This is a genomic window from Nonomuraea terrae, assembly GCF_004348995.1.
In the GTDB taxonomy this organism is placed as follows: domain Bacteria; phylum Actinomycetota; class Actinomycetes; order Streptosporangiales; family Streptosporangiaceae; genus Nonomuraea; species Nonomuraea terrae.
Genome location: NZ_SMKQ01000005.1, coordinates 1 through 111,914, shown reverse-complemented (window position 1 = coordinate 111,914; position 111,914 = coordinate 1). Strand labels below are relative to the sequence as shown.

The following is a 111,914-nucleotide window of genomic DNA, read 5'->3' as shown; positions in this document are numbered from 1 at the left end:
CGCAGCCCGCCGGCGGTCAGCACGGCCGGACGGCGGGCGGCAGCGTCGCACGCCCCCGCGCCCACGTACCGGATCCCCGCGCGGGACAGGTGGGCGAACGTGTCGGCCAGCGCGTCGTAGCCGTAGTCGAGGGCGTGGTTGTTGGCCAGCGTGACGCAGCCGACGCCCAGCTCCGCCAGCAGGTCGGCGGCCTGCGGCGGGGCGCGGAAGAAGAACGGTTTGCCGGGCGCCGGCCAGGGCTTCCCGCGATCGGAGACGCAGCACTCGAGGTTGAGCAGGAACAGGTCGGCCCCGGCCACCAGGGCGCGTACGTCACCGGAGAAGAACCGCCGCACGTCAGGGGCGTCGTCGATCCGCTCGGCCACTCCGCGCCCGAGCATCGTGTCTCCGGCCAGCGCCACCGTGACGGCCACACCTCCAGCTAATCACCTGGCCCGGCGCGGAGGCCGGGCGGGATGCGGCGCGGAGCGAGTGGCGGACGGGGCCCGCGCCTCACCCGTCAGGGCAGGCGGGCGGTGAGGGTCAGCACCCGCGTCACCTGGAGGGTGTTGAAGTTGTCGTCACTGATGAGGTGGAGCCGGGCGCGGTGCCGGCCGTCGGACACGTCCACCTGCAGCCCTTCGTAGTTGTCCATGAGGGGGTTGGTCTGCGGCTCGGGGCTGGTGGCGCCCAGCGACGGGCAGTGCACCAGGTCGGAGACGAGCTCCTTGCGTACGACGGCACGCGACGGCGCGGCGGACAGGTCGCGCACCGCGCTCACGTCGGAGGCCCGGTCCGCGCCGTGCACGGCGTACAGCCGGACGGAGTTGCCCATGGCCGCGTCGTAGGCCGCCTCCATGACGAGGAGCCGTCCGTCACCGTAGGCGGCGACCTCGGCGATGCGGTTGCCGGGGTCGACGCGGTAGCCGATCTGGCGGGTGAGCGCGTAGCCGCCGCCGTGGTGCTCGGCCCGGTAGACCAGCAGGCGCCGCCAGACGGCTTCGCCGGTGGCCGGCTTGTCGCCGCTCAGCGTGCCCTCCATCGCGGCGAACACGTGCCGGCCGTCCGGGGAGACGCTCAGCCCCTCCAGCCCGGCGTTGTCGGCGCCCTCGCCGTTCGGCGCGATCCGGAAGCGTGCCGGGACCTCCAGCGAGCCGCGCTGCCTGCCCGTACGGTCGAAGACCATGATCGACGGCTCGGTCTCCGAGCTGACCAGGTAGTCGCCGTCCGGCAGCACGGCCACGCCCTCGCCGTCGAAGTTGCCGACGTCGTAGGCGGTGCCGTCCTGCTTGGTCAGCGCGAGCGTACGGGTGATCTCCGGCTTGGCGGGGTCGTGGAAGAAGAACAGGCGGGCGGCGTCGGTGCCGCTGCGGTCCTCCACGCTCACGTACTCCCGGGTGCGCCGGTCGTAGGCGAGCGCCGACAGGCCGCCGACCTTGGTCGTGCCGGCCGTGGTCTTGTCGAGCGCGTCACTGAAGCCGATGGCGGTGGCCGCGGGCGGGCACGCGGCCTCGCGGGGTTCTCCCGCGGTCGCGGCGTGCGCGGTGCTCCCCGCGCCGGTGGCGCTCAAGGCACCGGCGACCGCCACGACGGCCAGACGGCGAACGACGCTTTTGATCATTGAACATCCCCCTGAGAACGAAATCCGCGCAGGCCCCCCGCCCACACGGCAGGTCGATCAAACCACAGCGGGATTTGTCGTGTTATGACACCCCCGGCGAACTCGCCCGGGCTCCCGCCGTGATACGTGAGCACGATCCACCGGAAGGAACGCAGGCCCCTGACGACGGGCTTTCCCCGCACCGCCGCGACGCCAGATGTTCCCGCGAGCGTGACGTCTCCGCCGGTAAAGGATCATCCGGCGGTTCATCCCGGCCGATGGACCACACACGAAGATCCGTGAAGGTCAAGCTCGGCGGCCAGGACCTGCGCGCCCTGACCCTGCTCGTGGACGGCGCACCGGTGCGGACGGTCTCCCGCCCTGCCACCGGGATGCTCACCCTCGCCCTCGGCGCGGACGTACTGGCAGCCCTGCCGCAGGGCCCTCACGCCCTCACCGCCACCCTGGCCGCCGCCACGGGCGAGTCCACCACGGTGACCACCACCGTCACCCGCTGACATCCGTCAGGTGATCTCGTACGAGGCGTAGCGCTTGCGGGCCGAGCCCAGCCCCGACCAGATCATCGGAATTCCCAGCACGATCAGAACGACCAACGGCACGGCCCAGTCGCCGGTCCACTGATGGACGGCGCCCACGGCGGAGGGGCCGACAGAGCCAAGGATGTACCCGGCACACTGCGACATGCTGGACAGCTGCGCCGTGTGCCGGGCATCCGGGGCGCGCAGCACGAAGAACAGCACCGACAGGCTGAGCATCGCCCCCTGCCCGAGACCGAGCAACGCCATCCACAGGTACGTCGCGGTCGCCGGAGCCGCCAGGACACCGGCGAACCCGGCCATGGTCAGCAGGACGCTCAGCACCACGAGCACTCCGGACGGCACGTTCCGCCCGGTCAGGATCGGCGTGAAGAACGCCCCGGCGATGGCCACCAGACTCATGAACGAGAGCATCCAGCCGGCCGTTCCGCTCGGCATGCCGGCGTCGGTCAGCATGGTGGGCAGCCAGGCGGACGAGGCGTAGAAGATCAGCGTCGTCCCGGTGAAGAAGACGGCGACCGCCCAGGCCACCGGGTGTTTCCACAACCCCCGTACCGGCCGGTTGTCCGCCGGCCTCGCCGGCGCACCCGCGGCGCCGGTACGGCGCGGCACCTGGGGCAGCCACACGAGCACGCCCAGCACGCCCAGCAGCCCCCAGAACCCCAGCGCGGTTCGCCAGCCGAGGTCGGCGGCGTGCTGGACGGGCACCGTCACCCCGGCGGCGAGCGCAGCCCCGCCGAACATCGACATCGAGTAGACCCCGGACATGAGCGCGGCCCGTGACGGGAACTCCCGCTTGATGACGCTGGGCAGCAGCACGTTCGCCACGGCGAGGGCCAGGCCGATGACGACGCTGCCGAGCAGCAGGGCGGTCATCGAGGGCAGCAACCGCACCGCCGTGCCGGCCACGAGCACCACCATCGCGAGCAGCAGGGCGACGTTCGCGCCCAGCCGGTTGCCGATCCGCGGCGCGAAAGGGGAGAGCACGCCGAAGCACACCACCGGCAGCGTCGTCAGCAGCCCCGCCGTCGTGGCCGACATGCCGGTGTCGGCCCGGATGGCGCCGAGCAGAGGGGAGACCGCCACCAGGGCCGGACGGAGATTCACCGCCAGCAGGATCACGCTCACGGCGATCAACACGTTCGACTCGCGCCTGTGCCGCGCCGCGCGGGTTTCCGGTGGCGCCGGCGCCCGAGGGGGCGACTCGCTGCGATCCAGCGGCTCTTCGTTGACTGACTGCTGCACAGGACTTCCTCGGGGGTTCGGGGTGAGTGGCGCCGCCGCCCGGACGGCTGCTGGGGACACGGGACGTCACATGCGGCGATGGGAGCTCACGGCGGCCGGCAGCTCGCCGAGGGTCGGCGCGATGGAGGCGTCGACCGCGAGCGGGTCGCGCGCTTCGAGGTCGCTCATCGCCCGGCCCTCGGGCAGTTGCGGGACGATGGCCGCCTCGAGGGCCTCGATGCCCGCCACGATCTCGGCCACCACCTCGTCGAGGGGACGGCGGCCGAGACCCGGCGCCGGGCGGGCGGAGGCCATCATGGGCGTGTCGACCGGGCCCGGGTAGACGGTGACGACGTGGACGCCGCTGCCGCTCAGCTCGCGGCGCATCGCGTCGTCGAACCGGGCCACGCCCGCTTTGACGGCCCCGTACGCGACGTAATAGGGCAGACCGACCTGGGCGGCGATCGACGCGACGCCCACCACGGCGGCCTGTCCGTGCCGGCCAGTGGCTCGGGACGCCGGCCGACCAGGGCCAGCACGCCCTGACGGGCGGCGAGTTCCACGGCGAGGGCACGGCCGATCCCGCTGCCCGCCCCGGTGATGAGGGTGCGGCGTCCGCGCAGGTCGACGCGAGGAGAGCTCATCGAAGATCCCTTCAGGGGAACAGGGGCGCCAAGACATCATCATCTTTGACACCATTGTCATCTTTGACAGGCTCGCACAAGTTGACAGTAGTGTCAAAAATGCCCACGAACGGGCCAAAAAAGGGCGCCCTCCGCCCCCTCGAAAGGGGAGCAGAGGGCGCCGCGCCCTGGGGTGCGGTCCAGGGCGGTCTACCTGATGCGGAAGCTCTTGCCCTCCTCGTGCTGGGACGCCTGCGACTCACCGGCGCCGACCACCGTCACGATGGCGCCCGTGCAGTTCTCGCCGTAGTGCACGTACACGGGGGTGTCGGTCCTGTTGGTGATGTAGAGCGGGTCCCCGCTGATCGGATAGCAACCGCTGGGATCGACGAACGACTCCTCATTGATGATCAGCACACCTTCCGCCGCCTGGGCGGCCTGCGGGACGGCCAGCACGGCCGCCGCGGCGAGCGGGCAGAGGATCATGGAGATGCGTCGCATGGTCAACCTCCTGTGAGATCAAGGGGCCGTTCTTTACCACCCCTTGGTAACAGATAGTAAGTGATCACTACACAGAGTGAAGACCTTTCCAGGAAAGGACCCCCGCAACAGGCGTCAGGAGGCGAACGCCTGGAGTTCGACGATGCGGGAGTAGTCGTTGGCGCCGTTGCCAGCCAGCAGGAGCACCCGCAGGGCGTTCGTCTGGACGGGCTCGAACGTCGTGTCGACGACTCCCTGGCTGTTGCCGCGTACCGACGCGATGGTCTTCCACTGGCCGTCCACGAGCGTCTGGACGTCCCAGTCCTTCAGGCCGTAGCGGGCGACCGGGTAGCGCGTGCTGTTGAGGGTGTGCAGGGCGACGCGGCCGACGGTCTGCGGCTGGTTCCACTGCAGCTCGAACCAGTCCGGCCAGATGGTGGAGTTGCCGTCGTTCCAGCCCGTGGTGCCCCAGTGCTCGCTGTCGGTGTCGCCGTCGACGGCGCCGCAGAGCGGGTATCCGGAGTGGACGCTGGAGGCGGAGACCTTGGACGCCGACCGCGCGAGGTTGCCGCTCGGGTCGGGAGCCGTGGCGGTCACGGCGATCGACGCGGTCGCGGTGGACCGGCCCGCCGAGACCTTGACCGGGTAGGTCCCCGGCTCCGTCTCCAGCGGCGCCATCACGGGGACGGACACCTTGGCGGTGTAACCCGCCGGCAGGTACGTCGAGATCATGGTGCGCTGCAGGACCAGGTCGTCGGGCGCCGACAGCGTGGCGTCGGCGTAGACGGCCTGCTCACCCGGGTTGGTCAGCTGCACGGTGATCGGGGCGCCGGCGCACTGGCCGGTGGCGATGTCCAGCTCCGGCGAGCCGATCGAGACCTGGACGGCCGGTTCTCGCGGCGGTTTCCCGTGGCCTGGAGCGCTCGCGTACGCCGGGGCCGCCATGAAGACGGCCAGCGCCGCCACGAGGACCGCCGGCACGTACCACGTCCGGCGCGCTGAGGTGAGATGGGTCATCGTCACACATCCTTCAGGCTGGGCTCGGCCCGCTCGACGACAAAGGAGGTCCGGGTCGAGACGGGAGCCCCGGGCTGGGTCACGTAGGGCAGGACCCGGTAGTCGGCCCGCATCTGGTCCCGGTTCACCTCGAAGGTGACGTAACCGCGCTGCCCGTTGACGAACTTGGTGTTCGGGTTGGCCTGCAGCTGGAGGTCCAGCTGGGGGCTGGTGTCGAACCCGTCGCGTCCGCTGCTGATCGAGGTGCCGACGAACTCGACGCCGACCGTTCGCGAGTTCGCGTCGGCGAAGTTCTGCCTCAGGTCGTTGGCGTAGTTGGTGTGGGTGTCGCCGGTGACGACGCAGACGCCTTCGACCTCGCGCTCGACGATGCCGTCGAAAAGCCGCCGGCGGTCCTCGGTGAAGCCGTCCCAGGCGTCCACGTTGAGCCGGGGCGGGTCGGTGAGCGTGGTGCGCTGCTCGGCCATCATCACCTGGTTGGCGATGACGTTCCAGCGCGCCCGCGACTCGCCCAGCCCGTCGAGCAGCCAGTTCATCTGCTCCTCGCCGGTGATGGTGGGGCTCGGCGAGGCGTTGCGGTACTGCCGGGTGTCGAGCACGCTGACCTGCATCAGGTCGCCGAAGTCGAAGCGCCGGTACAACTTGGCGTCCGGTCCTTCCGGCAGCTGCTCCGTCCGCAGCGGCATGTGCTCCCAGTACGCCCGGTAGGCGTTGGCGCGCTGCACGAGGAAGTCCTCGGTCGGGATGGCGCCCTTGACCGCGCCGGCGTAGTTGTCGACGACCTCGTGGTCGTCCCAGGTGACGATCCACGGCAGGGCTGCGTGCCCCGCCTGAAGGTCGGGGTCGGCCTTGTACAGCGAGTAGAACAGCCGGTACTGGTCGAGCGTGACCGGCGAGGTCTGGAAGACGTCGGGCACGTTGGCGGAGGTGTCGAACCGGTCGCCCGCCACCGTGTTCACGGCGTTCTCGTACAGGTAGTCGCCGAGGAAGAGCAGGACGTCGAGGTCCTCCTCGACCAGGTGCCGGTACGCGGTGTAGTAGCCGTCCGGGTACGCCTGGCAGGAGGCGATCCCGAACCGCAGGGCGGAGGCCCGGCGCTCGGGCGCGGTCTTCGTCCGCCCTGTCGGGCTGAGGTGGTTCGCGGAACGGAAGCGGTAGAAGTACTCCCGCCCCGGCTCCAGGCCGCGGGCGTCCACGTGCACCGAGTGGCGGTACTCCGGCCGGGCGGTCGCCGAGCCGGCGCGTACGACATGCCGGAACCGCTCGTCCGTCGCCACCTGCCACTGGACCTCGAAGGTCTTGTCCGGCATTCCGCCCATCGGATCAAAGATCTCCGGGGCGAGGCGGGTCCAGAGCACCACCGCCGTCGGGAGCGGGTCCCCCGAGGCCACACCCAGCGTGAACGGGTCCGACCGCAGGTTGACCGCCACGGCCTCGGCGGTGTCCCGGCTGGCGAGGTTCGTACCGAACGCGAGCGCCATCGCGGCGCCGCTGACGGTCAGGAAGCGGCGTCGGGTGTGCGGCGCGGCCCGGCGAACCTCACCCTCTTGCACAGAGTCTGTCATTTAGGCAGCCTTCGGCTCAGAACAGATAGAACGCCCCAAAGCAGACCATCGGCACATAGCGCAAGAGTGGTAGCGGGTTGACCATCGAGTGAACCCGGCCGGTCGGCACCGCGAAGAACGCGTCTAGCCTGCGGACTCCGACAGCGAGTGCCACCCCCGCCAAGGGGCTCTCCCGGCTCCCCGTCAGCCGCCGCCCTCAGCCGCCTGCGTCACTGAGCCCGCGTGACCCGCTCGGCGATGGCGCGGGCGCAGTCCAGGGCCTCGCGACGCGTCGTGTCCACCTCCAGGTCGTAGTACACGTCCTCGTGGACGACGTCCGCCTGCGACGCGGCCATCCCGGCGACCCGATCGCCTCGCGCCACCTCCCGGGCCGCCGCCACCGCGCTGTCGCACCTGACGCCCACCCACAGCACGTCCAGCCCGTCGAGCCGCTTCTGCCACCGCTGCTGGGACCCGGCTCCCCCGAGGAAGACGTCGTCCACGATGATCCGGGCGCCCGCGCGCGCCATCGCGGCGACCCCCTCCGTCCACGCCGCGTCCAGCTTCGCGAACTCCGGCCCCACGATCACTTCGCCGTCGGCGGCGAACTCGATCCCGGCATCCGACGACCGCAGGGACAAGGGCATCGCGTCGACCAGCGTGTCAACGCTGAGGCTCAGCCAAGGATCCGGCAGCACCGCCTGCAGACACCGGGCGATCCCCGACTTCCCCGAACTCGAACCACCGTTGAGCACGATCACCTGGGTCACCCCACCACCGTAGAGTCCCACGACCAGCACCGAAACCGATTTTCGGCGCCCTGGACGACGATCTAGGGCTGCGAGAGGTTGATCCGGATCTCCGTGTTGCGGTAGCCGGCGCGCTCGAACGCGGCCACCATCGGCGCGTTCCCCATGTCGGTGGTCGCGGTCACGCGCACCTCTCCGTTGGCCGCATGGATACGGGTGATCTCGGCGAGGATCTCGTCCACGTAGCCGCGCCCCCGGAACTCCGGGACCACCCCGAGATACCCGACGTTCAGGTTGTACGGCGTCGCCGAGGGGATCGCCATGCCCGCCACCTCGCCCTCGGGCGTGTAGGCGATCCGCCACCACTCCCGCTTGCCCGGCGCCCCGAGATAGAAGCCCATCTCTTCACGCGCGGTGGCGTCCACGCCCTTGGCCGCCAGGTTCGCACGGGTCTGGGCATCCAGGCTGCCCTCGGCGATCCTCCCGAACACCGCCAGGAACGCCTCATCCGACGCCTCGGCGAACCGCAGCGCCGCGGTCGCGGAGGGCACCCCGTCGGCCGGCGCCCACTCGAACTGCAGCCGCTCCACCTCCAGGGTGAGGCCCGCCGCGTGTGCCGCCGCGCGCCGCCATTCCACGGCCGCCGACGCGACCGGATCCTCGCGCCAGCCGCCCGCCACCTTGATCGCGTACTGCACCGGCTGCGTGAAGCCGGCCAGCGCGGCCCCGATCAGCTCGGCGGCGACGGCGGTACGGTCGCCCACCGCGGGATCCACGTCCAGGCAGTCGAGGGCGACCGGGTACGCGCTGTTCCCCGGCCCCCACCACAGCGCTCGCCCCACGACCCGGTCACCGTCCTCGGCGATCCACGTCCATTCCGGCCGGTACATGTTCTCGCCCAGCTCCGCGAGATAACGGTCGGCGGGGATCCAGCCGACGGGCTCGCTCACCACCCACGCGGTCACACGGTCGAGATCGGCAGGAACAGTGGCACGGTAGGAAATCATGCCCAGACCCTAGCGAAGCCTTGCTTGAGGTCCGGGTCACAGGCTCAGCCGCTGGGCCCGCCGCTCGCGCTGGGCGGCCGGGTCGGGCACCGGCGCCGAGGCCACCAGCCGCCGGGTGTAGTCCTCCCGCGGGTCGAAGAGCACCTCCTCGCGCGGCCCCTCTTCGACCAGGCGCCCGGAGTTCATCACCGCCACCCGGTCCGCGACCAGCCCGACGACGGCCAGGTCGTGGGTGATGAACAGGCAGGCGAAACCGAGCCGGTCCTGCAGCTCCAGGAACAGGTCGAGCACCGTCGCCTGCACCGAGACGTCCAGCGCGCTGGTCGGCTCGTCGGCGATGACCAGCTCCGGGTCGAGCGCGATCGCCCGGGCGATGCCGATCCGCTGCCGCTGCCCGCCGGACAGCTCGTGCGGGTAACGGGCCCGTACCGACGGGTCGAGCCGCACGCTCTTCAACAGGGCGGCCACCCGGTCGTCCCGGTCCCCGATCTTGTTGATGATCAGAGGCTCGGCGATGCAGTCGCCCACCGTCATCCTGGGGTCCAGCGATGACGCCGGATCCTGGAAGACGATGCTGCACCGGCGGCGCAGCCGCCGCAGATCGCGCCCCTTGGCCCCGGTCAGCGACTCGCCGAGCAGCCTCACCGAGCCGGAGGCGGGCTTGATCAGGCCGATCGCGGTCCGGCCCACCGTGGACTTGCCGGACCCCGACTCCCCCACCAGGCCGACGACCTCGCCGGCGCCGATGGTGAGCGACACCTCGTCGACCGCCCGGACCTTGCTCCCGCGCTCGCCGCGGAACTCCACGACGAGGTCCGACAGAGCCAGCGCCGGTGTGCCGGCCGCCGCCTGTCCCGGCTCACGGAGCGCGGTCCGGGCGCGGGCGCGGTGGGCGCCGCGCTCCAGCCGGGGCACCGAGGTCAGCAACCTCCTGGTGTATTCGGCCTGGGGCCGGGCGAACAGGTCCTCGACGGTGGCCTGCTCGACCACCTTGCCCTGGTACATGACGACCACCCGGTCGGCGATGTCGGCGACGACGCCCATGTTGTGGGTGATGACGAGGATCGCCATGCCGAGTTCGGCCCGAAGGTCACGCAGCAGGTCGAGGATCTCGGCCTGCACGGTGACGTCGAGCGCGGTGGTGGCCTCGTCGGCGATGAGGACCTTCGGCTCGCACGCGATCGCCATCGCGATCATGACGCGCTGGCGGAGGCCGCCGGACAGCTCGTGCGGGAACTGGCCGAGCCGCCGCTTCGCGTCCTGGATGCCGACCATCTCCAGCAGTTCGGCCGCCCGCTCGTACGCCCGCTTCTTCGACATGTCGGCGAAGTGCAGGCGCAGCGCCTCGGCGACCTGCCACCCCACCGTGAACGCCGGGTTCAGCGCGGTCATCGGCTCCTGGAAGACCATCGCCACTTCGGCGCCGCGGATCGCGCGGAGCCCGGCCCCGTCCAGGGCGGTGACGTCGACGCCGCCGACCTGGATCACCCCGCTCACCTCGGCGGTGGGCGGCAGGAGCCCCAGCGTCGACATCGACGTGACGCTCTTGCCGGACCCGGACTCGCCCACCACGGCGACGATCTCGCCCGGCCGCACCTCGACGCTGACTCCGTCGACCGCCCGTACGGTGTCGCCGAACGTGACCCGGAGGTCCTTGATCGCGAGTGCTGGGGATTCTGTCACGGAACCCTCCTCATCGGCCCTGCAGCCGGACTTCGAACGAGTCGCGCAGGCCGTCGCCGATGCAGTTGAAGGCGGAGACCACGAGAATGATGGCGATGCCGGCCGGGAAGATCAGCCACCAGTAACCGTCGTAGGTGTAGGAGATGCCGTTGCTCAGCATCGCGCCCCAGTCGGTCGCGGGCGGGGCCACGCCGAGTCCGAGGAAGCTGACGTAGGCGACCAGCAGGATCGCGTCGGCCACCTGGAAGGTGGCGTTGACGACGACGGTGCCGATGGCGTTCGGGATGATGTGCCGGAACACCGCGCGGCGATGGCTGCCGCCCATCGCCATCATCGCCTGCACGAAGTCGCGGCTGCGCAGCGACAGCGCCTCGGCGCGCACGAGCCGGGCCGGCACCAGCCACGAGACGCACCCGATGATCAGAATCTGCGTCGTCACGGTCGGCCGGAAGATCGTCGCGCTCACGAGGAGCAGGAACAGGGCCGGGATGGCGATGCCCGCGTCCACCACCCGCATCATGATCGCGTCCAGCCAGCCGCCGGTGTATCCCGCGACGGCGCCCCACACGGTGCCGATCAGGGTGGCCAGCAGCCCGGCGGCGATGCCGATCTCCAGCGAGGTCTGGCCTCCGACCATCAGCCGGCCCAGCACGTCACGTCCGACGTCGTCGGTGCCGAGCGGATGACCCTTGACCCCGGGCGCCAGGTTGGCGTCGGCGAGCTGGGTGTGGATCTGGTCGGTGGGGTGCACCAGCGGGCCGACGAAGCAGAACAGCAGGAGCAGGGCGAGGAGCACCAGCCCGGTCACGGCGAGCCGGTTGGCGAAGAAGAGCCGGACCATGCGCCGGTACGGTCCCACCACCGGGGCGGGCTGCGCCGCGACGACGGGCGACGGCACTGAAGCGGTCACTTGATAGCTCCTCGGACCCGGGGATCGATGAACGCCTGGAGGATGTCCGCGATCAGGGACCCGATGACGGTGGCCACCGCGATCACGAGCACCGCGCCGAGCAGGATCGGATAGTCCGACGTCTGCGCGGCGTTCCAGAACAGCAGCCCCATACCGGGGTAGTTGAAGACGGACTCGATGACGAGCGCGCCGGAGAACAGCACCGGCAGCTGGTAACCGAGCATCGCGACGATCGGGGTCAGCGAGTTGCGCATGATGTGCAACCACACGACCCGCCGTTCTGAGGCTCCCTTGGCCCGCGCGGTCCGTACGTAGTCCTCGGCGAGGTTGTCCAGCACGGCGGAGCGCATGTAGCGGCTGAACACCGCGACGCTGGCGATCGCTCCGGCGAGAATCGGCAGGACCAGCCCGCGCGAGTCGGCGAACAATCCCGCCAGTGTCTCCGCCTGCGGCGCCTGCACGGGCAGGATGGGGATCTTCTCCGCGAACACGATCACGAGGATGAGCGCGAGGAAGAAGACCGGGGTGGCGTACCCGATGAACACCAGCGTGGTGATGAAGTAATCGGTCAGGCCCTTGCGCCGCCGCCCCTGCCACACCCCGAGCGGGATGGCGACGAGCAACGCCACCAGCGTGGACAGCCCGGTCAGCACCAGCGTCTTGGGGATGCGCTGCTCGATCAGCGAGCTCACCGACTGGTTCAGCGTGTACGAGGCGCCGAGGTCGCCGTGGAGCAGCCCGCTGACGTACATCCAGTACTGCTCCGGCAGGGAGCGATCGAAGCCGTGCTCGTGGTTGAACGCCGCGATCGCCGCGGCGGTGGCCTGCGGACCGAGGATGCCGCGCGCGGGCCCACCGGGGACCGTGTGCAGCAGCAGGAAGACGATCACCGTCACCAGTGCGACGACGACGAGCGCCTGCCCGATCCGCTTTGCCAGGAAGCGGGTCACGAGGGAGCCTCCGACCAGGGTTGGGCCGCTGGGCCGATGCGCGGCCGGCCCAGCGGCGGATCTCGCTTACTTGACCAGGTACCAGCGCTGCGGCGTCATACCGGCCATCGGGTCCTGGACCACGCCACCCAGCGTCTTCTTGATCGCCGACACCTGGTAGGCGGGGTTCGGCATCCAGATCACCGGGAGGTTCTCCGCCAGGTAGCTGCTGTAGTCCTGCATGGCCGTCGGCGAGGTGCTGCTCGTGCTCGCCTTGACCAGCTCGTCGGCCTTGGGGTCGCTGTAGCTGCCCAGGTTGGTGCCGGCGTCGCCGGCGAAGATGTCCTCGCCGCTCGGGTAGGCCGGGTAGTACCAGCTGCCCTGCGTGCCGAAGAAGGACAGCTGCCAGGAGCAGGCCGCCTCCTCGGGCTTGCAGACCGGCGAGTGGTCGAGCACCGAGTTCAACGGCTCCGACTTGATCGACAGAGCGATACCGATCTTGGACAGCGACGACTGCAACTCCTGCATCGTGTTGTCGGTCTCGGTGCTGCCGCTCTCGGTCAGCAGCTGGAACTTCAGCTGCGTGCCCTGCTCGACGCCCTCACCGCACTGGTCGTCGCCACCGCCCGGCCGGGTACAGGTGGCCACGCCGTTCTGGATCTCCCAGCCGTGCGAGGTGAGCAGCGCCTTGGCCTTGTCGAGGTCGAACAGGTACGGGTTGGTCTTCTGCTTCTCGCCCAGGTAGGAGCCCGGCGGGACCTGCGGCACCGGGCCGTAGCCAGGAGTGGCCTGGTCGTGCCAGATGACCCGGGCGATCGTGTCCTGATCGACCGACATCTGCACCGCCTGCCGGATGTAGAGCTGTTTGAAGACCGGGCCCATCTCCGGGTTGTTGAAGTTGTAGGGGATGTAGGTGATCGCCCAGCCGTCCCACGGCTCGACCTTGTACCCCATGCTCTCGATGGTCTTCTGCTGCGACAGGGCAAGGGCGGGCAGGTAACCGTAGTCGACGCCGCCCGAGCGCAGCACGTTCAGCTCCGCCTGCGCCGAGGTGAACGGCTTGAGGGTGACGGTGTCCAGGTGCGCCGCGTCCTCACCGGTGTACTTCGGGTTCTTGGCGAGGGTGACCTGCCCCGTGGTGGTGAACTCCTTGATCGTGAACGGGCCGTCGGCCACCTTCCACAACGGGTTGGTGGCGTACTCCGACAGCTTCCCCGCCTCGCCGATCAGGTAGTCGAAGACCTTCTTGGCACCCTCGGGGGTGCGGTCGTAGTCACCGACCTGGCCGCCCGCCTCCTGGATGTCCCATGCCTTCTGCGGCATCGGCGACATGCGCGTGAGCTGGTTCGCGGTGAACCAGTCGGGGTTGTACGCCTGGGTCAGGTCCATCGTGAACGTCTTGTCGTCGACCAAGGTGAACTTGGCGATGTTGTCGGGGAACTGGCCCTCGTTGTAGGTGGCCCACTTCTCCTTGTTCGCCTTGATCAGGTTGAACCAGAACTCCACGTCCCTGGCGGTGACCTTCTCACCGTTGGCCCACGTGAGGTCGTCCTTCATGGTGATGGTGACCGACTTGCCGTCCTCGGAGTACTTCGGCAGCTCCGCGGCGCCCGCTTTGACGTCCGGCTTGCTGGTGTCGGTGCCGTCGTAGACGTACAGCGGCAGGAAGACCTGCTGGCGGATCGTGCCGTTGTACGCCTGGGTGTGACCGGGGGTGGCGATCGGGAAGATCCAGTTGGGCGTGGCGTTCGGCGGCATGGCGAAGGTCACCGAGCCGCCCTGCTGCGGCGTGCCCCCGTTCGCCGGGTCACCCGGAGCCGTTCCGGAGCCGCCCGACGAGCATCCGGCCGCCAGGAGCGTCGCGGCCACACCGAGTACGGCCAGCGGGCGGGCGGCTCTCAGAGAGGGGCGCAGGGATCTGTTCATCGGGGCTCCTGGAAGGCGTGCATCGTCTGCGACGTGCGGCTAGACGTTGGCGGCGACGATACTCCGCTACTTTTCCCAAAAACAACCTTTGTCCGAATAAAGTCCCTCCACTACGCAGTGTCGCTTTGGGGGCACGTGCTGTCGTTTGTCCGGTTTGTGGTAGACCGACAGAATCTCGTTTTGCTATCGTCCAACCCAACTTGCTTACCTAACCTTCGGAATCGAAGTAAGTTGAGACTTAGTTCGATTCGTTGATCCACGCCGTGGCCGGACCACGACAGCCGGATCAGCAACCGCGAAGGAGCCAGAATGTCGGCCGCGCAGATCATGGGGCTCGTCGCGTCCGGCCGGGCCACGAGCCGGGCCGAACTGTCGCGCGCGCTCGGGCTGGCCCCCTCGACAATCTCGGCCCACGTCCAGGAACTCCTCGACTCCGGCCTGCTCAAGGAGTCAGGCGAAGGCAGCTCCCGCGGCGGTCGGCGGCCCCGCCTGCTGTCCGTACGCGGTGGCCAGGAGGTGATCCTCGGCGCCGACCTCGGCGGGCACCACGGCCGCATCGCCACCCTCGACGGATCCGGCCGCCCCCACACGATCCAGGACATCGAGGTCGACATCGCGACCGGTCCAGAAGCCGTCCTGGAACAGGTCGCCGGAGCCTTCGAAGAGCTGGGGGCGGGGCGGCCGATACGCGGCATCGGGATCGGTCTCCCCGGACCGGTGAGCCTGACCAGAACGGTGATCGGCCCCTCCCGGATGCCCGGGTGGAGCGGCTTCGCCGTACACGACTGGCTGGCCCGGCGCTTCGGGGTGCCCCTCGTGGTCGAGAACGACGCGAACCTGATGGCGGTGGGCGAGGCGGCCGCCCGCGGCCCCGAGCTGCACGACTTCATCTACGTCAAAGCCGGCACCGGGGTCGGCGCGGCGGTCGTCATCGACGGCCGGCTGCGCCGCGGCGCGCGCGGGATAGCCGGCGACATCAGCCACCTGCGCGTCCCCGCCGGCGGCGACCAGCCGTGCAGCTGCGGCAACTTCGGCTGCCTGGAGACCATCGCCAGCGGCGCCGCCCTGGTCGCGGCCGTACGGCGGGACGGCGTCGACGTGCGCAACACCACCGACCTGGTGCGCCTGGCCCTCGACGGCAATCCGACCGTCACCACGAACGTGCGCTTCGCCGGCCGCAATCTCGGCGAGGTCCTGGCCCCGGTGGTGAACTTCTTGAATCCTCAGGCGGTCATCCTCGGCGGCACACTGTCCAGCTGCGATCTGTTCGTGGCCGCGGCCCGCGGCGTCCTCTACGAGCGCTGCCTTCCCCTCACCACGCAGGAACTCGACATCGAGGTGAGCACCGCCGGCCCGGACGCCGGGCTGCTCGGCATCGGCCGGCTCGTCGCCGAAGAGGCACTGACCTAGCCCACCTCCTGACACAAGGAATCTCCGTGACATCACTGCGCATCGGCATCGCCGGCATCGCCATCGAATCGAGCACCTTCTCACCGCATCGCACCGGCCTGTCCGACTTCAGGGTCACCCGCGACGACGCGCTGCTCGCCCGGTACTCCTGGATCCAGGAGCCGCCGCCGTGGTCCGCCGACGTCACCTGGCTGCCGCTGCTGCACGCCGTGTCGCTGCCCGGCGGCGCCGTCGAGCCCGAGGTGTACGACGAACTGGAAGCCGAGATCGTGGCCCGCGCCACCGCCGCCGGGCCGCTGGACGGGCTGTTCTTCGACATCCACGGCGCCATGAGCGTCGTCGGCCGTACCGATGCCGAGGCCCGGCTCGCGCAGGCCGTGCGGGCGGCGGTCGGCCCGGACACCCTGATCTCCACCTCGATGGACCTGCACGGCAACGTCTCCCGCGAGCTGGCCACGGCCGTCGACCTGATCACCTGCTACCGCATGGCGCCGCACGAGGACGCGTGGGAGTCCAGGGAACGCGCGGCCCGCAACCTCGTCACCCGGCTGCGCGACGGTGGCCGGCCGCTGAAGGCATGGATCCAGGTGCCGGTGCTGCTGCCCGGCGAGAAGACCAGCACACGTATCGAGCCGGCCAAGAGCATCTACGCCCGCGTACCCGAAGTGGAGGCGATGCCCGGCGTGCTCGACGCCGCGATCTGGGTCGGATACGCCTGGGCGGACGAGCCCCGCTGCCGCGCCGCCGTCGTGGTCACCGGCGACGACCGGCAGGTCATCACCGAGCAGGCACGCAAGCTGGCGGAGGCGTACTGGCAGGCCAGGGACGACTTCGCGTTCGTCGCCCCCACCGGCACGCTGGAGGAATGCGTCGCGGCGGGCATCGCCGGGGCCAAGCCGTTCCTGATCAGCGACTCCGGCGACAATCCGACCGCGGGCGGCGCCGGCGACGTGTCCGCCACACTCGGCAAGCTTCTCCAGGTCGAGGAGCTGCGCTCGGGCGCGGTGAGCGGGATCTACGCGAGCATCGTCGATCCGGACGCGGTCGCCGTCGCATGCGCCGCGGGCCAGGGCGCGCCCGTGACCGTGCACGCGGGCGGAAAGATCGACTCAGGCCCCGCCGGCCCGGTCGAGTTGTCCGGGACCGTCTACTCGCTGCTGCGCGACGACCCGGTCGGAGGCGACATCGCGGTGATCGAGGCGGGCGGGCTGCGCGCCATCCTGACCTCGCGCCGCAAGCCGTACCACGAGATCGCCGACTTCACCCGGCTGGACCTCGACCCCGCCGAGACCGACCTGGTGATCGTCAAGATCGGCTACCTGGAGCCCGAACTCTACGACCTGGCCGCCGACTGGAAACTGGCCCTCACCCCCGGAGGCGTCGACCAGGACCTGCCACGCCTCGGGCACCACAACGTGCGGCGACCGCTGTTCCCCTTCGACACCGACATGCCGGCCCCAGACCTGACACCCGAACTCCTCTGACTTCTCAGCCGTGGCCGGCCAAGGCCACCGGTGCGGACGACATCACCAGCGCCGCACCGGCAGGCACCCGCCGCATCATCCGACCACGTCACCCCCCACCAGAAGTCCGGCGAGCCGGACAGGTGCCGCTCCGAAACAGATCAACGCCGGCAATGTTCGCCGTGGTGCATCGCCCAGTCGTCGGTGTCCCGATGGCAACCCAGCCCCACGGCCGCGAACAGGTCGCGGGACCGTCCATCGGAGCGGACACCGAGCCTCGCCAAGGCGGCGTTGACCGGCCAGGCATCCGCGGGCCCGACAAGGTCCTCGACCATGTACGGAACCATCACAACACGGCCCGACTCCCACACGACAGCGGCTTGACTGCCTGCGCCGCCGAACAGCTCAACTTCGATGTAGGCCACGGCGCCGCTCCATATTCGATCATCCGGCGTCCATTACCTGGGTCCGCGGCGCCGGCATCCATGACCTTGTGCAGGTGTTCGGCGGGCGGCCGAGCCGGAACACCTGGCCTGGGCGCAGACCTACAGCGTCACGCCGGAGCAGTGGCGGGACGACTGGCTGGCAGCGTCGTTCGCCCTCGCGGAACAGATCTCCGGCGTACGCATCAACCACGCGTGGAAAGAGGGAATGCACCTCGTACTGAGAGTCGAGAGTGAGGAAGCCAAGGAACCAGCCGTCAGACCCCCGTTGGCGCTGAGAGAGAACCTGCGGGAGGTGGTCGCGCGTCATCCCCGCGTCGCCGCCATCGCCGCGAATCCTCCCGAAGATGATCTGACAGAGCTGATGCTGATCGCCTGCGAACTGGCCGTGCGCGCCGCGGAGCTCGACGGGCCGACACCGATGTGGCGGCCGGACTCTTGGGCGACGCGCAGCGAGTAGGTGCCGCGGTAGAGGCACTCCGGCGGCAGTTGGCCGCGTGGCACGTGGATCGGGATCCACTTCTCGCTCTCGCCGATGTCGCGCACCTGACGGGTTTGCTCGATCCACCGGCCGAGGGGGCCACGGGCGTCCCGCGCGGTGTCGTCGTCGACGCCGTGGACCAGGCGCACGATCGAGTCGAGCGCCGCGGTGGTGTTGGCGTCGCTGCCGCCGCGGCCTGCCCCGGTGTGGCCGGTGACGTGGTAGCGGAGGTCCGCCTCAAGCTCGCGGACGCCGGAGTGGATGGTAATGAGCAGCGGACCGACTGGCCATGGCACACCTTGGCGGCAGCCTTGGGTAAAGAAGCCGCACTCGAGGTGCGCATCGGTGGTCACCTCACCGACGAGTGTGCGATTATCGCACCATGAGCACGCTGGATTGGACCGACATCGGGGCACGAGTCCGCGAGTCCCGGCTAGCCATGCGGCTCTCCCAGGAGCAGCTGGCCGAGCTGACCGGCCTGGACAGAACCATGGTCAGTAAGATCGAGGCCGGCACAAGGCGTCTCGACGCCCTGGAACTCGTCCGACTGGCCCGGGCGCTCGATCTTCCAATGGGTCATTTCCTCAGCGCGCCTCCAGCCGTAATGTCCCACCGCCCGCCTCTGACCGAGGACACGGCGTCACCTGCCGCACAGGTTTCCTATCGCATGGATGTGGCTCTCGCGGCCTGGATTCGGGAGATCCGACTCCTGGTTTCTCTCGGGGCACTAGAACTCATCCCCATCAAGCGATACAACGGCAAGGTCGATGGACCAGCGACGGCTGCAGATGCAGCCCGGTGGCTGAGAGCTGAACTGAATCTGGGGCTCGCCCCCATCGAATCGCTCGCCGGCCTGTGTGAACAGTGTGGCCAGTTCGTCCTGGTGACCGATCTTTCTGGAGAAGGTGCCTCGGCGGTAGACGGTGATGTGGCTGCCGCCGTCGTCAGCATCAGTGGTGATCCCGGACGGCGGCGCACCACTGCCGCCCATGAACTCGGGCACCTTATCCTGGGCGATGAATACTCCACCGACCTGGGAGTAGGCACCTCCCGAGAAGCTCGAGAAGCCGTGATAGACGCCTTCGCCGCTGAGCTTCTCTTGCCGGTTGAGGCGATCCGGCGTGCTGTGACATCGACCGCCCTCACCAGGGCAGAGTTGGTTCGTCTCGCGGCGGAGTACCGGACGTCCTGGAGTCTCGCGCTGCGGCAGGCAAGAGTCGCCAATGCAATAAGCCAGAACGAAGAGAAGGATCTGCGGACCTGTCCACCGACGTTCGCGGAGTTCAGGGATTCCCTGGGCTGGACACCTCAGCCGGATTTGGACGAGATCCGCGTATCTCCAATCTTCGCCCACGCGGTGATGACGGCGTACAAGAACGGTCGGATCACTAGTCACCGAGCTCTGGAGCTCATGCACGGACAGCTCGAAAGCGAGACAGATCTGCCTCCGACAGCTGAGACGGATGAGCACCCGTGACCGAATCGAAGCCTGGCGGTCCTTTGCCTCCGCTCGTGACCGACACCATGGTGCTCCTTCACTTTGCCAAGGCCGACCGGCTCGATGTTCTAGGAGCAAGTGTCACGGAGATGTCCACGACTCTTGTCGTTGCCGACGAGCTGGGCAAACACTCCGATGAGTGTCCGTTGCTGCGGCGCCTTACGGAACTTGAGTGGCTGCAAATCCAACCTCAGGATTCGGTCGAAGAGCTCATCGCCTTCGACACATGGAGCCAGCTACTCGGCACCAGCGACGATTACGACAAGGGAGAAGCCAGTATCTTCGCAGCGGCTCAGGTGCATGGCTTGGTCGCACTCACGGATGACCGAGACGCGACGAGGGTCGGCCGGGCGAACGGACTTGAGATCCACGGCACCATATGGCTGCTGACCCGGCTGCAGAGGCTCGGCAAGATGACTCTGGTCGAGATTTGCAACCACGTGGACGCTCTACGAGCCTCTGGGATGCGCCTTCCCTGCACAGGACCTGAGCTTCCGGGCTGGGCCGGAGACCGCGGGCTTCTCTAGGTCGTCCCTGCGACGACCGTCGCCGGATGTCAGGTCGACCGGGCAGGCCACGCCAGTGCCGCCAATGCCGCAGTAGCCGTTCGGAACTTTAAAAAGATATTGCTGGTGGTAGCGGCTCACCTCCTGCAATAGATTCAGAGACTCCCGCACGGCCCGCAAGCAGCCTAGACAGCGACCACCTGCACTGCTTTCCCGCACAGCTTGCTCATGTCGTGCTCGTCAGACGTCAGGACGATGGCAGGGCGTACCGAGCGCAGTGCGGTGGCCGCGACCACAGCATCGATGGCGTACTTGTGACCGTGCAGGCGAGCATCTCGAAGAAGCTCGATCGCTCGCGAGGAGATGTCCTCGGTCACCGGCTCGATCTTCAACCGGGACAGATACCACCAGAGACGATCGCTTTTGACCCGAACGTCTTGTGTCTCGATCGGTGTCATGGCGCTGACCACAACCCGAAAATCGTTGTCCTGCGCCTCCCGTACGAACGCCGTCACTCGCTGGTCGGCCTCGCACCACTTCACGAGCCCCTCGCAATCGAGAACGACGGTGCCCGCGCTCAATCGGCTTCGTGCGCGCGCCATCCGTCCTCCTCCTGGAGTTCGGGCGCCGACTTCACGCGGCGGAACAACTCCGCCGCCTCATCACGCAAGGACTGCGGGATCGGCCCAGAGGCGGCCTCGTTCGCCTGCACGGCCTCCTCCAGGAGATCCCGCTCGATCTGACGCTCCACAGCGGCATCAACGTAGGCGGAAAATCCGCGGGCCCCGACTCGCTCTCGGACAGCGCGAATGTTGCCCGTTCTCAGAGACACACTGACCTTGGCGGCCGGGCCGTCTCCCGGGGCGAAGTCTCGCTCTGGCATGCTCATGCGCTCAGTTTACTACTCGAAGTAGCAAAATCCGGGTCCCCGCTCTGTACAAGGACGGGCCGCTACGCATGCCTTACGCGTCACCGGAGGTCAGACCGACCGGACAGGAGACTCCGGTGCCACCGATGCCGCAGTACCCGTTGGGCACTTTGTACAGATATTGCTGGTGGTAGCGCTTCGCTTCAAGCAATAGATGTGCGACCTAATGAGGCCTGGACCGGTGCTCCGCCCACAGGTCGACAGCCTCTTGAAGATCAAGAGCAGCAACGTCCTCGCGGGCCATCCCAACCGTGTAGATCAACCGGTCCGCCAGCCAATCCGGAACCGGTTCTCTAGGGGGTGCTTCCTCAATCCGAAGATGATCGGCTAGCGTGCCGAGACGCTCGATCACCTGGCCGAGCTGGACAAGCTCAGGACGGGCAGCACCCGCCTCGCGAACCCTCGCTGTCGCCTCCGCGTAGACTTCCGCGTCGGCACGCTCACCGACAGCCCACACCTCGCAGATCTCCACCGACTTGTCCTCAGTGATCCGGTAGACGACACGCCAGGTGTTACGGCCGACCACCAGCTTCCGAAAACCGGTCAGTTCCCCACCGAGCGGGTAACCGGCCTCAGGATTATCCAGCAGGAGAAGGATCTTCTTGAGTACCTTGGGCACCGCATCTGGGCCAATGCGTCGGAGGTCGTCGACCGCCGGCGCCGTAAAGACGACGTCGGACACGACTCACTCATCGTCCGGGATGGCGGCCAGCGACTCGCGAGTTTGCCCGAAGGCGGCAAGCACGTCATCGAGCGAGACCCGCTCCCCCGTGTCCGTGACCGACCGAGCGAGCACAAGCGCAAGATCACGCAGATCAGCCGCGGCCTCCTCCAACTCATTGAGTCGACGAATGCTCACCACGGCCGCCACCGGCTGATGTCTGCGGGTGACCACCAGGTCGGTCCCCTGCTCCGCATCAGCCACCAGGCGGGCCACCCCTCGATGGGCCGCTTCTGTGACGCTCAGCTCAGTAGCGTCGCGCAGAACAGTCATACATGAACTGTATATCTTTCTGCACAGAACCGCGATCCTTGGGCCCACATTAGGCTCAGGCCTCGCCGAAGGTCAGGCCCACCGGACAGGCCACACCAGTTCCACCGATGCCGCAGTACCCGTTGGGCACTTTGTACAGATATTGCTGGTGGTAGTCCTCGGCGTAGGAGAAGGGGCCCGCTGAGGTGATCTCGGTGGTGATCTCGCCGTAGCCGGCCTTGTTCAGGACGCGCTGGTACGCGTCGCGCGACGTCTCCGCGGCCTTCTGCTGCTCCGGCGAGTGGTGGTAGATCGCCGAGCGGTACTGGGAGCCGACGTCGTTGCCCTGGCGCATGCCCTGGGTCGGGTCGTGGCCCTCCCAGAAGACCTTCAGCAGTTCCTCGTACGACACCTTCGCCGGGTCGAAGACCACCCGGACGACCTCGGCGTGCCCGGTTCGGCCGCTGCAGACCTCTTCGTACGTCGGGTTGGGCGTGTAGCCACCCTGGTAGCCGACGGCCGTGGTGACGACCCCGGGCGTCTGCCAGAAAATGCGCTCCGCGCCCCAGAAGCAGCCGAGGCCGAAGTCGGCGACCTCCAGACCTTCCGGGTACGGCGGGGCGAGCGGCGCGTCGAGGACCGCGTGACGGGCCGGCACGGGCATGCGCTCTGCTCGGCCCGGAAGGGCGTCCTCCGGGCGCACCATCGACGTCTTGTTGCCGAACATCCAGCCCATAGCGCGACCTCCATAGGTCTCCAGCCAGCCTACACACGCACCAACACTTAAGCGTGTCTACACATTTCCGTACAGGCATCGAAATTTGTATTTAAAGGTGGTAATGCTCGAAGATTGGTTACATGCCTGACCACCGGCGCGGTGTGCTCTACGGGATCGCCGCCTACACGATGTGGGGGCTCTTCCCCCTCTACTGGCCTCTCCTGAAGCCCTCGGGCGCGATCGAGATCCTCGCTCACCGCGTGGCCTGGTCGCTGGTCGCGGTGCTCGCCGCGCTCGCCGTGCGCCGGCACTGGTCCTGGATCAAGGAGCTCCTCCGCCGGCCCCGCAAGCTGGCCCTCCTGACGCTGGCCGCCGTGATCGTCACCGTCAACTGGGGCACCTACATCTACGCGGTCAACACCGGCCACGTCGTCGAGGGCGCCCTCGGTTACTTCATCAACCCGCTGGTCAACGTGCTGTTCGGGGTGGTGCTGCTGCGCGAGCGGCTGCGTCCGCTGCAGTGGGCGGCGGTCGGGTTCGGGGCTCTCGCGGTGCTCGTGCTGGCCGTCGACTACGGTCGCCTGCCCTGGATGGCGCTGACGCTGGCGTTCAGCTTCGGTCTGTACGGCCTGGTCAAGAAGCGGGCGAACGTGCAGGCCACGGAGAGCCTGGCCGTCGAGACGCTGGTGCTGCTCCTGCCCGCCGTGGGCTACCTGCTGTTCCTGCACGGGACGGGCACGGGCACGTTCGGCCAGGAGGGCGCCTGGCACGCCGTGCTGCTGGTCGGCGCCGGGCTCATCACGGCGGTGCCGCTGGCCTGCTTCGGCGCCGCCGCCATCCGGGTGCCGCTGAGCACGATGGGGCTGCTGCAGTACATCGCGCCGGTCCTGCAGTTCGCGGCGGGCGTGCTGGTCTTCAAGGAGGTCATGCCGTCCAGCCGGTGGATCGGGTTCTCGATCGTCTGGCTGGCCCTGGCCGTCTTCACGTACGACAGCCTCCGGGCGGCGCGCACGGCCGCCCGGAACCGCAGGTCAGCCGCTGCGCTCGACCACGTAGTCACATAGGGCGAGAAAAGCGCTCCTGGCCGGGATGTCGGGCAGGCCGGAGATGTCGGTGCGGGCCCGGTCGACCCAGGCGTCCAGCTCCGCGTGGGCCCTGGCCATCGCCGAATGGGCGCGCAGCAGGGTGAGCGCCTCCTCGACGTGCTCCTCGGGCACCGGGCCGGACAGCAGCTCGGTCAGGCGCGGCGAGTCGCCGGCGGCGAGCGCGTACAGGACGGGGAGGGTCTTGATGCCCTCCCGCAGGTCCGTGCCGGGCGTCTTGCCGGACTGGGCGCCGGAGGAGGCGACGTCGAGCAGGTCGTCGCCGAGCTGCCAGGCCACGCCGATCGCCTCGCACGCGCGGCTGAGGCGCTCCTCCACGTCGGCCGGGGCGCCGGCGAGCAGGGCGCCGAAGCGGCCGGAGGCGGCGATGAGCGAGCCGGTCTTGTCGGAGAGCACGGACAGGTAGTGGGCGATGGGGTCTTCGCCCTCGCGCGGCCCGACCGTCTCGCGGATCTGCCCCTGAACCAGGCGGGAGAACGTCTGCGCCTGGATGCGGATCAGCTCGGGGCCGAGGTCGGCGAGGAGGTCGGAGGCCTGGGCGAACAGGTAGTCGCCCGTGAGGATCGCCACGGTGTTGTCCCACCGGGCGTTGGCGGACGGGGAGCCGCGGCGCACCTCGGCCTCGTCCATGACGTCGTCGTGGTAGAGCGAGCCGAGGTGGGTCAGCTCGATGACCACGGCGCCGGGCACGACGCCCGGCGCCGACGGGTCTCCGAACTGCGCCGCCAGCAGCACCATCAACGTGCGGAACCGCTTGCCGCCGGCTTCGATGAGGTGCTTGGACACCTCCGTGACGAAGGCGTCCTCGGTCTCCACCGACGAGCGCAGGAGCTTCTCGACCGCGGCCAGCCCGTTGGCCACGTCCAGCGCCAACCGCTCGTCCTCGATGGGAAGGTCAACCACGGGAGGCGCGGACATACGAGAACCCCTTATCTGATGAACAGGCTGCTAGCTGCCTGGTTGGCGATACCGAGCACGGGCTCCGGATAGAGCCCCACCCCTACGGTAACCAGCAGCGAAACCGCGATCACCGCCACGGTCCCCATACTGGGGACCGCGATGGCCGGGCCGTCGGCCGCCGGGTCGCTGAAGAACATCAGCACGATCACGCGGACGTAGAAGAACGCGGCGATCGCGGAGGCCACCACGCCCACGACGACCAGGCCGGCCATCCAGCCACCCACCGAGTCGCCGGCCTGCGTGCCGCTGTCGAGAGCGGCCGCGAACACGGCGTACTTGCCGAAGAAGCCACTGGTCAGCGGGATGCCGGCGAAGGCGAGCAGGAAGAACGCGAACACGCCCGCGAGCAGCGGCGCGCGCTTTCCGAGACCCGCCCAGCGCGACAGGTGACCGGCCTCGCCGCCCGGGTCGCGGACGAGCGTGACGATCGCGAACGCGCCGACCGTGGTGACACCGTACACCGCGAGGTAGAACAGGATCGCCTTGAGTGAGTCGGCGTTGCGCTCGGCCGAGCCGTACGTGGCCATCACGCCGACGAGCAGGAAGCCCGCGTGCGCGATGGACGAGTAGGCCAGCATGCGCTTGATCTCGGTCTGCGTGATGGCCAGGATCGAGCCGGCGACCATGGTGAGCGCGGCCACGACCCAGATGACCGGACGCCAGTTCCAGTCAAGGTTGCCCAGACCCACCCAGAACACCCGCAGAACGGCCCCGAAGGCCGCGACGAGGGTGCCCGAGGCCATGAGGGCCGTGATGGGGGTCGGGGCGCCCTGGTAGACGTCCGGCTTCCACGCCTGGAACGGCGCCGCGCCGATCTTGAACAGCAGGCCCACGCCGAGCAGCGCGAGCCCGAGCAGCAGCAGCGGGTCGAGCGTGTTGCCCGCCGCCATGGCCCGGTTGATGCCCGGCAGCGAGACGGTGCCCGCGAAGCCGTAGACCATGGCGATGCCGTACAGGAAGAACGCCGAGGAGAAGGCGCCCAGCAGGAAGTACTTCATCGACGCCTCCTGCGACAGCAGGCGACGCCGGCGGGCCAAGCCGCACAGCAGGTAGAGAGGCAGCGACATGACCTCAAGGGCCACGAACATCATGAGCAGGTCGTGCGAGGCCGGGAAGAGCAGCATGCCGCCCACGGCGAACAGGACCAGCGGGTAGACCTCGGTGTGGCCGACCCCGCCCGAGTGGGCCTCGGCCTCCTCCTCGTCGGCGCTGCCGGGCACGGCCGCGGCGGAGGCCACGAAGTGGCCCTCGTCGTTGATCAGCAGCACACAGACGAACGACAGGACGAGGATGACGCCCCAGATGAACAGCGAGGGCCCGTCGACGGCCAGTGCGCCCATGGCGGAGGGCGCGGTGGACACCTGACCGCCCATCACCTGCACGAGGACCAGCGCGAACGCGCCCGCCAGGCTCAGCAGGGTGAGCGGCACGTGGATCGGCTTGCGCAGGTAACGCGGCGCGAACGCCTCGACCAGCACGCCGATGATGGCCGCGCCGAAGACCACCAGCAACGGCGCGAGCGTGCCGTACTCGATCGTCGGCGCTTGGAAGTCCCCGTTCACTGACCTGTCCCTTCAGCGATGGTGGAGGTGGGAACCTGCACGTTGGTCAGCGTCTGTTGCACTGACGGGTTGATCACGTCGAGCAGCGGCTTGGGGAAGAAGCCGAAGCCGATGATCAGCGCGACCAGCGGGGCCAGCACCCACACCTCGCGCGCGCTCAGGTCCTTGAAGGCCTTGACCGGCTCGGCCGTCGGCCCGTTCATGGTCCGCTGGACCATCCACAGGATGTAGACGGCCGCGAGGATGACGGCCACCGCGGCCACGATCGCCGCCGCCGTGAGCGCGCCGGAGCCGTGCGCCTGGCTCGAGTACGTGCCGATCATGACCATGAACTCGCTGACGAACGACGACAGACCCGGCAGCGACAGGCCGGCCAGGCCCGCGATCAGGAAGAAGCCCGCGAGCACCGGGGCGACCTTCTGCACGCCGCCGTAGTCGCCGATGTACGGCGAGCCGCGGCGGGCGATGAGGAAGCCCGCGGCCAGGAACAGCGCGCCGGTGGCGAAGCCGTGGTTGACCATGTAGAGGGCCGCGCCGGACTGCGCGACGGACGACATGGCGAACACGCCGAGCACGATGAAGCCGAAGTGCGAGATCGACGTGTAGGCGATGAGCCGCTTCATGTCGGTCTGCCCGATGGCCACGATGGCGCCGTAGACGATGCTGATGACCGCCAGCACGACGATCGGCATCGTGAACGCCTTGGCGGCGTCGGGGAAGAGCTCCAGGCAGAAGCGCAGCATGCCGAACGTGCCGACCTTGTCGAGCACGCCCACGAGCAGCACCGCGGCGCCGGCCGGGGCCTGGGCCGCCGCGTCGGGCAGCCAGGTGTGCACCGGCCAGAGCGGCGCCTTGATCGCGAAGGCGATGAAGAAGCCGCCGAAGAGCCACTTCTGCATCGTCGGGTCCTGGATGGCGCCGACGAGCTCGGGGAACATGAACGTCTGCTTGCCCGCGACCACGTAGAGGCCGATGACCGCGACCAGCATGAGCAGGCCGCCGAACAGCGAGTAGAGCAGGAACTTGACGGCCGCGTACGACCGCTGGGCCCCGCCGTACGACCCGATCATGAAGTACATCGGGATCAGCATGGCTTCGAAGAAGACGTAGAAGAGGAAGATGTCGGTCGCCGCGAAGACGCCGATCATCATCGTCTCCAGCACCAGCAGCAGCGCGAAGTACGTCTTCACCGACCGCTTCGGCGTGATCAGCGTGCCGTCGGCGGCCTTGACGCCGTCGGCGTCGTGCCAGGAGGCCAGCACCACCAGCGGCACCAGCACCACCGACAGGGCGATGAGCACGAGCGCGACACCGTCGACGCCGACCCCGAACTTCACGCCGAAGCTCGGGATCCAGTTGTACTCGGCGACGAACTGGAAGCGGTCGCCCGACGGGTCGAACCCGGCGGCCATGACACCCGTCAGGACCAGCACCAGCAGCGAGACCAGCAGGGTGACCTGCTTGGCCAGCTTGTCACTGCCCTTGGGAAGCAGGGCCACCACGATGGCGCCCACCACGGGCACCGCCATGAGTATCGGAAGCCAGGGTGACATCAGATGTTCCCAACGAAGAGCAGGGCGCCGGTCAGCAGGGCGGCGCCGATCAGGATGGACAGCGCGTACGTTCTGGCGAAGCCCGTCTGGATCCGCCGCAGGCGCCCGGAGCTGCCGCCGATGCCCGCCGCCAGTCCGTTGACCACCCCGTCGATGCCGCGGTTGTCGAAGAACACCGCGAGACGGGTGAGCCACTGGCCGGGACGCATGAACAGCGACTCGTTGAGCGCGTCACCGTACAGGTCGCGCCGGGCGAAAGTGGTGAGGAAGGAGCCGCGCGGCTGCACCGCCGGCACCGGGACCCTGCCGTACTTTATCCAGGCGATGATCGCGCCGACCGCGACGAGCGCGAGGGTCGCGAGGCCGGGCACGCTGGTGAAGTGGAACTCCGGCCGCACCGCCGGCGCGCCCACCGCGGGGGTGAGCCAGTCCAGGAGCCGGTTGCTCAGAATGAGGTAACCGCCCAGGAAGATCGAGCCGAGCGAGAGGATCATCAGCGGCACGGTCATGACGAGCGGCGACTCGTGCGGGTGAACGTCGTCGGCCCAGCGCTTCTCGCCGAAGAAGGTCATGAAGACCATCCGCGACATGTAGAAGCCGGTGATGCCCGCGCCGAGCACGGCCAGCCAGCCCAGGATCGGCTGGTGGTGCACCGCGGTCTCGATGATGCCGTCCTTGGTGAAGTAACCGGACAGCAGCGGGAACCCGATGATCGCCAGGTAGCCGATGAAGAACGTGACGAACGTGACCGGCATGACCTTGCGCAGGGCGCCGTACTTGCGCATGTCGACTTCGTCGTTCATGCCGTGCATGACGGAGCCGGCGCCGAGGAACATGTCGGCCTTGAAGAAGCCGTGCGTGATCAGGTGGCCGATCGCGAAGGCGTAGCCCGCCGGGCCGAGGCCCGCGCCGAGCATCATGTAGCCGATCTGCGACATCGTCGAGCCGGCCAGGCCCTTCTTGATGTCGTCCTTCGCGCAACCGATGATCGCACCGGCGAGCAGCGTGGCCGCGCCGACGATGGCGACGGCGAGCGCCGCGCCCGAGCCCTCGGGGAAGAAGAACGCCCCCGAGCGGACCACCAGGTAGACGCCGGCGGTGACCATGGTCGCCGCGTGGATGAGGGCCGAGACCGGGGTCGGGCCCTCCATGGCGTCGAGGAGCCAGGACTGCAGCGGCAGCTGCGCCGACTTACCGCAGGCGCCGAGGAGCAGCAGCAGGCCGATGGCCAGCATGGTGCCGTTCTCGGTGCCGGGCGCGATCTGCTCGCCGAGGCCCTTGAAGGTCAGGGTGCCGAACGTCGTCCAGATGACGAACATGCCGACCAGCAGCCCGAAGTCACCGACGCGGTTGACGACGAACGCCTTCTTCGCCGCGGTCGCCGCCGACGGCTTGAACTGCCAGAACCCGATCAGCAGGTACGACGCCAGGCCGACGCCCTCCCAGCCGATGAACAGGCCCACGTAGTTGTCCGCCAGCACGAGCAGGAGCATCGCGGCCACGAACAGGTTCAGGTAGGAGAAGAACCTGCGCCGGTGCTCGTCGTGGGCCATGTAGCCGATCGAGTAGATGTGGATCAGCGATCCGACGCCCGTGATCAGCAGCGCGAAGCTGATCGACAGCGGGTCGATGAGCAGCCCCATGTCGACCATGCCGGGGATGAACTCGTACAGGTGTACGGCCCGGCGGCGCTCCTCCTCCCCGAACCCGAGCAGCTCGACGAACGCCAGCACCGCCACCACGAACGAGGCGAGGGACATGGCCACGCCCAGCAGATGCCCCCACCGGTTGGTGAAGCGGTTGAACACCAGCAGGATGAACGCCCCCACGAGGGGGAAGGCGATCATCAGCCAGGCGTTGCCGATCACTCCGCCGGTGTGCTGGACGATCTCAGCGAGTTGAGATTCCACCAGTCACCTCTTAGTACTTCAGCAGGTTGGCGTCGTCAACGGACGCGGACCTGCGGGTTCGGAAGATCGTCACAATGATGGCCAGGCCGACCACGACCTCGGCCGCGGCCACCACCATCACGAAGAACGCGATGATCTGGCCTTCCAGGTTGCCGACCTGCCTGGAGAAGGTGACGAACGCGAGGTTGCAGGCGTTGAGCATGAGCTCCACACACATGAACACCACGATCGCGTTGCGCCGGATCAGCACGCCCATGGCGCCGATGGCGAACAGCAGGCCGGAAAGGATGAGGTAGTGCGTCGTCACTTGGTCACCTCATTGCTGCTCTGCTCTGCCTCGGTCTGCGGGACGTTCTCCTCGGCCGTGTGCCGGATGGCCTCGGCGAGCTCCGGGTCCTGGGGCAGCCGGCCGTGCTCGACGTCGTAGCGCGCGATGTAGCGGTTGACCGAGGACTCGGCGGCCGAGCCGTCGGGCAGCCGCGCGGGCATGTCGACCGCGTTGTTGCGCGCGTACGTGCCGGGCCCCGGCAGCGGCGACGGGTGGTCGCCGCGGAAACGGGCGCGGGAGAGGTCCTTCTGCGTCGGCTTGTCCGTGAGCTGCTCGCGGTGCGCCAGCACCATCGCGCCGAGCGCCGCGGTGATCAGCAGCGCCGAGGTGATCTCGAACGCGAAGACGTACGTGGTGAACAGCTCGGTCGCGATCGAGCGGATGTAGCCGCCGCCCTGTTCCGTGACCGTGGTCAGCCCGACCTGCGGCGCGAAGACCACGTTGCCGATGGCCACGACGATGAGCACCACGAACCCGAGGCCCGCGAGGATCGCCCAGAAGCGCTGACCCTTGATCGTCTCGACGAACGAGTCGGACGAGTCGACGCCCACGAGCATGAGCACGAACAGGAACAGCATCATGATCGCGCCGGTGTACACGATGATCTGCACGGCGGCCAGGAACGGCGCGTCCTGCACCGCGTACAGGACCGCCAGGCAGAGCATCACCGTGCCGAGCATCAGCGCGGAGTAGACGGCCTTCCGGTTGAAGACCATGCCGAGTGCGGCGCCGACGGAGACGACGGCGAGCACCCAGAACGTGATGGTCTCACCCATTGGTCCGCCCCAGCCGGTAGTAGTCCTCTTCCGTCTCACCGAGCCGCATGGGGTGCGGCGGCTGCTCCATGCCGGGCGTCAGAGGCGCGAGGAGCATCTCCTTGGTGTAGATGAGGCTCTCGCGGTTGGTGTCGGCGAGTTCGTACTCGTTCGTCATGGTGAGCGCGCGGGTCGGGCACGCCTCGATGCAGAGCCCGCACAGGATGCACCGCAGATAGTTGATCTGGTACGTGCGCCCGTAACGCTCGCCCGGCGAGTAGCGCTCGTCCTCGGTGTTGTCCGCGCCCTCGACGAAGATCGCGTCGGCGGGACACGCCCAGGCGCACAGCTCGCACCCGACGCACTTCTCCAGCCCGTCAGGCCAGCGGTTGAGCTGGTGACGCCCGTGGAAGCGAGGAGCCGTCGGCTTCTTGACCTCCGGGTAGTTCACCGTGACGGGCTTCTTGAACATCGTGTGGAAGGTGACCCCGAAGCCCTTGACGGGGTTCAGCCAATCAGTTAGTCCCACTGGGAATCTCCTTGTGCTGCACCCCGTGGTAGTGCGGCAGGTCGAGCGGCGGCACAGGGAATCCGCCGGCCGTCGGCTCGTTGGACAGTTCCTCGAACTCGGCGTCCACCTGTGCCTTCTGCGCCTCCTTGCGCCGCTGGTTGACGGTGTCGAACCGCAGCCAGATGGCCAGCGCGCCGATCACGATCACCCCGGCGAGCCCGAGCCCGATCATCCGGTCGCCCTCGTTGACCACGAGGTTGCGCACGGCGGCCACGAGCAGGATCCAGGCCAGGTTGACCGGGATCAGCACCTTCCAGCCCAGCGACATCAACTGGTCGTAGCGCACGCGCGGCAGCGAGGCCCGCACCCACACGATGAAGCTGAAGACCAGCACGAACTTGATGAAGAACCACAACACCGGCCACCAGCCGACGTTCGCGCCCTCCCACAACGAGATCGGGAACGGCGCCCGCCAGCCGCCCAGGAAGAGCGTCACGGCGATGCCCGAGGCGGTGAAGGTGTGCAGGTACTCGCCCATCATGATCAGGGCGAACTTCAGCGACGAGGAGTACTCGGTCTGGAAGCCGCCGACCAGCTCGCCCTCACCCTCGGGCAGGTCGAACGGGATGCGGGCGGCCTCACCGAACATGCACACCACGTAGATGAGGAACGAGGGGATCAGCAGCACCGCGAACCAGGTCTGCTCCTGCGCGGCCACGATCTCCGACGTGGACAACGTCCCGGCGAACAGGAAGATCGCCACGAACGACAGGCCCATCGCGATCTCGTAGGAGACCACCTGGGCCGCCGACCGCAGACCGCCGAGCAGCGCGTACGGCGAGCGCGACGACCAGCCGGCCAGCACCACGCCGTAGACGGAGACCGCGCCCATCGCGAGCATGAACAGCACCGCGACCGGCAGGTCGACCAGCTGCAGCGGCGTCTGCACGCCGAACAGGTTGACCATCGGCGCGAACGGCACGATCGAGAACGCCAGGAACGCCGGCACCACCATGATCACCGGTGCGAGCAGGTAGAGCACCCGGTCCACGGTCGTCGGGAAGATGTCCTCCTTGAGGCCCATCTTCAGACCGTCGGCCGCGGACTGCAGGAGACCGAACTTGCCCGCCCTGTTCGGGCCGCGCCTGTTCTGCATCCAGGAGATCAGCTTGCGCTCGTACCAGACGCCGAACAGGATGCCCAGCATCAGGAAGACGAACAGCATCACGGCCTTGATGATGGTGATCCACAGCGGGTCCTTGCCGAAGTCGGCGAGGGTGGGATCGGCCGCGAGTACGTGTTTCATGAGGCGCTCCCGATGGTGACGATGTCGCCGGACACCGCGCGCAGGTCACGGGTGACCGAGCAGCCGCCGGAGTTCGCCGGCACCCAGACCACGCGGTCGGGCAGGTCGGCGACGCGCAGCGGCAGCGTCACGATGCCGCCGACGACGAGCTTGTCGCCGTCGGTGACGCCGAGCTCGGCGGCCGTGCTCTCGGAGAGCAGCGCTTCGGCGGGGCGGGCGGTGCCCGCGAGGTACGGCTCGCCGTCCTGCAGCCTGCCCTCGTCGAGCAGCTGGTGCCAGGTGGCGAGCAGCGCCTGGCCGGTCTCCGGCACCTCCGGCGAGCGGCTCAGCACGCTCGGCGCCGGGACGCGGCTGCCGCGCCAGGAGCCCAGGGTGGACAGCTCGCGCCGGACCGCCTTGGCGTCCGGCAGGGCCAGGTGGACGTCCATCCGGTCGGCCAGGTTGACGATCACGGCCAGGTCCGACTGCAGGCCGGGCACCTTCAGCGGCGCCTCGAACGAGCGGCCCCTGCCCTCCCAGTTGACGAACGTGCCGCCCTTCTCCTGCACGGCGGCCACGGGCAGCACCACGTCGGCGCGGTCGGTGACGGCGCTGGCACGGATCTCCAGGCTGACGATGAACGGCGTGTGCTCCAGCGCGTCGAGCGCCTCGCCCGGGTCGGCCAGGTCGTACGGGTCGACGCCGGCCACGACCAGCGCGTCGATCTCGCCGTCGCGGGCGGCGGCCAGGATGGCGGAGGTGTCGCGGCCCGGCGTGGCGGGCAGCGAGGCGACGTTCCACAGCCGGGCGACCTCGGCCCTGGCGGTCTCGTCGTCCACCGGGCGGCCGATCGGCAGCAGGTTGGGCAGCGCGCCGGCCTCGATCGCGCCGCGCTCACCGGCCCGGCGCGGGATCCAGGCGAGCCTGGCCTCGGAGGCGGCGGCGAGGCGGACGAGGGCGGACAGCGCACCGGGGACGGTGGCCAGTCGCTCGCCGGCGAGCACGATCGTGCCCGGGGCCAGCGTGCCGACCAGGTCGCCGATGGCGTCGGCCTCGGCGCCGGGGGCGGTGCGGATGAGCGTGCCGCCCATCTTCTCCAGCCCGGGGGTGGCGAACGGCGCGATCGCGGTGACCTTCAGGCCCTTCTTCATCCACGCCTTGCGCAGGCGCAGGAAGACGATCGGCGACTCCTCCTCGGGCTCGAACCCGACGAGCAGCACGTGGGGGGCGTTCTCGAGGTCGGCGTAGCCGATCTCGATGCCCTTGCCGGCCACCGCGTGCGCCAGGAACTGCGCCTCCTCGGCGGAGTGCGGCCTGGCGCGGAAGTCGACGTCGTTGGTGCCGAGGGCGATGCGGGCGAACTTGGCGTAGGCGTAGGCGTCCTCGACCGTGACCCGGCCGCCGACCAGCACGCCGGCCTTGCCGCGGGCGTTGGCCAGGCCCTGCGCGGCCACCATCAGCGCCTCCGGCCACGAGGTGGGCACGAGCACGCCCTCCTCGTTGCGGACCAGCGGCTGCTTGAGCCGGTCGGGCTGCGTGGCGTACGTGAACGCCCAGCGGCCCTTGTCGCAGTTCCACTCCTCGTTCACCTGCGGGTCGTCGCCCGCCAGGCGGCGGGTGACCCGGCCGCGCCGGTGGTCGGTGCGCATGCTGCAGCCGGAGGCGCAGTGCTCGCACGCGCTCGGCGTGGAGACCAGGTCGAACGGGCGGGCGCGGAAGCGGTAGGCGGCGCCGGTGAGCGCGCCGACCGGGCAGATCTGCACCGTGTTGCCGGAGAAGTAGGAGTTGAACGGCTTACCGTCGGCCGTGCGTACCTGCTCCTTCGCCCCGCGCTCGAAGAACTCGATGAGCGGGTCGCCCGCGATCTGGTCGGAGAAGCGGATGCAGCGCGCGCACTGGACGCAGCGCTCGCGGTCGAGCAGCACCTGCGTCGACAGCGGCAGCGGCTTGGGGAAGGTGCGCTTCTGCTCCTGGAACCGGGACTCGCCGCGGCCGTTGGACATGGCCTGGTTCTGCAGCGGGCACTCGCCGCCCTTGTCGCAGACCGGGCAGTCGAGCGGGTGGTTCAGCAGCAGGAACTCCATCGCCGCCCGCTGCGCCTTCTCGGCCACCGGGGACGTGAGCTGGGTCTGCACCACCATGCCCTCGGCGACCTCGATGGCGCACGACGGCTGCGGCTTGGGGAAGCCGCGGCCGTTGCCCGCGTCGGGGATGTCGACCAGGCACTGGCGGCAGTTGGCCGCCGGGTCGAGCAGCGGGTGGTCGCAGAACCTGGGGATCTGGATGCCCAGGAGCTCGGCGGCCCTGATGATCAGAGTGCCCTTGGGGACACTGACCTGGAACCCGTCGATGGTCAGGGTCACCAGGTTCGTTTCGGTCTCTACGACGGTCACTGCTCACCCCAGAGAGTGGACTTCTTCGGGTCGAACGGACAGCCGCCGATCTCGAAGTGCTTGAGGTACTCCTCGCGGAAGTACTTCACCGAGGAGTGGATCGGGCTCGTCGCGCCGTCGCCCAGCGCACAGAACGAGCGGCCCAGGATGTTGTCCGCGATGTCGGTGATCGTGGAGAGGTCCTCTTCGGTGCCCTGACCGGCCTCCAGGCGCTTGAGCACCTGCTTGAGCCAGTACGTGCCCTCGCGGCAGGGCGTGCACTTGCCGCAGGACTCGTGGGCGTAGAACTCCGTCCAGCGCAGCACCGTGCGGACCACGCAGGTGGTCTCGTCGAAGATCTGCAGCGCGCGCGTGCCGAGCATGGAGCCCTTGGCGCCGACCGCCTCGAAGTCGAGCGGCACGTCGAGGTGCTCGTCGGTGAAGATCGGCGTCGAGGAGCCGCCCGGGGTCCAGAACTTGATCCGGTGCCCCTCGCGGATGCCGCCCGCCATGTCGAGCAGCTCGCGCAGCGTGATGCCGAGCGGGGCCTCGTACTGGCCGGGGCGGGTGACGTGGCCGCTGAGCGAGAAGATGCCGAAGCCCTTGGACTTCTCGGTGCCCATCCCGGCGAACCAGTCGGCGCCCTTGCCGATGATCGAGGGAACACTCGCGATCGACTCGACGTTGTTGACGACAGTGGGCGAGGCGTACAGGCCCGCCACGGCCGGGAACGGAGGCTTGAGCCGGGGTTGACCACGGAAGCCCTCGAGCGAGTCGAGCAGTGCCGTCTCCTCGCCGCAGATGTAGGCGCCCGCGCCGCTGTGCACGACCAGCTCCAGGTCGAAGCCGGAGCCGAAGATGTCCTTGCCGAGATACCCCTTCTCGTACGCCTCCCGCACGGCCGCGTGCAGCCGGCGGATGACGTGCAGCACCTCGCCGCGCACGTAGATGAAGGCGTGGTTGGCGCGGATCGCGTACGACGTGATGATGATGCCCTCGACCAGCGAGTGCGGGTTGGCCATCATCAGCGGGATGTCCTTGCAGGTGCCCGGCTCGGACTCGTCGGCGTTGACGACCAGATAGTGCGGCTTGCCGTCGCCCTGCGGGATGAAGCCCCACTTCATGCCGGTGGGGAAGCCCGCGCCGCCGCGGCCGCGCAGGCCGGAGTCCTTCACGGCCTGGATGACCGCGTCGGGGTCCATGCCCAGGGCCTTGCGCGCCGCGGCGTACTCGCCGTAGGCGTCGATGGTGAAGGAGTCGGGCTGGTCCCAGTTGGCGGTCAGGACCGGTGTCAGCGTCGTGCTCATGCCTCGGGGGCCTTCCATCCGTTGGCCTTGGCGACCTTCAGACCCTCAAGCGACGCGCCGGCGGCCGACGGGCCCTCGCCCGCGCGCTCGTCGGGCAGGCCGGCCAGCACGCGCGAGGCCTCCTTGAAGGTGCACAGCCCGTTCGGGCCGCGCGTGGGGCGCACTTCCTTGCCGGCGCGCAGGTCGTCGACGAGCTGCTTGGCCGACTCGGGGGTCTGGTTGTCGAAGAACTCCCAGTTGACCATCATGACCGGCGCGAAGTCGCAGGCCGCGTTGCACTCGAGGCGCTCCAGCGAGATCTTGCCGTCGCCGGTCGCCTCCTCGTGGCCGACGCCGACGTGCTCCGACAGCTCTTCCCAGATCTGGTCGCCGCCCATGACCGCGCACAGCGCGTTGATGCACACCCCGACGTGGTAGTCACCGGCGGGCTTGCGCTTGTACATGGTGTAGAAGGTCGCCACGCCGGTGACCTCGGCCTTGCTGAGGCCCAGCATCTCGGCGCAGAACTCCTGCCCGTCGTCGGAGACGTAACCGTCCTCCGACTGCACGAGGTGGAGCAGCGGCAGCAGGGCGGACCGCGTCTTCGGGTAGCGGCCGATGATCTCCTTGGCGTCCTGCTCCAGACGCTCACGGACTTCCGGTGAGTAAGTCACCGGTCCACACCTCCCATGACGGGGTCGATAGAAGCCACCGCGGCGATCACGTCGGCGACCTGGCCGCCCTCCGCCATCGCGGGGAAGGCCTGCAGGTTGCAGAAGGACGGCTCGCGGAAGTGCACGCGGAAGGGGCGGGTGCCACCGTCGCTGACCACGTGGGCGCCGAGCTCGCCCTTGGGCGACTCGATGCTGGCGTACGCCTGCCCGGCCGGCACCCGGAACCCCTCGGTCACCAGCTTGAAGTGGTGGATGAGGGCCTCCATCGAGGTGCCCATGATGTGGGCGATGTGGTCGGGCGAGTTGCCGAACCCGTCGGGGCCGAGCGCGAGCTGCGCGGGCCAGCCGATCTTCTTGTCCTCGATCATCACCGGGTCGCCCTTGAGCGGACCGGCGATCCGGTCCAGGGCCTGCTCGATGATCTTGAGGGACTCCTCCATCTCCTTCATGCGCACGAGGTAGCGCGAGTACACGTCGCAGCCGCGCTCGGTGGCGACGTCGAACTCGTAGGTCTCGTAACCGCAGTAGGGCTGCGACTTGCGCAGGTCCCACGGCAGGCCGGCGGCGCGCAGGATCGGGCCGGTGACGCCGAGCGCCATGCAGCCGGTCAGGTCGAGGTAGGCCACGTCCTTCGTACGGCGCACGTAGACCGGGTTGGCGTCGAGGAGCTTGCGGATGTCCTTGATCCGCTTGGGCATCTCCTTGAGGAACTCGCCGACCTTGTCGACCGCGCCCGCGGGCAGGTCGACGCTCACGCCGCCCGGCCTGACGTAGGCGTGGTTCATGCGCAGACCCGTGATGTACTCGAACAGGTCCATGATCAGCTCGCGGTCGCGGTAGCCGAACAGGAACGGCGTGGTCGCGCCCAGCTCCATGCCGAACGTGCCCATGGCCACCAGGTGCGAGGAGATGCGGTTGAGCTCCATCATCATCACGCGGATGGCCTGCGCCCGCTCGGGGATGCGGTCGGTGATGCCGAGCAGCTTCTCCACGCCCATGCTGTAGGCGGTCTCGTTGAAGATCGGCGAGAGATAGTCCATGCGGGTCACGAACGTGGTGCCCTGCGTCCACGTCCGGAATTCCATGTTCTTCTCGATGCCGGTGTGCAGGTAGCCGATGACGCCGCGCGCCTCGGTCACCGTCTCGCCGTCGAGCGTCAGCACCAGCCGGAGCACGCCGTGCGTGGACGGGTGCTGGGGGCCCATGTTGACGACGAGCCGCTCTTCTTCCGTCTCGCGCACGCCGGCCACGACCTGGTCCCAGTCGGCGCCGTTGACCGAGTAGACCTTGCCCTCGGTGGCCTCGTCATAAGCGGTGCTCACGAGTAGCTCCTCCTGTGGTCGGGCGACGGGATGGTGGCGCCGCGGTATTCGACCGGGATGCCGCCGAGCGGGTAGTCCTTCCGCTGGGGGTGACCCTCCCAGTCGTCCGGCATCATGATCCGGGTGAGCGCGGGGTGACCGTCGAAGATGATCCCGAAGAAGTCGTACGTCTCACGCTCATGCCAGTCGTGACCAGGGTAAACGCCCACGGTCGATGGAATGTGCGGGTCGGCGTCCGGGCAGCTCACCTCCAGGCGCACGCGCCTGTTGTGGGTGATCGAGCACAGGTGGTAGACCGCGTGCAGCTCCTCGCCCGTCAGGTGCGGGTAGTGCACCCCGGAGACGCCGAGCGACAGCTCGAAGCGCAGGGCGGGGTCGTCGCGCATCTTCTGGCTGACCTCGACGAGGCGCTCGCGCTTGACGTGCAGGGTCAGCTCGCCGCGGTCGACGACCACGCGCTCGATCGCGTCGTCGAGCGCCAGGGCGTCGACGACCTCGTCGAAGTAGCTCCCGTACGGGCGGGGCGTCGAGATCTGCGGCGGGCGGCGGACGACGAGCCCGCCGTAGCCGGAGGTGTCACCGGAGTCCGTGGCGCCGAACATGCCCTGCCGGGCGATCGGCGGCTCCTGCGCCGCCGGCACCTCGGGGACCTGCGCGTCCGGGACCTCGGGGAGGTTGTCGGGCGAGGTCACTTCGCGGCCCCCTGGTCGATCAGCGGCAGCGTGCGCAGCGCCTGCAGCTCGAGCTCCTCGATCTGCTTGGCGCGGTGCGCGCCGAACTTCATGTTCTGGATCTTGTCGTGCAGCTTCACGATCGCGTCGATCAGCATCTCGGGCCGCGGCGGGCAGCCGGGCAGGTAGATGTCGACCGGGACGACGTGGTCGACGCCCTGCACGATGGCGTAGTTGTTGAACATGCCGCCGCTGGAGGCGCACACGCCCATGGAGATGACCCACTTGGGCTCGGCCATCTGGTCGTAGATCTGACGCAGCACCGGCGCCATCTTCTGCGACACGCGACCGGCCACGATCATCAGGTCGGCCTGACGGGGAGACGCCGAAGCGCGCTCCATGCCGAAGCGCGCGAGGTCGTAGTGGGGGCCGCCGGTGGCCATCAGCTCGATGGCGCAGCACGCGAGGCCGAACGTGGCCGGCCACACGGAGTTCTTCCGCGCCCACCCGGCGGCCGCTTCGACCGTGCTGAGGATGAACCCGCTGGGGAGTTTCTCTTCAAGTCCCATTTTCAGTCCCAGTCCAGACCCTTGCGGCGCCACACGTACGCGTAGGCGACGAGCACGGTGACGATGAACAGCAGCATCTCGACGAGCGCGAACAATCCGAGGCCCGAAGAGAGCACGCGGCCGAGGTCGTCCGTCTGCGGAGCGAACGAGACGGCCCACGGGTAGAGGAAGATGATCTCGATGTCGAAGACGATGAAGAGCATCGCCGTGACCATGTATTTGAGCGGGAACCGTCCACCACCGACAGGCTGGGGCGTCGGCTCGATGCCGCATTCATAGGCGTCGAGCTTGGCGCGGTTCCAGCGCTTGGGACCGGTGAAGGGAGCGATGGCGACCGAGAAGATCGCGAAGCCCCCCGCGAGAACGGCGAGCACCAGGATGGGCACGTAAAGGTCCATCGCTACGCCTCCTCCGGAGTCGCCGCGCGCGCGGGCGCGCAGCCGGATCTGTCAGTTCTGAGATTCATGCTGGTGGCGCGACCTTCGAGAGTGCGTTAATGATCAAGTCCGACGCATCGCCTCGCCGGTCCGTGAGGTTACCAAGGAGTTTGAGCGCGAAGCGCATCAGCCTTGGATGGGGTAGCCCGTGCCTGGTGCCGAAGCTCATGACACCGGGCTTCCCGATCGCCTCGACGAACCACCTGCCGAGGGTGAAGTATCCGCCGTAGGCGTCCTTCAGCACCTGGGGGTAGGTCCGCAAGATCCGCTCCCGCTGGGCGGGTGTGGTGCCCTTGAGAGCCTTGGCGATGATCTCGGCGGCGATCTCTCCGGTCTCCATGGCGTAGGCGATGCCCTCGCCGTTGAACGGGTTGATCGACCCGCCGGAGTCTCCCACGAGCATCAGGCCGCGCGTGTAGTGGGGTTGCCGGTTGAAGGCCATCGGGAGCGCGGCGCCGCGGATCGGGCCCGTCATGTTCTCCTGGGTGAAGCCCCACTCCTCGGGCATCGACCGGCACCAGCGCCGCAGCAGGTCGCGGTAGTCGATGTTCTTGAACTGCTCGCTCGTGTTGAGCAGCCCGAGACCCACGTTGGCGGTGCCGTCACCGACGCCGAAGATCCAGCCGTAGCCGGGCAGCAGCGTGTCGGCGTCCCACAGCTCCAGCCAGATCTCGAGGTAGTCGTCGTCGTGGCGCGGGCTGTCGAAGTACGTGCGCACGGCCACGCCCATCGGGCGGTCCTCCCGCTTGTGCAGGCCCATGCCGAGGGCCAGGCGGGTGCTGTTGCCGTCGGCGGCGACGACCACGCGGCTGCGGAACTCGCGGCCGTCCTTGGTGGTGACGCCCACGATGTGGCCGCTGCGGTCGTCGAGGATCGGGCCGGTGACGGTGACGCCCTCCATGAGCCGCGCGCCGTTCTTGACGGCGTGGGCGGCCATGATCTGGTCGAAGTCCTGGCGCGTGCGGACGAGGCCGAAGTCGGGGAAGCGGTCGAGCTGCGGCCAGTCGAGCTCGAAGCGCATGCCGCCGCCGGCGATGCGCAGGCCCTTGTTCCTGACCCAACCGGGAGCGTCGACGTCGACGCCCATGTTGAGCAGCTGCTTGACGGCGCGCGGGGTCAGGCCGTCGCCGCAGACCTTCTCCCTGGGGAACCTGGTCTTCTCCAGCACCAGGACGTCGAGCCCGGCGGCGGCCAGGTAGAAGGCGCTCGCGGAGCCGGCCGGCCCTGCGCCGACGACGATGACGTCGGCGTCAACGGCGCTCATGATCGCGCCCGCTTCACCATGGGTGCGCCTGTACAGCGCTGTCTCGCGGCGGGCTCGTGCGCCTGGCGGGCGGCTGTTGGCACGGTCACTGGACTGTCCTGTCCCTACACGCTCCGAAGGCCTCGGGGTTTGGCGCCTTCGTTCCTTTGTGAACCCCTTCACAAACTTATCGGCCAGCAGTCTACTGCTTTTGCTGTACAAAGTGGCAGTCGGGGGGCTGGATCGTGATCAGAGGGGATGGCGTGTCGCCTGTGCCAGGCCATCATGATCATCTTTCGGGCCGCCTCGGTTCGGCGCGTCCGCGGAGCGTACGGCGGGCCGCGCCGGGCGGGTCCGCTTCACGTCGGGGACCCGCCCGGCCCGGCGGCGCCGATTGATTTCGCCGGGCGCGCCCGCTTTCGGTTATCCCCGAGCGCGACGGCCATCCGGAAAATGATTGGCTTTTCAACTAGAGACGAGGACTCGCCGTCACGGCGGGAAATTCCGCGCGTCGGCATGTCCGCCCCGGTAATACGGCCTGCCGGAAAAGAAGATTGTCGCCGAACCGCGAAAACCTCAGGCGGGCTTGAAGCCGCGATGCAGCGCGACGATCCCCATCGTGAGGTTGCGCCAGGCGACGCGTTCCCAACCGGCCTGCTGGATGGTGCGCGCCAGCGTCGCCTGGTCGGGCCAGTCTCTGATCGACTCGGCCAGGTATTCGTAGGAGTCGTCGTTGGATCCGAACACCCTGGCCATCTTCGGCAGCAGCTTCATCAGATATTCGCGATAGACCAGATCGAACGGCGCGAACGTCACGTGCGAGAACTCGAGGATCACCAGACGCCCGCCCGGCTTGGTCACCCGCAGCATCTCGCGCAGCGCCTGCGCGGTGTCGTGGACGTTGCGCAGCGCGACCGAGATCGTCACCGCGTCGAACGCCTCGTCGGCGAAGGGCAGCCGCAGCGCGTCGCCCGCGACGAAGGGCACGCCCTCACCGGTCAGCGCGTTGCCGCCGTGGCGGCGCACGCCGGTGCGGAGCATGCCGAGCGAGAAGTCGGAGGCGATCGCCCGCGCGCCCAGCGTGGTGAACGCGTCGGTCGAGGTGCCGGTGCCGGCCCCCAGGTCGAGGACGACCTCGCCGGGCCCCGCGTCGACGGCGGCGGCCACCGCCTTGCGCCAGAGCCTGACCTGGCCCAGCGAGATCACGTCATTGACCAAGTCGTAGCGCCGGGCGGTGCGATCGAACATCGCGGCGACCTCATCCGGCTGTTTGTCCAACTGAGCGCGCGTCATGCCGACAGCCTATGGGGGCCGCGTCCCGGCCACGTCCCTTGCTATCAGGACAATCAACGGAAAGTAGCCACGACACTACGCAACGTCTGCTAGAAATTGGCGAATGCTTGCTCGTGTCGCCCTTGCGGCGTTCCTCGCCTCGGCCCCCGTCGCGCACACCCGCGTCGTCGCGGCCAACCCGGTCGACAACACGCCCCACGTGCTCGACGGCATCGTCAACGCCATCACCGTCGTCGGCCGCACCGTCGTCGTCGGCGGCTCGTTCAGCGAAGTGAGCGACGCCTCCCGCCGCACCGTCCACGCGCGGGCCAACCTCTTCGCCTACGACCTGAACACCGGCCGCATCCTGCCGGGCTTCGCGCCCAACGTGGGCGGCACCGTCCACGCGCTGGAGCCCGGCGACGGCGGCACCGTCTACGTCGGCGGCGACTTCTGGGGCGTCAACCACCGCGCGCCGCGGGCGCTGGCCCAGCTGCGCCTGACGGACGGCGCGACCGTGGCCGGCTTCGCGCCGCGCATCGGCGGCGGCATGGTCGCGACGCTGGCCAGGCAGGGCTCCCGGCTCTACGCCGGCGGCGACTTCGTCAGCCCGCGCACCGCCCTGGCCAGGCTCGACGCGGCCACGGGCGCGCTCGACCCGACGTTCACCGTGACGCCGGGCAAGTCGCTGTCGTCGCGGGTGAAGGTCTACGCGATGGCGCTCTCACGCGACCGGCTGGCGGTGGACGGCTCGTTCACCACGCTCGACGGCAAGCCGAGGCCGCAGGTCGGGCTCATCGACGTCAGCGGGCACACGGCCAAGGTCGCCCCCTGGCGGACCGACGCGTACGCCCGCAAGTGCGACGAGGCGTTCCCCTCGTACGTCCGGGGCATCGACTTCTCCCCCGACGGGCGTTATTTCGCGGTGGTCACCACAGGCGGCACCAAGAGCGGTATGTGCGACACGACCGCCAGGTTCGAGACCTACGCCAAGGGCTCGGCCGTCAAGCCGACCTGGGTCAACCACACCGGCGGCGACTCGCTCTACTCCGTCGCCGTGACCGGGGCCGCGGTCTACGTCGGCGGCCACCAGCGCTGGCTGGACAATCCGAAGGGCCGTGACTCGGCCGGCCCTGGCGCGGTGGCGCGGCCGGGCATCGGGGCGATTCATCCCCGCACCGGAAAGGCCCTGAGTTGGAATCCGGGGCGGGAGCGCGGCATCGGCGTGAAGGCGTTTTACACCCACAGTCGCGGACTGCTTGTGGGTAGCGACACCACGCGGCTGGGACGGGAGTACCATGCGCGGATTGGCATGTTCCCCCTGCCCTAGTCGCTTTGCGGCTTCGGTCGGTCGATCTTGCTGCTGATGCGTTCGCTCACAGCGTCACGCTGTTTGGACAGCAGGACGTAGCTCGCCACCCCGCTGATCACAAACGACGCGATGATCAGCACGAAGGGGTTATGCAGGCCGAGCAGCAACAGCACCAAGAGGGTCACGCCAAACAGGCCGATCCGGCACAGTGTGTAAACGAGAACGGGACGCACACGTCGAGGTTACTCGGACCCGTGCACAGGTCGCTCTTCGCACCGAACGCGAGCACTGCTACTGTTCCCAGTTAGGGAGTTTCGTAAAGAAACACCCACGAGAGCCCCAAAGAGGCTCTATCATATAACAATCGGGCAGTCAGCTGATAACAACCCGTGATCTTTGTAGAAAACCACGGATAAATCAGGCTTCGCTCGACACACTGGTTACCTGTCCGCCCGCTGGCAGGAAGCGGGATGCGAGGGGGAGAGATTGGTGGAGAGTAGCAGCGAGCGTCTGCTGACCCCAGGAGAGGTTGCCGCCCTCTTCCGGGTAGACCCAAAGACGGTTACACGCTGGGCAGCGGCAGGCCGCATCAGCAGTATCCGCACCCCCGGAGGGCACCGGCGCTTCCGCGAATCGGAAGTGCACGCCCTTCTCCGAGGCGAGGACGTTCTCACGGCCGACAGGCCTGCAGGTGAGTCCCCGCGCGTCTGACGTTCCGTCCAGCAGGTGATCCCGCGTCGGCGGGCCGTGCACAACGGTCCCGCCGCACGGGAGCAGCCACTGTCCCAGGATCACCGCTGGCGGGACCACTGTTCGTGTGCTTCCCGGCCACCACACCTCCGTACGGTGGAGCACGGGGCGGCGCCAACCGCCGACCGTGGCTGGCGCCTGTCCGGGTCCCTCTCGATCAGGCGTCTTCCTGCTCGGCCTTGTAGGCCAGGAACTCACGCTCGAGCTCGTCGTTCTCCTCCTCCCAGCGCCGGCGGCGCACCTGCGCCTCCTCCTCGGTCAGCGACTCCGGCAGCCACTGCTCGTAGTCGGGATCGCCGGGCTGGACCTCCACGTACGCGTTGCCGATCAGACGCCCGTCCTCGCTGGTCAGGCTCCGCGGCACGCGAAGGGTCCCGTCCGCGAGCCGGATGACGTACATGGCCGATCACCTAGATTCCGTAGCGCCGGTTGAAGAACAGCATGATGTCGAGCGCCATACGCGTGTCGCCCCCGAGCATGTCCACGAGGGCCGGGCGCTGGCGGGAGGCGATGGCGGCGAAGGCGTCGGCGAAGAACTCCTTGCGGCCGAGCCCGCCTCGCTGGCGGTGGAACGACGAGGCCAGCAGCGGCAGGGCCGCCTCGTAGAGCCGGACGAACTCCGGCGAGTCCGAGACCCACGTGCCGTGCGCCGCGTCGATGTCGTCGATGGCGTGGCCGACCTCGTGCATCATCACGTCCGGCGTGGGTGAGGGCCGGTCCCCCACGACGATCTTGCGGTCGCCGTAGGCGCCCGCGCAGATGTCCCAGGTCGCGCGGCCCGACGGGAGCGGCGCGCCGCGTAAGTAGCCCATGTCGTCGAGGTCGGGGACGCCGCCCGCGCCGACGTAGATGCCCTCCAGCCCGTCGGCCAGCTTGTCCTTGAGCCGGTCGGGCAGCCGGGCCAGGCTCTCCACGGCGTGCACGACCTCGGGCGGCGGCGGGCCCAGCTGGGCGTCCCACTGCCGGTGCAGGACCTCCTCCAGCCGGCCGCAGTGGCGCAGGCCGTCGCCCAGCGAAGGGGCCTCCGGCCGGTGCGGCCGGGCTTCCGCCGGCCGGTCGTCGAGCTCGAAGTCGTACCAGGTGTAGCCGGGGCGCTCGGTCACGGCCGCGGACAGCCGCTCGCGGCGCTCGCGGGGAGCGTCCCAGCCGACCCGCCGCCGTTCAGGGGGTTCTACCGCGGGACGGGCGCCGTTCAGCTCGCTCTCGCGCGGCCGGCGGCGCTGCTCCGGACCACCGCGCCCGCGCCCCGCCGTGCGCGCCTCCTGGCGCCTCTCACGGACGCTGGACCAGAACGAACGGTCGGCCTCGGGGGGCGCCTCGGTGCGGCGCGAGAACAGGTACGATCCACGCCGCCACCAACGACCGCGCCGATGTCGCCCTTTGTCCTGAGAAAAGGCCATCGCCACCTCTCCACGCCTCTGGAGCCCCGTGGACACCGCCGCATGGGTTTCCACCGTACGACGTGGATCTTCCGGTAGTAACCCGAAATGGGACATCGGACCGCACGATCAGTCCTGTGCATGGCTTACAGTTCGGGCATGGCAGGTGTTCTCATCGGACTGGCTCTGCTGGCCTTCTGGCTTTTCTCCCTCTTCGACGTGGTGACGACACCCGAAGACGAGGTACGGAACGTACCAAAAGCCCTCTGGATTCTCATCGTCGTTCTGATCCCGCTGCTCGGCGGCATGGTGTGGATGGCCCGCGGCCGTCCGCGGGCGCCGCGGCAGGCGTGGCCGGTCACCCCTGGCCCGGGCATGCCGAAAGGGCCCGACGACGACCCCGATTTCCTCCGCGACCTCGAGCGCCGCATGCGCGGCGACGACGTGAGCTGACCCCTCCCCCAGGGGTCAGTCGACGTCGGCGTAGCTGTGCAGGCCGTCGATGAAGATGTTGACCCCGATCAGGTTGAACAGCAGGCAACCGAACGCCACGAGCTGCACGATCGTCGCCGCCCGGCCCTTCCAACCGGCCGTCGCCTTCGCGTGGAGGTAGGCGGCGTAGGCGACCCAGGTGATGAACGACCAGACCTCCTTCGGGTCCCACCCCCAGTAACGCCCCCACGCCCGGTCCGCCCAGAGCGCGCCCGCGATGACGGCGAACGTCCACAGCGGGAACGCGAAGACGATCGCCCGGTGGGCCACCCGCTCCAGATCGGCCCGTGACGGCAGGCGCGACATCCCGTCACCGCGCACGAGGTAAAGGATGCCGGTCACGCCCGCCAGCGTCAGCAGGCCACTGGCCACGATCGCGGCGGTGACGTGAATGGCGATCCAGTACGAGTCGAGCGCCGGCACCACCGGACCGGCCGCGGTGTAGAAGATCTTCGAGGCCAGGCCGAGCCCCAGCGCGGCGGTCACCATGACGAAGCCGCCGAGGAACCGTACGTTGTGGCGGAGCTGGGTGGCGAGGAACGCGGTCACGGCGGCGAAGGAGATCGCGACCACGAACTCGTACATGTTGCCCCACGGCCATCGGCCGACGGCGAGGCCGCGGGTGACGATGGCGGCGAGGTTGGCGACCCAGCCGACCCAGGCCAGTACGAGGCCGGCCGTCCCGGCCACCGCGGCGAGACGCGGCGGCTCGGGCGCGACGGGCACGGACGTGCTCCCGGTCTCCGGAAGCACGTCGGCCCCTGACGCGCCGACCGCGACCGGCTGCCTGGCGGCGCTCTTCGCGACCGCCTTGCCCGGTCGGACGCGACCGAAGGCCAGGTCCATCGCGAAAGCCACCATGGCGACGACGTAGAGCAGAACCGCGGCGACGACGAAAAGGTCGCTCACCTCGGCGAGTTGCTCAGCGGACATCCTTGTCTCCTGCTGATAGAACCTGGACGATCTCGGCGAACTCCTCGGTGAAGCCCGCCGCGGAGCCCTCCGTACGGGTCAGCCCACCCACGTCGACCCTGCCTTCGCCGACGCGGACGAAGACCCTGCGGCGGCGGATCATGAGCGAGGCCGCGATGGCGACGACGGCCGCGGCGGCGGACACCAGTGCGGGCACGCGTCCGGGGTCGTAGGCCGTCTGGAGCGTGATCCACTGCTTGACGCCGGTGAACTCGAGCTTGCCGAGGCCGTCGGGCAGCTGCACCGACTGGCCCACGGCCAGCGGCTTGGGCACGTCGTCACCCATGAGCAGCGGCTTGAGCTTCTTCATGTCCTCGGGCTCGGCCAGCGTGTAGACCGACTGCGGCTCGCCGGAGCGCATGCCGAGGTCGCCGGTGAAGGCGCCGAGGACCTGCACCTCGGGGTTGAGCTCCCCGGGGAAGGCAGAGGCGTATCGGCCGTCGACCAGCGGGACGCTGGTGGGCAGGAACTGCAGCAGGAACCCCAGCTGCCCCGGCTTCGCGTCGGGCACCTTGACCACGCAGCCCGAGGTCATCGTGGCCTTCTCCTCGATCAGGCAGGGCACGGCGCCCTCGAAGGCCACCTGCCCCTCCCCGTCGGTGACCCTGAAGAGGGGCGCGTAGCCGTTGCCGATGAGGTACGTCTGCGTACCGTTGATCTCCAGCGGCTCGTTGACCTTGAGCGCGTAGTCGCGGGCGGGCGCCTGCGGCGAGTCGTTGACCTTGAGGTGGGCGGTGTAGTCGAGCGCCTGCCCCCGCTTGTCGCCGGTCACCTGGTAGGCCACGTCGAACTTGTCGAGCGTGAACGAGAACGGCTCCAGCGACTCGGCCGACACCTGGTTGCCCGGCATGAACCGGTCGTAGGCGGCCACGGTGTTGGCGAAACCGTCCCCCTCGACGACCAGGACGTTGCCGCGGTAGCCGAAGAGGGAGCCGGAGCCGATCGCGAGCAGGATGCCCAGCAGGGCGACGTGGAAGACGAGGTTGCCGGTCTCGCGCAGATAGCCCTTCTCGGCCGAGATCCAGCCGTCGCCGGTCACGACGCGGAAGCGCATCTTCCGCAGCCGGCGGGCGGCCTCCTCGACGCTCAGCTCGCCCTCGAAGGAGGCCGAGTGGGGCAGGCGTGACAGGCGCTTGGGCGCGGCGGGCGGCTTGCGGCGCACCTCGCGCAGGTAGACCGCGGTGCGCGGGATGATGCAGCCGATCAGCGAGGTGAACAGCAGCAGGTAGACCGCCGCGAACCAGACGGAGGTGAACACCTCGAAGAGCTGGAAGCGGTCGTACCACTCGGCCAGCGTCGGGTTCTGCTCGTAGAGCCGGGCGACCTTGTCGGGGTCGACGCCGCGCTGCGGCACCAGCGAGCCGGGCACGGAGCCCAGCGCCAGCAGGAACAGCAGGATCAGCGCCGTCTTCATCGAGGTGAGCGTGCGCCAGGTCCAGCGCAGCCAGCCCACCGGGCCGAGCGCCGCCTGCTGGGGTGCCTGCTTCTTCGCCAACTCCTGGACGCTCATCAGATCACCGGCTCGAAGGCGCCGATCAGTCCTTGCATGGCCGCGATCATCTCTCCCCAGAGCCCGCTCACCAGCAGCACGCCGACGGCCACCATCATGCCGCCGCCGATGCGGGTGATCAGGCGCGAGTGCTTGCGGATGGCGCGGAAGGTGCGCAGAGCCCTGCTGTAGGCCAGCGCCGCGGCCACGAACGGCAGCCCGAGCCCCAGGGCGTACGCGACGGCCAGGAGGGCGCCCCGTGCGGCGCTGCCCTCGTTGAGCCCGAGCGCCAGCACGACCGCCAGGGTGGGGCCGATGCAGGGCGTCCAGCCGAGACCGAACACGACGCCGAGCAGCGGCGCGCCCGCGAGGCCCGCGGCCGGGACGCGATGGATGCGCACGTCGCGCATCAGCCCCGGCAGCACGCCGAGGAACGCCAGCCCGAGCAGGATGGTGAGCACGCCGAGGACGCGCGTGATGACGTCGGCGTTGCCCAGCATGACCGAGCCGAGGCCGCCGAACAGCGCCCCGCTGAGCACGAACACCAGCCCGAACCCGGCCACGAACAGCGCCGTCCCGAGCACCAGCCGCCCCCGCTTGGGGTCGGCGCTCATGCCGGTGACGTACGACAGATAGCCCGGCACCAGCGGCAGCACGCACGGCGACAGGAACGACACCACCCCGGCCAGCACCGCGATCGGCACGGCGAGCAGCAGCGAGCCCGAGGCGACGACGTCACTCATCGCGCACCTTGGTCACCGTGTCGTACAGGTCGGTGTACTTGACCGCGCCCAGCGCCCTGGCCGCGATGCGGCCCTGCTTGTCGATGACCAGCGTGGACGGGATGGCCGCGGGCGGCACCGTGCCCTGGAACGCCAGCGCGACCTTGCCGGGCTGGTCGAAGATGTGGGGGTAGCCGGTCTGCTCGTTGCGCTCGAACGCCTTGGCGTCGGCCTGGCGGTCCTTGAAGTCGACGCCGAGGAACTGCACCCCGGCGTCCTTCGTCTTGGCCGCGACCTCCTTGAGCACCGGCGCCTCGGCCCGGCACGGGCCGCACCAGGAGGCCCAGAAGTTGAGCACGACGACCTTGCCCTTGTGCGCGGCGAGGGAGGCGGTGGAGCCGTCGAGGGTCGGCCCTTCGACGGGCGGCGCGGGCTTGCGCTCGGCCACCTCGAACACCTGCATCTTCCCGTCGCCCGCGACGAACCGGGTGTCGCCCGCCTGCGGCTGGCCGCTCTGGCCGTCGGCACAGCCCCCGACCAGCGCGGAGGCGGCCAGAAGAATGAGGGAGAGTGACTTGGCGCGCACGGAGGAAGATCTCCTTGTACTACAAGCGGTAGAGCTTGTAACTCTACCGGTGCCGCCGTACGCCCCGGACATCAGGCCCCGGGAAGGGTGCGACCCCTCTGCAGCGACGCGGCGGGCTCGCTGTAGCCGATGCTGACCAGGCGGTCGCCGTCGAAGGTGAGCGTGGTGAGGCTGGCCAGGGTGCACTGCCGGCGCCGCGGGTCGTGCCAGAGCCTGCGGCCCTCGGCGGCGATCCTGATCGCCCAGATCGGCAGCTGGTGGCTGACGAGCACCGCTTCGTGCCCGCGCGCCTCGGCCCGCACGTCGTCGATCACCGACTTCATCCGCCTGACGATCACCGGGTAGGGCTCACCCCAGGAGGGCCGGAGCGGATTCCAGAAATAGCGGTAGTTGCGCCAGTCGCGCAGCAGCGCCATGCCGCCGTCCGTCGCCAGACGGCCCTGCAGCAGGTTGCCGGCCTCGATCAGCCGGGCGTCCTGCCGGATGTCGAGCCCCAGCTTGTCGGCCAGCGGGGTGGCGGTCTCCAGCGCGCGCTCGAGAGGCGAGCTGTAGAGGGCGACGATGTCGCGGCCGCCGACGGCCTTGGCGACCGTCTCGGCCATGAGCCTGCCGTTCTCCGACAGGTGGTAGCCGGGCAGCCTTCCGTAGAGGATGCCTCCTGGATTGTGCACCTCGCCGTGGCGCAGCAGGTGGACGACGGTGGTTTCAGCCATGGTGGGCACAGCCTATCCGCTCGCCCGGCCCGTGCGGCGGCGGCCCGGCTCAGGCGACGGCCCAGGAGTTCTCCTGTGTTCTGCTGGCCTCGGTCAACGCGTCGACCATGGCCCTGATCGCGGGCCGCCGCGCGGCGTCGGCGCGCCACACCGCGTAGATGCGCCGCGACTGGCGCGGGCGCAGCGGGACGAGCCTCACGCCGTCGGGCACGCAGTCGCGGCCCAGCCTCGGCACGATCGCGCAGCCGAGGCCCGCGGCGACCAGCGCGAGCTGGGTCGGGTACTCGTCGGCCATGCAGGCGATCACCGGCTCCACCGAGGCGCTGCGCAGCGTGAAGACGAGCCAGTCGTGGCAGACCGTGCCGGGCGCGGAGCTGATCCACTGCTCGCCGCACAGGTCGCGCAGCTCGATCTCGCGCGCCCCGGCCAGCGGGTGGCTCACGGGCACCGCCACGTCGGCGATGTCGTCGAGCAGGATGGCCTTGGACAGGCCCTCGGGCATCGCGATCGGCCGGTTGAGCCAGTCCTGGACGATGCCGAGGTCGAGCTCGCCCCTGGACACCTCGCGCATCACCCGGTCGGGCTCGCGCTCGTTGAGCTGCACCCACAGGTCAGGGTGGCGCTGCTTGAGCTCGACGATGGCCGCCGGCATGAGGCCGCGGGCGGCCGTGGGGAAGGCCGCGACGTTGAGCCGGCCGACGACCTCGCCGCGCAGCGCCTCGAAGTCGGCCTCGGCGGTCTCGACCAGGGCCAGGATGCGCTCGGCGTGCTCGGCGAGCAGCCCGGCGGCGTCGGTGAGGCGCACGCCGCGGCCGTTGCGCTCCATGAGCCGGGCGCCGGTCTCGCGCTCCAGCTTGGCGATCTGCTGCGAGACGGCCGACGGCGTGACGCTGAGCGCGTCGGCCGCCGCCCCGACCGACCCGTACACGTGGACAGCGTGAAGCGCCTTGAGCCGGTTCAAGTCCAACATGTAAGCCAGCCTAAACGGTTTAGCGTAGAAAGTCTCGCTTGTGGTTGAATGTGTAGCGGATGAAAATAGTTGCATGCGAATCCGGAAGATGGAAAAGAAGCAGCACGGCACCGTCTCGTACCTGAAGGTCCTCGCCGAGCAGGCGCGCGAGCAGCGCATCCGTTACCAGAAGCCCACTCGCTGAGTGAGCCCCCGTCACCTCGCGCTCGCCGTCGCCCTCGCAGCGGCGTGGGGGTTCAACTTCGTGGTCATGCAGGCGGGTCTGCGGCACTTCCCGCCCCTGCTGTACGCGGGCCTTCGGTTCGCGATGGCGGCGTTCCCCGCCCTGCTCCTCGTGGGCCGGCCGGGAGTGCCGTGGCGGTGGGTCGCCGGGGTGGCGGCCACGCTCGGCGTGGGGCAGTTCGCCCTGCTGCTGGTCGGCATGCGGGCCGGCATGCCGGCCGGGCTGACCTCGCTCGTGCTGCAGGCGCAGGCGTTGTTCACCGTGGTGTTCGCGGTGACGCTGCTCGGTGAGCGGCTCACCGCCCGCCGCGTCACCGGGCTCGCCGTCGCCTTCGGCGGACTGGCCCTGGTCGCGTACGACTTCGGGGTGTCGGGGCCGGTCGGCGCGTTCGTCCTGTGCGTGGCCGCGGCGGCGGCCTGGGGGCTCGGCAACGTCGTCCAGCGGCGTGCCGCGCCGCCCGACTCCCTGCGCTTCATGGTGTGGGTGAGCGCCCTGTCGGCGCCCCCGCTCCTGGTGCTGTCGCTGGCGCTGGAGGGCGTGCCGGTGCTGAGCCCCTCGTGGGAGGGCTGGCTCTCCCTCGTGTACGTCGCCTTCGTCGCCACGCTGGGCGGCTTCGGCGTGTGGGGCTTCCTGCTGCGCCGCTACGACGCCTCGACCGTGGCGCCGTACACGCTGCTGGTGCCGGTGTTCGGCATGTCGTCGGCGGCGCTCGTGACCGGCGAGCCGCTGTCGTGGCTCAAGATCGTGGCGGCGGCGCTCATCGTCTCCGGCGTGCTCTACACCGGCGCGCGGCCCCGCCGCCTGCGCTGAACCTCACAGAACGGCGGCCGCCGCCTTCGCCGCGGACGGCAGCGCCTCGGCCACCCGGCCGACCGCCTCGTCGTCGTGCGCGGCCGACAGGAACCACGCCTCGTACGCCGACGGCGGCAGGTAGACGCCCTGCTCCAGCATCGCGTGGAAGAACGCGGTGAACGCGGCGGTGTTCTGGGTGCGGGCCTGGTCGTAGTCGGTGACCTCGGCGTCGGTGAAGAAGATCGAGAACAGGCTCCCCGCCCGCTGCAGCCGGTGCGGGACGCCCTCCGCCGCGAGCGCCTCGGACGCCGCCTGGCCGATCGCCAGCGCGGCGGCGTCGATCCGCGCGTACGCGTCGGCGTCGAGGTTGCGCAGCGTGGCCAGGCCGGCCGCGCAGGCCAGCGGGTTGCCCGACAGCGTGCCCGCCTGGTAGACGGGCCCCTCCGGCGCGAGGTGCGCCATGACGTCGGCCCGGCCGCCGAACGCCGCCGCCGGCAGCCCGCCGCCCATGACCTTGCCGAACGTCATCAGGTCGGCCTCCACCGGGTCGAGGCCGTACCAGCCGGCCGGGGAGACGCGGAAGCCGGTCAGCACCTCGTCGACGATGAGCAGCGCCCCGTGGGCCGTGCAGAGCTCGCGCAGCCGCGCGTTGAACCCGTCGCGCGGCGGGACGACGCCCATGTTGGCCGGGCACGCCTCGGTGATCACACACGCGACGTCGGCCGCCGCGAACGCCTCCTCGACCGCCTCGACGGAGTTGTACGGCAGCACGATCGTGTCGGCCGCCGACGCCCCCGTCACGCCCGGCGTGTCGGGCAGCCCGAACGTCGCCACCCCCGAGCCGGCCGAGGCCAGCAGCGCGTCGACGTGGCCGTGGTAGCAGCCGGCGAACTTGATCACCTTGGACCGGCCGGTGAAGCCCCTGGCCAGGCGGACCGCGCTCATCGTGGCCTCGGTGCCGGAGCTGACCAGGCGCACCTTCTCGATCGGGGCGACCCTGGCGACGAGCTCCTCGGCCAGCTCGACCTCGCCCTGGGTCGCGGTGCCGTAGGAGAACCCGTGGGCCACCGCGTCGGAGACGGCCTCGACGACCGCGGGATGGCGGTGACCGAGGATCATCGGGCCCCAGGAGCAGACCAGATCGACGTAGCGGTTGCCGTCGACGTCGGTGATGTAGGGGCCCTGGCCCTCCGCCATGAAGCGGGGCGTCCCGCCCACCGCGCCGAAGGCGCGCACGGGCGAGTTGACGCCGCCCGGCACGATCGCGCGGGCGCGGGCGAACAGTTCCTCGGAGTTGTGTGTGCGGCTCACCTGATCCAGGTTAGCCGCGCGACCCGGCGGGTCAGTCGGCGAGCCACTCCAGGATGCGCACCGGGTCGGGCAGCGGCCGGCCGTCGGGCGCGCGCAGCCAGGAGACGCCCTGGCCGCCCACGAGGGTGGAGGGCGGGGCGAGGACGTAGCTGTCGCGGCAGTGCCAGCGCAGCCCCGGGGTGTCGGCGATGGCGGCCGGGCCGGTGTCGAGGTGGCACGTCCACCACTCGTCCTCGTCCTCCGGGTTGCCCCGGGTGGCCACGTAGAACAAGACCCGGTCGCCGTGTGTGGCGACCGGGCCGGGATGGGCGCCGGCCTCGTCGATCCGGGTGAGGGCCGACAGGCCGGTGGACAGCGGTACGTCGAAGACGTCGAACACGCGTCCCGTGGGCAGGATCACATTGGTCTCGGGCTCGGCCTGCCACCAGCGGGTGAGCTGGGCGGCGTCCGTCGTGGCCTGCATGCTCCAGGCGGGCGAGAGCGGGTGGGCGCCCGGGTCGGGACACCCGACGCGGTCGCAGGAACACGCGCGCGGCCCGTGGCGCAGCGGATGGGCGCCCGGCACGACGGGCCAGCCCATGGCGGCGTATTCGAGCACCGTCGCGATGCGCGTCGGCCGGGACCGCTTTCTGGTACGCCGAACCAGTGGTACCCCCACCATGGTGTCTCCCGTCAGAGTGTCAGCGCCTGAGGAGGTCCCGGCTCCGGGCTGCACCTAGCACACGCGGGACACACCAGCACTTGTCATCGCACTCTAACGCACACGCCACAGGAGTCGGCGGGAAACCCCTGGGTTAGAGCCCGCGTGCCACTTCCGTCGCCCAGTACGTCAGGATCAGGTCGGCCCCGGCGCGCTTGATCGCGACCAGCGACTCCTTGATCATCCGGTCGCGGTCGACCCAGCCGTTGGCCGCGGCGGCCTCGATCATCGCGTACTCGCCGCTGACCTGGTAGGCGGCCACCGGCACGTCGACCTCGTCGCGGAAGCGGGCGATGACGTCGAGGTAGGCCAGGGCGGGCTTGACCATCACGGCGTCGGCGCCCTCCGCCAGGTCGAGGCGGACCTCGCGCAGCGCCTCCTCCAGCGGCCCCGCGGGGTCCTGCTGGTGGGTGCTGCGGTCGCCGAACTGCGGCGCGCACTCGGCCGCGTCACGGAACGGCCCGTAGAAGGCGGAGGAGTATTTGGCGGAGTAGGCGAGGATCGGCACGTCGCCGTGGCCTGCGGCGTCGAGCGCCGCGCGGATCACGCCCACCTGGCCGTCCATCATCCCGCTCGGCGCCACCATCTGCGAGCCGGCCTCCGCCTGGGCCACCGCGATCGAGGCGTACCGCTCCAGGGTCGCGTCGTTGTCGACGTCGCCGGACGGCGTGAGTATGCCGCAGTGGCCGTTGTCGGTGAACTCGTCGAGGCACGTGTCCGCCATGACCACGAGCGCGTCGCCGACCTCGGCGGTCACCTCGCGCAGCGCCACCTGCAGGATGCCGTCGGGGTCGTCGGCGGCCGAGCCGCGGGCGTCCTTCACCGCGGGGATGCCGAACAGGATGATGCCGCCCACGCCCGCCTCGGCGGCCTCACGGGCGGCCTTGCGCAGCGAGTCGCGGGTGTGCTGGACGACGCCCGGCATCGAGGCGACCGGCTGCGGCTCGGAGATGCCCTCCTTGAGGAACGCCGGCAGGATCAGCTCGGCCGGGTGCAGGCGCGTGCCCGACACCATGCGGCGCAGCGCGGGGGTGCGGCGCAGCCGGCGGGGGCGGGCGACGGGATACTGCGCGCTCATTTGACTCTCCTTCTCGCGCCCCGGCGGTTCTGCGAGGGCCGGCGCGGGGTGTCGCCCGCTGCCAGGGCCGCCTGGCGCTGCTTGGCTCCGAACTCGGCCAGCGCGGCGGCCAAGGCGGAGGCGGACGGCTTGTCTGCCATGACGTCGACCCGGAGCCCGAACTCCTCGGCCGTCTTGGCCGTCTGCGGCCCGATGACCGCGATCACGGTGACGTTGTGGGGCTTGCCGGCGATGCCCACGAGGTTGCGCACGGTGGACGACGACGTGAACAGCACGGCGTCGAACCCGCCGCCCTTGATCGCCTCGCGGATCGGCGCGGGCGGCGGCGCGGCCCGCACGGTGCGGTAGGCGGTGACGTCGTCGCACTCCCAGCCCAGCTCGGTGAGCCCGGCCACAAGCGTGTCGGTGGAGATGTCGGCCCGCGGCAGCAGCACGCGGTTGATCGGGTCGAGCATCGAGTCGTACGGCGGCCACTCGGCGACCAGCCCCTCCGACGACTGCTCCCCCGTCGGCAGCAGGTCGGGCTTGACCCCGAAGTCGACCAGGGCCTGCGCGGTCGCCTCACCCACGGCGGCCACCTTGAGGCCGGCGAAGGCACGGGCGTCGAGGCCGTACTCCTCGAACTTCTCGCGGACCGCCTTGACGGCGTTGGCGCTGGTGAAGGCGACCCACTCGTAGCGGCCGGTGACGAGGCCCTTGATCGCGCGGTCCATCTGCTGCGGCGTGCGGGGCGGCTCGACCGAGATGGTCGGCACCTCCTCGGGCACCGCGCCGTACGAGGTGAGCTGCTCGACCAGGGCGCGCGACTGCTCCTTCGTCCGCGGCACCAGCACCCGCCAGCCGAACAGCGGCTTGGTCTCGAACCACGACAGCTTGTCGCGCAGCGCCACGGCCTCGCCGACCACGATCAGCGCCGGCTCGGTGAAACCGGCGTGCTTGAGGTCGGCCTGCAGCCGGCCGAGCGAGGACACCACGGTGTACTGCTCGGTGGTGGTGCCGCCGCTGCTGACGGCGACCGGCGTGGTGTCGGGCTTCCCGTTGGCGATCAGCGCCTTGCCGATGGACACGGCGTCGCCGATGCCGTTGTAGATGACCAGGGTGCCGCGGGTGGCGGCGTGGGCGGCCCAGTCTTGCTCCTGCGCGGCGTCGATCACGCGGAACTCGGGCACGCCGGTCGCCGCGGGGATGCCGGCGTAGGTCAGCACCGCCGTCGCGGGCGGCACACCGGGAGAGATCTCGAAGTCCACCTCCGCCGCGGTGCAGGCCGCGACCTCCTCGACGACCGAGGAGAACAGCATGGGGTCGCCCTCGCAGAGGCGCACCACCAGCTGGCCGCGCGCGGCGCGCTGGACGAAGTCGCCCTCGGTGGCGACCTCGACGCCTTCGCGGCAGTGGCGCAGCAGCGGGGCGTGGGCCTCCGCGCCGAGGACCACCGCGTCGGCCTTGCCGAGCAGCTCGGCGGCGCGCAGCGTGAGCAGATTGGGATCGCCGGGTCCCGCGCCCACGAACGCGACGACACCGGAGGTTGGACTATCGGAGCTCAATGGGAATGCTCCCCCATCAATCTGTCGGCACCTTCGGCGATCATCTCGGCCGCGAGGAGGCGGCCGAGGTTCGCAGCCTCCGAAGGAGAGCCGGCGGCGGACTTGCGGACCGCTTCGCGGCCGTCAATCGAGACGACAACAGCGGTCAGGTTCAGAGTGTGCCCGTCATCGACCGCGAAAGCACCCACCGGGGCGGCGCATCCCGCTTCGAGGGCGGCCAGCACGGCGCGCTCGGCCGTCACGGCGGAGCGGGTGGCCGGGTCGTCGAGCACGCTGAGGAACTCGATGAGGTCGGGGCGGTCGGCGCGGCATTCGACGGCCAGCGCGCCCTGGCCGGGCGCGGGCAGCAGCTCCTCGGTCTCGAAGATCTGCGCGATCTCGCCGCCGCGGCCGATGCGGGCCAGCCCCGCCGAGGCCAGCACGACGGCGTCGAGCTCACCCGAGGCGACCTTGCCGATGCGGGTGTCGGCGTTGCCGCGGATGGCGACGTATTCGAGGTCGGGGCGCAGCGCGCTCAGCATGGCGACGCGGCGCGGCGAACCGGTGCCGACCCTCGCCCCCGGGGGCAGGTCGGCGAACTTGCACGAGCCGACCAGGGCGTCGCGGTGGTCGTGGCGGGCGGGCAGGGCGGCCAGCGTGAAGCGCGGGTCCTGCTTGGTCGGCAGGTCCTTCAGCGAGTGGACGGCGAAGTCGACCTCGTCGTCGATCAGCTTGTCGCGCAGCGCGCTGACGAACACGCCCGTGCCGCCGAGCTGCGCGAGATGGGCCTTGGTCACGTCGCCGAACGTCGTGACGCCGACCAGCTCGACCGCGCGGCCGGTGCGACGGGTGTAGGCGTCGGCCACCATCTGGGACTGCGTGGTGGCCATGAGGCTGCGGCGGGTGCCGAGCCGGAGCGGGGATGTCACAGCTCCACCTCCCTCACGGCCTCGGGCATCTTCGGATCGAGGTCGAACAGCTCACGCAGCGCCTCCGCATAATGATCGCCTCCGGGGCAGGTGGCGAGCTGCTTGACACGCACGGTCGGCTCGTGCAGCAGCTTGTCGACCACCCGCTGCACGGTCATCGCGACCTCGTCGCGGGCCCGCTCGTCGAGACCGGGCAGCCGCATGCGCAGGCGGCCCAGCTCGGCCTCGACCACGTCCGCCGCCTTGCTGCGCAGCGCGACCACGGTCGGGGTGACCTTGGCCGCCCGCTCGGCGTCGAGGTAGGCGCGCAGCTCCTCGGCCACGAGGGCGCGTACGGACTGGACGGCGTCGCCTTCGCGGGAGCCGATGCCGGACTTCTGGATCGTCTCCAGGTCGACCAGCGTGACGCCGGGCACGGCGCGGACCGCGGGGTCGATGTCGTGGGGAAGCGCCAGGTCGAGGAGGAAGGCCGGCCTGGAAAGCAGGTCGGGGGTGATGAGGTGGCGGCCCGCGCCCGTGCAGGTGATGACGACGTCGGCCGCGGCCAGCTCGTCGGCCACGGAGGAGAAGTGCACCGCGCGCCCGCCGACCGACTCGGCCAGCCGGGCGCCGCGCTCGTACGTGCGGTTGGCCACGACGATGTCGGTGACCCCGTCGCGCGCCAGCGTGGCGGCGGCCAGCGAGCTCATGGAGCCCGCGCCGATCACCAGGGCGCGCTTGCCGGCCAGCTCGCCCGCCAGGGCGAGGCCGGCGGAGACCAGGGAGGCTCCGGCCTTGTCGATGCCGGTCTCGTGGTGGGCCCGCTTGCCGACCCGCAGGGCCTGCTGGACGAGGTCGTTGAGGGTGGCGCCGACGGTGCCCTGGCGCTGGGCGAGCTTGAGCGCCTGGCGGACCTGCCCGAGGATCTGGCCCTCGCCGACCACCATGGAGTCGAGGCCGCACACCACGGAGAACAGATGCTCGACCGCCCGCTCCTCGTAGTGGACGTAGAGGTGCGGGGTCAGGTCGTCGACGGGCACGCCGGAATGGACGCCCAGCAGGTTGCTGATCGACGTGACGGCGGCGTGGAAGCGGTCGACCGTGACGTAGACCTCGACCCGGTTGCAGGTCGAGACCACCATGGCCTCCGCCACGCAGGGATCGCGCTGCACGTCGTGCAGCAGCTTGACGAGAGCGTCACCGGTCATCGAGACACGTTCGAGCAGGGCCACCGGTGCCGTCCGGTGGCTGAGTCCGATAGCCAGAACACTCATTGACTGTCCACTGCCATGAGTGGCCCCCCAGCCTTGCGTTGCTCGTGGAACGCCAGAATCTGCAGTTCGATGGATAGGTCGACCTTACGGACATCGACGGTGTCCGGGACGGAAAGAACAACCGGGGCGAAGTTCAGGATACTGGTCACGCCCACCGCGATGACGCGGTCGCAGACTTCCTGCGCCGCCGCCGCCGGTGTGGCCAACACCACAATCGAGACTCCACGCCGCTTGATCACGGCTTCCAGTTCGTCGATGTGCTCAACATTCAACCCCGCTATGGTGTCGCCCACGACTTCGGGGTCGGCGTCCACGAGCGCCGCCACCCTGAAGCCCCGGGAGACGAACCCGCCGTAGTTGGCGAGCGCGCGACCGAGGTTACCGACTCCGACGATCGCCACCGCCCAATCCTGCGTCAGGCCGAGCTCGCGGGAAATCTGGTAGACGAGGTATTCCACGTCATAGCCTACGCCGCGAGTGCCGTACGAGCCCAGATGAGACAGATCCTTGCGCAGCTTGGCCGAGTTGACTCCGGCGGCCACCGCGAGATCTTCGGAGCTGACGGTCGCGACGCCCCGCTCCGCCATCCCGTGCAGCGCCCGGAGGTACAACGGAAGCCTGGCGACCGTCGCCTCGGGGATGCCACGGTCACGGGGCTGGGACGGGCTCATCACGTGCCGGTGCTCCAGGGAACGGGCGGCTTGGGGACCGCGTGAACGGAATCGAACCGTCTTTCAGGTTAAGCCCTTTGTGAACCGATGCACAAAGTCGCCCGGGGTAGCGTGGCCGTATGCATCGCATCACCTTGCTCGGCAAGCCCGGCTGCCACTTGTGTGACGACGCCCGCGAGGTCATCGCCCGGGTCGCGGGCGAGTTGGGCGTGCCGTGGGAGGAGGTCAGCATCGACTCCTCCGAGGAGCTGAAGGAGAAGTACTGGGAGATGATCCCGGTCACGCTGATCGACGGCGTGCAGCACGACTTCTGGCGGGTCGACGAGAGCCGCCTGCGCGCCGCTCTGACCGGCTAGAACATCACCGTCGGGAGCGGCACCACCTTCGCGGCGTTGACGTCGAGCTCGATGACGTTGGTGGCCAGCACCATCGCCTGCCGCTCGTTGACGAACCGCTCCACGTGCGGCTGGCGCTGGTGGTCGCGGTAGGCCACCTCGTCGCGGTAGAGCTCGTAGACGATGCGCTGCAGCGGGGCCGACTTGACGGCGTGGCAGGCGTACACGAGCGTGTCGGGCTCGCCCCTGCGCACGGCCTCGACCGTAGCCTCGGCCAGCCGGTCGAACGCGGCACCGGCGCCGTCCATGATCGTGAATACCGTGAGCAGGCCGTAGATGTTGGGCGACAGCTTGCCCGAGGCGGGCTGCTGCTGGGTGGGCGTGAACAGCTCGGCGCCCGGGTAGACGGCGCCGGTGGCCGGGGCGGGCGGGGCCATCGTGTAGTCGGCCGCGGCGCCGTTCATGATGTAGCCGGTCGAGGGGCCGGGGTCGGACGCCGGCGACATGCGCGCGGCGTAGTCGACCTCCCTGTCGCCGGCCCGGTACTCGGCCACCAGGTCGCCCAGCCCTGAGGCGCGGCGCGGCGGCGCGGGCGGCACGTCGGCGGCCGGCACCGGCTCGGGCATCCCCCTGCGCGGGGGCTCGTCGCGATAGAGCGGGCGGTCTTCGGGGATCATGGGCCGCTCCTCGCGGTGGGGGACGCGCTCGTCACGGCGCTGAGAGCGCTCCTCGCGGCGCGAGGGCCGTTCGTCGGGCTCGGGACCGAAGTCGTCCTCGTCGTCCTCGTACGGCGCCAGCGGGCGCAGCACGGTGTACCAGACCGCGGCCGCCGCCACGGCCAGCAGCGCCGTGGTGAACAGCGCGGGCACGGTGAAGCGCATCGCGCCCACGAGCGCGAGGCCCGACGGCACGACGACGGCGGTCGCATGGAGGTTGTCGGTGTCGTACTCGTCGCCGTTGCGCCACTTCAGGCCGGCCACCACCAGCATGGCGAGCATCACGACCAGGACGATGGTGTGCACGCCGACCAGCAGGTAGCTGGGGAAGAGGTTCCAGTGGTCGGCGGCCGACGGCAGGGACTCGCCCATCTCGTCGGTCTTGAGCGGGTCGAAGACCATGATGACCACCGAGACGATGGTCAGCGCAATGCCGAACAGCCAGGCCAGGAACCGCGGCGGCACCTTCTCCGACAGCAGCTGCACCAGCCCGACGGTGAGCCACAGCGGCGCCAGCAGCGACCCCGCCACCTGGTAGACCCGGAAGGTCACGTCGCCGAACCCCGCCAGAGAGCCGAGACCGACCGCGCCCAGCGACAGAGCCAGCGCCACGACTGCAACGGTCCAGGCGATGAGCCATCCCTCGGACTCCTCGCGTAGTCGTTGGATCAGCGCGCCGGCCGCGACTGCGGCGAGCAGGGCTCCGGCAAAGGCTAGGACAGCAACGAGGATCTCCATGGTGACTCCAATGCTGCCGGACGATGCCTCCCAGCCGGTAGCCGAAGAGGGAACGAGGTCCGGACCACGGCGAGCGCGTACGACGGCGCACCGCGGATTTCAGGGGTGTGCGCCTCCACGGTATCCGCCGGTGAAGGGGTGCCATGCCAGCACGGTGTGGATTGTGGAATTTCCCGTTGATTTCTAGAGTGTTCGAGCACGCCGCACCCCTTACCCCCAGGGATATCGGATGCCTGACTCGTCGCCGTTCGCCGGGCTGCTCGCTCCAGCGATCGCTGGACCTGCCCGGACGGGCGAGCTCGCCGTGCTCGAAGACGTGACCGACGACCTTCGTACGCTGGTGCTGCACGCCAAGAACGGATGCACGGACTCCTTTGGCACGCTCTATGACCGCTACGTGGACCTGGTCTACCGCTACATCTACTTCCGGGTCGGCTCCCACCCGCTGGCGGAGGACCTGACGAGCGAGACGTTCCTGCGGGCGTTACGCAAGATCGGCGACTTCAGCTGGCAGGGCCGCGACTTCGGGGCCTGGCTCGTGACCATCGCCAGGAATCTGGTGGCCGACCACTTCAAGTCGGGGCGCTACCGGCTCGAGGTCACCACGGGCGAGGTGATCGACGTCCCCCTCGACGGCTCCCACATCCCCGAGAACGCCGTGGTCACGGCCATCATCAACGACCGGGTGCTGCGCGCCGTCCGAGATCTCAATCCCGAACAGCAGGAATGCGTCGTCCTGCGTTTCCTGCACGGCCTCTCGCTCGCGGAAACCGCGCTGATCATGGGGAAGAAGAGTGGAGCGATCAAAGCGCTGCAGTTCCGTGCCATCCGAGCGCTGGCCAGGGCGCTCAAGCCAGACCTGGCGTAACCTCCGCCACCGGCCTCTCGTTAGGAACGGTGTCACGACCGGAGTGGTCAGGGGGCATTCATGAGCAGGGCGCGCAGGCGGCGGGAGCGCGTGCTCGAACACCTCACCGAGCTGCGGGAGATGCCGCTCGGCGGCGGCCCCGCGCCGGCCTTCCGGGAACGTCTGCGCGCCGAGCTCGTCGCCGGCGCGCTCGGCGAGCGGCCCGAACCGGCCGGACGCGCGGCCGGTCCGGCCTCGGGGCCCGCCCACCGGCGCCCGTCGCGGCGCCGGCCGCTGCTGTCGCAGCTGGCCGCGGTCGGGCTCGCGGGGGCGATGATGGTGTCCTCCTTCGCCACCTACCAGGCCGTGCCGGGCGACACGCTCTACCCGCTCAAGCGCGCCGCCGAGAGCACGTTCGTCCGTCTGAGCACCGACGACGCCGAACGCGGGCGGCGCGAGCTCGCCTCGGCCGAGACCCGCGCCAGGGAGGTCGCGAGCCTGCTCGGCTCCTCCAGCGGCGGCCCGCTGGTCGGCAGGACGTTGAAGGACATGGAGAAGTCGACGAAGTCCGGCATCGAGCGGCTCGAACGCGTCGAGCCCCGCTCGCCGAAGATCAAGACATTCGCGGAGGACCAGAAAGAAACCGTCAAGCCGATGTTGCAGGAGCTCGACGACTCCCAGCTCGCCCAGGCTCAGGACTATCTGGACTACATCGACGGTCTGGTCCCCCCTGAGTAGGAAGTTAAGCTGAACCGCATGTGGCGGCTCATACGACGACGACAGGAAGTGCAGCCGGAGGTCGCCGGCGAGGCCGCGGCACGGGCTGCGGTCACTGTTGCCCCGGTCGAGCCCGATCTGGACGCGGCGGCCTTCTTCGACGTCGACAACACCATGATGCGCGGCGCGTCGATCTACCACTTCGCCCGCGGGCTGGCCACGCGCGGGCTGTTCACCTCGTCCGACCTGTTCAAGTTCGCGGTGGGGCAGGCGGTGTTCCGGCTGCGCGGCAACGAGAACCCCGAGCACATCGCCGTGGCCAGGGAGACCGCGCTGGCGTTCGTCGCCGGCACCAAGGTCGACGACGTCGTACGCCTCGGCGAGGAGATCTACGACGAGGTCATGGCCGACCGCATCTGGGGCGGCACGCGCGCGCTCGCGCAGAGCCACCTCGACGCCGGTCAGCGGGTCTGGCTGGTCACCGCCACGCCGATCGAGCTGGCCCGGGTCATCGCCCAGCGGCTCGGCCTGACCGGCGCGCTCGGCACGGTCGCCGAGACCAGCAACGGCGTCTACACCGGGCGGCTGGTCGGCGACCTGCTCCACGGGCCGGCCAAGGCCGAGGCGGTGCGGGCGCTGGCCCGCCGCGAGGGCCTCGACCTCACCCTCTGCACCGCCTACAGCGACTCGGCCAACGACCTGCCGATGCTCTCGCTGGTGGGGCACGCCGTGGCCATCAACCCCGACAGCGAGCTGCGCGAGTACGCCAGGAAGCACGACTGGCCGGTCAAGGACTTCCGCACCGGCCGCAAGGCGACGATGGCCGCCTTGCCGATAGCGGCCGGCGTGGGCGCCTTGGCCGGCAGTGTGGCGGCCGGCATCGCCCTGCGCCGCCACTACCGCGACCGCTGACCGTCACCCGCCGCGCCCTCTGGCTGTCAGCGCAGTGAGGCGAACAGCCTGTCCGCCTCCGGCTGTTTCCAGACGATCCGGTTTGCATCGTCCGGATGCGGCACCCACGGCACGGACACCACGTCGAGCTTGGCACCCGACAGCTCCGTGGCGAGCTGGTACATCGACTCGACGCTGAGATCCGTCTTCACCGACTCCCGCATCTCCTTCAGCAGCGCCTCCAGCGTGGCGGGCTCGCCGAGCGCGCTCTTCGCCTTGCGCACCATCGCCACCACGACAGACTGCTGCCGCTTGACGCGGGCGATGTCCGAGCCGTCGCCGTAGTGGCGCAGGCGGACGTAGCCGAGCGCCTTCTCGCCGTCGAGAAGCCACTTGCCCGCGGGCAGCTTCAGCTTCGACGCCTTGTCGTCCACCGGCCGGGGCAGCGTGACCGTCACTCCTCCGAGGGCGTCCACCATGTCCTTGAAGCCTGCGAAGTCCACTTCGACCGTGTGGTCCAGGCGCAGCCCCGTGAGCTGCTCCAGCGTCGCCCTCAGGCACGTGACCCCGCCGGTGTCGTACGCCGAGTTGATCATGCCCACGCGGGGCCGGGCAGACCCGCAGCGCGGGATGCGCACGATCGAGTCCCTGGGAACGCTGACGGCGGTCGCCGTCCTCCGGTCCGCCGGCAGGTGGACGATCATGATGGTGTCGGACCGCGCACCCACGTCGGAGCGGGCCTGCCCCGGCCCGTACTCGGCGTTGCCCTCCCCCTCGCGAGTGTCCGAGCCGATGACGAGCACGTTGCGGGTGCCGCTCACGTCCACGGGCTCGGCGGCGGTCGTGCGCTCGGGCTCGTGGCGGTTGCCGACGAGCACGACGGGCACCGCGACCGCGACGGCGGTGGCGACGGCCACCAGCCCGGCGGCCCACCACCCCGACCTGCGCGGCCGGCGGGGGGTGAACAGGCGATGGCGCCGGCGGGCCAGCGTCGGCGGCGGCTGGTGCTCCAGTTCGGCCCCGAGGTCGCGGAGCAGCTTCAGGTCGTCCATCGTCACTCCTCCTCCATGGGGTTGGTGTCGCCGAGCGCGGCCCGTACTTTCCGCCTGCCCCTGTTGAGGCGGGAGCGCACGGTCCCCACGGGGATGCCGAGCGCCCGCGCGACCTCCTCGTACGTGAGGTCGCCCCAGGCGATCAGCAGCAGCACGTCGCGGTCCTTGGCGGGCAGCGCGGCCAGCGCGCCGGCCAGCTCCGCGCGCACGGCCCGGGCCGTCACCCCGGCGGCCACCCGGTCGGCGGGCGACTCCACCTCGGAGTCGACGGGGGCGCGCAGCAGGGCGCGGTAGCGCGCGGCCTCCTTGCGGTGGTGCCGCGAGATGAGCTTGGTGAGGATGCCGAACAACCACGGCCGGGCGTCGGCGTACGCCAGGTCGTAGCTCCTGCGGCGGGAGAACGCGACCAGGAACGTCTCGCCGACGAGGTCCTCGGCCGGCTCCGGGCCGAGGCGTTTGGAGACGTAGCGGTAGAGCATGGCGGAGTAGCGGTCGAAGAGCTCGGCGAACGCCTCGGGTTCGGTCCACGAGGCGCTCACCAGCTCGGCGTCCGCGCCCCTGACGGCGGGTTGCGTGATCATCTCCGCCCTTCTGTGGGGGATCGGTCACGCATGTCTTGCCGCAACCCGCCTCACGGGTTCACGGCGGCCGCTCAGAGGAACGGCGGGAAGGCGTGCCCCCGGCGCAGCCGCAGCTCGTTGAGCAGCTGCTGGATCGCCTCGCGTACGTGGTCGGTGAGGTTGAAGACCAGCATGGGGTCGTCGGCCGCCGCGTCGTCGTACTCGTCGGTGCGGATGGGCTCGCCGAACTCGATCAGCCACTTCGACGGCAGCGGCACCAGGCCGAGCGGCCCGAGCAGCGGGAAGAACGGAGTGATCGGCAGGTACGGCAGCCCGAGCGTGCGGGCCAGGAACTTCAGGTCGCCGATCTTGGGGTAGATCTCCTCTGCGCCGACGATCGCGGTGGGCACGATCGGCACCCCGGCGCGGATGGCCGAGGCCACGAAGCCGCCCCGCCCGAAGCGCTGCAGCTTGTAGCGCTCGGAGAACGGCTTGCCGACGCCCTTGAAGCCCTCGGGGAACACCCCGACGATCTCGCCCTTGCGCAGCAGCCGGTCGGCGTCTTCGCGGCAGGCCAGCGTGTGGCCGGTCTTGCGGGCGACGTGGCTGAGCACCGGCAGCTGGTAGACCAGGTCGGCGCCGAGCAGCCGCAGCGCCCGGCCGGCCTCGTCGTGCATCGCCACCTGCAGCATCAGCGCGTCGAGCGGGAGTGTGCCGGAGTGGTTGGCGACGATGAGCGCGCCGCCCTCCTCGGGCACGTTCTTCACCTCGAGCGGCTCCACCCGGAACCAGCGGTGGTAGATCGGCCTGATCAGCTCCAGCACGACCTTGTCGGTCAGCTCGGGGTCGTAGCCGAACTCGTCGACCTCGTAGTCGCCGGTGATCCGCCGGCGCAGGAAGGCCAGCGCCTTGGCCAGCGGCTCGGGCTCCGCGTACGACGGCGCGGCGGTGATCGGGATCACCCGGCCGTCCTCCCGCTCTCCGGGAACGCCCATCACCGCGAACCTCCGAACGGCCGCAGCCCCCGCGAACGCAGGAACTCGTCGAACGCCGCACCGGTGGAGAACTTCGGCCTCCACCCCAGCGCCGCCTCCAGCCGCGAGGTGTCGACCACGCGGCCGTAACTCATCAGCCTGACCTGCTCGGGGGAGTATTCGACCAGCCCCAGCCTGCGCACGGCGTTGCCCAGGGCCCTGAAGGCGGGAGAGAACAGCGGCATCGACGGCCGCCCCGCCCGTCTCGCACACTGCGACAGCAGCAACACGCCTGCCCCGGCCACGTTGAACGTGCCGGGGTGATCCTCGGTCGCCATCCGGCGCAGCACCTCGACCGCGTCATCCTCATGGATGAACTGCAGCCTCGGGTCGAAGCCGAACACGGTCGGCAGCACCGGCTGGGTGAAGTAACGCGTCAGCGGCGAGTCGACGCCCGGACCCATGAAGTTGGTGAAGCGCAGCAGCGACACCGTCACGTCGGGACGGCGCCGCGCGAAACCCCGGACATAGCCCTCGACCTCGGCAGCGTCCTTGGCGTAGCCGTGGACGGGCCCGCCGACGTGAGGCTCCAGGTCTTCGGTGAAGACCGCGGGATCCCGCGGCGACGAGCCGTAGACGGCGGTGGTGGAGCGGACCACCACGCGCCGCACGGTCGCCGACCGCTGGCAGGCACCGAGCAACTGCATGGTGCCGATGATGTTGTGCTCTTTCATCGCCGCCCGGCCCCCGCTCCTCGACGGAGCGCTGACCAGACTCATGTGCACAACGGTGTCGATGTCCGCGGCCGCGATCACCTGGGCGATGTCGGGGCTGCGCAGATCCACCCGGACGAACTCCGTTCCGCCGAGGGAGATGCCGCCTTCTCGCGTGAGCGAGGGCGGCGGCACGGTGTCCACTCCGATGACACGGGTGATGTCGGGATCTGCCGCCAGAACACTCGCCACCCGGGCGCCTATGTGGCGCGAGACCCCGGTGACTAGCACGGTGTGGGTCATCAGCGCCTCGCAGATGGCGTCGGTTACTTCTTGTTACGCCGCTGGATGCGCGTCTTCTTGAGCAGCTTGCGGTGCTTCTTCTTAGCCATCCGCTTGCGGCGCTTCTTGATCACAGAGCCCACGGGACCCCCAGGTGGTGATTAGCAAGTCTGACCGGAGTGCGAGCGCACACCGGCTCACAGACTACCGGCGATCCATGGTAGATCGCCCCACTGGGGGTGAGGGCCCGGACGCGCCGCGGCGACCGGGCCTCTCCCGCGTCAGCACTCACGGCACGGTTCGACGTGCCGCTACGTCAACCTGCCTCGATGTAGGCCTCCCGAAGATAGTCGTGTACCGCCTGCTCAGGGACTCTGAACGAGCGGCCGACGCGGATGGCCGGCAGCTCGCCGGAGTGGACGAGCCGGTACACCGTCATCTTGGACACCCTCATGACCGTCGCCACTTCCGCGACGGTCAGGAACTTCACCTCGCTGAGAGGTCTTTCGCCTGCACCCATCGGACGCCTCTTCCGCACGTGTTTCCGGGTTATCCCCACTGGTGCCATTGCTCACGCACGTGTACTGCCGTCAGCGTAAGTCGGGACTCCGAGTGCGCAAACCCCCTATTTTCTCAGTCCACGGAGTCGACTGTCAGGCGAACCAGCGAAATCGCTGGCCAGCAGCCAGGCCGAGCACCTCACTTGGACCTTGGAACTGTCCAAGCTGCCACACATAAGAGTCGCCGGAGACCGGTCAAAAGTTGGCAAAGGGACAGCGAGCCTCTTGGAATGCAGGCGCGAAAAGACGGTATCGGGAGGACCGAATTCGACTCAAAGGGCTCGTGAGACCTGTGTGACCAGTCGCTCTGTCAGCGGAGCGTAATAGCGCGGCAACACATTGTCGTCGAGCGGGACGACCACCTCGATTTTGCCTTCGGCCTCGCCCACGAAGAGCCCGGGATCGTTGGAGTCGGCGAAGCCCACGGTCGGCACCCCGGCCTCGCCGGCCGCTCCGGCCCAGCCGTGGTCGGCGATCACCAGGTCGGGCAGGTCGCCGCCGAGCTCGCCGAGCTCGCCGAGCATGTGGCGCATCGGGGCCGCGTCGTGGGTGTGCACGAAGTTGCCCTTGTCGTCGAGCATGGCGATGTCCTGCAGGTAGCGGATCCGGCGCGGGCGCCCGAAGCCGGAGCCGGCGTACGTCCAGCCCTCGGCGGGGGTCACCAGGACCGCGCCGTTCGCCCGGCACAGGGCGGCCAGTGGCAGGTGGACGGCCAGTAGGCCGGTGGGGTGGCCGGTGGCCAGCAGGATGCGCGGGGCGGGCCGCGACAGGACCACGGCGATGCGCTCGGCCATGGCGTCGATCGCGTCGATCGTCAGGTCGGGGTCGATGGTGTCCTGGCCCGAACGGTGGCCGGGATCGGGGACGACGCCCGCCGACTTGGCCATCAGCGCGAGGATGTCGCGGTACGACCACGGCTGGTCGAACGTCAGCCCGAGCGCGTAGTACGGGTCGCCGTTGGCCAGCGAGCTGTAGTGGTCGAGGTTGTTCTCGCGGGAGGTCGCGACATCGCCGGCGATGCGGCTTCGGACAAGGTGCTCACGGAGTTCATCGCGGCTCAGCACTGCATCTTTCCTCAGGTCAGGGCATCGGATCGAGGCCGTGCAGGGGGAACACCGCATTCCGGGTCGCCATGACAGCACGGTCAATGGGGTCCGCAGGGTCATAACCACCGGACAGGTCGCGGAATTCCGCGTTCCTGCCGTCCGTCATGGTGAGCGGCGCGGTTTCGCCGGTGCGGTCGCGTACGTACTGGCGCCAGCTCTGCGGGGTCGGGGTGGCGGGGTCGACGGGGTGTCCCGCGGCCTCGGCGATGAGGTGGGTCCACGCCCGCGGCACCACCTGGACGAGCTCGTAACCGCCGCCGCCGACCGCGATCCACCGGCCGCCGGCCTCCTCGTGGGCCAGGCGGTGCAGGGCGGCGTACGCGGCGCGCTGGCCGTCGAGGCTCAACATCAGGTTGGCCAGCGGGTCGAGGGCGTGGCTGTCGCAGCCGTGCTGGGTGACCATGAACTCGGGCGCGAACTCGCGCACCAGCGGCGGCACGATCGCGTGGAAGGCCCGCAGCCAGCCGGCGTCGCCGCAGCCGGCCGGGAGCGCGACGTTGACGGCCGTGCCGTCGGCGCCGGTCTCCTCGGGGAACCCCGTGCCGGGGAAGAGCGTGCGCGGGCTCTCGTGCAGGCTTATCGTCAGCACCCGGGGGTCGTCGTAGAAGGCCGCCTGCACGCCGTCGCCGTGGTGGACGTCGACGTCGACGTACGCGATGCGGCGGGCGCCCTGGCGCAGCAGCCAGGCGATGGCCAGCGCGGGGTCGTTGTAGACGCAGAAGCCGCTGGCCGCCGCGGGCATGGCGTGGTGGAGGCCGCCGGCGACGTTGACCGCGTGCTCGGCCGTGCCCTCCCAGACCGCGCGGGCGGCGGCCAGCGAGGCGCCCGCGATCAGCGCCGACGCCTCGTGGACGCCCTTGAACGCGGGGTTGTCGATGGTGCCGAGCCCGGCTCCCGGGTCGGGCTGCCCGGAGGCGGACACGCGCTTGACGGCCTCGACGTAGGAGGGCCGGTGGACCAGGGCCAGCTCGTCGTCGGTCGCGGGGACGCAGCCGGCCAGCTCGACCTTGTCGAGCACGCCCAGATCGCGGGCGAGCGCCATGGTCAGCTCGACGCGCACCGGGGCCATCGGATGGCTGGGGCCGAAGTTGTAGGAGGTCAGGGCGTCGTCCCAGACCACCCGTGCCGTACGGCTCATGCCCATCCCTCCGCGTACTGCCTCACCTTGGCGCCGACGTTACCGCAGCGCACACGCCCGGCTGTAGCCCTCGTTTCATGAGGCGAAAACTCCCAGCCACGGCGAAATCTCATGACTTAGTGTTCTCAACGTGCGCGTGGCACGAAAATCCATGAAGATCGTGCGTTTCCTGCGACGGCCTCGGGTCCTCGACGTCACCCTGGTGGCGGTGATCTCCGTCCCGGCGGTCATCGGCCTGATCTCCATGATCGGGCAAGGTGAGACGCGCACGGCGCTCGGCGCGGCGCACTACCTGGTGGGCGCGCTGCTCCTGCTCATGCGACGACGCCGGCCCGTCCTGACCGCCGTCCTGATCACCACGCTCGACGTCGTCGGCTTCGCCACACACCTCGTCCGGGTCAACAACCTCCCCTCGGTCATCGCCTACTACGGCGTGGGGCGCCATACGAGCGGCCGCATGACCGTGGCGGGCGCGCTGGTGGGCTACGCCGTCTACGCCGTGGCGCTGGAGTACTTCTGGCCGGGGCGGGGCAACTGGCTGGGGGCCCTGCTCTTCGTCGTCGCCGCCGTCGGCGTCGGCGTGATCGTCCGGCTCAGGGCGGAGCTGGCCGCGCGTACCCGGCAGGAGGTCACGGACGCGGCCGTGCGGGCGGAGCGGCGGCGCATCGCCAGGGAGCTGCACGACGTGGTCGCCCACCACATCACCGTGATCAACGCGCTGGTCGGCGGCGCGCGGGCGACGCTGCCGCCCGGCCAGCAGGTCACCAGGAACGCGCTCGAGAGCGCCGAGCAGACCGCCCGGCAGGCGATGACGGAGATGCGCCGCCTGCTCGACGTGTTACGCGCCGACGGCAACGAGGGGCCCGACGCGGCCACCGGGGTCGGCGCCGACCGGCTGCCCGAGCTGGTCAAGGAGGCCAGGTCTGCCGGGCTGCCCACCGGCCTGACCGTGACCGGCGAGCCCGTCGAGCTGCCCGCCGCCGTGGACCACGCGGTCTACCGGATCGTGCAGGAGGCGCTGACCAACACCCGCAAGCACGCCGAGGGGGCCAGGGCGAGCGTACGGCTGGCGTACGAGCCCGGGGCCGTCGAGGTCGAGGTGGTCGACGACGGGCGGCCGAAGAGCGGCGGAACGCCCGGGTTCGGGCTGGGCGGCATGGCCGAGCGGGTGGCGCTGTGCGGCGGCCGGCTGTCCACCGGCCCCCGCCCGGAGGGCGGATTCCGCGTGCACGCCCGCATCCCGCTGGAGACCACATGATCAAGGTGCTGCTGGTGGACGACCACGCGCTGGTGCGCACCGGCTTCCGGCTGATGCTGGACGCCCAGCCCGACCTGTCCGTGGTGGGCGAGGCCGCCGACGGCGGGCAGGCGGTGGAGCTGAGCCGGCGGCTGCGGCCCGACGTCGTGCTGATGGACCTGCACATGCCGGACATGGACGGCGTCCGCGCCACCGAGCTGATCACCTCCGAACTTCCCGACGTGCGGGTGCTCGCGTTGAGCACGTTCGACCTGGACGAGAACGTGGTGGCGGCGCTGCGCGCGGGCGCGGACGGGTTCCTGCCCAAGGACGTCTCCCCCGAGGAGCTGATCGAGGGCGTGCGCGTGGTGCACCGCGGCGAGTCCGCCGTCGCGCCGCGCCTGCTGACCCGGCTGATCGGCACGTACGTCCGCGCCACGCCCCCGCGGCCGGCCCCCACCACGCTGGCCGGGCTCACCGACCGCGAACGCGAGATCCTCGTGCTCATAGCGCGCGGCCGGTCGAACGCGGAGATCGCGGAGGGCCTCGCGGTCTCCCCCTCCACCGTCAAGAACCACGTGACGAGCCTGTTCGCCAAGCTCGGCGTCAGGGACCGGGCACAGGCCGTGATCATCGCGTACGAGGCGGCGCTGATCCGCCCCGGTGAGTAGGACCACGCTCCCAGAACGGCCCCGGCAAGACGGTTCCCCAGCAGGAAGAATCCGGCCTCCCGCGACGGCACGCTGATCCTCATGACAGCGATCCGCGCAACGAACCTGAGCAAACGCTACGGCCGCACCCTCGCCGTGGCGGATCTGTCGTTCGACGTCGAGCCGGGTCAGGTGACCGGCTTCCTGGGCCCCAACGGCGCCGGCAAGTCGACCACCATGCGCATGATCCTCGGGCTCGACCGGCCGTCCGGCGGCTCGGTGCTCGTGGACGGGCGGCCGTACGAGGAGTTACGGCATCCGCTGCGCAAGGTCGGCGCGCTGCTGGACGCCAAGGCCGTGCACGGCGGGCGCAGCGCCCGCAACCACCTGCTGGCCATCGCGCAGAGCAACGGCATCCCGGCCGCCCGGGTGGCGGAGGTGCTGGAGACCGTCGGCCTGACCGCCGTCGCCGGACGCCGGATCGGCGGCTTCTCGCTGGGCATGGCGCAGCGGCTGGGCATCGCCGCGGCGCTGCTCGGCGACCCGGAGATCCTGCTGTTCGACGAGCCGGTCAACGGGCTCGACCCCGACGGAATCCTGTGGATCCGCACGCTCATGCGGAAGCTCGCGGCCGAAGGGCGGGCGGTGTTCGTCTCCAGCCACCTCATGAGCGAGATGGCGCAGACGGCCGACCACCTCGTCGTGATCGGCAAGGGCCGGCTCATCGCCGACACGAGCGTGCGGGAGTTCATCGGGCGCAGCTCGCAGGGCTTCGTACGCGTGCGCTCGCCCCGGCTCGCCGAGATGGCCGAGCTGATCAAGATCGGCGAGCTGTACCCCGACCACCTGCGGGTGACCGCGATGACCCCGCTGGAGATCGGCACCCTCGCCGCTCGGGCCGGGATCCCGCTGGAGGAGCTGACGTACGTGCAGCCGTCGCTCGAAGCCGCGTACATGGAGCTGACCAAGGACAGCCTGGAGTTCACCTCATGATCGACATCATCCGGTCCGAATGGACCAAGATCCGCTCTGTCCGCTCGACGGTGTGGACGCTGGCCGTCACGGCCCTGCTGATGCTGGGCCTGTCCGCCCTCCTCGGCGCCACGGCCGCGAACTCGGCCGACGAGCCGATGCCGGGCCACGAGGCCGTCGCGATGAGCCTGGCCGGCGGCATGTTCGCCTCGTTGTCCATGGCCGCTCTCGGCGTGCTGGTGATCTCCAGCGAGTACCGCACCGGAGGCATCCGCACCTCCCTCATGGCCGTGCCCAGGCGCCTGCGCCTGCTGACCGGCAAGCTCGTGGTCTTCACCGCGGTCGCGCTGGTCGTCTGCCTGGCCGCGTCGGCCGGCGCGATCGGCATCGGCCTGGCGATCTCCCGGCCGCCGTCGGTGGAGATGGCCGAGGTGGCGCGGGCCACGCTCGGGTGCGGCCTCTACCTGACCGCGTGCGGGCTGTTCGGGCTGGGCCTCGGCACGCTGGTCAGGCACACGCCGGGCGCGATCGTCTCGGCCGTCGCGCTGATCCTGGTGCTGCCCCCGTTGACGAACCAGCTCCCGGGTGAGTGGGGCGGGGTCGTCGCCGAGTTCTTCACCACGAACGCCGGCACGCTGGTGATCTTCGGCCGGTCCGGCGAGTACCTGGGACCGTGGAGCGGGTTCGGGGTGTACCTGGCGTGGATCGCGGTCGCGGTGGCCGCCGGCGCGATCCTGCTGCGCCGCCGGGACGCCTGAGCTCACTCAACGCGGAGGACGAGACGGGTCCGCCCTCCGCGCCGGTGCGCGGGCCGGCCCCAGGCGAGCTCACGGCCGCGGGTCGGCCCGAACTCACGGCCGCGGGTCAGCCCGAGGCGAGTTCGCGGCCGCGGTCGCGGGCGGCCTCGATGGCGGCCAGGAACGCGGCCCGCACCTTGTGTCGTTCGAGCTCCGCGATGGCGGCGATGGTCGTGCCGCCCGGCGAGGTGACGGCCTCGCGCAGGATCACCGGATGCTCGCCCGAGTCGCGCAACATCACAGCCGCCCCGACGATCGACTGGGTGACCATGTCGAGCGCGGCGGCCCTCGGCATGCCGAGCAGGATGCCCGCGTCGACCATGGCCTCGACCAGGTAGAAGAAGTAGGCGGGCCCGCTGCCCGACAACGCCGTGGCGGCGTCCTGCTGCGACTCGGGGATGCGCAGCACCTTGCCGACCGGCCGCAGCAGCTCCTCGGTGCGCCGGAGGTGCTCCTCCCCGGCGTGGGCGCCGGCCGAGATGACGCTCATCGCCTCGTCGAACCTGATCGGCGTGTTGGACATCACCCGCACCACCGGCACCTCCACGCCGAGCCGCTGCTCCACGAACGACGTCGTGATGCCGGCCGCCGCGCTGATCACCAGGCGGTCGGCCGGCACGTAGGGCGCGATCTCGGCCAGCAGCGTCGCCATGTCCTGCGGTTTGACGGCCAGGATCAGTGTGTCGGCCGCCTTGGCCGCCTCGGCGTTGGAGACCGTGCGCACGCCGTACGTCTCGCGCAGCGTCTGGGCCCGTTCGGCCCTGCGGGTGGTCGCCATGACGTCGTCCGGCTCGAGCCCCGCGCGCAGCAGTCCGGACAGCAGGGCCTCGCCCATCTTGCCCGTGCCCAAAATCGCGATCATCTTTCGCCCCTCGACGAATACTGCCTGGTCTGGCAGCCTATCCGGCTAGCGCCGCGACACCAGCGACCGCAGGAAGAACGCCAGGTTCGCCGGGCGCTCGGCGAGGCGGCGCACGAGGTAGGGGTACCACTCGTCGCCGTAGGGCACGTAGACGCGCATCCGCGCGCCGCGCTGCGCCTGGCGGGCCTGCTCGGCGGGGCGTACGCCGTAGAGCATCTGCAGCTCGTAGCCGGTCTGGTCGCGGCCGTCGAGCACGGCGAGCGTGGAGGCGATGCGCAGCAGCCGGGGGTCGTGGGTGGCGACCATCGGGTAGGCGGTGCCGGCCATGAGCACCTTCAGGCACCGAACGAACGAGCGGTCGATGTCGGCGGGCCGCTTGTAGGCCCCGGGCGCGGTGTAGGCGCCCTTGCACAGGCGTACGCGGGCGCCGCCGAGCTTCTCGCAGCGGTCGAGCGAGTCGGGCAGGTACGCCTGCACGACCACCCCCACGTCGGGATGCTCGCGGCGCAGCGCGGCGTGCACGGCGTGCAGCGCGGGGATGGTGTCGTGCTCCTCGGCGTCGAGCGTCACCGTCAGGCCCCTGGCCGCGGCGGCGGCGCAGATCTCGGCGGCGTGGCCGAGCGCGAGCCGCTGCGAAACCCGCAGGCCGAGGGCCGTGAGCTTGACCGACACGTCGGCGCCCGCGGGCAGCAGGCCGAGCAGTGCGAGGTAGCCGCGTACGGCGTCCTCGGCCCTGCTCTCGTCGGTGACCTCCTCGCCCAGGTGGGCGACGGTGACGAGCAGGCCCCTGCGGGTCAGCTCGCGCACCACGGCGGCCACGTCGCCGGCGACGTAGCGTTCGACGACGCCTGCGGTCAGAGGCGAGGTGGAGACGAGCCGCTCGGCGCGTCGGCTCTTGGAAAGGGCGAGCATGGCCTGACGGAGCACGTGGACCACACTAACTCGCGCCGCTGAACCCGTGACGCGCGTGAGCCGTCGTAGGAGTATGCGGACTATGACAGCGACTCTCCTTGCCGGTCTGGTGCTCGCGGCGGGCTGCGGCGCGCAGGGCGGGCCGTCGGCCGAGCCCGCCGCCTCTTCGACGACTGAGCGGCCGCCGGTCGTGTCGAGCCCGGTCACCAGCGCCCCGTCCACCGCTCCCCCGAACGGCCCCGAGACCGTCAAGCCGGTGGGCGACGCGGTGAACGTCCGCGAGGTCCGCTGGACCAAGGCCGAGCCCGTCTCGGACGGCAGGAAGGTCCGCCTCACGTGGTGGTCGGGCGTGGCCCCGTGCACGGTGCTGGACCGCGTCTCGGTGAAGGAGACGGCGAAGGACGTCACGATCACGCTGTACGAGGGCGCCTCACCGAAGGCCAAGGACATGTCCTGCATCATGATCGCCGTCGAGAAGACCACGACGGTCGACCTGGACAAGGCCCTCGGCAAGCGCAAGCTCGTGGACGGCGCCAAACGGTAAGCCTCCTGAAAAATCCAGCTACGTCCTTGTACGCCGCTCCTTGAGCGGAACCTTCTGTGACATGAGCCCCGTTGAGCCGGGTATGCGGCGCTGAATCCGGGGAATGCTTTTGCGCTCACGAGGGTTGAGTCGCATAGGCTCAAGTCGTTTGACAAAGACGACACGCATCCATACCTTGAGTCTGACCGACTCAACTTTGACTACAAGGACGTACTCATGGCACGTGCGGTAGGTATCGACCTGGGGACGACCAACTCCGTCGTCTCGATCCTCGAGGGCGGTGAGCCCACCGTCATCGCCAACGCGCAGGGCTCGCGGACCACGCCGTCCGTGGTCGCCTTCGCGAAGAACGGTGAAGTCCTGGTCGGTGAGGTCGCCAAGCGGCAGGCCGTCACCAACGTCGACCGGACGATCCGCTCGGTCAAGCGGGAGATGGGCACCAACTGGTCCCAGGAGATCGACGGCAAGAAGTTCTCGCCGCAGCAGATCAGCGCCTTCGTGCTGCAGAAGCTGAAGCAGGACGCCGAGGCGTACCTGGGCGAGAAGATCACCGACGCCGTGATCACCGTCCCCGCCTACTTCAACGACGCCCAGCGCCAGGCCACCAAGGAGGCCGGCACGATCGCGGGCCTCAACGTGCTCCGCATCATCAACGAGCCGACCGCGGCGGCCCTCGCCTACGGGCTCGACAAGGAGCAGGACCAGACCATCCTGGTCTTCGACCTCGGCGGCGGCACCTTCGACGTCTCGCTGCTCGACGTCGGCCAGGAGGACGGCCACGGCTTCGTCGAGGTCAAGGCCACCTCCGGTGACAACCACCTCGGCGGCGACGACTGGGACCAGCGCGTGGTCGACGAGCTCGTCAAGCGCTTCCAGAACGCCCACGGCGTCGACCTGGCCAAGGACAAGATGGCGCTCCAGCGTCTGCGCGAGGCGGCCGAGAAGGCCAAGATCGAGCTGTCCAGCCAGTCCGAGACCAGCATCAACCTGCCCTACATCACGGCCTCGTCCGAGGGCCCGCTGCACCTCGACGAGAAGCTCACCCGCTCGGAGTTCCAGCGCCTGACGGCCGACCTCCTCGAGCGGACGAAGGGCCCGTTCCACCAGGTCATCAAGGACGCCGGCATCAAGGTCTCCGACATCGCCCACGTGGTGCTCGTCGGCGGCTCGACCCGTATGCCCGCCGTCACCGACCTGGTCAAGGAGCTGACCGGCGGCAAGGAGCCCAACAAGGGCGTCAACCCCGACGAGGTCGTCGCCATCGGCGCCGCCCTGCAGGCCGGTGTGCTCAAGGGTGAGGTCAAGGACGTCCTGCTGCTCGACGTGACCCCGCTGTCGCTGGGCATCGAGACCAAGGGCGGCATCTTCACCAAGATCATCGAGCGCAACACGACGATCCCGACCAAGCGCTCCGAGGTCTTCACCACGGCCGAGGACAACCAGCCGTCGGTGCAGATCCAGGTCTTCCAGGGCGAGCGCGAGATCGCCGCGTACAACAAGAAGCTCGCGACCTTCGAGCTGACCGGCATCGCGCCGGCGCCGCGCGGCATCCCGCAGATCGAGGTCACCTTCGACATCGACGCCAACGGCATCGTCAACGTCTCCGCCAAGGACCTGGGCACGGGCAAGGAGCAGACGATGACGATCACCGGCGGCTCCGCGCTGCCGAAGGACGACATCGAGCGCATGATGCGCGAGGCGGAGTCGTACGCCGAGGAGGACAAGAAGCGCCGCGAGGAGGCCGAGGTCCGCAACAACGCCGACGGCCTGGCCTACCAGACGGAGAAGTTCCTCCGCGAGAACGACGACAAGGTCCCGTCCGACATCAAGACCGAGGTCAACGACGCCCTGGCCGAGCTGAAGAAGGCTCTGGAGGGCACCGACACCGACGTCATCCGCACCTCGGCCGAGAAGCTCGCGACGGTCAGCCAGAAGATGGGCTCGGCGATCTACGCCCAGGGCCAGCAGGCCGGCGGCGCCGAGGGCGCCCCGCAGGACACCACGACCGGTGACGGCCAGAAGGCCGACGACGACGTGGTCGAGGCCGAGATCGTCGACGACGAGCCGAAGGACAAGTGATGCCGCCGCGTGAAAACGGGCACGAGGAGCCGGTGATCCGCGACAACCGCAAGATCGACCCGGAGACGGGCCAGGTCCGCGAGCACGCCCCCGCGGAGGAGGCGGCCGATCAGCCGCCCGCCGCGGAGGCGCCGCCCGCCCAGGCGGCCGCCGGCAGCGAGGAGTTGCAGGCGCAGCTCGCCGAGCGCACCGCCGACCTGCAGCGCCTGCAGGCCGAATACGTGAATTACCGCAAGCGCGTCGAACGCGACCGCGTCGCGGTCAAGGAGCAGGCGGTCGCGGGCACGCTCATGGAGCTGCTGCCCGTGCTCGACGACATCGGCAGGGCGCGCGACCACGGCGAGCTCACGGGGGGCTTCGCGAAGGTGGCCGAGTCGCTGGAGGCGGCCGTCGCCAAGCTGGGGCTCACCCCGTTCGGGCAGAAGGGCGACCCCTTCGACCCGATGGTCCACGAGGCGCTGATGCACAGCTACTCGCCGGACGTGACCGAGCCGACCGCGATCGAGGTGCTGCAGCCCGGCTACCGCATGGGCGAGCGGGTGCTGCGCCCGGCGCGGGTGGCTGTCGCCGAGCCCGAGGACGCCCCTCCCGCGTCCAATGACGAAGAAGACAACTGACACCAGGACGAAGGGCCGTAGATGAGCACCAAGGACTACCTGGAGAAGGACTACTACGCCGTCCTTGGTGTGCCCAAGACCGCCACCGCCGACGAGATCAAGAAGGCGTACCGCAAGCTGGCGCGCCAGTACCACCCCGACAGCAACCAGGGCGACGCGACCAAAGAGGCCAAGTTCAAGGAGGTCTCCGAGGCCTACGACGTCCTGTCCGACAGCAAGCGCCGCAAGGAGTACGACGAGGCGCGCACGCTGTTCGGCTCCGGGGTGGGCGGCCAGCGGGCCGGCGGTGGCGGTTTCCCGTTCGACTTCGGCGACCTGTTCGGCGGCACCGGGCAGGGCACGAGCGGCGGTACGGGGGATCGGCTCGGCGATCTTTTCGGCGGGCTGTTCAACCGGGGTGGAGCCACCCGTACCGGCACCACCACCCGCCCGCGGCGCGGCCAGGACGTCGAGTCCGAGGTCACGCTGACGTTCACCGAAGCGGCCGAGGGCACCACCGTGTCGCTCAGGCTGACCAGCTCGGCCGCCTGCACCGCGTGCAGCGGCACCGGCGCCAAGGCCGGCACGACCCCCAGGGTCTGCCCCACCTGTGAGGGCACCGGCGCGGCCAGCCGCAACCTGGGCAACTTCGCCTTCTCCGAGCCCTGCCGCGACTGCAAGGGCCGCGGGCTGATCGTGGACGACCCCTGCCCCGTGTGCGAGGGCAGCGGCCGGGCCAAGAGCACCCGCACGATCCAGGCCCGCATCCCGGCGGGCGTGGCCGACGGCCAGCGCGTCAAGCTCAAGGGCAAGGGCGCGCCGGGCGAGAACGGCGGCCCGGCGGGCGACCTCTACATCCAGACGCACGTCAAGCAGCACGCCGTGTTCGGCAGGGCGGGTGACAACCTGACGATCACCGTGCCGGTGACGTTCACGGAGGCCGCCCTCGGCGCCGAGATCAAGGTGCCCGTGCTCAAGGGCCTGCCGGTCACGCTGCGCATCCCGCCGGGCACACCCAACGGCCGCACGTTCCGCGTACGCGGCAGGGGAGTCACCCGCAAGGACGGCACCAAGGGAGACCTGCTCGCCACCGTCGAGGTAGTGGTGCCGCAGACGCTCGACGACAAGTCACGTGAGCTGCTCACCGAGTTCAACACCGCGACCGCGGGAGAGGACCCGCGCGCTGAGCTCATTCAGCGAGCCAGAAGCGAGTAAGCCGATGGACGCCAACTATTTCGACCTGTCAGATGACACCCCTGTCTACGTGATCTCGGTGGCCGCGCAGCTGTCGGGCCTCCACCCGCAGACCCTGCGGCAGTACGACCGGCTGGGGCTCGTCAGTCCCGGGCGCACGGCGGGGCGTGGCCGCCTCTACTCCACGAGAGACATCATCCAGCTCCGCGAGGTGCAGCGGCTCTCCCAGGAGGAGGGCATCAACCTCGCGGGGATCAAGCGGATCCTCGAGCTCGAGAACGAGAATCTCCGGCTGCGCGAGGAGGTCCACCGCCTGCGCGCCGAGATGCGGATGGTCCGGGCGCTGATCCGCTACGAGCTGCCACCGGGGGCCTAAGGACATGGACTACAAGCTCACCCAGAAGAGCCAGGAGGCGCTCTCGGGTGCCATGCGGCGCGCCGCCGCCGAGGGCAACCCGGAGATCTCCCCGGCTCACCTTTTGACCACGCTGCTCACCCAGACGGGCGGCACCGCCGTGCCGCTGCTGGAGGCGGTCGGCGCCGACTGGCGCGCGATCCGCACCCGCGCGGAGGAGCAGCTCGCGGCGCTGCCGAAGGCGCAGGGCGCGACGGTGGGGGCCCCGTCGAGCTCGCGCCAGCTGCTGACGGTGCTCAACACCGCCGCCCACCACGCCAACCGCCTCGAAGACCTCTACGTCTCGACCGAGCACCTCCTGGTGGGCCTGGCCGCCGACGGCGGCCAGGCGGCCGAGCTGCTGAAGTCGCAGGGCGCGACCCCGCAGGCCCTGCTCGACGCGTTCGAGAAGGTACGCGGCCACGCCCGCGTCACCAGCGAGACCCCTGAAGACACCTACCAGGCGCTGGAGAAGTACGGCGTCGACCTGACCGAGCGGGCCCGCAGCGGCCAGCTCGACCCGGTCATCGGCCGCGACTCCGAGATCCGCCGGGTGATCCAGGTGCTCAGCCGGCGCACCAAGAACAACCCGGTGCTGATCGGCGAGCCCGGCGTCGGCAAGACCGCCGTCGTGGAGGGCCTGGCCCAGCGCATCGTGGCCGGCGACGTGCCCGAGTCGCTGCGCAACAAGCGGCTGATCGCGCTCGACCTGGGCGCGATGGTGGCCGGCGCGAAATACCGCGGCGAGTTCGAGGAGCGGCTCAAGGCCGTGCTCTCCGAGATCAAGGAGAGCAACGGGCAGGTCGTGACGTTCATCGACGAGCTGCACACCGTCGTCGGCGCGGGGGCCGCCGAGGGCGCGATGGACGCCGGCAACATGCTCAAGCCGATGCTGGCCCGCGGTGAGCTGCGCATGATCGGCGCGACCACGCTCGACGAATACCGCGAGCGCATCGAGAAGGACCCGGCGCTGGAGCGGCGCTTCCAGCAGGTCTACGTGGGCGAGCCGTCCGTCGAGGACACCATCGCGATCCTGCGCGGGCTCAAGGGCCGCTACGAGGCCCACCACCAGGTGCAGATCGCCGACAGCGCGCTGGTGGCCGCCGCCGCGCTGTCCGACCGCTACATCACCAGCCGTTTCCTGCCCGACAAGGCCATCGACCTGGTCGACGAGGCCGCCTCGCGGCTGCGCATGGAGATCGACTCCCGTCCGGTGGAGATCGACCAGCTCCAGCGCGGCGTCGACCGGCTGAAGATGGAGGAGCTGGCCCTGTCCAAGGAGACCGACGAGGCCTCCGTGCAGCGGCTGGAGCGGCTGCGCCAGGAGCTGGCCGACCGCCAGGAGGAGCTCAACGCCCTCGTCGGCCGCTGGGAGCAGGAGAAGGCCGGCCTCAACAAGGTCGGTGAGCTGAAGAAGCAGCTCGACGAGGCGCGCGGCGCGGCCGAACGGGCGCAGCGCGACGGCGACTTCGAGACCGCCTCCCGCGTGATGTACGCCGAGGTGCCGCGGCTGGAGCAGGCGCTCCAGGCCGCCTCCGAGGCCGCGCCGCCGGAGAACGCCATGGTCAAGGAGGAGGTCGGCCCCGACGACATCGCCGAGGTGATCTCGTCCTGGACGGGCATCCCGGCCGGGCGGCTGCTGGAGGCCGAGACGGCCAAGCTGCTGCGCATGGAGGAGGAGCTGGGCAAGCGTCTCATCGGCCAGCGGCAGGCCGTCCAGGCGGTCTCCGACGCCGTACGCAGGAGCCGGGCGGGCATCGCCGACCCCGACAGGCCGACGGGCTCGTTCCTGTTCCTCGGGCCGACCGGCGTGGGCAAGACCGAGCTGGCCAAGGCGCTGGCGGAGTTCCTGTTCGACGACGAGCGGGCGATGGCCCGTATCGACATGAGCGAGTACTCCGAGAAGCACAGCGTGGCCCGGCTCGTCGGCGCGCCTCCCGGCTACGTCGGCTACGAGGAGGGCGGCCAGCTCACCGAGGCCGTCAGGCGGCGCCCGTACACCGTGGTGCTGCTCGACGAGGTGGAGAAGGCCCATCCCGAGGTCTTCGACATCCTGCTGCAGGTGCTCGACGACGGCCGGCTGACCGACGGCCAGGGCCGTACGGTCGACTTCCGCAACACGATCCTGATCCTCACCTCCAACCTCGGCTCGCAGTTCCTGGTCGATCCCAAACTGGAGAACGACGCCAAGCGCGAGGCCGTGATGGGGGCGGTGCGGGTCGCGTTCAAGCCGGAGTTCCTCAACCGGCTCGACGACGTGATCGTCTTCGACGCGCTCGGCACCGAAGAGCTGACCCGCATCGTCGACCTGCAGGTCGACCGCCTGGCCCGGCGTCTGGCCGACCGCAGGCTGACGCTGGAGGTCACGCCGGCGGCCCGCGACTGGCTGGCCCTGACCGGCTACGACCCGATGTACGGCGCCCGCCCGCTGCGCCGCCTGGTCCAGTCCGCCATCGGCGACAAGCTGGCCAAGGCGGTCCTGTCAGGCGAGATCATCGACGGCGACAAAGTCAACGTCGACCTGGGCGACGACGAACTCCTCATCCAACGCGCCTGATCCGGGCGAGGGAGCCGCCGCGGAGCGAGGCCCATGAACGCATAAGGTTCGCTCCACCCTTCGGACAAGCGACGCTCCCCCGCCGAGCCGCGTCACTACGGTCACGTTTCGTCAGATCAGCGAAACCGATCAGAGGGACGTGCAGTGTCAGTGCAGAAGATCCGGAGCATCGTCGCGACCGCCGCTCTGGCCGCAGGGGTCGGCTGCTTGTCCACCGGCCCGGCGGCCGCGGACTCCTGCGCGAAAGCAGACCCCGCGCTGCTGTCATCCACGGCGATCGCCTCCTCCTGCGACCGGCACGCCGCGCCGCGGCTCGGCGAGACCGTCTCGGGCAGCAGCCGGTTCGTCACCGGCGAGAGCGCCAGGCTGGCCATGGCGGCCGGCGAGCTGGCCCATGACCTCGGGCTGACCGGCCTGGCGGCGGCGAAGCCGGTGCTGGGCACGGCCGACCTGGGCGGCGTGGCGGCCACCTGGGGCATGCCGGCGCTGACCTCGGCCTCGCCCGCCGGTCTCCCGCTCGCTCCCGACCCGCGCACGCTGAAGGACCTCTCGACCGCGGCGGGCGTCGCCTCGCTGCCGGTGCTGCCGCAGGTGCCCGAGATGGCGGGGACGGCGCTGAGGGCCGGCCTGCCGCAGGCGCGGTTCGACGAGGGCCTGCGCGACAGCGGCATCGCCCGCTCCGACCTCGAATCGCCGCAGCACCTCGGCGAGCCCGTGCAGGAGATCAGCGAAAAGGTGATGGACGTGCTGCTGCCGAAGGCGGTGGAGAGCGTCGAGGGCACCCAGATGCTGGTGGGCGGCGTCACGGCGATCGCGCCGGGCCTCGGAGCGCGATGAGCCACCCTGTCCGGGCGCGGATCGTGCCTGCCGCGCCCGGCTTCCCATAACCGAAGAGGCCGCGGTCACCGGCGACCGCGGCCTCTTCGCGTGGAGACTCAGCGCCCGACGAACTGGTGATCGCTGCGGATCAGCCCGTCCTCGTCGAGCCGGAGGACGTCGTAGCCGACGGAGTCGACCTCGCCGGTGTCGCGCCTGATCATCTCCCACGTCAACCGCACGGCGTGGTGGTGCCCGTCGGCGCCCGGCCCGGCACGGAACATGTAGACCCCGGGCGCGACCCACTGCTCGTACGCGGCGGCGACGCGCTCTTCCAGCTCCGCGTGGCCGTGGAATTCGCGGGTGGGCGTGTAGTGGGCGGCGTCCGGCGCGAACAGCCCGGCGACGGCCGCGCGGCGGGCCTCGGCGTCGGGTTCGTTCCAGAGGGCGGCGTAGCGGCGCGCGAGGTCGTTCAGGTCTGTCATGCGATGCTCTCCTCCTTGACACGAGTACGGGCGCCGGCGGCGCGCGGCACCAGCTGGACGAGCCCGGCGACGGCGATGGCGATGGCGACGAGGTAGACCAGCCCGTGCTGGAACGCCTGGCTCACGCCGTCCGGCAGGCTGCCGTAGAAGACGATCCCGACGATCCCGACGCCGAGCGCCGAGCCGACCTGCTGGGTGGTCGTGAGCACCCCGGCCGCGGCGCCGGCCTGCTGCGGGGCGACCCTGGCCAGCACGGTGCCCATGATCGGGGCGAGCGCCAGCCCCATGCCGAACCCGTCCACGGCCAGCGCGGGCGCCAGCCAGCCGACGGCCGCCCCAGAGGCGACCATGGCGAGTATGGCGACAAGGCCGGCGGCCCTGATCAGCCCGCCCAGGGCGATCGTCTGACGGCCGAACCACGCGACGAACCGGGGCGCGAGCAGCGAGGCCGCCAGATACCCCGCGCCTATGGGCGCGAAGATCAGACCGGCCTGCAACGCGTCCAGCCCGACCCCGTCCTGGACGTACAGGGCGAAGATCAGGAAGTACGCGGCCATGCCCATGGTGAACGCGAGCTGGGTGAGCAGGCCGGCGGTGAAGGCCCGCTCGCGGAACAACGTCAGGTCGATCAGCGGCGAGGCGTGCCGCCGCCTGCCGTAGGCGACGAAGAGCACGACCGCGGCGACCGGCGACAACCACGTCCACAGCGGCCAGCCCTGCTCGCGCCCTTCGATGAGCGGCAGCAGGATCGCGACCAGCGCGAGCGTGACGAGGACGGCACCACCCAGGTCGAGCCGTACGGGAGCGCCGGTACGGCTCTCCGGGACCACGCGGCGGGTCAGGGCCAGCGCGGCCACGCCGATCGGCACGTTGACCAGGAAGCACGCCCGCCAGCCGAGCCCGAACAGGTCGGCCTGGATCAGCAGGCCGCCGATGAGCTGGCCGAAGACGGCGGCCAGCCCCATGGTCATGGCGTACGCGTTGAGCGCCCTGGCCTGGGCGGCCCCGCTGTAGGCGGTACGCAGGATGGCCAGCACCTGCGGGGCGAGCACGGCGGCGGCGACCCCCTGGGCGACGCGGGCGGCGATCAGCGCGCCGGCGCCGGGAGCCAGGCCGCAGCCGATCGAGGCGAGGGTGAACAGGGCCAGGCCGACCGCGAACATGCGGCGCCGGCCGAGGACGTCGCCGAGCCGTCCGCCGAGGACGAGACCCGAGCCGTAGGCCAGGCCGTACCCGGCGACGACCCACTCGATCGCGGCGGGGCCGGCGTGCAGGTCGCGCTGGATGGCGGGGATGGCGACGTTGACGATGAAGAAGTCCAGGATCGTGAGGAACACGCCGGTCAGCACGGTGGGCAGGGTGCCCGCGCGGGGCATGGCGACTCCGATAGATAGAACGGTTGGTATACGCAGAGGCTTATTAGATAGAATGAGCGATCTACTGTCAACCGCGTGCCAGGATCGATGGTGTGATGAGCAGACCCGGACCTCGCGAACGGCTCCTCGAAGCCGCCGGCGACCTCACGTACGAACAGGGCGTTCACGTGGGGGTCGATGCGATACTCAAGCGCGCCGACGTCGCGCGCCGTTCGCTCTACCAGCACTTCGGCGGCAAGGAAGGGCTGATCGCCGAGACGCTGCGGCAGAAGCACGCCGGCGTCGCGGCCCGTTACCGTCAGGTGATGGACGACGCCGGCGACGATCTACGTGAGCGGATCCGCGCCGTCTTCGACGAGCTGGACAAGATCACGACTGCGGACTCGTTCCACGGCTGCCGCTACACGGCGGCGGAGCTCGCCCTCACCGACCCCGATCATCCGGCCCACGCCGAGGTCCGCGCGTACAAGGACGGGATGCATCAGATGTTCGCCGACGAGCTGCGCCGGCACGGGCATCCGGCGCCCGAGCGCGGGGCCGACCAGTTGCTCGTGCTCGTGGACGGAGTGCTCGCGCACGCCGTCACCCGGCCCGAGGCCCATCCGGCGCTGGCCGCGCGCGAGCTGGCGGAGTTGGTCATCAGGGCATGACGACGAGGGCCCTGCCGGTGACGGCGGGCCCTAGCGAGGGCTCAGCCGTCAGGAGACGAGCGCGTCGAGCTCGTCCTCGGGCAGCCCGAGGTCGACCCGGATGCGGTAGCGCGTGCGCAACACCGCCACCTGCTCGGGATCTCCCTCGTCACACCCCAGGGCGGCCTGGGTCGCCCATTCGAGCCCCCCTTGCAGATCGCCGTAGGCGACCAGCGTCTCGGCGATCGTGTGAGCGGTCGCCGTGGAGACGTCGCCCTCGCCACGGATGGTCTCGATGACCTCCCTCGCCTCATCAGGCCGGTCGAGCTCGAACAGCGTGTCGGCGATGCCGGCCCGCGGGTCGAAACCCGCGTCGCCGCCGTCCTGGACCGCGCGCTGGAAGCACTCCATCGCACGCGCGGGCTGGCCCGCCGCTCGCCACTCTTCAGCGGCGAGGACCAGGATGGACGCCCTGGAGACGTCGCCGGACGAGTAGTCGAGCGCGACGTCGTAGAGCCGACTGGCCAGGGAACTGTGGTCGTCGGCCAGCAGGGCCTGCTCAAGCAGATGATCAAGGTGCTCACGGGTCACATGCGCCACACCGCGAGACTACCGAGCGACTCGGGTCTTTGCCCGGTCAATCCGCATCGCCGGTCCCGCACAAATTAGGTAACGTCTTGCCCAATCGCACCGCGGATGGGCGTGTCCATGCAGGTCAGAGGGCATATACCAAGCACTTTGCCGCCACGCGAGCGGAGGGACTGTATGGGCATGTCCAAGCAGCTGACCTTCACGCTGGCCTGTGCTGTCGTCATGTCGGCCGTCGTTCCCGGAGTGGCCGGCTATCTGTCGGCCCGTTTCGAGGCCATCGAATCAGCCGAACGCAACCTGCGCGCCATCGAGGCCCGTCTCGACGTGCGCGAGGCCAGGGGCGCGCGTCCGGTCTCGTTCGCGCCGTGCGGGCGCACGCCCGACGCGCCGCGATTGCAGGAGCTGCCGGCGACCGCGCTCGGCGACGACGAGAGCAGGAAACGCTGGGCCCGCGACATGCCGGCCTGGCTCGAAGAGGTCGAGCAGGCCGGCCGCAACTGACCGCCTAGTGCGGCGACCACGACTTGAGCTGACGTGACAGGAAGCCTCTGATCAGGTGTTTGGCCGCGTCGATGATCTCGGGATCGCCGTCGGGGTCGCGGCGGAAGGCCAGTTTCAGTACGGCGTCGCCGGCCTCGACCCCCACCAGCACGGCCAGGTCGAGCGCCGCACTGTCGGCCAGCCCGAACTCCTTCAGGAACAGCCCGCGCAGCCGTCCCGCTATCACGGTGTTGTTGTCGGAGTCGGAGTCGAGCAGGTTGAGGTCGACGACGTCGCCGAAGTGCAGGCTCTTGAAGCCTGAGACCGTACGGTGCATGTCGACGTAGATGTCGATGATCACGTCGACCGCCTCCCACCAGCCGCGGTAGTCCTCCTCGAGGAAGCGGCGGTCGACTCTGCGGACGAACTCCTCGACATTGCGCCGGGTGAGCTCCTGGGTGATGGCTCGTTTGTCAGGAAAGAACTGGTAGACCGACCCGATCGCCACACCCGCCCGTTCGGCGATGCGCGTCGTCGACAAGGCTTCGTAGCCTGCTTCGTCGAGCAGTTCGGCGCAGGCGTCGAGCATGCGCTCGACGCGTCGGGCGCTGCGGCGCTGCGCGGGTTTGCGTCTGAGGGCTTGGGGGGCGGCGCACTCGTCATCCGGTTGCGGCGAAGACACGAACTTATCTTCTCCTGTTTGGGCGATCATTACCTGCCAATTTACGGATTTCTCGGAGGACGCCCCGACCTGGCCGGCCTGCGCATCGCAGGCGGCGAAATCCTGGACAGGGCATAATCGATTTTCCCCTCCAGGGCGACCGATACAACAGGCTGATTTCGGTCACGTTTCGCAGAATGTGCGCCGTCACCCGATCGCCCGACACCCGCGCCCGCCGGACAGCCGACGCCGCCTTCGGCGCCCTGACCGGCCGATTCGGTCGCCGAGCGTCTCACGACCGCCATCGAGACCGGCGTGAGCATCCGAGACGGCACGAACGCGGCCGGCTGCCCGCCTCCGGCCGTTCGATCATGGCGGCGCCGCGAGCATTGTTCACCATAATGCCCGACACGCACATATTCATCGTCGATATTTCGGGGAAATTCCTCCACCTGTTCGATATCGGCGACATCTACCTGCACGTGCGCCGTGCCGCCTCACGTGTGGCCGCCTCTGTCAGTGCCGGGCGCAGCAGGTCGGCGCCGGACTCCACCCAACCGCACGACGCCCTTGTCAGGGTTTCGCGGACAGCCCCGTGCAGGAACGCAGCGCCTTCCAGTCGGCCACCGCCTGGGTCCGGGCGGCGCCCTTCATCGGTACGGGGATGCCCCCCTGGATGGTGGCGGGCGTCCAGGCGTCCTTGAGGATCTTCCGGCCGTCGATGGTCAGGGTCAGGACTCCGGTCCTGCCGGTGGTGGCGGGGTTGGAGTTGTAGAAGACGAAGTTGCCCATGCCGTAGTTGACGTAGGCGTCGTCCAGGTAGCCGGAGCCGAGCAGGATGTGCGCGTGCCCGCCGACGACCACGTCCGCCCCCGCCTCCACCAGCTTGGGGGCGAGCGAGAGCTGCGCCTCGTTGGGGCACTTCTGCAGCTCGGTGCCCCAGTGCAGGTGCACGATCACGGTGTCGGAGTCCTTGCGCGCCTTCTTGACGGCCCTCAGCAGCGCGGCCTCCTCCTTGGCCGAGGCCAGGCCGCCCTGGTCGGCGGTGGCCGTCCACGACTGGATGAACTCGGCGTCCATCACCTGGGTGGCTCCGATGATCGCCACCCGGTTGCCGTTCACGGTCCTGCGAAAGGGCCGGTACGCCTGCGCCGCGTCCTTCCCGATGCCCACGACGGGGAACTTGCCGCTCTTGGCGGCGGCCAGCGAGTCGGCGAGCCCCGACTGCATGTAGTCCATGCCGTGGTTGTTGGCCATCGACGCGACGTCCACCCCGGCCGCCTTCAGCGCGGTGAACGCGCTGGACGGGGCACGGAAGGTGTACTGCTTGCCCGGCGCGGGAGTGCCCCCCGTGGTGACGGCCGTCTCCAGGTTGACCATCGCCAAGTCGGCCTTGCGCAGCACGCCGGCGATCGGCCCGAGCGCCGTGCGCGGGTTGGCGAGACGGCCGCGCAGCATCCCCTCGAAGTGCACGTCCCCGCCGAACGCGATGGTGAACGGCCGCCGCTCCGGCGTCGGTTCCTCGGTCGGCTCTGCCACCACCTGCCGGTCGACCGGGGCCAGCTGCGGCTCCCGCTCCGGAGCCGGGGAGCACGCGGCCAATAAGGCGACCACGGCGAACAACGGGAGGGCATGGGGGATTCTCATCTACCGCCACTTCCGCTCGAATCCTGACATTTAGCATCCGAGCATGCCATGCAGGGCGGACTAACGTGCAGCTTCCCCCATCAATGCGGACACAGCCGTACGGGTCTCGTCGTCCAGAGGTGTGTAGACGATCAGCCGGAGCTCGGGCACCGCCGTGAGGCTCGTCGTGCTGAAGCGCAACGTCCCGTACTCCACATGCCGGAACGCCTTCACCCTGGGCCCGGGCTCGGCGACGTCCTGCCGCGCCCACAGCCGCGCGAACTCCGCGCTCTCCTCGCTGAGCCGCCGGACGAAGTCCTGCCAGCTGGGGTCGTCGGCATGCCGGCTGTAGGCGCCCCTGAAGACGGCCACCGCCCGTGCGAGCTCGTTGTCGCGGTCGAGCAGCAGGGTGGTGGGCGAGGGGTTGAGGCAGCTCTGCCAGAGCGAGTTGCGCTCTCCTTCCGGCGAGCCGGTCAGCTCGGGGAACAGCCCCGCGTACGCGGCGTTCCAGGCCAGGGCGTCGCAACGACTGTTGGCCACGCAGGCCGGCATGTCGCCGAGCCGGTCGAGGATCTCCCGGATCTCGGGCGTCACCTGGCCGCAGTCGACCGGGACCGGCTCCTCGGTCTGGCCCGCCAGCCGGTAGAGGTGGCGGCGTTCGGCGGTGTCGAGCCGGAGGGTGCGCGCGATCGCGTCGAGCACCTGGCTGCTGGCGTTGATCGGCCGCCCCTGCTCCAGCCATGTGTACCAGGTCACCCCGACACCCGCGAGCTGGGCGACCTCCTCGCGGCGCAGGCCCGGCGTGCGTCTGCGGGGCCCTGGGGCGAGATCGACCATCTCGGGGGTGATCCGCTCGCGCCGGCTGCGCAGGAACGCCGACAGGTCCGTACGCCTCGCCTCTGCCACGTTCACCTTTCCACTATGGGGGCATACGGCAGCGTTCATCCAGTTACCCCTAATACCAGTATAAAGAGGCTCTTGTTACTGGTATCGAGTCTGGCCACAAACTAGTCACCATGTCGCAAACTGCCGCAGTTTCCTCTCCTGTGACGACCAAGTCACCGGAATCGAAAGCCGGCGGCCTGCTCCTGGCGATCATCCTCGTCGGGCAGTTCCTGGCCATCCTGAACGTCAACATCGTGAACGTGGCCACCCCCACCATCGAGTCGGACCTGCACTCCTCCGGCGCGGGGCTGCAGATGGTCGTGGCCGGATACACCATTGTCTACGCCGTCCTGTTGATCACCGGGGCCAGGGTCGGCGACCTGTTCGGCTATCGCAGGGCGTTCCTCGGCGGTTTGGCGGTTTTCACGGTCACCACACTCGCGGCGGGTCTCGCACCGGGGACGGGCTGGCTCGTGGCCTTCCGGCTGATCCAGGGCGCCGGGGCCGCGATGATGATGCCGCAGGTCATGACCTTGATTCAGCGCAACTACCACGGCCAGGCGCGCGGCCGGGCGATCGGCCTGTGGTCGCTGGTGATCAGCGGCGGCATCGTGGTCGGCCAGGCGCTCGGCGGCATCCTGCTGGGCCTCGGCCTGGGCTGGCGGATCCTGTTCCTGGTGCTGGTTCCCGTCGCGGTGCTGCTGCTGGTGGCCGGGATGCGGGTGCTGCCGTCCGACAGCGGCGGCGGCAAGGCTGGGCTCGACCCGGCCGGCCTGGTGACCCTGTCCGCCGCCGTGCTGCTCCTGGTGGTCCCCCTCGTGCTCGGACGCGACCTCGGCTGGCCGGTGTGGGGCTGGCTCTCGATGGGGCTGAGCGTCGTGATGTTCGGCGCGTTCGTCGCGATCGAACGGTGGGTGACCTCCCGGGGCGGCCGTCCTCTGGTGGACGCCCGGGTGCTGCGCGCGCCCGGCATGCGGCCCGGGCTGGCGATCCTGCTGTTCGGCCCGGCCACCTGGGGCGCGTTCCTGTTCGTCTCGGCCCTGCACCTGCAGGGCGACCTGCACATGACGCCGCTCGCCTCCGGGATGATGATGGTGCCCTGCGCGCTGGCCTTCGGCCTGGTCGGGCTCGCCTGGCCGCGCCTGCCCATGCGCCTGCAGCGCCCGCTCGTGCCCGTCGGCTACGTGGTCGCCGCGCCTGCCTATGTCGGGCTCGGCCTCGCCGCCGGGGGCGGCCTGTCGTATGCGATCATGAGCGCCCTCATCGGCGCCGGGCTGGGCGTGCAGGTCGCGGTGACGAACATGGCGACCGAGCAGGTCGACGGTGCGTACGCGGCCGACGCCAGCGGCGCGCTGCTCACCGTCATGCAGCTCGGCCAGGTCATCGGCGTCGCCACGGTGGGAACGCTGTTCATCACGCTGCAGGGGCGCAGCACCTCCGCCTCGCTGGTCTCCTCCCTCGCCATGGCGGGCCTCGCGGTCCTCGCCGGGCTGAGCGCCCTCTTCCTGGCCCGCCGCCGCACCCCTTCCACGCTTTAACTTGGATGCCTCGTAAACTTGAATAACTCAAGTTAAGGGCGTAGGTTGTGCTCCATGGGGGATGACGACCTGCTCCGGAAGGCCGGGCTGCGGGTCACTGCGGCCCGGCTGGCGATCATGCAGACCGTGCGCGACGGCGACCACCTCGACGTGGACGGCGTCCACCGCGGTGTGCGCCGGCGCGTCGGGCAGGTGTCGCTCCAGGCCGTCTACGACTCGCTGCACGCGCTCCACAGGGCCGGGCTCGTCCGCAAGATCGAGCCCATGGGCAGTCCGGCCCGCTACGAGGCGCGCGTCGGCGACAACCACCACCACCTGGTGTGCCGGCGGTGCGGAACCGTGACCGACGTCGACTGCACGGTGGGCGTCGCCCCCTGCCTCGAACCCGCGGACGACGCGGGTTACGTCGTGGACGAAGCCGACATCACGTTCTGGGGCGTGTGCCCGAGCTGTCAAAGATGATTTCCGGAAGGACCGCGCTATGACGAACAGGCCTGTCACCACCGACGACGCCGGCATCCCCGCGCCGAGCGACGAGCACTCGCTCTCCGTCGGGCCGAACGGCCCGCTGCTCCTGGCGGATCACTACGTGATCCAGAAGATGGCCCACTTCAACAGGGAGCGCGTCCCGGAGCGGGTGGTGCACGCCAAGGGCGGCGGCGCCTACGGCACCCTCCAGATCACCGAGGACGTCAGTCAGTACACCAAGGCCAAGCTCTTCCAGAAGGGCGTGGAGACCCCGCTCTTCCTGCGTTTCTCGACCGTCGCCGGTGAGCTCGGCAGCGCCGACACCGCGCGTGACCCGCGCGGCTTCGCGATCAAGTTCTACACCGAGGACGGCAACTACGACATCGTCGGCAACAACACGCCGATCTTCTTCATCCGCGACCCGCAGAAGTTCTCCGACTTCATCCACAGCCAGAAGCGGCGTCCGGACAACCACCTGCGCGACAACAACATGCAGTGGGACTTCTGGACGCTCTCGCCCGAGTCGGCCCACCAGGTCACCTTCCTGATGACCGACCGCGGCACGCCGGCCAGCTGGCGGCACATGCACGGCTTCGGCTCGCATACGTTCCTCTGGTACAACGCCGCCGGCGAGAAGTACTGGGTGAAGTACCACTTCAAGACCGACCAGGGCATCCAGAACTTCACCGCCTCCGAGGCCGCCGCGCTGCAGGCCACGGACCCCGACTACCACACCCGCGACCTGTTCTACGCGATCCAGCGCGGCGAGCACCCGTCCTGGACGGTGAACGTGCAGATCATGCCGTTCGAGGTCGCGGCCGACTACCGGTTCAACCCGTTCGACCTGACCAAGGTGTGGCCGCACAGCGACTACCCCGAGATCACGATCGGCCGGTTCGTACTCAACCGCAACCCGGAGAACTATTTCGCCGAGGTCGAGCAGGCGGGCTTCGAGCCGGCGAACCTGGTGCCCGGCATCGGCGCCTCGCCGGACAAGATGCTGCAGGGCCGGCTGTTCTCGTACCCGGACGCCCACCGCTACCGGATCGGGCCCAACTACCTGCAGCTGCCGGTCAACAAGCCGCGCGTCCCCGTCAACTCCTACAACTTCGACGGGCCGATGACCTTCCAGAACCCGGCGGGTCCGGTGTACGCGCCCAACTCCCTCGGCGGCCCGGCCGCCGACCCGTCCCTGTACGAGGGCGAGAACTACCACGTCACGGGCGAGATCATCCGCTCGGCGTACACCAAGCACGCCGAGGACGACGACTACGTCCAGCCGCGCACCCTCTGGGAGAACGTGCTGTCCGACACGGACCGCGCCCACCTGGTGAGCAACATCGTCGGCCACGCCTCGGCCCCCGAGGTCACCACCGACATGAAGAAGCGCGTCGTGGAGTACTGGACCAACATCCACAAGGACCTCGGCCACGGCGTAGCCCAGGGCCTGGGCATCGCCTGACCCGCAACACCCCGGGCACGGCCCGCGTTTCCGCGAAACGCGGGCCGTGCCTGTGACGCGCGTCTCCACCGGTGAACGCTTCCGGCCGAGCCCGGGCAGGGAGAACGACGCGGGTGCCCGCTGACCGGACGCGGCTCAGTGCACGAGCGCGGAGATCCAGCCTCCGTCGACGCTCAGGGTCTGGCCGGTCACCGCCTCAACCCACTGTGATGCTCATCGGTCACGCCTCGGGCTGATCGCCCGGGCACACCGGCGGACTGCCGCGCCCGCCGGCACCCCGGCCGGCGGCAAGAGCCGCCCGATGGCCTCTCGGCAGAACCAGACGGCACGCCGTCGAATACGGAATCGGCCGACCGCGTCCCATACCGCCTGGGCGCGGCCGGCCGGTTTCCCGAACGCGGGCCGTTTCTTTCGACGTCAATTCTTTTCGGCAAGAAAACGGCCGACTAATCATCCGGATGCCGAACAGGAATCCGGCTCACCGGTGATGCCGAGCTTTTGTTGTGCGCGCATCCCACTGCAGCCGGCCAGTCGGCTTCTTCGTCAAAGTGCCGGCATGCTCGGCGGGCATCCGGTTGGGGAGCACCCGGTCACCACCGGCCGATGAGGTGTGCCGAAGCTTGATCAACATGGTGGAGGATGTGCCATGCTGTGCGGGTCTTCCACGCTCGAGGCCAAGGAGCGGGGGAGGCTCTCGGAGGCGCTGTCTCCATCCGAACGGCCCTGATTGGTTGTGCCAGCAACTCGCCAGGGCCGTTCTCTTAGGACGCGCTGACCTGCAACGAGGCCAGATCGAACTCACCGTCACGGACGCCGGCCGTGAACGCGGCCCACTCCGCCGGAGTGAAGACCAGGACAGGGCCGTCCTGCTCCTTGCTGTCCCTCAGCGCGACGTTGCCGTCGGCCAGCGGGGCGACCTCTACGCAGGCGGATGCGCCGTTGCAGAAGCTGCTCTTCCGCCAGGCCGCCACCTTGGTGTGGATGTCCATGCTCTCCCCAAATACGTAAAGGGGCTCCATTGCCCCTCTTTTGGTTTATCGTCGCCAGATCATGGCTTTTCGCTGGATGAGAACTCGCGACTCGTCCTCGTCCAGCGCCTCCGACCGGATGTGGTCGAAAGCTGCTTCATATCCCGCCACGCGCCCGCGGTCTTCGACGAAATCGGCGGAATACAGTTGCTCTAGATATACGACATCGTCAAACGCCGCAAACTTCAGGTGGATGAACGCGCCGGTATTGACCGCATGGAGTGCCTCCAGCGGCAGGACATGAATGCGTACGTGCGGCAGCAGGGAGACCTCCAGGAGGTGCTCCATCTGCTCCCGCATCACCGTGGGCTCTCCGAAGCGGCGCATCAGCGCCGACTCGTCGAGAACCACGGTGACCTCACACGGATCCGGTCGGTGCAGGACCCGCTTCTGCCTGCTGAGGCGCGCCTCAACCCGGCTCCGGACACCGCTGTGCGTGATGCGAGCGATGCCACGGGTCGCCAGAATGACCTCCCTGGCGTAATCCTCGGTCTGCAGGGTGCCAGGCACGATCTGGGGTTCCCAGTTGCGCTGGACCGTCGCCTCAGCCTCCAGCCCGAGGAATCTTGTGTACTCCTCGGGCAGGGTGTCTTCGTAATCTTCCCACCAGCCCCGCTGCTCCGCATCTCGCAACAGGCCGAAGAGTTCGTCAAGTTTGTCACCGTCGACGCGGTAGAGCTTTGCCAGAGCCTTGATGTCGTCGGTACTGGGCATGGTCTTGGCCGCTTCGATGCGGCTCACCTTGCTCGCCGACCAGCCGAGGTCCCGGGCCGCCTTGGCGCCTGTGAGCTTGCAACGCTCTCGGAGGAGGCGTAACTCCTGGCCCAGCCGAAGCCGCCGGACCGTCGGACTGCCCTGCTGCGATGGCACCGTCGACACTCCTTCTCGGGGGAATGGAGGTGTAGCCGGAAGGATTGTTTAGGGCCCGGCTTTCGGGGCCGTTCGCTCAATCTTACACTGCAACTTGCACGAGGAGTCCCACACAGCCTTGCCAGAAGGCTTTCATGGGTAGAGCGTAGTAGGCAAGACAACCTCCGCGAGGATGCCCGGAGTGGATCAGGTTTTCCGGCGACTGCCGGGCAACCCTTCCTAAGTCGATACTTCCGGTGCAAGTTGCAGGACAAGAAGCGAAGAAAATTAAATCTTCCGTTGCTCGAAGTATTGCAGCTTAGGCAAGCTCGGGGGACGATCTGAACCAGGAAGGTTCTCGAGTGGTGAGGAGGCCGGAGATGACGACACGGCCGTACACACCGGGCTTTCCAGCATCGATCAAGCGGCCCCGCGGGGGTCGCGTCACCGGCAACGGCGCCGTCCCGGAAAAGAAGCTGTGCACCAGGGAGGCCGTTTGCCGGAAGGATCACACCGTCGACTGACGAATTCAGCGCATCTCTGCTCGATCGAGCACGCACAAAGCCGGACCGAGGCTGACCACCAGGTCACCGCATTATGGGCTGCCACCCTGCGGCCGACCGGTCAATCAGCCTGCGGACCAGCCAAGAAGCCACCTCTGAATTGCCGCGAAAGGGGTCTTCTCATGTACTCACAAGGTACCAAGGCAATCCACCGAATCAAGTCCCGGATCCGGGAACTCATCGTGTGGGCGGATCGCGAAATCTGCATGGAGCCCGACGAGTTCGCACACCGTATGGGCTGGACCGTGGCCCGCACCGGGTTCGGCTCCCGCCGCTACCGTGACCCACGCTTCGACCAGCTGCGCAGCCCAAGCCGAGTGACCGAGGAGGTGTCCTGACATGCCGAGGAACCCGCGTAACCAGATCTACCCCGCCATCGAGGATCTCCCCGCCGCCGGCCGCGCGGGTCTCCTGGTCAGGCTCTGGCGGGCCCGTACCGAGCTGCTGATGCTCGCCGGGCTGGGGCTGGTCGCACTGGCCCTGATGAAGGCCGCCGGAGAGGGACGGTGGTTGCCGTTCGTCGTGCTGACCAGCGCGATCTCGGTGCCCGCCGCCACCAGGACGGGCCGGAGCTGGATCGCCGCCCACTTCTGGTGCGTGGTCTCCCGGCACCGTGTCCAGCGGGTCTGCCTGGAGACCACGATGCACACCAGGGCGGGCCGGATCCCGCTGGTGTGGTGGATCACGCCGACGACCGCGGGCGAGAAGGCGTTGATCATGACCCGGGCGGGCATCTCCGCCGAGGAGTTCGAGGCGTACCGCGAGGAGATCGCGGCGGCCTGCTGGGCGCGCAGCGTCAACGTCTACCGGCACCGCACCCGCGCCCAGTTCCTCATCGTGGAGATCGTCCGCCGCGACGAGGCGCCCGGCGCCTTCTCCCCCGGCCTGGAACGCCTGTACGGGCGCCGCTCCTGGATCTGCCTGAGGTCCGATCTCGAGGAGCCGCCTGATCTGCGCACCGAGGTCCTCCTGCCGCGTGTCGCCGCCTGAGGCGACGCGGTGAAGCCTGGGGATAGGGGCCATCCCCAGGGGTGCAAGCCCCGGAGACCGCGGGGGCTCCGGGGCTTCCCCATGCCCGGGGGTACGCGCCAAGATGAGTTCATCTAACGAACTCAGGGAGTCGCGATGACGTCGACCGTTCACCGGACCTGCCCCCTCTGCGAGGCCGTCTGCGGCCTGACGCTCACCCTCGGCGAAGACGGGCACGTGACGAGCGTCCGCGGCGACAAGGACGACCCCTTCAGCAAGGGCTTCATCTGCCCCAAGGGGGCCAGCCTCGGCCGGCTCGACGAGGACCCCGACCGGCTGCGCACGCCGCTGGTCGGGGGCCGCGAGGCGACCTGGGAGGAGGCGTTCGCCGCGGTGCGCGCGGGTCTCGGCCGCGTCGCCGACCGCCGCTCCGTCGCCGTCTACCTCGGCAACCCGAACGCCCACACCATGGCCGGCGCGCTCTACGTCGCCCCGCTGGTCAAGTCGCTCGGCACGCGCAACGTCTTCAGCGCGGCCACCGCCGACCAGATGCCCAAGCACGTGGCCTGCGGGCTCATGTTCGGCCATCCGATGGCGGTCCCCGTGCCCGACCTCGACAGGACCGACCACCTGCTCATGCTGGGTGCCAACCCGCTGGAGTCGAACGGCTCCCTGTGCACCGCGCCCGACTTCCCGGGTCGGCTCAAGGCCCTGCGCCGGCGCGGCGGCCGGCTCGTCGTCGTGGACCCCCGCCGTACGCGGACGGCGGCGCTGGCCGACGAGCACGTGTTCATCCGCCCGGGGACGGACGCCTACCTGCTGTTCGGGATGGTGCACACGTTGTTCGCCGAGGACCTGGCCACGCCGTCGCACGAGGTCAACGGGCTGGCCGAGCTGCGCGAGGCGGCCAAGCACTTCCCGCCGGAGGCCGTCGCGCGGCGTACCGGGGTGGCGGCCGAGGTGGTCGTGCGGCTGGCCAGGGAGCTGGCGGCGGCGCGTACGGCGGCCGTCTACGCGCGGATCGGCACCTGCACGGCCGAGTTCGGCACGCTGGCCCAGTGGCTGGTGGACGTGCTCAACGTCCTCACCGGCAACCTCGACCGGCCGGGCGGCGCGATGTTCCCCAAGCCGGCCACGGAGTTCCTCGCGCGACGGCGTCCCTATGCGGTGGGGCGGTGGAGGAGCCGGGTGCGGGGGCTGCCGGAGGTGAACGGCGAGCTGCCGGTGGCCACGCTCGCCGACGAGATCGAGACGCCCGGCGAAGGCCAGGTCAAGGCCCTGATCACGATCGCGGGCAACCCCGTGCTGTCGGCCCCGCACGGCGACCGCCTCGACCGGGCGTTCGCGGGGCTCGACTTCATGGTGAGCGTGGATCCGTACCTGAACGAGACCACCCGGCACGCCGACGTGATCCTGCCGCCGCCGCGGATGCTGCAGTCGGGCCACTACGACTTCGCGCTGCTCGGCTTCGCCGTACGCAACTACGCCCGGTACTCGCCGCCGGCGCTGCCGCTGGACGGCCGGCCGTCCGAGGGCGGGATCCTGGCGCGGCTGGCCCAGATCGCCTCCGGCATGGACGGCGACCTCGACGCGTACATCATCGACGACCTGCTGGGCAAGGCCACCCAGACGCCCGGCTCCGGCGTCGAGGGCCGCGACCCGGCCGAGCTGCGCGACCTGCTGGACGGCGCGACGGGCGCCGAACGCCGGCTCGATCTCATGCTGCGCCTCGGCCCGTACGGCGAGTGGTCCGGCAAGGGCGACCTGTCGCTGCGCCGGCTGCTCGACCACCCGCACGGCATCGACCTGGGCCCGCTCGAGCCCCGGCTGGACGAGCTGCTCAGGACACCTTCCGGGCTGGTCGAGCTGGCCCCGCCGCTGCTGGTCGAGGACGTACGGCGGCTGCGCGCCAAGCTCGACGAGGAGCCGCCGGAGATCGTCCTGATCGGACGGCGCCACCTGCGCTCCAACAACAGCTGGATGCACAACGTGGCCCCGCTGGTCGGCGGCAGCAACACCTGCACGCTGCAGATAAACCCGGCCGACGCGGCCCGGCTGGGCCTGGCCGGCGAGGCGGTCGTACGCTCGGCGAAAGGCCAGGTCACGGTGGTGCTGGAGCCCACGGAGACGATCATGCCGGGCGTGGTCAGCCTGCCGCACGGCTGGGGGCACGAGGACAGCGCGCAGAGCGTCGCGGCCCGGCACGCGGGCGTCAGCGCCAACGCGCTGACCGACGATTCCACGATCGACGTTCCGAGTGGTAACGCAGTGTTCAACGGAGTTCCGGTCACGATTTCACCAACCGGGGTGATCAGCGCACATTAGGGTGTCGCGCGTGACTATCGCGCCAGAAGAGGACCGCCTGAACGCTCAGATCGCCTTCGCCGTCGAAATCGACAAGTTGAAGCGGATCATCCGCCGCAACCACTTGATCGACGGCTCCCGGCGGGAGAACACCGCCGAGCACTCATGGCACGTGGGCATGCTGGCGATGGTCTTCGGCGAGCATGCCCCGCCGGGGACGGATCTGCAGCGGGTGGTCGCCATGTTGCTCGTCCACGACCTGGTGGAGATCGACGCCGGTGACACGTTCATCTACGACCCCGTGGAGGTGGCCGCGCAGGCCGAGGCCGAGCGGGCCGCCGCCGACCGCATCTTCGGCCTGCTGCCCGCCGATCAGGGGGTGTGGATGCGGGAGTTGTGGGAGGAGTTCGAGGCCAGGAAGACGCCGGAGGCCAGGTTCGCCAAGGCGCTCGACCGGTTCGCCCCGATCCTGGCCAACCATCTCACCGAGGGCGGCACGTGGCCGCTGTTCAAGGTCAAGGCCGCCCAGGTGAAGGAGAAGGTGCGCATCATCCAGGAGGGCTCCCCCTCGCTGGGCGCGTACGCCCTGCAGCTCGTGGAGCTCTCGGTCGCGAGGGGTCACCTGGCCGAGTGATGCCGGCGAGGCTGGGGTAGGGGACCTGTCGTGAAAGAGCAAGTACGAGCGAAGCGCTGGCAGTTGGGGCGTTTCGCCGGACCCGTTGCCCTCGCCGACCGGCTGGAGAAGTCGAAGGCCATGGACAAACCGGTCAGGGTGCTGGCCAAGGCCGTGCGCCAGCGCCTGCGCCCAGGCCGGCTGCGTGACATGCTGCACGGCGTCCCCCTGGGCGAGCCGGTGCACCCGCCGCTCGCGACGGTCAGCCTGGGCTGCTGGCTCTCCACGGCCGTCCTGGACCTGGCCGGGGCCGACCCCCGCGCCGCGCGGCTGCTGCTGGCCACCGGCCTGGTCAACGCGCTGCCGACGGCGGCGGCCGGGCTGACCGACTGGTCCTCCCTCCATCGTGAGCAGCAGCGCGTCGGTTTTGTCCACATGTTGTCAAACCTGACCGCTATCGGCCTGTTCTCCGCCTCCCTCCTCGCCCGCGTACGCGGGAGCGAGCGGCCGGGCCGGGCGTTGTCGTACGCCGGGCTCGCGGTGGGCGGGCTGGGCGCCTATCTTGGCGGGCACCTGGCCTACCGGCAGGCCGCGGGCGCGAACCACGCCCCCCAGGTCACCCACCTGGTGCCGCTCGGCTGGCACGACCTCTGCCTGCTGCGCGACCTGCCCGAGGGGCGGCCGGTGGCGCGGCGGCTCGGCTACATCCAGCTCTTCGTGCTGCGCCGCGGCGAGAACGTGAGCGTGCTCGCCGACCGCTGCCCCCACCTGGCGGGCCCGCTGCACCAGGGCACGCTCGTGATGGAGAACGGCGACCCCTGCGTGGTGTGTCCCTGGCACGGCAGCACCTTCCGCCTGGTCGACGGCTCGGTCAAGCACGGACCGGCGACGGCTCCCGCGCCGATGTTCGAGACCCGGCTCAGGCGCGACGGCACGGTCCAGGTGCGTCCGGGCTTGACCTGAAGTTCGATTGAGGTTCTACGGTCGGGGCCATGAGCGCGATTCTCGTGACCGGCGCGACCGGCAATGTGGGCAGGCATGTGGTGTCCCGGCTCTCCGAGGCCGGGCTGAAGGTGCGGGCGCTGGCCCGCGACCCCGAGCGGGCCGGGCTGCCCGTGGAGACCGTACGCGGTGACTTGACCGAACCGCGGAGTCTGGAGCCCGCGCTGGACGACGTGGACAGCGTCTTCCTGCTCTGGCCCGGCTTCACCACCGGCAACGCCGCCGAGGTGGTGGCGAGGATCGCCGGGCGCGCGCGGCGGGTGGTCTACCTGTCGGCGCTGGGCGCGGACTCCTCCTCGCACTACGGGGAGATCGAGCAGCTCATCCGGCATTCCGGGGTGAGCTGGACGTTCCTGCGGCCCGGCGGATTCGCGGTGAACACGCTGATGTGGGCCGACCAGATCAGGCAGGGCGTCGTCCGGTGGCCGTACGGGAAGGCGTCGAGGGCGCTGATCCACGAGAAGGACATCGCGGCGGTGGCCGTGCACGCGCTCACCTCGGCCGGCCACAACGGCGCCGCCTACCCGCTCACCGGCCCCGACGAGCTCACCCAGGCCGACCAGGTACGCGTGATCGGCGAGGTGGTCGGGCGCGAGGTGCGCTGGGAGGAGCAGCCACCGCAGGAGGCCCGCGAGCGGCTCTTGGCGGCCTGGGGCGAGCCGGCGTTCGTGGACAGCGCGCTGCGGACCTGGGAGAGCTTCGTGGCGAGCCCCGAGCGGGCGACCGACACCGTGCGGCGGCTGCTGGGGCGGCCCGCGCTGTCGTTCCGGCAGTGGGCCGAGGACCACGCCGCCGACTTCAGCTGACCTCGTCGGCGGGGTGCTCCACGAGGGCGAGGATGCGGCTGGACATGAACCTGGCCGTACGCACCGGTGTGCCGCTGCGGGTGACCTCGCTCACCTCCACGAGCCCTCGCCGGTTGGCCACCTCGACCCGCCGGCCCGCGCGGGTGGCCGTGATCTCGTAGGTACGGGGAGTGCCGTTGCCGGCGTCGATGACGATCTCCACCCGGTCACCCTTCATGCCCAGGTTCATACCCAAAAGCTACTATCCGTACACCAGTACGATAATCGCCGCGATCCCCACGAAGACGATCACGGCGCGGAGGATCGGGGCCGGGATGCGCCGGCCCAGCCGCGCTCCGACGAACCCGCCGGCCACTGCCCCCAGCGCCACCCCCGCCACGGCCTGCCAGTCCACGTCGGCGACCAGGATGAACAGCGCCGCCGCCACGGCGTTCACCAGCAGCGCGAGGACGTTCTTGGCGGCGTTCACCCGGTGGAGGCCGTCGTCGAGGAAGACGCCGAGCAGGCCGATGAGCAGCACGCCCTGGGCGGCGCCGAAGTAGCCGCCGTAGACGCCGGCGAGCAGCACGCCCAGCCAGAGCTCCGCGCCCCCGTGAGGATGGGGGTCGCGGCGCCGCGCGGCCACCCACACATTGAGCCGCGGCTGCGCCATGACCAGCACGCACGCCAGCGCGATCAGGACCACGACCACGACCTCGAAGACGCCGGGATCGAGAAGCAGCAGCAGGATGCCGCCGATCAGCGAGCCCAGCGCCGAGGCCATGCCCAGGCGCAGCAGCCGCTCGCGCTGGCCGGCGAGCTCGGCGCGGTAGCCGTACGCGGCGGTGAAGCTGCCCGGGACGAGGCCGACGGAGTTGGAGACGTTCGCCGTGACGGGGTCGACGCCCAGCGCCACCAGAGTGGGGAACGTGATCAGCGAGCCGGACCCGACCACCGCGTTGATGGCACCGGCCACCACCCCGGCCGCGCAGACCGCGGCCAGTTCCCACCCCGTCACGAGGCTCCTTACGTGTCCTTGGGGGGTGTGAAGAGGCCGCCGAGATTTTCCAAGACCTTGCCCATCTCCGATGGGACGATCCAGATCTTATTGGCGTCGCCCTTGGCGATCTCCGGCAGGGTCTGCAGATACTGGTAGGCGAGCAGGTGCTGGTCGGGCTTGCCCTCGTGGATGGCCTTGAACACCATGTGGATCGCGTCGGCCTGCCCCTTGGCCCGCATGGCCTGGGCCTCGGCCTCCGCCTGGGCGCGCAGCACCGCCGCCTCCGCCTCGCCGCGCGCCCGCAGCACCGACGCCTGCTTCTCCCCCTCGGCCGCCAGGATCGCCGCCTGCCGCTGCCCCTCCGCGGCCAGCACCGCCGCGCGTTTGTCGCGGTCGGCGCGCATCTGCTTCTCCATCGAGTCCTGGATGGAGGCGGGCGGGTCGATGGCCTTGAGCTCGACCCGGTTGACCCGGATGCCCCACTTGCCGGTCGCCTCGTCGAGCACGCCGCGCAGCGCGGTGTTGATGTCCTCGCGCGAGGTCAGCGTGTGTTCGAGGTCCATGCCGCCGACCACGTTGCGCAGCGTCGTGATGGTGAGCTGCTCGACGCCGACGAGGAAGTTCGCGATCTCGTACGTGGCCGCCTTGGGGTTGGTGACCTGGAAGTAGACGACCGTGTCGATGGAGACCACGAGGTTGTCGGAGGTGATGACCGGCTGCGGCGGGAACGACACCACCTGCTCGCGCAGGTCGATCATCTCCTTGACCCGGTCGATGAACGGCACCACCAGGTTGAGCCCGGGCGCCAGCGTGCGGTGGTAGCGGCCGAGCCGCTCGATGACGGCGGCCGTGGCCTGCGGGATGACGCGGACCGTACGGGCCACGCCGAAGCCGACCGCCGCGACCAGGACGAGGGCGACGATGAGCTGCTCCACGGACATGGCCACGCTCCGAAGCCGAGGGAACCGATTCCGTAGATCCTATTTGGTGCGGCCTTTCCACCGAGGTGGTTCGGCGGGACGCATAAACAGGGGATCTACAGCGCGCGTGCGTACCAGCGGCCCTCGCCACCGCGGTCGAGCGTGAGCGGCACGCCGAACGTCTGCGTCAGGTGGTCGGCCGTCATCACGTGCTCGAGCGGCCCCTGGGCCACCACCGAGCCGTGCCGCAGCAGCAGCCCGTGGGTGAACCCGCTCGGCACCTCCTCCACGTGGTGCGTCACGAGCACCAGCGTCGGCGAGCGGTAGTCGCCGGCCAGCAGCGACAGGCGGCGCACCAGGTCTTCCCTGCCGCCCAGGTCGAGCCCGGCGGCAGGCTCGTCGAGCAGCAGGATCTCGGGGTCGGGCATGAGGGCGCGGGCGATCTGCACCCGCTTGCGCTCGCCCTCCGACAGCGTGCCGAACCGGCGCCTGATGAGGTGGGCCGCGCCCATCATGTCGATCAGCTCGACGGCCCTGGTGACGTCGTTGGAGTCGTACTCCTCCGTCCAGCGGCCCATGACGCCGTACGAGGCGGTCAGGACGAGGTCGATGACCTTCTCCTCCGGCGGGATGCGCTCGGCCAGCGCGGCGCTCGCCAGCCCGATCCGCGGCCGCAGCTCGAAGACGTCGGCCTGGCCCAGCCGCTCGCCGAGCACCTCGACCACGCCCTCGCTCGGATAGAGCAACGTGGACGCGACCTGCAGCAACGTGGTCTTGCCCGCGCCGTTGGCGCCGATGACGACCCAGCGCTCGTCCTCGTTGACCTCCCAGTCGATGCCGCGCAGCAGGGCCGCTCCGTCTCGCCTGACAGCGACGTCCTGGAGCCGCAGCACCTGACCACCCATCCCCGATCCCTCCTTAGGAGTCACCCTCGGGACAAACCTATTGCAGGGCGAGCGCTTATCGTGGACCGGTGCGCCCTGAATCGACTGTCTGCTCATCCCTGGTCGCCTGGGGCAACGCATGGCTCGCGGGTCACGCGAGCCTCGACGAGGCGGCCGACCACGTGGAAGCCGCCGGCGGCCCCGTCGTCGCGGGCGACGTCCCCCTGCGCCAGTACCTCGCGAACCTGCGCGTGGGCGGGCTGCGGGAGCTGCGGCTCGCCCTGCCCGCGCCGGGCGACCCACTCGGGCTGTCGGGGCCCGCGCCGTTCAACGCGGCCGCCGTCGACGCCGGGCAGGCCGCGATCGCCGTGCTCGACGACCGCAATCTCGGCCTCGTGCCGACGCTCGACCGGCGCGGATCGTCCTATGTCGGCGTACGCCTGGAGGTGCACGACTCCGGCCCCGTACGTCATGATCTGCCGTCGCTGGCGGAGGCCGAGCGGGAGCTGTCGGACGCGATGCGCTCGGCCACCGAGGCCCTCACCTCCGTCGACGGCCCCATGCCCGGCCGCCCCGACCGGCTCGACCGGGGCGGTGAGCTGGCGCCCGGCTACCCGGCCCGCGCCCACCGCGTCTCCACTCTCGCCACGCGGCTGGCCTCCGCGCTGAGCCTGGCCGACGAGCGCGGCCTCACCTCGGGTCAGACCGCCGTACGCGGGGCCGCGCTGCGCGAGCTCGACCGCGCCGTACGCCGCGCCCTCGTGGCCGCCCACCACGCGATCTTCGAGCCGGTCAGGAACATGTGACCGTCAGGCCAGGCCGTGGCGCACGGCGTAGAGCGCGGCCTGTGTGCGGTCCTGGACGCCGAGCTTCATCAGCACGTTGGAGACGTGGGTCTTGACGGTTTTCTCGGCCACGGCGAGGCTGCGCGCGATCTCCCTGTTGGAGCGGCCGGCCGCGATGAGGGCGAGCACCTCCCGCTCGCGCTCGGTCAGCGGCATCGGCCCCGGCGCGGCGACTCCGCCGGAGACGGTCAGCATCGCCTCCGCCGCCTCGGGCGCGAGCAGCACCTGCCCGCCGTGGACGGCCCTCACGGCTTGGACGAGCGCGCCAGGGTCGACGTCCTTGTAGAGGAAGCCGGCCGCGCCCGCCCGCATGGCCGGGCCCACGTCGGACCGGTCGCTCACCGAGGTCAGCACGACCACCCGGGTCTCGGCCTCCGACAGCCGCCGCAGCGCCCCGAGCCCGTCGAGCACCGGCATCTTCAGGTCGAGCAGCAGCACGTCGGGCGCCAGCTCGGCGACCAGCGCGACGGCCTGCTCGCCGTCGGCGGCCTCCCCGACCACGGTGATGTCGTCCTGCAGGTCGAGGAACGTCCGCAACCCCTGCCGCACCACCGGATGGTCGTCGGCGATCAGCACCCGGATCACACGCTCACCTCCACGCGCACGGTGGTCCCCCGGCCGAGGACCGACTCGACCGTCATCACGCCGCCGATCGACTCGGCGCGGTCGCGCATCGACACCAGGCCGAGGCCGCGCGAACCCGCCTGCTCGAACCCGCTGCCGTCGTCGCGCACGGTCAGCACCAGCCTGCCGCCCTCGTACACCAGGGACACCGACACGGCGGTGGCCCCCGAGTGGCGCAGCGCGTTGTGCAGCGCCTCCTGGGCCACCCGCAGCAGCGCGACCTCGACCGCGGAGTCGAGCGGCGGCAACTCGCCGCACTCGAACGCGACCAGCGACGGATGCAGCCGGTCGAGCAGGCGGACGTGCTTGCGCAGCGTCTCGTTGAGCCCGTGGCGGTCGAGCTCGGCCGGGCGCAGCTCGACGATGACCGCCCGCAGCTCCGACAGGGCCTCCCCGGCCAGCCGCTGGACGCGCTCCAGCTCGGCGGCGGCCCTGTCGGGGGCCTTGCCGAGCAGCGCGCCGGCGGCCTGGGCGCTGAGCCGCAGCGAGAACAGCTTCTGGGTGACCGCGTCGTGCAGCTCCTGGGCCACCCGGTTGCGCTCCTCCAGCATGGCGAGCTCGCGCCCGCGCTCGTAGAGCCTGGCGTTGGCCAGCGCGATCGCGGCGTGGGCGGCGAAGAGCGTCAGCAGCTCCTGGTCGTCCTGGGTGAACCCGCCGGGCGTGCGCTTGTTGGCCAGGAAGATGATGCCGAGCACCTGGTCGCCGTCGCGGATCGGCACACCGAGGAAGTCCTTCATCACCGGGTGGGCCTTCGGCCACCACTCGAAGCGCGGGTCCTTGCGCAGGTCGGGCAGCCTGACCGGATCGCCGTCGCGCAGCATCGCGCCGAGCATGCCGTGCTGGCGGGGCAGCGGCCCGATCGCATCCCACTGCTTGTCGGTGAGGCCCTCCGCGACGAACTCGCCGAACGACCCGTCGTCGTCGGGCACACCGAGGGCGGCGTAGCGGGCGTCGAGCAGCCGCTGCGCCGAGCGTACGATCACCTGCAGCACCTCGCGGACCGACAGGTGGCGGGTGACGGCGAGCACCGCCGAGCTCACCGCCTGGAGGATCTCGTCGCGGTCGGAGGTCACGCGACCAACTCTAGGGTCCTAGGACCATGTGCCGAGCCCTGAGCCGGTCCACGGCCCGATGTCCGCCGCCCGCCGCGTGCCTAGCGTCGGATCCATGACGAAGACCGCACTCATCACCGGCGCCTCCCGCGGACTCGGCCTCGCCCTGGCGAGGTCGCTGGCGGGCGCCGGCTGGAACCTCGTGCTCACCGCCCGCGGGGCCGGCGACCTGGAACGGGCCGCCGCCGAGCTGGGCGCCACCGCGATCCCGGGCGACGTGAGCGACCCGGCGCACGTCCGGCGGCTGGCCGCGGCCGCGCCGTCCCTGGACCTGCTGGTCAACAACGCCTCCGACCTGGGCGTGACACCGCTGCCGCCGCTCGCGGACTACCCGCCGGCGGCGTTCAGGGCGCTGCTGGAGACGAACGTGACCGCGCCGCTCACGCTCGTCCAGGCCACGCTGCCCGCTCTGCGCGCCTCGGGCGGCGCGATCGTGAACGTCACCTCCGACGCCGCCACCGGCGCGTACGAGGGCTGGGGCGGCTACGGCGCCACCAAGGCCGCGCTGGAGCAGCTGTCGAACGTGCTGGCCGCCGAGGAGCCCGGCGTGCGTGTCTGGTGGGTCGATCCGGGCGAGATGAACACCCGGATGCTCGCCGCCGCCGTGGGCGCCGAGGAGGCCGCCTCCGCCGCCGACCCCGCCAAGGTGGCCGCGGCGCTGTACGACCTGGTCAGCGCCCGCCCCGCCAGCGGCAAGGTGAGCCTGCGATGACCGCCGCGCTCGACTTCACGCTGCCGCCCGGCCTGTCGGCCCGCGAACCCGCCGAGGCCAGGGGCCTGGCCAGGGACGCGGTGCGCCTGCTGGTCTCGCGCGGCGACCTGGCGCCGTCCCACCACCTCTTCAGCGACCTGCCCGACCTGCTGGACGCGGGCGACCTCATCGTGGTGAACAACTCGGCGACCCTGCCCGCGGCCGTCCGGCTGGACCGGCTGGCCGTGCACTTCTCCACCTCCCGCCCGGACGGCACCTGGCTGGTCGAGCTGCGCCGCCGCACCACGAAGGGCACCGAGCCGTACGCCGGAGGCGAACCGGGCGAGTGGCTGCCGATGCCGGGACGGGCCACGCTGCGCCTGATCGACCGCGAGACGCCGCGGTTGTGGCGCGCTTCGCTGAACCGGGACGTGCAGGCGTACCTGCGGGTGCACGGGGTGCCGATCCGCTACTCGTACGTGGAGCGGGACTGGCCGATCGAGGCGTACCAGACCGTGTTCGCGACCGTGCCGGGCAGCGCCGAGATGCCGAGCGCGGCCCGGCCGTTCACCGCCGGGCTGGTCACGGCGCTGGTGGCGCGCGGGGTGGGCATCGCGCCGATCACCCTGCACACGGGCGTGGCCTCGCCGGAGAAGGACGAGCCGCCCTACGACGAGCGGTACGACGTACCGGCCGCCACCGCACGCCTGGTCAACCTGGCCCTGGAGAGCGGCAACCGGGTGGTGGCGGCGGGCACGACCGTCGTACGGGCTCTGGAGACGGCCGCGGACGCACCCGGGCACGTCTCCCCCTCCGCCGGATGGACCCGCCACGTCGTCACCCCGGAAATCGGCGTACGGGCGGTCACGGGGCTGATCACGGGCCTGCACGAGCCGCGCTCCAGCCACCTGCTCATGCTCACCGCGATCGCCGGCGAAGCGACCCTGGCCCGCGCCTACGAGGAGGCGCTGAGCATGGGGTATCTGTGGCACGAGTTCGGCGACACCCACCTGATCCTGAAGTAGCCGCCTTTACCGAGATTTTTCCATCCAGGGTCGCGCACCGGCGCACGAATGCGCAACCTGCCGCGCGAGCACCGCGCCAGGCGCAGTACCGTGGCTGGATGTGGACCAGCGCACCCTCCTGATCACCCTGACCGGCCCCGACCGTCCGGGCGTCACGTCGCGACTTTTCTCGGTGCTGTCGAAGTTCCCGGTGACGGTCGCGGACATCGAACAGGTCGTCATCCGAGGCCGGCTCACGCTCGGCGTCCTCGTCGCGTACGCGGGCGGCGTCCCCACCGGCACCGGCAGCACCCTCGGCGCCCTGTGGACCGCCGTCGAGCGGCTGGCAGAGGACCTCGGCATGGAGATCGAGCTGTCCACCGGTTCGCAGGCCAGGGAGCAGCGCCGCCGCGGCCGCCTGTCGGTCAGCGTGCTCGGCGCGACCCTGCAGCCGGCCGCCATCGCGGGCATCGCCGGCCGCATCGCCGCCGCCGGCGCGAACATCGACCGCATCGAACGCCTCGCCCAGTGGCCGGTCACCTGCATCGAGCTGTCGGTCTCCGGCGCCGACCCGGCCGCGCTGCGCGTCGAGCTCGCCGCCGAGGCCGCCGCGCAGGAGGTGGACGTCGCCGTCCAGCGCACCGGCCTGTCGCGGCGGGCCAAGCGGCTCATCGTCATGGACGTCGACTCCACCCTCATCCAGGGCGAGGTCATCGAGCTGCTGGCGGCGCACGCGGGCTGCCTGGAGGAGGTCGCCCGGGTCACCGAGGAGGCCATGCGCGGCGAGCTCGACTTCGCCGAGTCGCTCAAGCGCCGGGTGGCCCTGCTGGAGGGCCTGCCGGCCGAGGTCTTCGACCGGGTGCGCAAAGAGGTCGTGCTCACCCCCGGCGCCCGTACGCTCGTGCGCACGCTCAAGCGCCTCGACTACCGCTTCGCCATCGTCAGCGGCGGGTTCACCCAGATCACCGACGGGCTGGTCGAGGAGCTCGGCATCGACTACTCGGCGGCGAACGTCCTCGAGGTGGTCGACGGCCGGCTGACCGGGCGGGTCGTGGGCGAGATCGTCGACCGGCCGGGGAAGGCCCGGGCGCTGGAGAGGTTCGCGCGCCAGGCCGGGCTGCCGATCTCGCAGACGGTCGCCATCGGCGACGGGGCCAACGACCTCGACATGATCGCCGCCGCGGGGCTGGGCATCGCGTTCAACGCCAAGCCGGTGGTGCGGCAGGCGGCCGACACGGCGGTCAACACGCCGTACCTCGACTCGATCCTCTACCTGCTCGGCATCTCACGCGACGAGGTCGAGGCCGCCGACGCGGAGGACGGCGGCCTCACGCCGCGGTGACTCACCGCTCCTTCGGGTCCCAGTGGGTCACCAGGCGGCCTTCGCCCGGCGTGAGCTCCTCCCAGGGCGTCCCCACCCGGATCACCGCGAACGCCCCCGGCCGGAACACGTAGTCGCCGCCAGCCAGCCCCATGGCCAGCTCGTGCACGCCCGGGTTGTGCCCGCACAGCACGACCGTCCGCGCGTCCGGGTCGCATCGCCGGACGAGCTCCAGCAGCTCGTCCGGGTACGCCTCGTAGATGTCACGCTCGTAGCTGATGTCCGCGCCGGGGAAGGCCAGCTCGGCCGTACGGCGGGTCCTGAGCGCCGGCGAGCACAGCACCACGTCGGGGCCGAGGCCGGCCGTCCTGAGCTCGTCGCCCGCCCGCCTGGCGTCCCGCTCGCCCCGGTCGGTCAGCGGTCGCTCGCGGTCGGCCAGTCCGGCCGGCTGCGCGGCTTTGGCGTGCCGCAGCACGATCAAGGTCCGCACGAGATCACCTCGTGGCCCACACGGACAGGCCCACGATCACGGCCAGGATGGCGATCATCGCCAGCAGGATCAGGCCCAGGGTCTTCCCGCCGCTGGGCCGCTTGTCATCGTCCACGCGCCCAGTTTCCCATCCCACCCCGCCCC

At 70.0% G+C, this 111,914-nt stretch carries 117 protein-coding genes and 3 pseudogenes (1 of these 120 running past the window's edge); 39 read left to right on the top strand and 81 right to left on the bottom strand.

Features of this window, described 5'->3' with window-relative positions; translation table 11 throughout:
• Together E1286_RS03625 and E1286_RS03620 are read right to left on the bottom strand one after the other, a co-directional pair.
• On the bottom strand, positions 1-413 hold the beginning of the coding sequence (locus E1286_RS03625) for a CapA family protein (RefSeq protein WP_132608835.1). The gene continues 556 nt to the left of window position 1, outside the view; only the first 413 of its 969 coding nucleotides appear in the window; its start codon is at positions 411-413; its stop codon lies off the left edge, out of view.
• Between the two features lie 86 nt (positions 414-499).
• Positions 500-1,600, bottom strand: a complete 1,101-nt coding sequence (locus E1286_RS03620; RefSeq protein WP_132608834.1) for an esterase-like activity of phytase family protein — start codon at positions 1,598-1,600, stop codon at positions 500-502.
• A 278-nt stretch (positions 1,601-1,878) separates the two neighbouring features.
• On the opposite strand from E1286_RS03620, the gene E1286_RS03615 reads away from it, so the two are divergent.
• Positions 1,879-2,097: a hypothetical protein gene (locus E1286_RS03615; protein ID WP_132608833.1), complete on the top strand. Its 219-nt coding sequence runs from the start codon at positions 1,879-1,881 to the stop codon at positions 2,095-2,097.
• Positions 2,098-2,103: 6 nt separating this feature from the next.
• Here the strand turns inward: E1286_RS03615 and E1286_RS03610 are convergent, their stop codons facing one another.
• The 11 genes from E1286_RS03610 to E1286_RS03560 form a co-directional block, all read right to left on the bottom strand.
• A complete protein-coding gene (locus E1286_RS03610) occupies positions 2,104-3,264 on the bottom strand; it encodes a CynX/NimT family MFS transporter (protein WP_132608832.1) in 1,161 nt (386 codons plus the stop codon).
• Positions 3,265-3,447: 183 nt separating this feature from the next.
• The gene (locus E1286_RS49000; RefSeq protein WP_223189511.1) at positions 3,448-3,843 is read right to left on the bottom strand and encodes an SDR family NAD(P)-dependent oxidoreductase; all 396 of its coding nucleotides are present in this window, start codon (positions 3,841-3,843) and stop codon (positions 3,448-3,450) included.
• 350 nt (positions 3,844-4,193) lie between these two features.
• The gene (locus tag E1286_RS03600; protein ID WP_132608830.1) at positions 4,194-4,484 is read right to left on the bottom strand and encodes a hypothetical protein; all 291 of its coding nucleotides are present in this window, start codon (positions 4,482-4,484) and stop codon (positions 4,194-4,196) included.
• Positions 4,485-4,598: 114 nt separating this feature from the next.
• Positions 4,599-5,480 carry a discoidin domain-containing protein gene (locus E1286_RS03595; RefSeq protein WP_132608829.1) on the bottom strand — a complete coding sequence of 294 codons (882 nt, stop codon included), beginning with the start codon at positions 5,478-5,480 and terminating at the stop codon, positions 4,599-4,601.
• Between the two features lie 2 nt (positions 5,481-5,482).
• Positions 5,483-7,045, bottom strand: coding sequence for an alkaline phosphatase D family protein (locus E1286_RS03590; protein ID WP_132608828.1), 1,563 nt, complete (start codon positions 7,043-7,045; stop codon positions 5,483-5,485).
• A gap of 209 nt (positions 7,046-7,254) precedes the next feature.
• Positions 7,255-7,824, bottom strand: a complete 570-nt coding sequence (cpt, locus tag E1286_RS03585) for a chloramphenicol phosphotransferase CPT (RefSeq protein WP_246074397.1) — start codon at positions 7,822-7,824, stop codon at positions 7,255-7,257.
• Between the two features lie 32 nt (positions 7,825-7,856).
• Complete coding sequence (locus tag E1286_RS03580; RefSeq protein ID WP_132608827.1) at positions 7,857-8,780, bottom strand: GNAT family N-acetyltransferase; 924 nt, start codon at positions 8,778-8,780, stop codon at positions 7,857-7,859.
• A gap of 36 nt (positions 8,781-8,816) precedes the next feature.
• On the bottom strand, positions 8,817-10,463 hold the full coding sequence (locus E1286_RS03575) for an ABC transporter ATP-binding protein (RefSeq protein WP_132608826.1): 1,647 nt from the start codon (positions 10,461-10,463) through the stop codon (positions 8,817-8,819).
• A 10-nt stretch (positions 10,464-10,473) separates the two neighbouring features.
• Positions 10,474-11,373 (bottom strand): ABC transporter permease, encoded by a 900-nt coding sequence (locus E1286_RS03570; RefSeq protein ID WP_223189509.1) that lies wholly within the window; start codon positions 11,371-11,373, stop codon positions 10,474-10,476.
• On the bottom strand, positions 11,370-12,323 hold the full coding sequence (locus E1286_RS03565; RefSeq protein ID WP_132608825.1) for an ABC transporter permease: 954 nt from the start codon (positions 12,321-12,323) through the stop codon (positions 11,370-11,372). Before E1286_RS03565 ends, E1286_RS03570 begins: the two co-directional genes overlap by 4 nt.
• Before the next feature lie 66 nt (positions 12,324-12,389).
• Positions 12,390-14,228 carry a peptide ABC transporter substrate-binding protein gene (locus E1286_RS03560; protein ID WP_132608824.1) on the bottom strand — a complete coding sequence of 613 codons (1,839 nt, stop codon included), beginning with the start codon at positions 14,226-14,228 and terminating at the stop codon, positions 12,390-12,392.
• A gap of 309 nt (positions 14,229-14,537) precedes the next feature.
• On the opposite strand from E1286_RS03560, the gene E1286_RS03555 reads away from it, so the two are divergent.
• The gene (locus E1286_RS03555) at positions 14,538-15,638 is read left to right on the top strand and encodes an ROK family transcriptional regulator (protein ID WP_132608823.1); all 1,101 of its coding nucleotides are present in this window, start codon (positions 14,538-14,540) and stop codon (positions 15,636-15,638) included.
• A gap of 26 nt (positions 15,639-15,664) precedes the next feature.
• Positions 15,665-17,122, top strand: coding sequence for a M81 family metallopeptidase (locus E1286_RS03550; protein WP_132608822.1), 1,458 nt, complete (start codon positions 15,665-15,667; stop codon positions 17,120-17,122).
• Positions 17,123-17,262: 140 nt separating this feature from the next.
• Here the strand turns inward: E1286_RS03550 and E1286_RS03545 are convergent, their stop codons facing one another.
• Positions 17,263-17,526: a hypothetical protein gene (locus E1286_RS03545; protein WP_132608821.1), complete on the bottom strand. Its 264-nt coding sequence runs from the start codon at positions 17,524-17,526 to the stop codon at positions 17,263-17,265.
• A 324-nt stretch (positions 17,527-17,850) separates the two neighbouring features.
• On the bottom strand, positions 17,851-18,378 hold the full coding sequence (locus E1286_RS03540) for a hypothetical protein (RefSeq protein ID WP_132608820.1): 528 nt from the start codon (positions 18,376-18,378) through the stop codon (positions 17,851-17,853).
• A 29-nt stretch (positions 18,379-18,407) separates the two neighbouring features.
• On the opposite strand from E1286_RS03540, the gene E1286_RS03535 reads away from it, so the two are divergent.
• Positions 18,408-19,502 carry a helix-turn-helix domain-containing protein gene (locus tag E1286_RS03535; protein ID WP_246074394.1) on the top strand — a complete coding sequence of 365 codons (1,095 nt, stop codon included), beginning with the start codon at positions 18,408-18,410 and terminating at the stop codon, positions 19,500-19,502.
• 35 nt (positions 19,503-19,537) lie between these two features.
• Complete coding sequence (locus E1286_RS47505; RefSeq protein ID WP_165969543.1) at positions 19,538-20,050, top strand: PIN domain-containing protein; 513 nt, start codon at positions 19,538-19,540, stop codon at positions 20,048-20,050.
• 18 nt (positions 20,051-20,068) lie between these two features.
• On the opposite strand, the pseudogene E1286_RS49835 reads toward E1286_RS47505, so the two are convergent.
• From E1286_RS49835 to msrA, 7 genes and pseudogenes are all read right to left on the bottom strand, one after another.
• Positions 20,069-20,161 (bottom strand): annotated as a pseudogene (locus tag E1286_RS49835) (peptide-methionine (S)-S-oxide reductase MsrA); the annotation flags it as partial.
• A 53-nt stretch (positions 20,162-20,214) separates the two neighbouring features.
• Positions 20,215-20,631, bottom strand: a complete 417-nt coding sequence (locus E1286_RS03525) for a PIN domain-containing protein (protein ID WP_132608818.1) — start codon at positions 20,629-20,631, stop codon at positions 20,215-20,217.
• The gene (locus E1286_RS03520) at positions 20,607-20,918 is read right to left on the bottom strand and encodes a hypothetical protein (RefSeq protein WP_187368106.1); all 312 of its coding nucleotides are present in this window, start codon (positions 20,916-20,918) and stop codon (positions 20,607-20,609) included. Before E1286_RS03520 ends, E1286_RS03525 begins: the two co-directional genes overlap by 25 nt.
• 73 nt (positions 20,919-20,991) lie before the next feature.
• A pseudogene (locus E1286_RS49830) lies at positions 20,992-21,099 on the bottom strand (peptide-methionine (S)-S-oxide reductase MsrA); the annotation flags it as partial.
• A 21-nt stretch (positions 21,100-21,120) separates the two neighbouring features.
• Positions 21,121-21,639: a type II toxin-antitoxin system RelE family toxin gene (locus E1286_RS03510; protein WP_132608817.1), complete on the bottom strand. Its 519-nt coding sequence runs from the start codon at positions 21,637-21,639 to the stop codon at positions 21,121-21,123.
• 3 nt (positions 21,640-21,642) lie between these two features.
• Positions 21,643-21,951 carry a type II toxin-antitoxin system prevent-host-death family antitoxin gene (locus E1286_RS03505; protein ID WP_132608816.1) on the bottom strand — a complete coding sequence of 103 codons (309 nt, stop codon included), beginning with the start codon at positions 21,949-21,951 and terminating at the stop codon, positions 21,643-21,645.
• Positions 21,952-22,006: 55 nt separating this feature from the next.
• Complete coding sequence (msrA, locus tag E1286_RS03500; protein ID WP_223189517.1) at positions 22,007-22,657, bottom strand: peptide-methionine (S)-S-oxide reductase MsrA; 651 nt, start codon at positions 22,655-22,657, stop codon at positions 22,007-22,009.
• 131 nt (positions 22,658-22,788) lie between these two features.
• Here msrA and rarD point away from each other — a divergent pair, with 131 nt between their 5' ends.
• Positions 22,789-23,712, top strand: coding sequence for an EamA family transporter RarD (rarD, locus tag E1286_RS03495; RefSeq protein WP_132608814.1), 924 nt, complete (start codon positions 22,789-22,791; stop codon positions 23,710-23,712).
• Here rarD and E1286_RS03490 read toward each other — a convergent pair.
• From E1286_RS03490 to E1286_RS03410, 17 genes are all read right to left on the bottom strand, one after another.
• Entirely contained in the window at positions 23,680-24,669 is a 990-nt protein-coding gene (locus tag E1286_RS03490; protein ID WP_132608813.1) for a polyprenyl synthetase family protein, read from the bottom strand. The two genes, rarD and E1286_RS03490, sit on opposite strands and share 33 nt — an antisense overlap.
• A gap of 11 nt (positions 24,670-24,680) precedes the next feature.
• Complete coding sequence (gene nuoN, locus E1286_RS03485; protein WP_132608812.1) at positions 24,681-26,273, bottom strand: NADH-quinone oxidoreductase subunit NuoN; 1,593 nt, start codon at positions 26,271-26,273, stop codon at positions 24,681-24,683.
• Positions 26,270-27,826, bottom strand: a complete 1,557-nt coding sequence (locus tag E1286_RS03480; RefSeq protein ID WP_132608811.1) for an NADH-quinone oxidoreductase subunit M — start codon at positions 27,824-27,826, stop codon at positions 26,270-26,272. The genes nuoN and E1286_RS03480 overlap by 4 nt, the downstream gene beginning before the upstream one ends.
• A complete protein-coding gene (gene nuoL / locus E1286_RS03475; RefSeq protein ID WP_187368107.1) occupies positions 27,826-29,673 on the bottom strand; it encodes an NADH-quinone oxidoreductase subunit L in 1,848 nt (615 codons plus the stop codon). The genes E1286_RS03480 and nuoL overlap by 1 nt, the downstream gene beginning before the upstream one ends.
• A 73-nt stretch (positions 29,674-29,746) precedes the next feature.
• Positions 29,747-30,043 (bottom strand): NADH-quinone oxidoreductase subunit NuoK, encoded by a 297-nt coding sequence (gene nuoK / locus E1286_RS03470; RefSeq protein ID WP_132329277.1) that lies wholly within the window; start codon positions 30,041-30,043, stop codon positions 29,747-29,749.
• Positions 30,040-30,840 (bottom strand): NADH-quinone oxidoreductase subunit J, encoded by an 801-nt coding sequence (locus E1286_RS03465; RefSeq protein WP_132608810.1) that lies wholly within the window; start codon positions 30,838-30,840, stop codon positions 30,040-30,042. Before E1286_RS03465 ends, nuoK begins: the two co-directional genes overlap by 4 nt.
• Positions 30,833-31,348: an NADH-quinone oxidoreductase subunit NuoI gene (gene nuoI, locus E1286_RS03460; protein WP_132608809.1), complete on the bottom strand. Its 516-nt coding sequence runs from the start codon at positions 31,346-31,348 to the stop codon at positions 30,833-30,835. Before nuoI ends, E1286_RS03465 begins: the two co-directional genes overlap by 8 nt.
• Positions 31,335-32,636, bottom strand: a complete 1,302-nt coding sequence (gene nuoH, locus E1286_RS03455; protein ID WP_132608808.1) for an NADH-quinone oxidoreductase subunit NuoH — start codon at positions 32,634-32,636, stop codon at positions 31,335-31,337. The genes nuoI and nuoH overlap by 14 nt, the downstream gene beginning before the upstream one ends.
• Entirely contained in the window at positions 32,633-35,008 is a 2,376-nt protein-coding gene (locus tag E1286_RS03450; protein WP_132608807.1) for an NADH-quinone oxidoreductase subunit G, read from the bottom strand. Before E1286_RS03450 ends, nuoH begins: the two co-directional genes overlap by 4 nt.
• Positions 35,005-36,294, bottom strand: coding sequence for an NADH-quinone oxidoreductase subunit NuoF (nuoF, locus tag E1286_RS03445; RefSeq protein WP_132608806.1), 1,290 nt, complete (start codon positions 36,292-36,294; stop codon positions 35,005-35,007). The genes E1286_RS03450 and nuoF overlap by 4 nt, the downstream gene beginning before the upstream one ends.
• The gene (nuoE, locus tag E1286_RS03440) at positions 36,291-36,947 is read right to left on the bottom strand and encodes an NADH-quinone oxidoreductase subunit NuoE (RefSeq protein ID WP_132608805.1); all 657 of its coding nucleotides are present in this window, start codon (positions 36,945-36,947) and stop codon (positions 36,291-36,293) included. Before nuoE ends, nuoF begins: the two co-directional genes overlap by 4 nt.
• Positions 36,944-38,269 carry an NADH-quinone oxidoreductase subunit D gene (locus tag E1286_RS03435; protein ID WP_132608804.1) on the bottom strand — a complete coding sequence of 442 codons (1,326 nt, stop codon included), beginning with the start codon at positions 38,267-38,269 and terminating at the stop codon, positions 36,944-36,946. Before E1286_RS03435 ends, nuoE begins: the two co-directional genes overlap by 4 nt.
• Positions 38,266-38,961: an NADH-quinone oxidoreductase subunit C gene (locus tag E1286_RS03430; protein WP_132608803.1), complete on the bottom strand. Its 696-nt coding sequence runs from the start codon at positions 38,959-38,961 to the stop codon at positions 38,266-38,268. The genes E1286_RS03435 and E1286_RS03430 overlap by 4 nt, the downstream gene beginning before the upstream one ends.
• Positions 38,958-39,509 (bottom strand): NuoB/complex I 20 kDa subunit family protein, encoded by a 552-nt coding sequence (locus tag E1286_RS03425; protein ID WP_132608802.1) that lies wholly within the window; start codon positions 39,507-39,509, stop codon positions 38,958-38,960. The genes E1286_RS03430 and E1286_RS03425 overlap by 4 nt, the downstream gene beginning before the upstream one ends.
• Before the next feature lie 2 nt (positions 39,510-39,511).
• The gene (locus tag E1286_RS03420; protein WP_111175515.1) at positions 39,512-39,907 is read right to left on the bottom strand and encodes an NADH-quinone oxidoreductase subunit A; all 396 of its coding nucleotides are present in this window, start codon (positions 39,905-39,907) and stop codon (positions 39,512-39,514) included.
• Between the two features lie 64 nt (positions 39,908-39,971).
• Positions 39,972-41,210, bottom strand: coding sequence for a geranylgeranyl reductase family protein (locus E1286_RS03415; RefSeq protein ID WP_132608801.1), 1,239 nt, complete (start codon positions 41,208-41,210; stop codon positions 39,972-39,974).
• A 555-nt stretch (positions 41,211-41,765) separates the two neighbouring features.
• Positions 41,766-42,482 carry a demethylmenaquinone methyltransferase gene (locus E1286_RS03410; RefSeq protein WP_132608800.1) on the bottom strand — a complete coding sequence of 239 codons (717 nt, stop codon included), beginning with the start codon at positions 42,480-42,482 and terminating at the stop codon, positions 41,766-41,768.
• Between the two features lie 103 nt (positions 42,483-42,585).
• Here E1286_RS03410 and E1286_RS03405 point away from each other — a divergent pair, with 103 nt between their 5' ends.
• A complete protein-coding gene (locus E1286_RS03405) occupies positions 42,586-43,791 on the top strand; it encodes a hypothetical protein (protein ID WP_132608799.1) in 1,206 nt (401 codons plus the stop codon).
• Here the strand turns inward: E1286_RS03405 and E1286_RS03400 are convergent.
• Positions 43,788-44,006 carry a DUF4229 domain-containing protein gene (locus E1286_RS03400; RefSeq protein WP_132608798.1) on the bottom strand — a complete coding sequence of 73 codons (219 nt, stop codon included), beginning with the start codon at positions 44,004-44,006 and terminating at the stop codon, positions 43,788-43,790. The genes E1286_RS03405 and E1286_RS03400 overlap by 4 nt on opposite strands.
• A 256-nt stretch (positions 44,007-44,262) precedes the next feature.
• Between E1286_RS03400 and E1286_RS03395 the strand changes: the two genes are divergently transcribed.
• Positions 44,263-44,484 carry a BldC family transcriptional regulator gene (locus tag E1286_RS03395; protein ID WP_026214226.1) on the top strand — a complete coding sequence of 74 codons (222 nt, stop codon included), beginning with the start codon at positions 44,263-44,265 and terminating at the stop codon, positions 44,482-44,484.
• A gap of 196 nt (positions 44,485-44,680) precedes the next feature.
• Here E1286_RS03395 and E1286_RS03390 read toward each other — a convergent pair whose 3' ends face one another.
• A complete protein-coding gene (locus E1286_RS03390) occupies positions 44,681-44,923 on the bottom strand; it encodes a hypothetical protein (RefSeq protein WP_132608797.1) in 243 nt (80 codons plus the stop codon).
• Between the two features lie 10 nt (positions 44,924-44,933).
• A complete protein-coding gene (locus tag E1286_RS03385; RefSeq protein WP_132608796.1) occupies positions 44,934-45,923 on the bottom strand; it encodes a hypothetical protein in 990 nt (329 codons plus the stop codon).
• 138 nt (positions 45,924-46,061) lie between these two features.
• Between E1286_RS03385 and E1286_RS03380 the strand changes: the two genes are divergently transcribed.
• Complete coding sequence (locus E1286_RS03380) at positions 46,062-46,355, top strand: PLD nuclease N-terminal domain-containing protein (RefSeq protein ID WP_132608795.1); 294 nt, start codon at positions 46,062-46,064, stop codon at positions 46,353-46,355.
• 15 nt (positions 46,356-46,370) lie between these two features.
• Here E1286_RS03380 and ccsB read toward each other — a convergent pair whose 3' ends face one another.
• The 6 genes from ccsB to E1286_RS03350 all read right to left on the bottom strand — a co-directional run bounded on the left by ccsB (position 46,371) and on the right by E1286_RS03350 (position 51,846).
• Positions 46,371-47,327, bottom strand: a complete 957-nt coding sequence (gene ccsB, locus E1286_RS03375; RefSeq protein WP_132608794.1) for a c-type cytochrome biogenesis protein CcsB — start codon at positions 47,325-47,327, stop codon at positions 46,371-46,373.
• Complete coding sequence (resB, locus tag E1286_RS03370) at positions 47,317-48,876, bottom strand: cytochrome c biogenesis protein ResB (RefSeq protein WP_132608793.1); 1,560 nt, start codon at positions 48,874-48,876, stop codon at positions 47,317-47,319. Before resB ends, ccsB begins: the two co-directional genes overlap by 11 nt.
• Positions 48,876-49,598: a cytochrome c biogenesis CcdA family protein gene (locus E1286_RS03365; protein ID WP_132608792.1), complete on the bottom strand. Its 723-nt coding sequence runs from the start codon at positions 49,596-49,598 to the stop codon at positions 48,876-48,878. The genes resB and E1286_RS03365 overlap by 1 nt, the downstream gene beginning before the upstream one ends.
• Positions 49,591-50,163, bottom strand: coding sequence for a TlpA family protein disulfide reductase (locus E1286_RS03360; RefSeq protein ID WP_246074391.1), 573 nt, complete (start codon positions 50,161-50,163; stop codon positions 49,591-49,593). Before E1286_RS03360 ends, E1286_RS03365 begins: the two co-directional genes overlap by 8 nt.
• Before the next feature lie 71 nt (positions 50,164-50,234).
• Complete coding sequence (locus tag E1286_RS03355) at positions 50,235-50,876, bottom strand: histidine phosphatase family protein (RefSeq protein ID WP_132608790.1); 642 nt, start codon at positions 50,874-50,876, stop codon at positions 50,235-50,237.
• A gap of 49 nt (positions 50,877-50,925) precedes the next feature.
• Positions 50,926-51,846, bottom strand: coding sequence for a LysR family transcriptional regulator (locus E1286_RS03350; RefSeq protein WP_132608789.1), 921 nt, complete (start codon positions 51,844-51,846; stop codon positions 50,926-50,928).
• A 250-nt stretch (positions 51,847-52,096) separates the two neighbouring features.
• Here E1286_RS03350 and E1286_RS03345 point away from each other — a divergent pair, with 250 nt between their 5' ends.
• Entirely contained in the window at positions 52,097-52,879 is a 783-nt protein-coding gene (locus E1286_RS03345; RefSeq protein WP_425464735.1) for an EamA family transporter, read from the top strand.
• Positions 52,880-52,882: 3 nt separating this feature from the next.
• Here the strand turns inward: E1286_RS03345 and hemL are convergent, their stop codons facing one another.
• The 7 genes from hemL to E1286_RS03310 form a co-directional block, all read right to left on the bottom strand.
• Positions 52,883-54,172 carry a glutamate-1-semialdehyde 2,1-aminomutase gene (gene hemL / locus E1286_RS03340; protein ID WP_132608787.1) on the bottom strand — a complete coding sequence of 430 codons (1,290 nt, stop codon included), beginning with the start codon at positions 54,170-54,172 and terminating at the stop codon, positions 52,883-52,885.
• Positions 54,173-54,203: 31 nt separating this feature from the next.
• The gene (locus E1286_RS03335) at positions 54,204-54,833 is read right to left on the bottom strand and encodes a bifunctional DNA primase/polymerase (protein WP_132608786.1); all 630 of its coding nucleotides are present in this window, start codon (positions 54,831-54,833) and stop codon (positions 54,204-54,206) included.
• Between the two features lie 133 nt (positions 54,834-54,966).
• Entirely contained in the window at positions 54,967-55,950 is a 984-nt protein-coding gene (gene hemB, locus E1286_RS03330) for a porphobilinogen synthase (RefSeq protein WP_132608785.1), read from the bottom strand.
• Positions 55,947-57,455 (bottom strand): bifunctional uroporphyrinogen-III C-methyltransferase/uroporphyrinogen-III synthase, encoded by a 1,509-nt coding sequence (locus tag E1286_RS03325; RefSeq protein ID WP_132608784.1) that lies wholly within the window; start codon positions 57,453-57,455, stop codon positions 55,947-55,949. Before E1286_RS03325 ends, hemB begins: the two co-directional genes overlap by 4 nt.
• 35 nt (positions 57,456-57,490) lie before the next feature.
• Complete coding sequence (gene hemC, locus E1286_RS03320) at positions 57,491-58,402, bottom strand: hydroxymethylbilane synthase (RefSeq protein WP_132608783.1); 912 nt, start codon at positions 58,400-58,402, stop codon at positions 57,491-57,493.
• A complete protein-coding gene (locus E1286_RS03315) occupies positions 58,399-59,655 on the bottom strand; it encodes a glutamyl-tRNA reductase (RefSeq protein WP_132608782.1) in 1,257 nt (418 codons plus the stop codon). The genes hemC and E1286_RS03315 overlap by 4 nt, the downstream gene beginning before the upstream one ends.
• Positions 59,652-60,326, bottom strand: a complete 675-nt coding sequence (locus E1286_RS03310; RefSeq protein ID WP_132608781.1) for a redox-sensing transcriptional repressor Rex — start codon at positions 60,324-60,326, stop codon at positions 59,652-59,654. The genes E1286_RS03315 and E1286_RS03310 overlap by 4 nt, the downstream gene beginning before the upstream one ends.
• A 119-nt stretch (positions 60,327-60,445) precedes the next feature.
• Here E1286_RS03310 and E1286_RS03305 point away from each other — a divergent pair, with 119 nt between their 5' ends.
• Entirely contained in the window at positions 60,446-60,682 is a 237-nt protein-coding gene (locus E1286_RS03305) for a glutaredoxin family protein (RefSeq protein ID WP_132608780.1), read from the top strand.
• Here E1286_RS03305 and E1286_RS03300 read toward each other — a convergent pair.
• Positions 60,679-62,115 carry a putative quinol monooxygenase gene (locus E1286_RS03300; RefSeq protein WP_132608779.1) on the bottom strand — a complete coding sequence of 479 codons (1,437 nt, stop codon included), beginning with the start codon at positions 62,113-62,115 and terminating at the stop codon, positions 60,679-60,681. The genes E1286_RS03305 and E1286_RS03300 overlap by 4 nt on opposite strands.
• Before the next feature lie 229 nt (positions 62,116-62,344).
• Between E1286_RS03300 and E1286_RS03295 the strand changes: the two genes are divergently transcribed.
• Genes E1286_RS03295 through E1286_RS03285 form a run of 3 tightly spaced genes read left to right on the top strand, consistent with a single transcriptional unit; the run spans position 62,345 to position 64,591 of the window.
• The gene (locus E1286_RS03295; protein WP_132608778.1) at positions 62,345-62,983 is read left to right on the top strand and encodes a sigma-70 family RNA polymerase sigma factor; all 639 of its coding nucleotides are present in this window, start codon (positions 62,345-62,347) and stop codon (positions 62,981-62,983) included.
• Positions 62,984-63,043: 60 nt separating this feature from the next.
• Positions 63,044-63,700 (top strand): DUF5667 domain-containing protein, encoded by a 657-nt coding sequence (locus E1286_RS03290; protein ID WP_132608777.1) that lies wholly within the window; start codon positions 63,044-63,046, stop codon positions 63,698-63,700.
• An 18-nt stretch (positions 63,701-63,718) separates the two neighbouring features.
• Positions 63,719-64,591: an HAD family hydrolase gene (locus tag E1286_RS03285; RefSeq protein ID WP_132608776.1), complete on the top strand. Its 873-nt coding sequence runs from the start codon at positions 63,719-63,721 to the stop codon at positions 64,589-64,591.
• A gap of 26 nt (positions 64,592-64,617) precedes the next feature.
• Here E1286_RS03285 and E1286_RS03280 read toward each other — a convergent pair whose 3' ends face one another.
• From E1286_RS03280 to E1286_RS03245, 8 genes are all read right to left on the bottom strand, one after another.
• Complete coding sequence (locus E1286_RS03280; RefSeq protein WP_132608775.1) at positions 64,618-65,622, bottom strand: LCP family protein; 1,005 nt, start codon at positions 65,620-65,622, stop codon at positions 64,618-64,620.
• A 2-nt stretch (positions 65,623-65,624) separates the two neighbouring features.
• A complete protein-coding gene (locus E1286_RS03275; RefSeq protein ID WP_132608774.1) occupies positions 65,625-66,203 on the bottom strand; it encodes an RNA polymerase sigma factor in 579 nt (192 codons plus the stop codon).
• Between the two features lie 71 nt (positions 66,204-66,274).
• A complete protein-coding gene (locus E1286_RS03270; RefSeq protein ID WP_132608773.1) occupies positions 66,275-67,177 on the bottom strand; it encodes a lysophospholipid acyltransferase family protein in 903 nt (300 codons plus the stop codon).
• Entirely contained in the window at positions 67,177-68,172 is a 996-nt protein-coding gene (locus tag E1286_RS03265; protein ID WP_132608772.1) for an NAD-dependent epimerase/dehydratase family protein, read from the bottom strand. The genes E1286_RS03270 and E1286_RS03265 overlap by 1 nt, the downstream gene beginning before the upstream one ends.
• A 23-nt stretch (positions 68,173-68,195) precedes the next feature.
• Positions 68,196-68,294 carry a 30S ribosomal protein bS22 gene (locus E1286_RS03260; RefSeq protein ID WP_018654693.1) on the bottom strand — a complete coding sequence of 33 codons (99 nt, stop codon included), beginning with the start codon at positions 68,292-68,294 and terminating at the stop codon, positions 68,196-68,198.
• A gap of 173 nt (positions 68,295-68,467) precedes the next feature.
• Positions 68,468-68,671, bottom strand: a complete 204-nt coding sequence (locus E1286_RS03255) for a helix-turn-helix domain-containing protein (RefSeq protein ID WP_026214222.1) — start codon at positions 68,669-68,671, stop codon at positions 68,468-68,470.
• A 312-nt stretch (positions 68,672-68,983) separates the two neighbouring features.
• Positions 68,984-69,775: a phosphatase gene (locus tag E1286_RS03250; RefSeq protein WP_132608771.1), complete on the bottom strand. Its 792-nt coding sequence runs from the start codon at positions 69,773-69,775 to the stop codon at positions 68,984-68,986.
• A 16-nt stretch (positions 69,776-69,791) separates the two neighbouring features.
• On the bottom strand, positions 69,792-70,955 hold the full coding sequence (locus E1286_RS03245; protein ID WP_132608770.1) for an acetoin utilization protein AcuC: 1,164 nt from the start codon (positions 70,953-70,955) through the stop codon (positions 69,792-69,794).
• A gap of 151 nt (positions 70,956-71,106) precedes the next feature.
• Between E1286_RS03245 and E1286_RS03240 the strand changes: the two genes are divergently transcribed.
• From E1286_RS03240 to E1286_RS03225, 4 genes are all read left to right on the top strand, one after another.
• Positions 71,107-72,213 (top strand): sensor histidine kinase, encoded by a 1,107-nt coding sequence (locus E1286_RS03240; protein WP_132608769.1) that lies wholly within the window; start codon positions 71,107-71,109, stop codon positions 72,211-72,213.
• A complete protein-coding gene (locus E1286_RS03235; protein WP_132608768.1) occupies positions 72,210-72,863 on the top strand; it encodes a response regulator in 654 nt (217 codons plus the stop codon). The genes E1286_RS03240 and E1286_RS03235 overlap by 4 nt, the downstream gene beginning before the upstream one ends.
• 81 nt (positions 72,864-72,944) lie before the next feature.
• The gene (locus tag E1286_RS03230) at positions 72,945-73,835 is read left to right on the top strand and encodes an ABC transporter ATP-binding protein (RefSeq protein WP_132608767.1); all 891 of its coding nucleotides are present in this window, start codon (positions 72,945-72,947) and stop codon (positions 73,833-73,835) included.
• Positions 73,832-74,572 carry an ABC transporter permease gene (locus E1286_RS03225; RefSeq protein ID WP_132608766.1) on the top strand — a complete coding sequence of 247 codons (741 nt, stop codon included), beginning with the start codon at positions 73,832-73,834 and terminating at the stop codon, positions 74,570-74,572. The genes E1286_RS03230 and E1286_RS03225 overlap by 4 nt, the downstream gene beginning before the upstream one ends.
• A 106-nt stretch (positions 74,573-74,678) precedes the next feature.
• On the opposite strand, the gene proC is transcribed toward E1286_RS03225, so the two are convergent.
• Both proC and E1286_RS03215 read right to left on the bottom strand, forming a co-directional pair.
• Positions 74,679-75,473: a pyrroline-5-carboxylate reductase gene (gene proC, locus E1286_RS03220; RefSeq protein WP_132608765.1), complete on the bottom strand. Its 795-nt coding sequence runs from the start codon at positions 75,471-75,473 to the stop codon at positions 74,679-74,681.
• Positions 75,474-75,518: 45 nt separating this feature from the next.
• Positions 75,519-76,400 carry a proline dehydrogenase family protein gene (locus tag E1286_RS03215; RefSeq protein WP_165969547.1) on the bottom strand — a complete coding sequence of 294 codons (882 nt, stop codon included), beginning with the start codon at positions 76,398-76,400 and terminating at the stop codon, positions 75,519-75,521.
• Between the two features lie 67 nt (positions 76,401-76,467).
• On the opposite strand from E1286_RS03215, the gene E1286_RS03210 reads away from it, so the two are divergent.
• The 7 genes and pseudogenes from E1286_RS03210 (at position 76,468) to E1286_RS03180 (ending at position 84,586) form a co-directional block, all read left to right on the top strand.
• Entirely contained in the window at positions 76,468-76,929 is a 462-nt protein-coding gene (locus E1286_RS03210; RefSeq protein WP_246074389.1) for a hypothetical protein, read from the top strand.
• A 216-nt stretch (positions 76,930-77,145) separates the two neighbouring features.
• Positions 77,146-79,008 carry a molecular chaperone DnaK gene (gene dnaK / locus E1286_RS03205; protein WP_132608763.1) on the top strand — a complete coding sequence of 621 codons (1,863 nt, stop codon included), beginning with the start codon at positions 77,146-77,148 and terminating at the stop codon, positions 79,006-79,008.
• The gene (gene grpE / locus E1286_RS03200; protein ID WP_132608762.1) at positions 79,008-79,625 is read left to right on the top strand and encodes a nucleotide exchange factor GrpE; all 618 of its coding nucleotides are present in this window, start codon (positions 79,008-79,010) and stop codon (positions 79,623-79,625) included. Before dnaK ends, grpE begins: the two co-directional genes overlap by 1 nt.
• A gap of 21 nt (positions 79,626-79,646) precedes the next feature.
• A complete protein-coding gene (gene dnaJ / locus E1286_RS03195; RefSeq protein WP_132608761.1) occupies positions 79,647-80,819 on the top strand; it encodes a molecular chaperone DnaJ in 1,173 nt (390 codons plus the stop codon).
• 4 nt (positions 80,820-80,823) lie between these two features.
• A pseudogene (locus E1286_RS03190) lies at positions 80,824-81,147 on the top strand (heat shock protein transcriptional repressor HspR); the annotation flags it as partial.
• 31 nt (positions 81,148-81,178) lie between these two features.
• The gene (clpB, locus tag E1286_RS03185) at positions 81,179-83,749 is read left to right on the top strand and encodes an ATP-dependent chaperone ClpB (RefSeq protein ID WP_132608759.1); all 2,571 of its coding nucleotides are present in this window, start codon (positions 81,179-81,181) and stop codon (positions 83,747-83,749) included.
• Between the two features lie 144 nt (positions 83,750-83,893).
• On the top strand, positions 83,894-84,586 hold the full coding sequence (locus E1286_RS03180; RefSeq protein WP_132608758.1) for a hypothetical protein: 693 nt from the start codon (positions 83,894-83,896) through the stop codon (positions 84,584-84,586).
• Between the two features lie 98 nt (positions 84,587-84,684).
• Here the strand turns inward: E1286_RS03180 and E1286_RS03175 are convergent, their stop codons facing one another.
• Positions 84,685-85,050, bottom strand: a complete 366-nt coding sequence (locus E1286_RS03175; protein WP_132608757.1) for a nuclear transport factor 2 family protein — start codon at positions 85,048-85,050, stop codon at positions 84,685-84,687.
• Complete coding sequence (locus tag E1286_RS03170; protein WP_132608756.1) at positions 85,047-86,426, bottom strand: MFS transporter; 1,380 nt, start codon at positions 86,424-86,426, stop codon at positions 85,047-85,049. The genes E1286_RS03175 and E1286_RS03170 overlap by 4 nt, the downstream gene beginning before the upstream one ends.
• 95 nt (positions 86,427-86,521) lie before the next feature.
• Between E1286_RS03170 and E1286_RS03165 the strand changes: the two genes are divergently transcribed.
• Positions 86,522-87,076 (top strand): TetR/AcrR family transcriptional regulator, encoded by a 555-nt coding sequence (locus E1286_RS03165; protein WP_165969546.1) that lies wholly within the window; start codon positions 86,522-86,524, stop codon positions 87,074-87,076.
• A 48-nt stretch (positions 87,077-87,124) separates the two neighbouring features.
• Here E1286_RS03165 and E1286_RS03160 read toward each other — a convergent pair whose 3' ends face one another.
• Entirely contained in the window at positions 87,125-87,655 is a 531-nt protein-coding gene (locus tag E1286_RS03160; RefSeq protein ID WP_246074387.1) for a tetratricopeptide repeat protein, read from the bottom strand.
• Positions 87,656-87,826: 171 nt separating this feature from the next.
• Here E1286_RS03160 and E1286_RS03155 point away from each other — a divergent pair, with 171 nt between their 5' ends.
• Positions 87,827-88,147: a hypothetical protein gene (locus E1286_RS03155; RefSeq protein WP_132608754.1), complete on the top strand. Its 321-nt coding sequence runs from the start codon at positions 87,827-87,829 to the stop codon at positions 88,145-88,147.
• Positions 88,148-88,151: 4 nt separating this feature from the next.
• Here E1286_RS03155 and E1286_RS03150 read toward each other — a convergent pair whose 3' ends face one another.
• The 3 genes from E1286_RS03150 to E1286_RS03140 form a co-directional block, all read right to left on the bottom strand.
• A complete protein-coding gene (locus E1286_RS03150; RefSeq protein ID WP_132608858.1) occupies positions 88,152-88,715 on the bottom strand; it encodes a TetR/AcrR family transcriptional regulator in 564 nt (187 codons plus the stop codon).
• A 645-nt stretch (positions 88,716-89,360) separates the two neighbouring features.
• On the bottom strand, positions 89,361-90,434 hold the full coding sequence (locus E1286_RS03145; protein WP_132608753.1) for a CapA family protein: 1,074 nt from the start codon (positions 90,432-90,434) through the stop codon (positions 89,361-89,363).
• Between the two features lie 60 nt (positions 90,435-90,494).
• Positions 90,495-91,325, bottom strand: coding sequence for a helix-turn-helix transcriptional regulator (locus E1286_RS03140; protein WP_246074383.1), 831 nt, complete (start codon positions 91,323-91,325; stop codon positions 90,495-90,497).
• Between the two features lie 134 nt (positions 91,326-91,459).
• Between E1286_RS03140 and E1286_RS03135 the strand changes: the two genes are divergently transcribed.
• From E1286_RS03135 to E1286_RS03125, 3 genes are read left to right on the top strand one after another with little or no spacing between them, the layout of a single operon-like run.
• Positions 91,460-92,836, top strand: a complete 1,377-nt coding sequence (locus E1286_RS03135) for an MFS transporter (protein ID WP_223189504.1) — start codon at positions 91,460-91,462, stop codon at positions 92,834-92,836.
• 54 nt (positions 92,837-92,890) lie between these two features.
• Complete coding sequence (locus E1286_RS03130; RefSeq protein WP_132608750.1) at positions 92,891-93,298, top strand: Fur family transcriptional regulator; 408 nt, start codon at positions 92,891-92,893, stop codon at positions 93,296-93,298.
• 19 nt (positions 93,299-93,317) lie between these two features.
• Entirely contained in the window at positions 93,318-94,766 is a 1,449-nt protein-coding gene (locus E1286_RS03125; RefSeq protein WP_132608749.1) for a catalase, read from the top strand.
• A gap of 761 nt (positions 94,767-95,527) precedes the next feature.
• Here E1286_RS03125 and E1286_RS03120 read toward each other — a convergent pair.
• Together E1286_RS03120 and E1286_RS03115 are read right to left on the bottom strand one after the other, a co-directional pair.
• Positions 95,528-95,755 (bottom strand): DUF397 domain-containing protein, encoded by a 228-nt coding sequence (locus tag E1286_RS03120; RefSeq protein ID WP_132608748.1) that lies wholly within the window; start codon positions 95,753-95,755, stop codon positions 95,528-95,530.
• 45 nt (positions 95,756-95,800) lie between these two features.
• On the bottom strand, positions 95,801-96,664 hold the full coding sequence (locus E1286_RS03115; RefSeq protein ID WP_132608747.1) for a helix-turn-helix domain-containing protein: 864 nt from the start codon (positions 96,662-96,664) through the stop codon (positions 95,801-95,803).
• 881 nt (positions 96,665-97,545) lie between these two features.
• Here E1286_RS03115 and E1286_RS03110 point away from each other — a divergent pair.
• The 5 genes from E1286_RS03110 (at position 97,546) to E1286_RS03090 (ending at position 102,900) form a co-directional block, all read left to right on the top strand.
• Entirely contained in the window at positions 97,546-98,196 is a 651-nt protein-coding gene (locus tag E1286_RS03110; RefSeq protein WP_132608746.1) for a hypothetical protein, read from the top strand.
• Positions 98,197-98,331: 135 nt separating this feature from the next.
• A complete protein-coding gene (locus E1286_RS03105; protein ID WP_132608745.1) occupies positions 98,332-100,500 on the top strand; it encodes a molybdopterin-dependent oxidoreductase in 2,169 nt (722 codons plus the stop codon).
• A 1-nt stretch (position 100,501) separates the two neighbouring features.
• Entirely contained in the window at positions 100,502-101,113 is a 612-nt protein-coding gene (locus E1286_RS03100; protein WP_132608744.1) for an HD domain-containing protein, read from the top strand.
• A gap of 30 nt (positions 101,114-101,143) precedes the next feature.
• Positions 101,144-102,055, top strand: coding sequence for a Rieske (2Fe-2S) protein (locus tag E1286_RS03095; RefSeq protein ID WP_246074380.1), 912 nt, complete (start codon positions 101,144-101,146; stop codon positions 102,053-102,055).
• Between the two features lie 29 nt (positions 102,056-102,084).
• Positions 102,085-102,900 carry an NAD(P)H-binding protein gene (locus E1286_RS03090; RefSeq protein WP_132608743.1) on the top strand — a complete coding sequence of 272 codons (816 nt, stop codon included), beginning with the start codon at positions 102,085-102,087 and terminating at the stop codon, positions 102,898-102,900.
• Here E1286_RS03090 and E1286_RS03085 read toward each other — a convergent pair.
• From E1286_RS03085 to E1286_RS03070, 4 genes are all read right to left on the bottom strand, one after another.
• Entirely contained in the window at positions 102,893-103,129 is a 237-nt protein-coding gene (locus E1286_RS03085) for a hypothetical protein (RefSeq protein WP_246074378.1), read from the bottom strand. The genes E1286_RS03090 and E1286_RS03085 overlap by 8 nt on opposite strands.
• A gap of 12 nt (positions 103,130-103,141) precedes the next feature.
• Positions 103,142-103,897 (bottom strand): sulfite exporter TauE/SafE family protein, encoded by a 756-nt coding sequence (locus tag E1286_RS03080; RefSeq protein ID WP_132608742.1) that lies wholly within the window; start codon positions 103,895-103,897, stop codon positions 103,142-103,144.
• A gap of 8 nt (positions 103,898-103,905) precedes the next feature.
• On the bottom strand, positions 103,906-104,820 hold the full coding sequence (locus E1286_RS03075; RefSeq protein ID WP_223189502.1) for an SPFH domain-containing protein: 915 nt from the start codon (positions 104,818-104,820) through the stop codon (positions 103,906-103,908).
• 95 nt (positions 104,821-104,915) lie between these two features.
• On the bottom strand, positions 104,916-105,704 hold the full coding sequence (locus tag E1286_RS03070; protein WP_132608741.1) for an ABC transporter ATP-binding protein: 789 nt from the start codon (positions 105,702-105,704) through the stop codon (positions 104,916-104,918).
• A 68-nt stretch (positions 105,705-105,772) separates the two neighbouring features.
• Here E1286_RS03070 and E1286_RS03065 point away from each other — a divergent pair, with 68 nt between their 5' ends.
• Positions 105,773-106,489: a hypothetical protein gene (locus tag E1286_RS03065; RefSeq protein ID WP_165969544.1), complete on the top strand. Its 717-nt coding sequence runs from the start codon at positions 105,773-105,775 to the stop codon at positions 106,487-106,489.
• Positions 106,490-106,492: 3 nt separating this feature from the next.
• Here E1286_RS03065 and E1286_RS03060 read toward each other — a convergent pair whose 3' ends face one another.
• Positions 106,493-107,113: a response regulator gene (locus tag E1286_RS03060; RefSeq protein ID WP_132608740.1), complete on the bottom strand. Its 621-nt coding sequence runs from the start codon at positions 107,111-107,113 to the stop codon at positions 106,493-106,495.
• Entirely contained in the window at positions 107,110-108,225 is a 1,116-nt protein-coding gene (locus tag E1286_RS03055) for a GAF domain-containing sensor histidine kinase (RefSeq protein WP_223189500.1), read from the bottom strand. Before E1286_RS03055 ends, E1286_RS03060 begins: the two co-directional genes overlap by 4 nt.
• A gap of 94 nt (positions 108,226-108,319) precedes the next feature.
• Between E1286_RS03055 and E1286_RS03050 the strand changes: the two genes are divergently transcribed.
• From E1286_RS03050 to serB, 3 genes are all read left to right on the top strand, one after another.
• Complete coding sequence (locus tag E1286_RS03050; protein WP_132608739.1) at positions 108,320-108,976, top strand: SDR family oxidoreductase; 657 nt, start codon at positions 108,320-108,322, stop codon at positions 108,974-108,976.
• Positions 108,973-109,980 (top strand): S-adenosylmethionine:tRNA ribosyltransferase-isomerase, encoded by a 1,008-nt coding sequence (locus E1286_RS03045; RefSeq protein WP_132608738.1) that lies wholly within the window; start codon positions 108,973-108,975, stop codon positions 109,978-109,980. Before E1286_RS03050 ends, E1286_RS03045 begins: the two co-directional genes overlap by 4 nt.
• Before the next feature lie 100 nt (positions 109,981-110,080).
• Positions 110,081-111,301 (top strand): phosphoserine phosphatase SerB, encoded by a 1,221-nt coding sequence (gene serB, locus E1286_RS03040; RefSeq protein ID WP_132608737.1) that lies wholly within the window; start codon positions 110,081-110,083, stop codon positions 111,299-111,301.
• Between the two features lies 1 nt (position 111,302).
• Here serB and E1286_RS03035 read toward each other — a convergent pair whose 3' ends face one another.
• A complete protein-coding gene (locus tag E1286_RS03035) occupies positions 111,303-111,770 on the bottom strand; it encodes a SixA phosphatase family protein (protein ID WP_246074376.1) in 468 nt (155 codons plus the stop codon).
• Positions 111,771-111,914 lie beyond the last annotated feature (144 nt).

Bases quoted from the DNA above. Each gene is read 5' to 3' on its own strand.
- E1286_RS03105 (WP_132608745.1), top strand. From the start codon at position 98,332: ATGACGTCGACCGTTCACCGGACCTGCCCCCTCTGCGAGGCCGTCTGC.
- E1286_RS03210 (WP_246074389.1), top strand. From the start codon at position 76,468: ATGACAGCGACTCTCCTTGCCGGTCTGGTGCTCGCGGCGGGCTGCGGC.
- E1286_RS03415 (WP_132608801.1), bottom strand. From the start codon at position 41,210: ATGAGCGCCGTTGACGCCGACGTCATCGTCGTCGGCGCAGGGCCGGCC.
- nuoL (WP_187368107.1), bottom strand. From the start codon at position 29,673: ATGATCGCCTTCCCCCTCGTGGGGGCGTTCATCCTGCTGGTGTTCAAC.
- E1286_RS03385 (WP_132608796.1), bottom strand. From the start codon at position 45,923: ATGGCCTTTTCTCAGGACAAAGGGCGACATCGGCGCGGTCGTTGGTGG.
- E1286_RS03380 (WP_132608795.1), top strand. From the start codon at position 46,062: ATGGCAGGTGTTCTCATCGGACTGGCTCTGCTGGCCTTCTGGCTTTTC.
- E1286_RS03620 (WP_132608834.1), bottom strand. From the start codon at position 1,600: ATGATCAAAAGCGTCGTTCGCCGTCTGGCCGTCGTGGCGGTCGCCGGT.
- E1286_RS03225 (WP_132608766.1), top strand. From the start codon at position 73,832: ATGATCGACATCATCCGGTCCGAATGGACCAAGATCCGCTCTGTCCGC.
- E1286_RS03300 (WP_132608779.1), bottom strand. From the start codon at position 62,115: ATGGAGATCCTCGTTGCTGTCCTAGCCTTTGCCGGAGCCCTGCTCGCC.
- E1286_RS03295 (WP_132608778.1), top strand. From the start codon at position 62,345: ATGCCTGACTCGTCGCCGTTCGCCGGGCTGCTCGCTCCAGCGATCGCT.
- clpB (WP_132608759.1), top strand. From the start codon at position 81,179: ATGGACTACAAGCTCACCCAGAAGAGCCAGGAGGCGCTCTCGGGTGCC.
- ccsB (WP_132608794.1), bottom strand. From the start codon at position 47,327: ATGTCCGCTGAGCAACTCGCCGAGGTGAGCGACCTTTTCGTCGTCGCC.
- E1286_RS03165 (WP_165969546.1), top strand. From the start codon at position 86,522: ATGAGCAGACCCGGACCTCGCGAACGGCTCCTCGAAGCCGCCGGCGAC.
- E1286_RS03555 (WP_132608823.1), top strand. From the start codon at position 14,538: ATGTCGGCCGCGCAGATCATGGGGCTCGTCGCGTCCGGCCGGGCCACG.
- E1286_RS03050 (WP_132608739.1), top strand. From the start codon at position 108,320: ATGACGAAGACCGCACTCATCACCGGCGCCTCCCGCGGACTCGGCCTC.
- E1286_RS03525 (WP_132608818.1), bottom strand. From the start codon at position 20,631: ATGGCGCGCGCACGAAGCCGATTGAGCGCGGGCACCGTCGTTCTCGAT.
- E1286_RS03120 (WP_132608748.1), bottom strand. From the start codon at position 95,755: ATGGACATCCACACCAAGGTGGCGGCCTGGCGGAAGAGCAGCTTCTGC.
- E1286_RS03310 (WP_132608781.1), bottom strand. From the start codon at position 60,326: ATGAGCCCGTCCCAGCCCCGTGACCGTGGCATCCCCGAGGCGACGGTC.
- E1286_RS03150 (WP_132608858.1), bottom strand. From the start codon at position 88,715: ATGCTCGACGCCTGCGCCGAACTGCTCGACGAAGCAGGCTACGAAGCC.
- E1286_RS03265 (WP_132608772.1), bottom strand. From the start codon at position 68,172: ATGACCCACACCGTGCTAGTCACCGGGGTCTCGCGCCACATAGGCGCC.
- E1286_RS03125 (WP_132608749.1), top strand. From the start codon at position 93,318: ATGACGAACAGGCCTGTCACCACCGACGACGCCGGCATCCCCGCGCCG.
- E1286_RS03480 (WP_132608811.1), bottom strand. From the start codon at position 27,826: ATGTCACCCTGGCTTCCGATACTCATGGCGGTGCCCGTGGTGGGCGCC.
- dnaK (WP_132608763.1), top strand. From the start codon at position 77,146: ATGGCACGTGCGGTAGGTATCGACCTGGGGACGACCAACTCCGTCGTC.
- E1286_RS03465 (WP_132608810.1), bottom strand. From the start codon at position 30,840: ATGGGTGAGACCATCACGTTCTGGGTGCTCGCCGTCGTCTCCGTCGGC.
- E1286_RS03350 (WP_132608789.1), bottom strand. From the start codon at position 51,846: ATGTTGGACTTGAACCGGCTCAAGGCGCTTCACGCTGTCCACGTGTAC.
- nuoH (WP_132608808.1), bottom strand. From the start codon at position 32,636: ATGAAACACGTACTCGCGGCCGATCCCACCCTCGCCGACTTCGGCAAG.
- E1286_RS03255 (WP_026214222.1), bottom strand. From the start codon at position 68,671: ATGGGTGCAGGCGAAAGACCTCTCAGCGAGGTGAAGTTCCTGACCGTC.
- rarD (WP_132608814.1), top strand. From the start codon at position 22,789: ATGCCTGACCACCGGCGCGGTGTGCTCTACGGGATCGCCGCCTACACG.
- dnaJ (WP_132608761.1), top strand. From the start codon at position 79,647: ATGAGCACCAAGGACTACCTGGAGAAGGACTACTACGCCGTCCTTGGT.
- E1286_RS03170 (WP_132608756.1), bottom strand. From the start codon at position 86,426: ATGCCCCGCGCGGGCACCCTGCCCACCGTGCTGACCGGCGTGTTCCTC.
- E1286_RS03580 (WP_132608827.1), bottom strand. From the start codon at position 8,780: ATGATTTCCTACCGTGCCACTGTTCCTGCCGATCTCGACCGTGTGACC.
- E1286_RS03490 (WP_132608813.1), bottom strand. From the start codon at position 24,669: ATGTCCGCGCCTCCCGTGGTTGACCTTCCCATCGAGGACGAGCGGTTG.
- E1286_RS03595 (WP_132608829.1), bottom strand. From the start codon at position 5,480: ATGACCCATCTCACCTCAGCGCGCCGGACGTGGTACGTGCCGGCGGTC.
- E1286_RS03290 (WP_132608777.1), top strand. From the start codon at position 63,044: ATGAGCAGGGCGCGCAGGCGGCGGGAGCGCGTGCTCGAACACCTCACC.
- E1286_RS03365 (WP_132608792.1), bottom strand. From the start codon at position 49,598: ATGAGTGACGTCGTCGCCTCGGGCTCGCTGCTGCTCGCCGTGCCGATC.
- E1286_RS03045 (WP_132608738.1), top strand. From the start codon at position 108,973: ATGACCGCCGCGCTCGACTTCACGCTGCCGCCCGGCCTGTCGGCCCGC.
- E1286_RS03425 (WP_132608802.1), bottom strand. From the start codon at position 39,509: ATGGGACTTGAAGAGAAACTCCCCAGCGGGTTCATCCTCAGCACGGTC.
- E1286_RS03405 (WP_132608799.1), top strand. From the start codon at position 42,586: ATGCTTGCTCGTGTCGCCCTTGCGGCGTTCCTCGCCTCGGCCCCCGTC.
- nuoF (WP_132608806.1), bottom strand. From the start codon at position 36,294: ATGAGCACGACGCTGACACCGGTCCTGACCGCCAACTGGGACCAGCCC.
- msrA (WP_223189517.1), bottom strand. From the start codon at position 22,657: ATGTTCGGCAACAAGACGTCGATGGTGCGCCCGGAGGACGCCCTTCCG.
- E1286_RS03155 (WP_132608754.1), top strand. From the start codon at position 87,827: ATGTCCAAGCAGCTGACCTTCACGCTGGCCTGTGCTGTCGTCATGTCG.
- E1286_RS03270 (WP_132608773.1), bottom strand. From the start codon at position 67,177: ATGGGCGTTCCCGGAGAGCGGGAGGACGGCCGGGTGATCCCGATCACC.
- E1286_RS03235 (WP_132608768.1), top strand. From the start codon at position 72,210: ATGATCAAGGTGCTGCTGGTGGACGACCACGCGCTGGTGCGCACCGGC.
- E1286_RS03175 (WP_132608757.1), bottom strand. From the start codon at position 85,050: ATGACAGACCTGAACGACCTCGCGCGCCGCTACGCCGCCCTCTGGAAC.
- E1286_RS03305 (WP_132608780.1), top strand. From the start codon at position 60,446: ATGCATCGCATCACCTTGCTCGGCAAGCCCGGCTGCCACTTGTGTGAC.
- E1286_RS03285 (WP_132608776.1), top strand. From the start codon at position 63,719: ATGTGGCGGCTCATACGACGACGACAGGAAGTGCAGCCGGAGGTCGCC.
- E1286_RS03090 (WP_132608743.1), top strand. From the start codon at position 102,085: ATGAGCGCGATTCTCGTGACCGGCGCGACCGGCAATGTGGGCAGGCAT.
- E1286_RS03355 (WP_132608790.1), bottom strand. From the start codon at position 50,876: ATGGCTGAAACCACCGTCGTCCACCTGCTGCGCCACGGCGAGGTGCAC.
- E1286_RS03345 (WP_425464735.1), top strand. From the start codon at position 52,097: ATGCAGGCGGGTCTGCGGCACTTCCCGCCCCTGCTGTACGCGGGCCTT.
- resB (WP_132608793.1), bottom strand. From the start codon at position 48,876: ATGAGCGTCCAGGAGTTGGCGAAGAAGCAGGCACCCCAGCAGGCGGCG.
- E1286_RS03070 (WP_132608741.1), bottom strand. From the start codon at position 105,704: ATGGGTGGTCAGGTGCTGCGGCTCCAGGACGTCGCTGTCAGGCGAGAC.
- E1286_RS03275 (WP_132608774.1), bottom strand. From the start codon at position 66,203: ATGATCACGCAACCCGCCGTCAGGGGCGCGGACGCCGAGCTGGTGAGC.
- E1286_RS03240 (WP_132608769.1), top strand. From the start codon at position 71,107: ATGAAGATCGTGCGTTTCCTGCGACGGCCTCGGGTCCTCGACGTCACC.
- E1286_RS03560 (WP_132608824.1), bottom strand. From the start codon at position 14,228: ATGAACAGATCCCTGCGCCCCTCTCTGAGAGCCGCCCGCCCGCTGGCC.
- E1286_RS03535 (WP_246074394.1), top strand. From the start codon at position 18,408: ATGAGCACGCTGGATTGGACCGACATCGGGGCACGAGTCCGCGAGTCC.
- E1286_RS03245 (WP_132608770.1), bottom strand. From the start codon at position 70,955: ATGAGCCGTACGGCACGGGTGGTCTGGGACGACGCCCTGACCTCCTAC.
- E1286_RS03145 (WP_132608753.1), bottom strand. From the start codon at position 90,434: ATGAGAATCCCCCATGCCCTCCCGTTGTTCGCCGTGGTCGCCTTATTG.
- E1286_RS03130 (WP_132608750.1), top strand. From the start codon at position 92,891: ATGGGGGATGACGACCTGCTCCGGAAGGCCGGGCTGCGGGTCACTGCG.
- E1286_RS03335 (WP_132608786.1), bottom strand. From the start codon at position 54,833: ATGGTGGGGGTACCACTGGTTCGGCGTACCAGAAAGCGGTCCCGGCCG.
- proC (WP_132608765.1), bottom strand. From the start codon at position 75,473: ATGATCGCGATTTTGGGCACGGGCAAGATGGGCGAGGCCCTGCTGTCC.
- E1286_RS03420 (WP_111175515.1), bottom strand. From the start codon at position 39,907: ATGGACCTTTACGTGCCCATCCTGGTGCTCGCCGTTCTCGCGGGGGGC.
- E1286_RS03390 (WP_132608797.1), bottom strand. From the start codon at position 44,923: ATGTACGTCATCCGGCTCGCGGACGGGACCCTTCGCGTGCCGCGGAGC.
- hemB (WP_132608785.1), bottom strand. From the start codon at position 55,950: ATGAGCGCGCAGTATCCCGTCGCCCGCCCCCGCCGGCTGCGCCGCACC.
- E1286_RS03505 (WP_132608816.1), bottom strand. From the start codon at position 21,951: ATGACTGTTCTGCGCGACGCTACTGAGCTGAGCGTCACAGAAGCGGCC.
- E1286_RS03110 (WP_132608746.1), top strand. From the start codon at position 97,546: ATGCCGAGGAACCCGCGTAACCAGATCTACCCCGCCATCGAGGATCTC.
- E1286_RS03520 (WP_187368106.1), bottom strand. From the start codon at position 20,918: ATGAGCATGCCAGAGCGAGACTTCGCCCCGGGAGACGGCCCGGCCGCC.
- E1286_RS03600 (WP_132608830.1), bottom strand. From the start codon at position 4,484: ATGCGACGCATCTCCATGATCCTCTGCCCGCTCGCCGCGGCGGCCGTG.
- E1286_RS03410 (WP_132608800.1), bottom strand. From the start codon at position 42,482: ATGACGCGCGCTCAGTTGGACAAACAGCCGGATGAGGTCGCCGCGATG.
- E1286_RS03280 (WP_132608775.1), bottom strand. From the start codon at position 65,622: ATGGACGACCTGAAGCTGCTCCGCGACCTCGGGGCCGAACTGGAGCAC.
- E1286_RS03230 (WP_132608767.1), top strand. From the start codon at position 72,945: ATGACAGCGATCCGCGCAACGAACCTGAGCAAACGCTACGGCCGCACC.
- E1286_RS03075 (WP_223189502.1), bottom strand. From the start codon at position 104,820: ATGTCCGTGGAGCAGCTCATCGTCGCCCTCGTCCTGGTCGCGGCGGTC.
- E1286_RS03085 (WP_246074378.1), bottom strand. From the start codon at position 103,129: ATGAACCTGGGCATGAAGGGTGACCGGGTGGAGATCGTCATCGACGCC.
- E1286_RS03315 (WP_132608782.1), bottom strand. From the start codon at position 59,655: ATGAGTGTTCTGGCTATCGGACTCAGCCACCGGACGGCACCGGTGGCC.
- grpE (WP_132608762.1), top strand. From the start codon at position 79,008: ATGCCGCCGCGTGAAAACGGGCACGAGGAGCCGGTGATCCGCGACAAC.
- E1286_RS03590 (WP_132608828.1), bottom strand. From the start codon at position 7,045: ATGACAGACTCTGTGCAAGAGGGTGAGGTTCGCCGGGCCGCGCCGCAC.